Annotated in this window: 99 protein-coding genes, 1 tRNA gene, 3 rRNA genes, 1 other RNA gene and 8 pseudogenes (1 of these 112 cut by a window edge); 57 read left to right on the top strand and 55 right to left on the bottom strand. The window is 56.1% G+C overall.

The genetic code is table 11. The features are described from left to right. Positions 1–28: 28 nt before the first annotated feature. The 5 genes from ACKFRX_RS04410 to ACKFRX_RS04390 form a co-directional block, all read right to left on the bottom strand. Positions 29–1672, bottom strand: coding sequence for a cation acetate symporter (locus tag ACKFRX_RS04410; protein ID WP_408928173.1), 1644 nt, complete (start codon positions 1670–1672; stop codon positions 29–31). Continuing rightward, complete coding sequence (locus tag ACKFRX_RS04405; protein WP_023022008.1) at positions 1672–2019, bottom strand: DUF485 domain-containing protein; 348 nt, start codon at positions 2017–2019, stop codon at positions 1672–1674. The genes ACKFRX_RS04410 and ACKFRX_RS04405 overlap by 1 nt, the downstream gene beginning before the upstream one ends. A 291-nt stretch (positions 2020–2310) precedes the next feature. Further along, complete coding sequence (locus ACKFRX_RS04400) at positions 2311–3174, bottom strand: aldo/keto reductase (RefSeq protein WP_200287976.1); 864 nt, start codon at positions 3172–3174, stop codon at positions 2311–2313. Between the two features lie 68 nt (positions 3175–3242). Then, positions 3243–3602 carry an FKBP-type peptidyl-prolyl cis-trans isomerase gene (locus tag ACKFRX_RS04395; RefSeq protein WP_005323855.1) on the bottom strand — a complete coding sequence of 120 codons (360 nt, stop codon included), beginning with the start codon at positions 3600–3602 and terminating at the stop codon, positions 3243–3245. Between the two features lie 123 nt (positions 3603–3725). Then, positions 3726–5018 carry a citrate synthase gene (locus ACKFRX_RS04390; protein WP_408928172.1) on the bottom strand — a complete coding sequence of 431 codons (1293 nt, stop codon included), beginning with the start codon at positions 5016–5018 and terminating at the stop codon, positions 3726–3728. A 159-nt stretch (positions 5019–5177) separates the two neighbouring features. Here ACKFRX_RS04390 and serC point away from each other — a divergent pair, with 159 nt between their 5' ends. The 3 genes from serC to ACKFRX_RS04375 all read left to right on the top strand — a co-directional run bounded on the left by serC (position 5178) and on the right by ACKFRX_RS04375 (position 8119). Continuing rightward, on the top strand, positions 5178–6296 hold the full coding sequence (gene serC / locus ACKFRX_RS04385; protein ID WP_408928171.1) for a phosphoserine transaminase: 1119 nt from the start codon (positions 5178–5180) through the stop codon (positions 6294–6296). Positions 6297–6410: 114 nt separating this feature from the next. After that, entirely contained in the window at positions 6411–7286 is an 876-nt protein-coding gene (sepH, locus tag ACKFRX_RS04380; RefSeq protein ID WP_408928170.1) for a septation protein SepH, read from the top strand. A 2-nt stretch (positions 7287–7288) separates the two neighbouring features. Next, a complete protein-coding gene (locus tag ACKFRX_RS04375; RefSeq protein WP_408928169.1) occupies positions 7289–8119 on the top strand; it encodes a DUF6928 family protein in 831 nt (276 codons plus the stop codon). Here ACKFRX_RS04375 and ACKFRX_RS04370 read toward each other — a convergent pair. From ACKFRX_RS04370 to ACKFRX_RS04360, 3 genes are read right to left on the bottom strand one after another with little or no spacing between them, the layout of a single operon-like run. Next, positions 8080–8886 (bottom strand): TrmH family RNA methyltransferase, encoded by an 807-nt coding sequence (locus ACKFRX_RS04370; RefSeq protein ID WP_408928168.1) that lies wholly within the window; start codon positions 8884–8886, stop codon positions 8080–8082. The two genes, ACKFRX_RS04375 and ACKFRX_RS04370, sit on opposite strands and share 40 nt — an antisense overlap. Positions 8887–8895: 9 nt before the next feature. After that, positions 8896–10299: an NCS2 family permease gene (locus ACKFRX_RS04365; RefSeq protein ID WP_408928167.1), complete on the bottom strand. Its 1404-nt coding sequence runs from the start codon at positions 10297–10299 to the stop codon at positions 8896–8898. A 49-nt stretch (positions 10300–10348) separates the two neighbouring features. Continuing rightward, positions 10349–11017, bottom strand: coding sequence for a DUF3027 domain-containing protein (locus tag ACKFRX_RS04360; RefSeq protein ID WP_408928166.1), 669 nt, complete (start codon positions 11015–11017; stop codon positions 10349–10351). A 38-nt stretch (positions 11018–11055) separates the two neighbouring features. Between ACKFRX_RS04360 and ACKFRX_RS04355 the strand changes: the two genes are divergently transcribed. Both ACKFRX_RS04355 and ACKFRX_RS04350 read left to right on the top strand, forming a co-directional pair. Then, positions 11056–11820: a glutaminyl-peptide cyclotransferase gene (locus ACKFRX_RS04355; protein ID WP_408928165.1), complete on the top strand. Its 765-nt coding sequence runs from the start codon at positions 11056–11058 to the stop codon at positions 11818–11820. A 6-nt stretch (positions 11821–11826) separates the two neighbouring features. After that, positions 11827–12405, top strand: coding sequence for a DUF2771 domain-containing protein (locus tag ACKFRX_RS04350; RefSeq protein ID WP_086588970.1), 579 nt, complete (start codon positions 11827–11829; stop codon positions 12403–12405). On the opposite strand, the gene ACKFRX_RS04345 is transcribed toward ACKFRX_RS04350, so the two are convergent. Further along, on the bottom strand, positions 12402–12782 hold the full coding sequence (locus ACKFRX_RS04345; RefSeq protein WP_408928164.1) for a cold-shock protein: 381 nt from the start codon (positions 12780–12782) through the stop codon (positions 12402–12404). The two genes, ACKFRX_RS04350 and ACKFRX_RS04345, sit on opposite strands and share 4 nt — an antisense overlap. A 320-nt stretch (positions 12783–13102) precedes the next feature. On the opposite strand from ACKFRX_RS04345, the gene ACKFRX_RS04340 reads away from it, so the two are divergent. After that, the gene (locus tag ACKFRX_RS04340; RefSeq protein ID WP_049360602.1) at positions 13103–13732 is read left to right on the top strand and encodes a resuscitation-promoting factor Rpf1 domain-containing protein; all 630 of its coding nucleotides are present in this window, start codon (positions 13103–13105) and stop codon (positions 13730–13732) included. Between the two features lie 99 nt (positions 13733–13831). Here the strand turns inward: ACKFRX_RS04340 and ACKFRX_RS04335 are convergent, their stop codons facing one another. Beyond that, positions 13832–14017 (bottom strand): hypothetical protein, encoded by a 186-nt coding sequence (locus tag ACKFRX_RS04335; protein ID WP_023022020.1) that lies wholly within the window; start codon positions 14015–14017, stop codon positions 13832–13834. A 66-nt stretch (positions 14018–14083) separates the two neighbouring features. Between ACKFRX_RS04335 and ACKFRX_RS04330 the strand changes: the two genes are divergently transcribed. The 3 genes and pseudogenes from ACKFRX_RS04330 (at position 14084) to ACKFRX_RS04320 (ending at position 18340) form a co-directional block, all read left to right on the top strand. After that, positions 14084–16099 (top strand): helicase-associated domain-containing protein, encoded by a 2016-nt coding sequence (locus tag ACKFRX_RS04330; RefSeq protein WP_408928163.1) that lies wholly within the window; start codon positions 14084–14086, stop codon positions 16097–16099. Then, the gene (locus ACKFRX_RS04325; protein WP_408928162.1) at positions 16096–17721 is read left to right on the top strand and encodes a DNA repair helicase XPB; all 1626 of its coding nucleotides are present in this window, start codon (positions 16096–16098) and stop codon (positions 17719–17721) included. The genes ACKFRX_RS04330 and ACKFRX_RS04325 overlap by 4 nt, the downstream gene beginning before the upstream one ends. Next, positions 17718–18340, top strand: a pseudogene (locus ACKFRX_RS04320) (DUF3239 domain-containing protein). Before ACKFRX_RS04325 ends, ACKFRX_RS04320 begins: the two are co-directional and overlap by 4 nt. Here the strand turns inward: ACKFRX_RS04320 and ACKFRX_RS04315 are convergent. Then, a complete protein-coding gene (locus ACKFRX_RS04315; protein WP_408919088.1) occupies positions 18337–19008 on the bottom strand; it encodes a DUF6880 family protein in 672 nt (223 codons plus the stop codon). The pseudogene ACKFRX_RS04320 and the gene ACKFRX_RS04315 sit on opposite strands and share 4 nt — an antisense overlap. A 264-nt stretch (positions 19009–19272) precedes the next feature. Here ACKFRX_RS04315 and ACKFRX_RS04310 point away from each other — a divergent pair. Continuing rightward, positions 19273–20498 (top strand): annotated as a pseudogene (locus ACKFRX_RS04310) (IS3 family transposase). A 515-nt stretch (positions 20499–21013) separates the two neighbouring features. Here the strand turns inward: ACKFRX_RS04310 and ACKFRX_RS04305 are convergent. Further along, positions 21014–21547, bottom strand: coding sequence for a hypothetical protein (locus ACKFRX_RS04305; RefSeq protein ID WP_150851487.1), 534 nt, complete (start codon positions 21545–21547; stop codon positions 21014–21016). Positions 21548–21969: 422 nt separating this feature from the next. On the opposite strand from ACKFRX_RS04305, the gene ACKFRX_RS04300 reads away from it, so the two are divergent. The 5 genes and pseudogenes from ACKFRX_RS04300 to ACKFRX_RS04280 all read left to right on the top strand — a co-directional run bounded on the left by ACKFRX_RS04300 (position 21970) and on the right by ACKFRX_RS04280 (position 25755). Further along, a complete protein-coding gene (locus tag ACKFRX_RS04300; protein ID WP_150851486.1) occupies positions 21970–22560 on the top strand; it encodes a ParA family protein in 591 nt (196 codons plus the stop codon). Further along, entirely contained in the window at positions 22557–22823 is a 267-nt protein-coding gene (locus ACKFRX_RS04295) for a hypothetical protein (protein WP_150851485.1), read from the top strand. The genes ACKFRX_RS04300 and ACKFRX_RS04295 overlap by 4 nt, the downstream gene beginning before the upstream one ends. A gap of 525 nt (positions 22824–23348) precedes the next feature. Beyond that, positions 23349–23660, top strand: a pseudogene (locus ACKFRX_RS04290) (replication initiation protein); the annotation flags it as partial. 93 nt (positions 23661–23753) lie between these two features. Beyond that, a protein-coding gene (locus ACKFRX_RS04285) for an IS3 family transposase (RefSeq protein WP_100619247.1) occupies positions 23754–24979 on the top strand; the annotation gives its coding sequence in 2 pieces (ribosomal slippage) (positions 23754–24033 and positions 24033–24979; 1227 coding nt in all). Between the two features lie 263 nt (positions 24980–25242). After that, positions 25243–25755, top strand: a complete 513-nt coding sequence (locus ACKFRX_RS04280) for a hypothetical protein (RefSeq protein ID WP_147761269.1) — start codon at positions 25243–25245, stop codon at positions 25753–25755. An 803-nt stretch (positions 25756–26558) separates the two neighbouring features. On the opposite strand, the pseudogene ACKFRX_RS04275 reads toward ACKFRX_RS04280, so the two are convergent. Beyond that, positions 26559–27640: pseudogene (locus tag ACKFRX_RS04275) on the bottom strand (IS3 family transposase); the annotation flags it as partial. A 72-nt stretch (positions 27641–27712) separates the two neighbouring features. Between ACKFRX_RS04275 and ACKFRX_RS04270 the strand changes: the two are divergent. Then, positions 27713–28959, top strand: a protein-coding gene (locus ACKFRX_RS04270) for an IS3 family transposase (RefSeq protein WP_200436337.1) whose coding sequence is annotated in 2 segments (ribosomal slippage) — positions 27713–28037 and positions 28037–28959 — 1248 coding nt in all. Because the reading frame shifts where the segments join, the coding sequence is not laid out codon by codon here. Here the strand turns inward: ACKFRX_RS04270 and ACKFRX_RS04265 are convergent. Next, on the bottom strand, positions 28960–29754 hold the full coding sequence (locus tag ACKFRX_RS04265; protein ID WP_023025228.1) for a helix-turn-helix transcriptional regulator: 795 nt from the start codon (positions 29752–29754) through the stop codon (positions 28960–28962). A 178-nt stretch (positions 29755–29932) separates the two neighbouring features. On the opposite strand from ACKFRX_RS04265, the gene ACKFRX_RS04260 reads away from it, so the two are divergent. Together ACKFRX_RS04260 and ACKFRX_RS04255 are read left to right on the top strand one after the other, a co-directional pair. Continuing rightward, on the top strand, positions 29933–31297 hold the full coding sequence (locus tag ACKFRX_RS04260; RefSeq protein ID WP_200436336.1) for an MFS transporter: 1365 nt from the start codon (positions 29933–29935) through the stop codon (positions 31295–31297). A 1369-nt stretch (positions 31298–32666) separates the two neighbouring features. After that, positions 32667–32918 (top strand): Clp protease N-terminal domain-containing protein, encoded by a 252-nt coding sequence (locus tag ACKFRX_RS04255; RefSeq protein ID WP_080970062.1) that lies wholly within the window; start codon positions 32667–32669, stop codon positions 32916–32918. Positions 32919–33016: 98 nt separating this feature from the next. On the opposite strand, the gene ACKFRX_RS04250 is transcribed toward ACKFRX_RS04255, so the two are convergent. Next, positions 33017–33280: a type II toxin-antitoxin system RelE/ParE family toxin gene (locus ACKFRX_RS04250; protein WP_150851199.1), complete on the bottom strand. Its 264-nt coding sequence runs from the start codon at positions 33278–33280 to the stop codon at positions 33017–33019. Then, entirely contained in the window at positions 33264–33500 is a 237-nt protein-coding gene (locus ACKFRX_RS04245; protein ID WP_150851200.1) for a ribbon-helix-helix protein, CopG family, read from the bottom strand. Before ACKFRX_RS04245 ends, ACKFRX_RS04250 begins: the two co-directional genes overlap by 17 nt. Before the next feature lie 460 nt (positions 33501–33960). Between ACKFRX_RS04245 and ACKFRX_RS04240 the strand changes: the two genes are divergently transcribed. Further along, positions 33961–34572 carry a hypothetical protein gene (locus tag ACKFRX_RS04240; protein ID WP_150851201.1) on the top strand — a complete coding sequence of 204 codons (612 nt, stop codon included), beginning with the start codon at positions 33961–33963 and terminating at the stop codon, positions 34570–34572. Between the two features lie 734 nt (positions 34573–35306). Here the strand turns inward: ACKFRX_RS04240 and ACKFRX_RS04235 are convergent. Both ACKFRX_RS04235 and ACKFRX_RS04230 read right to left on the bottom strand, forming a co-directional pair. Beyond that, positions 35307–36581 carry an IS30 family transposase gene (locus ACKFRX_RS04235; protein WP_408927582.1) on the bottom strand — a complete coding sequence of 425 codons (1275 nt, stop codon included), beginning with the start codon at positions 36579–36581 and terminating at the stop codon, positions 35307–35309. Between the two features lie 1005 nt (positions 36582–37586). After that, positions 37587–38821 (bottom strand): IS3 family transposase gene (locus tag ACKFRX_RS04230; protein WP_179387020.1). Its coding sequence is split into 2 segments (ribosomal slippage): positions 37587–38533 and positions 38533–38821, totalling 1236 coding nucleotides; the frame shifts between segments, so codons are not numbered across the junction. A gap of 1328 nt (positions 38822–40149) precedes the next feature. On the opposite strand from ACKFRX_RS04230, the gene ACKFRX_RS04225 reads away from it, so the two are divergent. After that, complete coding sequence (locus ACKFRX_RS04225) at positions 40150–40722, top strand: hypothetical protein (protein ID WP_150851540.1); 573 nt, start codon at positions 40150–40152, stop codon at positions 40720–40722. Positions 40723–41241: 519 nt separating this feature from the next. Here ACKFRX_RS04225 and ACKFRX_RS04220 read toward each other — a convergent pair. Next, positions 41242–41835, bottom strand: a complete 594-nt coding sequence (locus ACKFRX_RS04220; RefSeq protein WP_200436346.1) for a recombinase family protein — start codon at positions 41833–41835, stop codon at positions 41242–41244. After that, positions 41835–42026, bottom strand: coding sequence for a hypothetical protein (locus tag ACKFRX_RS04215; RefSeq protein WP_408928161.1), 192 nt, complete (start codon positions 42024–42026; stop codon positions 41835–41837). Before ACKFRX_RS04215 ends, ACKFRX_RS04220 begins: the two co-directional genes overlap by 1 nt. Positions 42027–42184: 158 nt before the next feature. Here ACKFRX_RS04215 and istA point away from each other — a divergent pair, with 158 nt between their 5' ends. The 5 genes from istA to ACKFRX_RS04190 all read left to right on the top strand — a co-directional run bounded on the left by istA (position 42185) and on the right by ACKFRX_RS04190 (position 47809). Next, positions 42185–43792, top strand: a complete 1608-nt coding sequence (gene istA, locus ACKFRX_RS04210; RefSeq protein ID WP_150851611.1) for an IS21 family transposase — start codon at positions 42185–42187, stop codon at positions 43790–43792. A 17-nt stretch (positions 43793–43809) separates the two neighbouring features. Next, positions 43810–44568 carry an ATP-binding protein gene (locus ACKFRX_RS04205; protein WP_150851610.1) on the top strand — a complete coding sequence of 253 codons (759 nt, stop codon included), beginning with the start codon at positions 43810–43812 and terminating at the stop codon, positions 44566–44568. Positions 44569–45008: 440 nt separating this feature from the next. Then, a complete protein-coding gene (locus tag ACKFRX_RS04200; protein ID WP_408919090.1) occupies positions 45009–46508 on the top strand; it encodes an MFS transporter in 1500 nt (499 codons plus the stop codon). A gap of 17 nt (positions 46509–46525) precedes the next feature. Then, positions 46526–47098 carry a TetR/AcrR family transcriptional regulator gene (locus tag ACKFRX_RS04195; protein ID WP_150850720.1) on the top strand — a complete coding sequence of 191 codons (573 nt, stop codon included), beginning with the start codon at positions 46526–46528 and terminating at the stop codon, positions 47096–47098. A gap of 456 nt (positions 47099–47554) precedes the next feature. Further along, positions 47555–47809 (top strand): hypothetical protein, encoded by a 255-nt coding sequence (locus tag ACKFRX_RS04190; protein ID WP_234288146.1) that lies wholly within the window; start codon positions 47555–47557, stop codon positions 47807–47809. A gap of 367 nt (positions 47810–48176) precedes the next feature. Here ACKFRX_RS04190 and ACKFRX_RS04185 read toward each other — a convergent pair whose 3' ends face one another. Beyond that, the gene (locus tag ACKFRX_RS04185) at positions 48177–48842 is read right to left on the bottom strand and encodes a hypothetical protein (RefSeq protein ID WP_150850718.1); all 666 of its coding nucleotides are present in this window, start codon (positions 48840–48842) and stop codon (positions 48177–48179) included. A gap of 45 nt (positions 48843–48887) precedes the next feature. After that, entirely contained in the window at positions 48888–50792 is a 1905-nt protein-coding gene (locus tag ACKFRX_RS04180; protein ID WP_408919091.1) for an LGFP repeat-containing protein, read from the bottom strand. Between the two features lie 118 nt (positions 50793–50910). Here ACKFRX_RS04180 and ACKFRX_RS04175 point away from each other — a divergent pair, with 118 nt between their 5' ends. The 3 genes from ACKFRX_RS04175 (at position 50911) to ACKFRX_RS04165 (ending at position 53675) form a co-directional block, all read left to right on the top strand. Next, entirely contained in the window at positions 50911–51816 is a 906-nt protein-coding gene (locus ACKFRX_RS04175; protein ID WP_150850716.1) for a trypsin-like serine protease, read from the top strand. A gap of 478 nt (positions 51817–52294) precedes the next feature. Beyond that, positions 52295–52924 (top strand): DJ-1/PfpI family protein, encoded by a 630-nt coding sequence (locus ACKFRX_RS04170; RefSeq protein WP_408919092.1) that lies wholly within the window; start codon positions 52295–52297, stop codon positions 52922–52924. Between the two features lie 205 nt (positions 52925–53129). Next, positions 53130–53675 (top strand): hypothetical protein, encoded by a 546-nt coding sequence (locus ACKFRX_RS04165; protein WP_150850714.1) that lies wholly within the window; start codon positions 53130–53132, stop codon positions 53673–53675. 60 nt (positions 53676–53735) lie between these two features. Here ACKFRX_RS04165 and ACKFRX_RS04160 read toward each other — a convergent pair whose 3' ends face one another. Then, complete coding sequence (locus ACKFRX_RS04160; protein ID WP_408919093.1) at positions 53736–54191, bottom strand: nucleotidyl transferase AbiEii/AbiGii toxin family protein; 456 nt, start codon at positions 54189–54191, stop codon at positions 53736–53738. An 80-nt stretch (positions 54192–54271) separates the two neighbouring features. Here ACKFRX_RS04160 and ACKFRX_RS04155 point away from each other — a divergent pair. Continuing rightward, a protein-coding gene (locus ACKFRX_RS04155; RefSeq protein WP_156794336.1) for an IS3 family transposase occupies positions 54272–55464 on the top strand; the annotation gives its coding sequence in 2 pieces (ribosomal slippage) (positions 54272–54554 and positions 54554–55464; 1194 coding nt in all). Here ACKFRX_RS04155 and ACKFRX_RS04150 read toward each other — a convergent pair. Further along, the gene (locus tag ACKFRX_RS04150) at positions 55465–55950 is read right to left on the bottom strand and encodes a nucleotidyl transferase AbiEii/AbiGii toxin family protein (protein WP_408919094.1); all 486 of its coding nucleotides are present in this window, start codon (positions 55948–55950) and stop codon (positions 55465–55467) included. It lies immediately after the preceding gene. A gap of 20 nt (positions 55951–55970) precedes the next feature. Beyond that, on the bottom strand, positions 55971–56957 hold the full coding sequence (locus ACKFRX_RS04145; protein WP_408919095.1) for a type IV toxin-antitoxin system AbiEi family antitoxin domain-containing protein: 987 nt from the start codon (positions 56955–56957) through the stop codon (positions 55971–55973). 133 nt (positions 56958–57090) lie between these two features. Here ACKFRX_RS04145 and ACKFRX_RS04140 point away from each other — a divergent pair, with 133 nt between their 5' ends. From ACKFRX_RS04140 to ACKFRX_RS04080, 13 genes and pseudogenes are all read left to right on the top strand, one after another. Further along, on the top strand, positions 57091–58008 hold the full coding sequence (locus tag ACKFRX_RS04140; RefSeq protein WP_200436329.1) for a toll/interleukin-1 receptor domain-containing protein: 918 nt from the start codon (positions 57091–57093) through the stop codon (positions 58006–58008). Between the two features lie 87 nt (positions 58009–58095). Next, entirely contained in the window at positions 58096–58248 is a 153-nt protein-coding gene (locus tag ACKFRX_RS04135) for a hypothetical protein (protein ID WP_408919096.1), read from the top strand. Beyond that, positions 58245–58622 carry a type II toxin-antitoxin system death-on-curing family toxin gene (locus ACKFRX_RS04130; RefSeq protein WP_408919097.1) on the top strand — a complete coding sequence of 126 codons (378 nt, stop codon included), beginning with the start codon at positions 58245–58247 and terminating at the stop codon, positions 58620–58622. Before ACKFRX_RS04135 ends, ACKFRX_RS04130 begins: the two co-directional genes overlap by 4 nt. 111 nt (positions 58623–58733) lie before the next feature. Continuing rightward, entirely contained in the window at positions 58734–59912 is a 1179-nt protein-coding gene (locus ACKFRX_RS04125) for an IS256-like element ISCre1 family transposase (RefSeq protein ID WP_013887464.1), read from the top strand. A 777-nt stretch (positions 59913–60689) separates the two neighbouring features. Further along, the gene (locus tag ACKFRX_RS04120; RefSeq protein ID WP_408919098.1) at positions 60690–61700 is read left to right on the top strand and encodes an NAD(P)H-dependent flavin oxidoreductase; all 1011 of its coding nucleotides are present in this window, start codon (positions 60690–60692) and stop codon (positions 61698–61700) included. A gap of 54 nt (positions 61701–61754) precedes the next feature. Next, a complete protein-coding gene (locus tag ACKFRX_RS04115; RefSeq protein WP_408928267.1) occupies positions 61755–63593 on the top strand; it encodes an FAD/NAD(P)-binding protein in 1839 nt (612 codons plus the stop codon). Further along, a complete protein-coding gene (locus tag ACKFRX_RS04110) occupies positions 63574–63954 on the top strand; it encodes a carboxymuconolactone decarboxylase family protein (protein ID WP_200436332.1) in 381 nt (126 codons plus the stop codon). The genes ACKFRX_RS04115 and ACKFRX_RS04110 overlap by 20 nt, the downstream gene beginning before the upstream one ends. 18 nt (positions 63955–63972) lie before the next feature. Further along, positions 63973–65094: a YbfB/YjiJ family MFS transporter gene (locus ACKFRX_RS04105; protein WP_200436333.1), complete on the top strand. Its 1122-nt coding sequence runs from the start codon at positions 63973–63975 to the stop codon at positions 65092–65094. 47 nt (positions 65095–65141) lie between these two features. Then, positions 65142–65249, top strand: a pseudogene (locus ACKFRX_RS04100) (hypothetical protein); the annotation flags it as partial. Between the two features lie 45 nt (positions 65250–65294). Next, on the top strand, positions 65295–65705 hold the full coding sequence (locus ACKFRX_RS04095) for a DUF3322 domain-containing protein (protein WP_408920072.1): 411 nt from the start codon (positions 65295–65297) through the stop codon (positions 65703–65705). Between the two features lie 14 nt (positions 65706–65719). Further along, a protein-coding gene (locus ACKFRX_RS04090; protein ID WP_100619247.1) for an IS3 family transposase occupies positions 65720–66945 on the top strand; the annotation gives its coding sequence in 2 pieces (ribosomal slippage) (positions 65720–65999 and positions 65999–66945; 1227 coding nt in all). Positions 66946–67007: 62 nt separating this feature from the next. After that, positions 67008–68200, top strand: a protein-coding gene (locus ACKFRX_RS04085) for an IS3 family transposase (RefSeq protein ID WP_156794336.1) whose coding sequence is annotated in 2 segments (ribosomal slippage) — positions 67008–67290 and positions 67290–68200 — 1194 coding nt in all. Because the reading frame shifts where the segments join, the coding sequence is not laid out codon by codon here. Positions 68201–68262: 62 nt separating this feature from the next. Continuing rightward, entirely contained in the window at positions 68263–68493 is a 231-nt protein-coding gene (locus ACKFRX_RS04080) for a hypothetical protein (RefSeq protein WP_408919101.1), read from the top strand. Positions 68494–68496: 3 nt separating this feature from the next. On the opposite strand, the gene ACKFRX_RS04075 is transcribed toward ACKFRX_RS04080, so the two are convergent. The 3 genes from ACKFRX_RS04075 to ACKFRX_RS04065 all read right to left on the bottom strand — a co-directional run bounded on the left by ACKFRX_RS04075 (position 68497) and on the right by ACKFRX_RS04065 (position 71125). Then, a protein-coding gene (locus ACKFRX_RS04075) for an IS3 family transposase (RefSeq protein ID WP_408920301.1) occupies positions 68497–69713 on the bottom strand; the annotation gives its coding sequence in 2 pieces (ribosomal slippage) (positions 68497–69452 and positions 69452–69713; 1218 coding nt in all). 41 nt (positions 69714–69754) lie between these two features. After that, positions 69755–70411 carry a hypothetical protein gene (locus tag ACKFRX_RS04070; protein WP_234447506.1) on the bottom strand — a complete coding sequence of 219 codons (657 nt, stop codon included), beginning with the start codon at positions 70409–70411 and terminating at the stop codon, positions 69755–69757. Positions 70412–70594: 183 nt separating this feature from the next. Further along, the gene (locus ACKFRX_RS04065; RefSeq protein ID WP_408919103.1) at positions 70595–71125 is read right to left on the bottom strand and encodes a hypothetical protein; all 531 of its coding nucleotides are present in this window, start codon (positions 71123–71125) and stop codon (positions 70595–70597) included. Between the two features lie 170 nt (positions 71126–71295). Here ACKFRX_RS04065 and ACKFRX_RS04060 point away from each other — a divergent pair, with 170 nt between their 5' ends. After that, a complete protein-coding gene (locus ACKFRX_RS04060; RefSeq protein WP_049377104.1) occupies positions 71296–72540 on the top strand; it encodes an IS256 family transposase in 1245 nt (414 codons plus the stop codon). Between the two features lie 31 nt (positions 72541–72571). Here the strand turns inward: ACKFRX_RS04060 and ACKFRX_RS04055 are convergent, their stop codons facing one another. From ACKFRX_RS04055 to ftsE, 10 genes are all read right to left on the bottom strand, one after another. Continuing rightward, the gene (locus ACKFRX_RS04055) at positions 72572–73204 is read right to left on the bottom strand and encodes a hypothetical protein (RefSeq protein ID WP_408928160.1); all 633 of its coding nucleotides are present in this window, start codon (positions 73202–73204) and stop codon (positions 72572–72574) included. After that, positions 73204–73344, bottom strand: a complete 141-nt coding sequence (locus ACKFRX_RS04050) for a hypothetical protein (protein WP_408928159.1) — start codon at positions 73342–73344, stop codon at positions 73204–73206. Before ACKFRX_RS04050 ends, ACKFRX_RS04055 begins: the two co-directional genes overlap by 1 nt. 181 nt (positions 73345–73525) lie before the next feature. After that, a 5S ribosomal RNA gene (rrf, locus tag ACKFRX_RS04045) occupies positions 73526–73643 on the bottom strand. A gap of 138 nt (positions 73644–73781) precedes the next feature. Then, a 23S ribosomal RNA gene (locus tag ACKFRX_RS04040) occupies positions 73782–76847 on the bottom strand. A 459-nt stretch (positions 76848–77306) separates the two neighbouring features. Then, positions 77307–78824 (bottom strand): 16S ribosomal RNA (locus tag ACKFRX_RS04035). The 16S, 23S and 5S rRNA genes sit together here, the layout of an rRNA operon. A 755-nt stretch (positions 78825–79579) precedes the next feature. Further along, positions 79580–79960, bottom strand: a transfer-messenger RNA (tmRNA) gene (ssrA, locus tag ACKFRX_RS04030). Between the two features lie 62 nt (positions 79961–80022). Next, positions 80023–80379, bottom strand: a complete 357-nt coding sequence (locus ACKFRX_RS04025) for a DUF488 domain-containing protein (RefSeq protein WP_150851431.1) — start codon at positions 80377–80379, stop codon at positions 80023–80025. Further along, the gene (gene smpB / locus ACKFRX_RS04020) at positions 80372–80875 is read right to left on the bottom strand and encodes an SsrA-binding protein SmpB (RefSeq protein WP_005322310.1); all 504 of its coding nucleotides are present in this window, start codon (positions 80873–80875) and stop codon (positions 80372–80374) included. The genes ACKFRX_RS04025 and smpB overlap by 8 nt, the downstream gene beginning before the upstream one ends. A gap of 44 nt (positions 80876–80919) precedes the next feature. Next, a complete protein-coding gene (ftsX, locus tag ACKFRX_RS04015) occupies positions 80920–81822 on the bottom strand; it encodes a permease-like cell division protein FtsX (protein WP_150851430.1) in 903 nt (300 codons plus the stop codon). Next, positions 81819–82508 carry a cell division ATP-binding protein FtsE gene (gene ftsE, locus ACKFRX_RS04010; RefSeq protein ID WP_150851432.1) on the bottom strand — a complete coding sequence of 230 codons (690 nt, stop codon included), beginning with the start codon at positions 82506–82508 and terminating at the stop codon, positions 81819–81821. Before ftsE ends, ftsX begins: the two co-directional genes overlap by 4 nt. 108 nt (positions 82509–82616) lie before the next feature. On the opposite strand from ftsE, the gene ACKFRX_RS04005 reads away from it, so the two are divergent. Beyond that, positions 82617–84236 carry an AbgT family transporter gene (locus ACKFRX_RS04005; protein WP_408928158.1) on the top strand — a complete coding sequence of 540 codons (1620 nt, stop codon included), beginning with the start codon at positions 82617–82619 and terminating at the stop codon, positions 84234–84236. An 83-nt stretch (positions 84237–84319) separates the two neighbouring features. Here the strand turns inward: ACKFRX_RS04005 and prfB are convergent, their stop codons facing one another. Continuing rightward, positions 84320–85423, bottom strand: a complete 1104-nt coding sequence (prfB, locus tag ACKFRX_RS04000) for a peptide chain release factor 2 (protein ID WP_408928157.1) — start codon at positions 85421–85423, stop codon at positions 84320–84322. Positions 85424–85483: 60 nt separating this feature from the next. On the opposite strand from prfB, the gene ACKFRX_RS03995 reads away from it, so the two are divergent. Together ACKFRX_RS03995 and hisN are read left to right on the top strand one after the other, a co-directional pair. Then, positions 85484–86320, top strand: a complete 837-nt coding sequence (locus ACKFRX_RS03995) for an inositol monophosphatase family protein (protein WP_049378796.1) — start codon at positions 85484–85486, stop codon at positions 86318–86320. Further along, on the top strand, positions 86313–87095 hold the full coding sequence (gene hisN / locus ACKFRX_RS03990; RefSeq protein WP_198492690.1) for a histidinol-phosphatase: 783 nt from the start codon (positions 86313–86315) through the stop codon (positions 87093–87095). Before ACKFRX_RS03995 ends, hisN begins: the two co-directional genes overlap by 8 nt. On the opposite strand, the gene ACKFRX_RS03985 is transcribed toward hisN, so the two are convergent. The 4 genes and pseudogenes from ACKFRX_RS03985 to ACKFRX_RS03970 all read right to left on the bottom strand — a co-directional run bounded on the left by ACKFRX_RS03985 (position 87092) and on the right by ACKFRX_RS03970 (position 90864). Continuing rightward, positions 87092–87352, bottom strand: a complete 261-nt coding sequence (locus ACKFRX_RS03985) for a MarR family transcriptional regulator (protein WP_284811858.1) — start codon at positions 87350–87352, stop codon at positions 87092–87094. The genes hisN and ACKFRX_RS03985 overlap by 4 nt on opposite strands. Beyond that, the gene (feoB, locus tag ACKFRX_RS03980; protein ID WP_408928156.1) at positions 87349–89271 is read right to left on the bottom strand and encodes a ferrous iron transport protein B; all 1923 of its coding nucleotides are present in this window, start codon (positions 89269–89271) and stop codon (positions 87349–87351) included. The genes ACKFRX_RS03985 and feoB overlap by 4 nt, the downstream gene beginning before the upstream one ends. Then, positions 89271–89516 (bottom strand): FeoA domain-containing protein, encoded by a 246-nt coding sequence (locus tag ACKFRX_RS03975; RefSeq protein ID WP_408928155.1) that lies wholly within the window; start codon positions 89514–89516, stop codon positions 89271–89273. Before ACKFRX_RS03975 ends, feoB begins: the two co-directional genes overlap by 1 nt. A 260-nt stretch (positions 89517–89776) precedes the next feature. Further along, a pseudogene (locus ACKFRX_RS03970) lies at positions 89777–90864 on the bottom strand (S1 family peptidase). 149 nt (positions 90865–91013) lie between these two features. Between ACKFRX_RS03970 and ACKFRX_RS03965 the strand changes: the two are divergent. Beyond that, the gene (locus ACKFRX_RS03965) at positions 91014–91457 is read left to right on the top strand and encodes a DUF1990 family protein (protein WP_239273496.1); all 444 of its coding nucleotides are present in this window, start codon (positions 91014–91016) and stop codon (positions 91455–91457) included. A gap of 67 nt (positions 91458–91524) precedes the next feature. On the opposite strand, the gene ACKFRX_RS03960 is transcribed toward ACKFRX_RS03965, so the two are convergent. Genes ACKFRX_RS03960 through ACKFRX_RS03940 form a run of 5 tightly spaced genes read right to left on the bottom strand, consistent with a single transcriptional unit; the run spans position 91525 to position 95876 of the window. After that, positions 91525–92232: a kinesin gene (locus tag ACKFRX_RS03960; protein WP_239273495.1), complete on the bottom strand. Its 708-nt coding sequence runs from the start codon at positions 92230–92232 to the stop codon at positions 91525–91527. A gap of 24 nt (positions 92233–92256) precedes the next feature. Continuing rightward, positions 92257–93069, bottom strand: coding sequence for an ABC transporter ATP-binding protein (locus tag ACKFRX_RS03955; RefSeq protein WP_049378789.1), 813 nt, complete (start codon positions 93067–93069; stop codon positions 92257–92259). 2 nt (positions 93070–93071) lie between these two features. Beyond that, the gene (locus ACKFRX_RS03950) at positions 93072–94055 is read right to left on the bottom strand and encodes a FecCD family ABC transporter permease (protein ID WP_408928154.1); all 984 of its coding nucleotides are present in this window, start codon (positions 94053–94055) and stop codon (positions 93072–93074) included. Continuing rightward, a complete protein-coding gene (locus tag ACKFRX_RS03945) occupies positions 94045–94977 on the bottom strand; it encodes a FecCD family ABC transporter permease (RefSeq protein ID WP_408928266.1) in 933 nt (310 codons plus the stop codon). Before ACKFRX_RS03945 ends, ACKFRX_RS03950 begins: the two co-directional genes overlap by 11 nt. Positions 94978–95006: 29 nt before the next feature. Next, complete coding sequence (locus ACKFRX_RS03940) at positions 95007–95876, bottom strand: ABC transporter substrate-binding protein (protein WP_225745791.1); 870 nt, start codon at positions 95874–95876, stop codon at positions 95007–95009. Between the two features lie 433 nt (positions 95877–96309). Here ACKFRX_RS03940 and ACKFRX_RS03935 point away from each other — a divergent pair, with 433 nt between their 5' ends. Both ACKFRX_RS03935 and ACKFRX_RS03930 read left to right on the top strand, forming a co-directional pair. After that, entirely contained in the window at positions 96310–96438 is a 129-nt protein-coding gene (locus ACKFRX_RS03935; RefSeq protein ID WP_255632095.1) for a hypothetical protein, read from the top strand. Between the two features lie 297 nt (positions 96439–96735). Further along, positions 96736–97996, top strand: a pseudogene (locus ACKFRX_RS03930) (IS3 family transposase). Between the two features lie 2 nt (positions 97997–97998). On the opposite strand, the gene ACKFRX_RS03925 reads toward ACKFRX_RS03930, so the two are convergent. From ACKFRX_RS03925 to ACKFRX_RS03915, 3 genes are all read right to left on the bottom strand, one after another. Beyond that, entirely contained in the window at positions 97999–98571 is a 573-nt protein-coding gene (locus tag ACKFRX_RS03925; protein WP_408928153.1) for a kinesin, read from the bottom strand. A 410-nt stretch (positions 98572–98981) separates the two neighbouring features. Continuing rightward, the gene (locus ACKFRX_RS03920; protein ID WP_284788894.1) at positions 98982–100781 is read right to left on the bottom strand and encodes a siderophore-interacting protein; all 1800 of its coding nucleotides are present in this window, start codon (positions 100779–100781) and stop codon (positions 98982–98984) included. Between the two features lie 404 nt (positions 100782–101185). Then, entirely contained in the window at positions 101186–102043 is an 858-nt protein-coding gene (locus ACKFRX_RS03915; protein ID WP_239663622.1) for an ABC transporter substrate-binding protein, read from the bottom strand. Between the two features lie 576 nt (positions 102044–102619). Here ACKFRX_RS03915 and ACKFRX_RS03910 point away from each other — a divergent pair. Next, a pseudogene (locus ACKFRX_RS03910) lies at positions 102620–103880 on the top strand (IS3 family transposase). A 72-nt stretch (positions 103881–103952) separates the two neighbouring features. Here ACKFRX_RS03910 and ACKFRX_RS03905 read toward each other — a convergent pair. Beyond that, complete coding sequence (locus tag ACKFRX_RS03905) at positions 103953–104969, bottom strand: iron-siderophore ABC transporter substrate-binding protein (protein WP_408928152.1); 1017 nt, start codon at positions 104967–104969, stop codon at positions 103953–103955. Between the two features lie 400 nt (positions 104970–105369). Between ACKFRX_RS03905 and ACKFRX_RS03900 the strand changes: the two genes are divergently transcribed. Genes ACKFRX_RS03900 through ACKFRX_RS03885 form a run of 4 tightly spaced genes read left to right on the top strand, consistent with a single transcriptional unit; the run spans position 105370 to position 108570 of the window. Continuing rightward, positions 105370–105606: a hypothetical protein gene (locus tag ACKFRX_RS03900; RefSeq protein ID WP_141745903.1), complete on the top strand. Its 237-nt coding sequence runs from the start codon at positions 105370–105372 to the stop codon at positions 105604–105606. Continuing rightward, positions 105603–106628: an iron ABC transporter permease gene (locus tag ACKFRX_RS03895; RefSeq protein ID WP_049156169.1), complete on the top strand. Its 1026-nt coding sequence runs from the start codon at positions 105603–105605 to the stop codon at positions 106626–106628. Before ACKFRX_RS03900 ends, ACKFRX_RS03895 begins: the two co-directional genes overlap by 4 nt. After that, positions 106628–107743: an iron chelate uptake ABC transporter family permease subunit gene (locus ACKFRX_RS03890; protein ID WP_049156167.1), complete on the top strand. Its 1116-nt coding sequence runs from the start codon at positions 106628–106630 to the stop codon at positions 107741–107743. Before ACKFRX_RS03895 ends, ACKFRX_RS03890 begins: the two co-directional genes overlap by 1 nt. Next, the gene (locus ACKFRX_RS03885) at positions 107740–108570 is read left to right on the top strand and encodes an ABC transporter ATP-binding protein (RefSeq protein ID WP_225745795.1); all 831 of its coding nucleotides are present in this window, start codon (positions 107740–107742) and stop codon (positions 108568–108570) included. The genes ACKFRX_RS03890 and ACKFRX_RS03885 overlap by 4 nt, the downstream gene beginning before the upstream one ends. Before the next feature lie 82 nt (positions 108571–108652). Here ACKFRX_RS03885 and ACKFRX_RS03880 read toward each other — a convergent pair. Together ACKFRX_RS03880 and ACKFRX_RS03875 are read right to left on the bottom strand one after the other, a co-directional pair. Beyond that, a tRNA-Met gene (locus ACKFRX_RS03880) sits at positions 108653–108729 on the bottom strand. Between the two features lie 151 nt (positions 108730–108880). After that, positions 108881–111838 carry a UPF0182 family protein gene (locus ACKFRX_RS03875; RefSeq protein WP_408928265.1) on the bottom strand — a complete coding sequence of 986 codons (2958 nt, stop codon included), beginning with the start codon at positions 111836–111838 and terminating at the stop codon, positions 108881–108883. Positions 111839–111961: 123 nt separating this feature from the next. On the opposite strand from ACKFRX_RS03875, the gene ACKFRX_RS03870 reads away from it, so the two are divergent. Both ACKFRX_RS03870 and ACKFRX_RS03865 read left to right on the top strand, forming a co-directional pair. Next, positions 111962–112498 carry a PPA1309 family protein gene (locus ACKFRX_RS03870; RefSeq protein ID WP_284792097.1) on the top strand — a complete coding sequence of 179 codons (537 nt, stop codon included), beginning with the start codon at positions 111962–111964 and terminating at the stop codon, positions 112496–112498. 46 nt (positions 112499–112544) lie between these two features. Further along, positions 112545–113213, top strand: a complete 669-nt coding sequence (locus ACKFRX_RS03865) for a beta-N-acetylglucosaminidase (RefSeq protein ID WP_408928151.1) — start codon at positions 112545–112547, stop codon at positions 113211–113213. A gap of 5 nt (positions 113214–113218) precedes the next feature. Here ACKFRX_RS03865 and ACKFRX_RS03860 read toward each other — a convergent pair whose 3' ends face one another. Next, entirely contained in the window at positions 113219–114283 is a 1065-nt protein-coding gene (locus ACKFRX_RS03860; protein WP_408919117.1) for a PDZ domain-containing protein, read from the bottom strand. Positions 114284–114376: 93 nt separating this feature from the next. Here ACKFRX_RS03860 and ACKFRX_RS03855 point away from each other — a divergent pair, with 93 nt between their 5' ends. Then, on the top strand, positions 114377–115343 hold the 5' portion of the coding sequence (locus ACKFRX_RS03855) for a zinc-dependent metalloprotease (protein WP_408928150.1). 455 nt of this gene lie beyond the right edge of the window; the window shows 967 of its 1422 coding nt (coding positions 1–967); it begins with the start codon at positions 114377–114379; its stop codon lies off the right edge, out of view.

Genomic DNA, 115343 nt, shown 5'->3' with positions numbered 1-115343 from the left:
TTACCGGTTGAGTGCACTATCTAGGCAATTAATGCTGGACGGGTGCCTCCACCCCTACACCGGTAAGCGAGCGGACTTCCATTTCTGCAGAAAGCTCCTCCAAGTCGTCTGGCTTGGTCATGATGGAGACCAACCAGCCGACAAAGAAGGACAGCGGAATGGATACCAAGCCCGGCGAGGAAAGCGGGAAGATAGCCCAGTCCGCACCGGGGAACATGGCGGTCTCAGAACCGGAAACTGCTGGGGAGAAGAAGATGAGCACCAAGCAGGACACCACGCCGGTGTACATGGAGGCCACTGCACCTGCGGTATTGAAGCGACGCCAGTACAGGGAGTACAGGATCGTCGGCAGGTTGGCAGAAGCCGCAACCGCGAAGGCCAAGGAGACCAGGAAGGCCACGTTCTGGGTCATGGCCAGAATGCCCAGGATGATGGAGACGATGCCAAGGACCACCACGGTGGCCTGGGAAACTCGAACCTGCTCGGCCTCGGTGGACTTACCGTTGCGGATAACCGCATGGTAGATATCGTGCGCGATAGACGCAGAGGCGGTAATGGCCAGGCCAGCGACCACGGCAAGCACGGTGGCGAAGGCCACTGCGGAAATAACCGCCATGAAGATAGAGCCGCCAATCTCCAGCGCAAGCAGTGGTGCCGCGGCATTAGCCCCGCCCGGCGCGGCGAGGATGCGATCCGGACCAACCAGGGCGGCGGCGCCGTACCCCAGGACCAGGGTCATGAGGTAGAAGGCACCGATGATGACGATCGCCCAGGTAACAGAACGGCGGGCTTCGGTAGCAGTAGGCACGGTGTAGAAGCGCATAAGCACGTGCGGCAGGCCACCCACGCCGAGCACCAGGGAAATGCCCAAGGAGATAAAGTCCAGCTTGGTGGCGGTGGTGGCGCCGTACTTCAGGCCCGGAGCCATGATGTCCTTGGCCTCGTAGCCCTTCTCCTTAATCTGCTCGGAGGCGGCGTGCATATCAATGGCGTTGTTAAACAGCGTGCTAAATCCGCCGCGCAGGGCGATGAAGACCAAGAAGCACATGATGACCACGCCAGCTACCAGCAGCACGGCCTTAATCATCTGCACGTAGGTGGTGCCCTTCATGCCGCCGACCAGGACATAGACAATCATGAGCACACCAACGACGCCCACGACGACCGCCTGCCACTTAAAATCGTGGATATCCAGCAGCACGGCCACTAGAGAACCAGCGCCTGCCATCTGTGCGATGAGGTAGAAGAGCGTGACAAAGAGGGTGGCGATGGATGCCGCTACGCGCACGGGCTTCTGCTTCAAACGGAAAGACAAGACATCCGCCATGGTGAAGCGGCCAACGTTACGCATGGGCTCGGCAACGAGCATGAGTGCTACCAGCCAGGCAACAAAGAAGCCGACTGAGTACAAAAAGCCGTCGTAGCCATTGAGCGCCACAGCGCCAACGATGCCCAGGAACGATGCAGCGGAGAGGTAGTCACCAGAGATGGCTAGGCCGTTTTGTCGGCCGGAGAAGGTGCCGCCGCCGGTATAAAAGTCCGAGGCTTTCTTCGTGGTCTTTCCGGCGCGCAGCACCACCGCCATGGTGATGAAAAGGAAGATGCCGAAAATGGAGATATTCAAGATGGGATTGCCAGCGGAAGATTCGGCGGCGAGGGTGGTGGTAATCATTACATGCCCTCCAGCTCTTCACGGATGGCGGCCGACTTAGGCTCGATATTCTTATTGGCATACTTCACGTAGATCCACGTGATAATGAAGGTGGTGAGGAACTGGGCTAGGCCGAAAACCAGTCCGATATTCCAGCCGCCACCAAGCTCGATTGCCATAAAGCCAGGGGCAAACACGGCAGCTAGAACGTAGACCACGTACCACACAAAGAAGGCCACGGTCATGGGAAAAGTAAAACTCCGGTAGGTACGGCGCAGCTCGCCGAATTCGGCGGAGTCGCGCATCGCGATGAACTCGCTACCGGTGGGTTCGCGGCGCGAGACAGGAGTTGCAGCTACGTCACTCATAGAGCTTCGTCTCCTTGGGTGAGAGGAACTTAGGTCACACGAGATAATGTGTTATTAATCACTATCCATGTTTCCATGTAAGTTACCGAACATTTTCTGCAAGGTTGTGAACTCTGCCAAGAAAACACCTCACCTCTCCACCCTTTCAAGCTGATAGGTTCCGCCGAGCTGGATCAACGTCTTTAGCCAACTACCCCCATCGGTGGAAACAACCCCCCTTTTGCGAAGATTGTTAACAGCCGCTTGACAAAAGAAAAGCCCCCGGTGAGGGGGCTTAAACTGCGGGTGAGACTATTCCTCGTCGCCAGGGAACTCGCGCGGGTCATTAAACATGCGACCAAAGCCCTCCTGGCCTTCCAGGGCATCGATGGCGGATACTTCCTCCGCCGTAAGCTCCAACTCGGTGGAAGCGAGGTTTTCCTTTAGCCGCTCGGTGCGCGCGGACTTCGGGATCACGGACATCCCCTTAGACATGAGATAAGCCAGCACAACCTGTCCCTCGGTGGCCTCATGGTCAGCGGCAGCTTGCTCAATCACTGGGTTATTGAGCACTACCCCGCGTGCCAACGGGGCCCATGCCTCGGTGACGATGTCATTATCGTGATGGAAAGCGCGCAAACCGGACTGCGTAAAGCCCGGGTGAATCTCCACCTGGTTAAGCACCGGAGAAATACCGGTGGTGGAAATCAAGTCCTTGAGCACGTCCTCGTAGAAGTTGGCCACGCCGATGGACGCAATCTGACCCATACCCTGCAGGCGGGCGATAGCCTCAAAGGTCTCGTTGTATAGGCCACCCTGCGGCCACGGCCAGTGGATGAGATACAGGTCAAGATAGTCCAGCTGCAGATCCTTCAGCGACTGCTGGAATGCCTCTTCTACCTTGTGCGCACCGTGGTGGGAATGCCAGACCTTGGAAGTAACAAAGAGCTCATCACGGGTGACATCGCCGGCATCCATTGCCTGCTTGAGGGCGGTGCCTACCGCCTCTTCATTCTTGTACAGCGTAGCGGTATCGAAGTGGCGGTAGCCCAAATCGATGGCCTCACGGATAACGCGGATGCATTCCTCGTCATAGAGCTTGTACGTACCTAGGCCCAGCTGGGGCATTTCGCGGTCATCATTAAAAGTTACGGTTGGCACAGTCATGCCCTCCATTGTGCCGCAGTTTTTAAAGCCGCGCCGAAAACGACGAAACCCCAGGGCGAACCTGGGGTTGAGCGCTTTTAGTCGGCGCGGATGAGGTCAATGATGAAGACCAAGGTGCGGCCGGATAGCGGGTGCGCACCGCCGGCAGGACCATAGGCCTTTTCCGGCGGAATGATGAGCTTGCGACGGCCGCCCACCTTCATTCCCGGAATGCCCTCCTGCCAGCCGGCAATGAGACCGGTCAGTGGGAACTCGATGGACTGGCCACGGTCCCACGAGGAATCGAATTCTTGGTTGGTCTCGTATTCAGCGCCGACGTAGTGGACCTCCACTACGGCACCAGGCTGTGCCTCAGCACCGTCGCCGACGACGATGTCTTCTACGACAAGGTCCGTCGGCGCTGGGCCAGACTGGGCTTCAATAACAGGCTTATCCATGGGGATTATTCTCCTTGGGAAATCTAGTTTGTTCGTGCGGTCGCATTAAAAACCGAACCGAGCTGCACCTATTATAGGTGCTACCACCCGATTCGGCTTAATTCGGCGAACCCGCGGGGCGCTTTAGCGCTCGTTACGTGGGGTAACCTTACGCAGGGACTCGCCGGTGTAGATCTGGCGCGGACGGTTGATCTTGGTGTTGATCTCCAGCTGCTCGCGGTACTGAGCAATCCAGCCCGGCAGGCGGCCGATAGCAAAGAGGACGGTGAAGAAGTCCGTCGGGAAGCCCATGGCGCGGTAGATCAGGCCGGTGTAGAAGTCCACGTTCGGGTAGAGCTTGCGGGAGACAAAGTAGTCATCGTTCAGCGCAATCTCTTCCAGCTTCATGGCCAGATCCAGCATCGGGTCGCCACCCAAGTGATCGATGATCTCGTGTGCGGTCTCCTTGACGATGGCAGCGCGTGGGTCGTAGTTCTTGTACACGCGGTGGCCGAAGCCCATGAGGCGAACGCCCTTTTCCTTATTCTTCACGCGGTTCATGAAGTCGGTAGCGTCACCATCGTGGTTGTTCTGGATATCTTCCAACATCTCCAGAACGGCTTGGTTTGCACCACCGTGCAGTGGGCCGGACAGAGCGTTAATGCCGCCAGCAATAGAGACGAACATGTTCGCCTGCGCGGAACCAATCATGCGCACGGTGGAAGTAGAGCAGTTCTGCTCGTGGTCAGCGTGCAGAATGAGCAGCTTATCCAGGGCCTTAGCTACGACCGGGTCAACCTCGTATTCCTCGGTTGGGTAGCCAAACATCATGCGCAAGAAGTTCTCGCGGGCGTTCAGGCTATTATCCGGGTACATATAAGGCTTACCCTGGGAAGCTCGGTAGGCATAGGCGGCCAGCATTGGCACCTTAGCCAGCAGGCGAACGGTTGCCTTATCCAGCTGCTCTGGGTCCAGCGGGTTGAGCTGGTCCTGGTAGTAAGCGGAGAGAATGTTAAGGGAGGAAGCTAGCACCGCCATCGGGTGTGCGTTGCGCGGGAAGATGTTGAACGCGGCCTTGAAATCCTCATCCAGCAGGGTGTGGTGGCGAATTTCCTTATTAAAGTGGCTGAGCTCTTCCTCGTTGGGCAGGTGACCCTTGATCAGGAGGTAAGAAACTTCGTTGAAGGAAGCATTTTCTGCAAGGTCTGCAATGTCGTAGCCACGGTGGCGCAGGATGCCCTCTTCACCATTAATGAAGGTGATCTTGGACTCGGTGGAACCGGTGGAGGTGTAACCAGGGTCGAAGGTAACAAGTCCGGTTTCATTACGGAGCTTGGAGATGTCAAAGCCGGAGTCACCCTCGGTGGACTGCTTGATGTCCATATCGTACTCGCCGCCTGGGTACTGGAGCACTACTTTGTTGTCTTCAGAAGCCACGGAAGTTCCTTTCTCTTTGTGAGAGTCATTATTAGGCACTAACTTAAAGAAGCTAGTTGGATAGCTCTTCACAGTTTAGCAAACTTTGTGACGCCGCCTACAAGTTTCGGTCGACTAAAATAACTGCCGTTCGACCGGAACTGTCCTACACTGACACTCATGAGCACTCCAGAACTTACGCTGCCCGCCCATCTCCTGCCTGCCGACGGCCGCTTTGGCTGCGGCCCCTCCAAGGTTCGCCCCGACCAGCTTGCGGCCATAGACCCCGAGGTTATGGGCACCTCCCACCGCAAGCCTGCGGTCAAAAACCTCGTGGGTTCGGTACGGGAAGGATTAAGCGCTCTCTTCTCGTTGCCAGAAGGCTACGAAATTGTCCTCTCTGTGGGCGGCGCCACCGCCTTCTGGGATGCAGCCACTTTCGGGCTCATTGAACGCCACTCCGCGCACCTTACCTTTGGCGAGTTTTCCACTAAGTTTGCAAAGTCTGCCGCGGGTGCCCCTTGGCTTGATGCCCCGTCCATCGTGGAGGCTCCCGCGGGCACCGCACCCGATCCACGCGAACTCTCTCCGGAGGCCGACGTCGTAGCTTGGGCGCATAATGAAACCTCCACCGGTGCGATGGCAGAGGTCACCCGCCCACACCCGCGCAACGACCAACAATTAGTGGTTGTAGACGCCACCTCTGGTGCAGGCGGCCTGCCCGTAAATATCGCCGACACGGACGTCTACTACTTCTCGCCGCAGAAATGCTTTGCCTCTGACGGCGGCCTGTGGCTAGCCGCCATGTCCCCCGCCGCCCTAGAGCGGATTGAAAGGATCAACGCCTCTGAGCGCTATATCCCTAACTTCCTCAACCTTCAAACAGCAGTGGATAACTCGCGCAAGAACCAGACTTATAACACCCCGGCGATTGCCACCCTGCTCATGCTGGATAACCAAATCCAGTGGATGAATGAGAACGGAGGCTTGGACGGCATGGTAAAGCGCACCACGGAGTCCTCCACCACCCTGTATCGCTGGGCCGAATCCCGCCCAGAGGCCACTCCATTCGTCACAAATCCTGCCTCCCGTTCGCTCGTGGTGGGCACTATCGACTTTGCAGACTCCGTCGATGCCGCAGCGCTCGCCGCCACCCTGCGCGCCAACGGCATCGTGGACCTGGAACCGTACCGCAAGCTGGGCCGCAACCAACTGCGCATCGGCATGTTCCCGGCCATTGATCCGGAGGATATCGCTAAGCTCACCCAGTGCATTGACTACGTCTTGGATGCAAAGTAACGCATCACTCTCTCAACATGCCCCGCCGCCTCGCAGGCCGTGGGGCTTTTTCACGTTATAGTTGAATGCATCACAGAATTGTCCGCCGTCGATAGGCAAAAGGAGCGCCCTATTATGCGCGAGCTGTTCCCAGTTGACAGCGAATCGACTGAAACCTCTTTGGTGCTGCGCACCGAAGACGGCGAAGAGTTTTTCCTCTCCATCACCGATGAACTGCGCGAGGTCCTGCAGGGTGAGCAGCAGGAAACCCCAGAAGAAGAGCCGGCGGCTCCCGCCATCAGCCTTGCCAAGCCCGCCAAACCGGAGCCGGTTGAAGAGGCAAAGATTCGCCCGGCGGAGATCCAAAACCGCATCCGCGCCGGTGCTTCCGCAGCGGAACTGGCAGAAGAAATGGGCGTGCCCGAGTCCCGCATCGAGCCCTTCGCCTACCCGGTCATGCTGGAGCGCAACCGCATCGCGGAGATTGCCAAGCAGGCTCATCCGGTACGTGAAGATGGCCCAGCCAAGCTCACCCTGTGGGAGGTTCTTGCCACCGCCTTTGCCGCCCGCGGACACTCACTGTCCGAGTCCACCTGGGACGCCTACCGCCACCAGGGCGAGGCCTGGATCGTGCGCGTGACGTGGAAGGCCGGACTGTCCGAGAACGAGGCCGAGTGGTACTTCAAGCAGTCCATGTCCTCGCCCGCCACGGTGGAGGCCCGCAACTCGGTGGCCGCAGACCTAACGGACCCGGACTTCGTACAGCCGGTGCGCTCGCTGACCTCGTTGGGCAGTGGCCGCTACGACGAAGCTATCGACGGCGATCAGCCCAGCAACGTCACTGACCTCACTGCGCCAACCACCCTGCCGGAAGAGCCAGAGGAAGAGGAGTTCCTGCAGAACCCCTCCCCGGAAGAAAAGCCCGCCAAGCGCCGCCGCAAGGCCGTCACTCCGCATTGGGAGGACGTACTACTCGGCGTTCGCTCCAATACCAAGCGCCCTAGGGACTAATCGTGGACATCTCTCACGCAGTACTCACTCTCTGGTACATCTCTAAGCCCAACGCAGAAGAGGTGCTAAAGACCGAACCCAAGGCGGATCGCGGCTTTGGGCGAAAATTCCTCGCCCAATTAGACCCGACCTTCCCGGTCACCCCGATTGGGCAATTCCCGCTTAACCGCTCCGCGCAGACGGATCCCCATGAGTACTACATCGGCGGCTACCCCGGCATCACCGTGGTACAGACGGTGTGCGAAGGTGACTCCGTCCTCCTCTCTCAGCTGCCGGAAACCCTACTCAATGCGGTCCCCGCCCAGCGCGTCATTGCGCTGGCGAGTAATGAAAAGGAAGGCTATGCCGGCTTCGCCCTGTGGGAGGGCGGCCAGCTCAAGCGCTGCCTGTGCGCTACGCGCGAGCACCTTTATGAAGACACCGGCCTGCCAGAGCCTTTCGAGGCGTCCTACTGGGCAGGAGAAAAGTATGAACCGATCGGTGGCATTTCCCTGCCCTTCGAGCCGCAGGGCATCATGGAGGCGGCCCAGGAGTACTGGCTCGGCATCGAGGTAGGACACGATGGCCCGGATCTGGACGTCGTGGGCTACGCGGTTGACGGCCGCCCAGAGCCAAAGATCGACCCGCCGAAGCCGAAGCGGACCGTGGGTGAACTAGCCGCGCAATCGGCCAATAAGCTGGGTCTGAACGATTATGACGATTACGAGGACCACAGCGCCGAGCCGGAATCCACTGGCGAGGAGATCATCTCCACTGCGAAGCATCTGGGCTCCCTCATCGGCAATTGGGGCGCTCAGACGTTTAGGTCGCTCAAGGAGCGCTGGCGTTCATAAAAGGAAATGGCGGCGGCCGTTGCCACATTGAGGGAATCCGTACCAGGGGCCATCGGTATGCGTGCGCGCACATCGGTGGCCTTCATTGCGTGTTCGGTAAGTCCGGGGCCTTCCGCACCGACCAACATGGCCACCTTATCCAGGCCGTGCATGGCCTCGGCCAAATGCACCGCGTGGGGGTTGGGGGTTAAGGAAATGAGGGTGAAGGAGGCGTCGGCAAGCGCCTGCAAGGAACGCTGCCACGTGGTGAACCCGCCTTCCAAATGGGCAAAGGGCAAGCGCAGCACGTGCCCCATGGATACGCGCACCGAGCGTCGATAGAGCGGATCTGCGGCCCCTGAGCCGAGCAGCACCGCGTCCACCCCCATGCCGGCGGCGTGGCGGAAGATTGCGCCAATATTCTCGTGATCGCCCACGCCCTCCAGCACTGCGATGGTTTTCGCGGTCTTCAAAATCTCTCCCAGATCCGGCTCTGGGGCGCGGTCCGCGGCGGCGACAAGCCCGCGGTGCATATCAAAGCCCGCTACCTCTGCGAGGGTCTCGCGGGAGACCTCGTAGATGGGGCACTCAGGCTCGCCATACTCGGAAACGTATGCTTCCAGCTTCTTAGGAAAGCCCACCAAGCAACGCATGGAGAACCGGGATTCGGCCAGCCGGGAGACCACCAGCGGGCCCTCTGCAATGACGAGACCCTCGCCGGATTTATCGGATTTGTTGAGGTTCCGAATATCGTCCAGGCGAGGGTCCGCAGGGTCAGTAATCAGCATGCCTTTAGGCTAGCCGATGGCATTGGATATCGGATCCATGCCAAAGAAAATCACGAAGAGGCCGGCCAAGAGCCACATGATCCAGTGCACTTCCTTGGCCTTACCGGCAAAGGTGGACATGAGCGCGAAGGAGATAAAGCCTACGCCAATACCGTTGGCAATGGAATAGGTAAAGGGCATGGTCACAATGGTCAGGAAGGCCGGAATGGCGATTTCCATCTTGGTCCAGCGAATCTCGGTCAACTGCGCGGCCATCATCACGCCGACGATGACCAGCACTGGGGAGGCGGCCTCGATGGGCACGATTTCATAAAGCGGGGTCAAAAACATCGCGGCGAGGAACAGAACACCGGTCATGAGGTTGGCCAGGCCGGTGCGGGCACCATCGGCAATGCCGGCGGAGGAATCCGCGAAGACGGTATTGGAAGAAGCAGAGCCTAAGCCACCGGCCACTGCGCCAAAGCCCTCTACGACGAGGGCCTTTTTCATATCGGGGAGGTTGCCGTCGGCGTCGACAAGCTTGCCTTGCTTGCCTAGGCCGGTCATGGTGCCCATCGCATCAAAGAAGTTGGTAAGCAGCAGGGTAAAAATGAGCAAGACGGTGGAAACCACGCCGATCTTGGTAAAGGCGCCTACCAGGTTCACATCGCCCACAATGGATAGGTCCGGAATCCCACCGAGCGCTTCTGGTTTGACGGGCGCGGCCATGCCCCAGTCCTCGGAGCCGGTAAATGCCTGCACGATAAAAGCGATGATGGTGGTGAGCACGATGGCGATAAAAAGCCCGCCCGGCACGTTCCGGATGACCATGAAGGAACAGATAATAAGGCCGATGACAAAGACCAGCGCCGGCCAAGTGGAAATCGATCCATTAATGCCCAAGCCCACCGGCACGGTGGTATGCGCAGCGTCCGGCACGCGGGTAACAAAACCACCGTCCACAAGGCCAATCATGGCGATGAACATGCCGATGCCTACGCCCATCGCCGCCTTCATGGACTGCGGGATGGCGTCGAAGACGGCGGTGCGGAAACCGGAAATGGCCAGCAGAACGATGATGATGCCCTCGATAACCACCAGGCCCATCGATTCCTGCCAGGTCAGCCCGCTGGTGGCGACCATGCTCACGCCCACGAAGGTATTCATGCCCAGGCCGGCGGCCATGGCGAAGGGGTATTTGGCAATCGCGCCGAAGAGGATAGACATTACGCCCGCGACCAGCGCGGTGGCGGCAGCAACCTGCGGCACGCCCAGCGCGTAGCCGCCTGCATCCTCGGTGGTGCCGAGGATAAGCGGGTTCAAGAGAATGATATAGGCCATGGCGAAGAACGAGACCGTTCCCGCGCGTAGCTCGGTTCCAATGGAGGAACCACGTTCAGAGATATGGAAGTAGCGATCGAGAGTGGCTTTCAACGCCTGCGCCTTTCACGTACAGCGAGTCTTACGCCATAAGTGTGCTGCCTTAATCCTCGAAATCAAAATCCTGGAAGATGGGTTTTTCATCATCGAAGGCAACTTCGGGGTTCTTTTCTTCCCGCACCCGTGTCTGCGAATGCGCGCCACAACCATAACGCGAGTGCACTACCCGTCCGTCCGCAGAATACTCATTGGCGCAGACGCCGTAGTTTTCCATCAGCTCTACATAAAACGCGCAGGTGCGGCATTGCAGGCGCGCCTTGGCCGCCATATCCGTATTCGGGCCACGCTCGGTGCGCCAGCGCTTCTTGGCGTCGTCCAAGCCGGACTTGGAAAGTATGTCGCCGTCCAGGCGGGAATCATCTACGGCCGGTGGCATCAAATCACCCGGCCCAAGGTCGCCCGGCCGCACGCGATCCTCATAGGGCACCCATTCCGGCGGCTGCAGAGCCTCCCCGCCCGGCACCAGCGCCACTTCATTGACGGTAACGTAGCGCGATCCCTCCGCACATGCGAGCACCGCCTGCCATTCCCAGCCGGGGTAGCCAGGCATCTCTGCTTCAAATCGGTGGGTAGCAACGTTTCGGCCCATCCCAGCGACGCCGATATGCTTGCCGACGCCCCCTTCCCCCACCTCATCCAGCGCCTCGCGCGCAATGCGCACGGCGCGGGAATCGATCAACGGATTTGCTTTTCGCTTACTCACGCCCCTCATTATTCATTATGGGACGCACCCGGTGGTACATATGGTGCATGTCGTTTCTTTCCCGCGCCGCCTGCATTCTCCTGCCCTGCACCCTCGTTGCTTGTTCCTCTACCCCTGCAGAACCCGAAGTTGAGCACCTCTCCGTCGAGGTCTTAGGCACCGCTTCCCTGCCGGCCAATTCCTTTACTCAAGGCCTCGAAACCGATCCGGACGGCAATCTGCTCCTTGGCACCGGCCAATGGGGCGAATCCCGCCTGGAACGCTTCTCCCCCGAAACCGGCGAAACCTTAGCCGAAACGCACCTGGATAACCGCTACTTTGGCGAGGGCATCACCCAGTCCGGAGATTCCATCTGGCAGCTAACCTGGAAGTCCGGTCAGGCCCTGAAATACGACCAGGACCTGCGCCAGATCGATACCGCCTCCTACACCGGTGAAGGGTGGGGGCTGTGTAATAACGGCGAGGATCTTCTCATGTCCGATGGTTCCGCTACCCTGCGGCATATGGATCCGGAAACTTTTGCCGAGCGCTCGACCACCGACGTCAGCCTGGAAGGAAAGCCCCTCGAGGACATCAATGAGCTGGAGTGCGTGGGCGATTCCGTCTATGCCAATGTGTGGATGGATGACAATATCTACCGCATCGATCCCTCCTCCGGCCGCGTGACCGCCGTGATTTCTACCGATGCCATAGATAAATCCCGCTATACCGACCCCGATGATGTCCTCAACGGCATCGCCCACATCAAAGACGATGAGTTCTGGCTTACCGGCAAGCGGTGGAAAGAACTCTTCCACGTTCGAGTAAGGTAAAGGCCCATGGCAACCCGTAAGGAAGCAAGGAAAAAGTCGCTGCTGCAGATCTTGGCCCTCATCGTGGTCGTGGCAGTCATCGTCGCCGCCGTAGTGATCTTCCAGAACTGGTGGAACCAGCGCCCGGGCCCAGATCCACGCGAGATCAAGGTGACCGCCGCCGTGGGCGATAATTCCCTCGAGGTCAGCCCCTATATCGCGTGCGAGCCCGGCACCGATTGCCCAGAAGGCGAGGTCCCGAACCTCACCGTAGGGGAAGACGAGACCCTCAAGCTGGACATCCCCGAAGAGATTTCTGATCACGAGTGGAAGATTCTCTCCATTTACGATGACCCCGCCGCCAATGATGAAACCTCGCACGGCGCGAACGAGACTACTGAAGTATCAATCCCCGGCTCGGTAGAGCCCATCAAGGCCTCCACCGGCAAGCGCCCCCGCCTCAAGGTGGTAGAGATTTCCTCCATGATGATCGGCACCGATGACAACGGTGACGAAACCCCCTTGGCCACCGTGTGGTCGCTCACCACGATGACCGATAAAGAACGAGAAGCCTCCGCGGAAGAATCCACGAAGGCTTCTGATTAGCTATCCAAATCCTTCGCAATTGCGCGAAGGATTTCTGCTACCTGGCGGCCGGTCTTGCGCTCCGGGTAGCGGCCGGAATTGAGCACCGGCTGAATCTGTGACTCCAGCAAAGTCATCACATCAGAGACCATGCTGCCGAGTTCCTCGGGCTTGCGGGCCGGCGTGCGACGACGCGGCTTTTCCAATACCTTGACGCGCAGCGCCTGCGGACCACGGCGACCAGCCGCGAAATCGAAATCGATGCGCTGGCCTGGGAATAGCTCCTCTACGCCCTTAGGCAACACGTTGCGGCCGACATAGACGTCTTCATCGCCCGGGTTGCTGACGAAACCGAAACCTTTCTCGGCGTCATACCACTTCACTTTGCCAATAGGCATAGGTACCCACCTCTTCTCTAGGGGAAAATCCTTATCTTAGCCGCCTGGTCAAAACAACAGAAGTTACGCACGCTAACGCGACACACCCCCGCTATGTGTCACAGATCACATCTGCCACTTACCTGCACAAATGCCTTCGCACGCGCCACATTCGCCCCATTCCTTTCCCATTTAGTGCCCATAACGTGACACTTTCGTTATAAACCGCTACGCTGTCCCCCAGACATTTAAGAGCCGTTAAGAAAGTTGCCCTCGCCCGCCCTTTCTTTTTGGTACATATTCTTTGCACTTAATGCGGGCACACAGAGAGGACTAACTACATGGGACGCCACTCCGCTAAGAACCGCATGGCCGCTAAGTTCACCGCCGGCACCGTCGCCTTCGGCGCCGCTGCTGCCATCATGGCACCAACCGCATCTGCTGCCCCGGATTCCGACTGGGACCGCCTGGCACAGTGCGAGGCCGGCGGCAACTGGCACATCAACACCGGCAACGGCTTCTACGGCGGACTGCAGTTCAACCCGCAGACCTGGCAGGCTAATGGCGGCGGCGAGTTCGCAGCTACCGCTGACCAGGCTTCCCGCGAGCAGCAGATCGTTGTTGCTGAGCGCGTGCTTGCTTCCCAGGGCTGGGGCGCATGGCCGGCTTGCTCCGCTTCCCTAGGCCTGAACTCCGCTCCTACCCAGCGCACCGCTCCGTCCGCTGCACCTAAGGCTCCGGCCCAGGCACCGGCTCCGGTTAAGCAGGCTGCTGCCCAGAAGTCCGACGAACTGGCCGTTGATGCCCTGTACAACACCATCAAGAACGCCGCTAACTCCTACGGCCTGGCTCTGCCTCCGCAGTTCACCGAGCTGTACAAGGCTAACCGCCACGACTTCAACAACTTCTACTCTGCCAACCGCAACGTCATCGACCCGATTGCGCAGATGATTGAGAACATCACCCGCTAAGACACAGCGACGAAAGGCCCCTTGCATGCGCAAGGGGCCTTTTCTGCGTGAGGGAACGCTAGATACAAATCTTCCCCCGCACCGAGGCGGGGGAATGCTTTAGCGGTTGATGCGAGTATAAGGGTGAACGTAGTTCAGCTTCTCTGCCGGCATCGGCAAAATCAGATCATCGCCGTAGGGGCTGGATGCACCAGCAAAAGGCGCAGAGATTTCCGTGATTGCGTGCTCGCGATTTTCGTTCTTCGGCCAAGCCGGGGAAACGTGACCCTTCTTCTCATTCGACATAGTCCCCATTATTTCAAACCTTGCGCAAAAACGTAACTCAATCGATAGCTAAACTGGGAAGTCATCATGACTCAGTCTTCCCATCTTCCGCATTTCCGCACGTGGCTTGCCTCCCTTGAGGAAGAAGAGCTGGCAACAGTCCTCCGCAACCGACCGGATGTGCTCAATCCACTACCCCCAAGTATCGCCGCTCTTGCCACTCGGCTACTTTTGCGCACCTCTATCGCGCGAGCCCTCATGGACTGTTCTGCGGAGCTGCTCGCGGAAATCGAGGACATCGCGCGCCGTGGTGGAGAGCTCGAGGAGGTAGAAAACCTGCATCCAGAGATCACCCGCCAGCTCAAGGAGCGCGGACTAGCATACGGCAACGTCCTTATTCCGCCTGAGGTCATGCCTGCCCTACCTACGGACTGGTCCCTCCTCGAACAAATCCGAGTAAGCCCGGAAGACATCGCCGAGCTGCCAGCTGAAGAGCGCAAGGTCCTCGAGACCCTGTCCCGGTCCAATGGCCTCGGCACCACGCGGGACGCAGCCGTTGATGCGGATCCGACCCGGCCGATCCCGCGGCTCATCGCCAAGCAGCTGCTCCACCGCGTTGACTCAACCACCGTCCGCCTGCCGCGCGCCGTCCACCTTGCGCTGAACGGCAAAGCCACCGCGCCTATCCCTGTGGAGGGAATCACCGAATCCCCCGCTCCTGATTCCAAGGCCGATGATGCTGGCACCGCAGCAGGCCTATCCACGGTGCGCGGCATGCAGCGTGTCATTGACTCGCTGGGGGCACGTCCAATAGAACTCCTCAAGGACAAGACCGTGGGCGTTCGCCAGCTCACCAACCTGAGCAAAACTCTCCACCTCGATGAGCAGGAGCTGCGCCGCCTCATCGGCCTGGGCATGAGCGCTCGCCTGCTAAGCCGCGGCGAGCCGAAAAACATGGAGGGCAATTTCCTCGCCCCGACAGAACTCGCCCAAACCTGGCTCGATGCGAACCTCGCCGAAAAATGGCAGCTCCTGCTCGAGTCATGGACAACCTCCACATGGACCAACGAAGGCCGCACGCTGGCGCACACCAATGACCGCCTGCCGAGCTTTAGGGAAAAGGTCCTGCAGGTCTATCTGCGCGGAGCGAAACCCACCTTCGAAGAATCCCTCCGCTTCCACTTCCCGCTCTTTGCCACGCATACCGCGGACAAGACTATCGCCGATCTCCGCGCGGAAGCCGAGTGGATCGGCGCAATCGCCCTCGATCGCCCCACCAGCGTGCTTATCGAGGGCCCCGAGGCCGCCGCCCGCCTGACCCCAGATGCGGTTGACTATTTCTTAATCCAGGCAGATATGACCGTATTGGTTCCTGGCCCGCTCGATCCAGAGACCCACCAACGACTCGAATCCGTCGCGGACCTTGAATCCCCCGGCTTGGCCAGTGTCTACCGCATCTCGGACGCTTCCCTGCGCCGCGGCCTTGATCGCGGAATGACTGGGGAGGAAATCCACGCCTTCTTCGCGGCCCATGGAGAGGTGCCGCAGACGCTGGAGTTCCATATTGGGGACGTCGCCAAGCGCCATGGCACCCTGCGCTCCGGCCCTGCACTGTCCTACCTGCGCAGCGAGGACCCAGCCCTCCTGCAGATTGCGCTCAAGGCCGCGCCTTTGCGACTGCTCGCGCCCACCGTCGCGGTGTCCCAATTGCCGGTACACGACCTGCTGGAGCGGCTGCGCGATCACGGTCTTTCTCCCGCGGCCGAGGACCACAACGGCGCGAGCCTCACGGTTGCGCCGGAACCAGCCGCCCTGCCGACCCCCACCGCGCGTCGAGCTACCGCTTCCCCGGACATTGCGAAGGCCATGCGCAACCTGCGCGATGACTCCGCGCCTGCCACTCCCAGCCTCGATATAGTCCACGCCGCCGCACGCACTGCCCGGCCGATCACTATTGGCTATGCGGATAAGAACGGCAACGAAAAGCACCGCACCGTTACCCCGCTGACGGTCGCGGGTGGGCAAATCGACGCCCGCGCGGCCGATGGCTCCACTATCCGATTTCCCTTGCACCGGATCACCTCCGTTACGCTGGAGCCATGAATGGACCATTAATTGTGCAGTCGGATAAGACCGTCCTGCTCGAGGTGGATCACGCCCAGGCCGCCGAGGCCCGCGCCGCGCTCGCTCCCTTTGCGGAGTTGGAGCGCGCCCCCGAGCACGTGCACACCTACCGCATCACGCCGCTCGCGCTGTGGAATGCCCGCGCGGCCGGACACGACGCCGAGCAGGTCGTCGACGTCCTCGAAAACTACTCGCGCTTTCCGGTCCCCCAAGCCCTGCTTATCGACGTCGCCGAAACCATGTCCCGCTACGGCCGCGTCCGCCTCCAGGCCCACCCAGCCCACGGCCTCATTCTCGAGTCCGAAGAGCCACCTATCCTGGAAGAACTCTCCCGCGGCGCAACCGGAAAGCTCCTTGGCTCTCGCATCGACGAGCATTCCATCGCCGTCCCGCCCTCCGAGCGCGGCCGACTCAAGCAAGCCCTCCTCAAGGCAGGCTGGCCGGCAGAGGATCTCGCCGGCTACGTCGATGGCGAGTCCCACCCTATCGCCCTCAATCATGATGGATGGCAACTGCGCGATTATCAGCAGTACGCCACCGAGGCCTTTTGGTCCGGCGGCTCTGGCGTCGTGGTGCTGCCGTGCGGTGCTGGCAAAACCATCGTCGGTGCGGCAGCCATGGCCAAGGCGGAATCCACCACGCTCATCTTGGTCACTAATACCGTCGCCGGCCGCCAATGGCGCGACGAGCTCCTGCGCCGCACCACGCTGACGGAAAATGAAATCGGCGAATACTCCGGCGAGAAGAAGGAAATCAAGCCCATCACCATTGCCACCTACCAGGTGGTCACGCGTAAAACCAAAGGCGAATACCGCGCCCTCGAGCTCTTCGATTCCCGTGATTGGGGTCTCATCATCTACGACGAGGTCCACCTCCTGCCCGCGCCGGTGTTCCGTATGACTTCGGATCTTCAGTCGCGGCGTCGGCTAGGGCTCACCGCCACCCTCGTGCGCGAGGACGGCCGCGAGGGTGATGTCTTTTCCCTCATCGGGCCCAAGCGCTATGATGCCCCGTGGAAAGAGCTCGAGATGGCCGGCTATATCGCCACCGCCGAGTGCATCGAAGTCCGCGTAGACATGGACGACGAGGAGCGCATGCTCTATGCCACCGCCCAACCTCGCGACCGCTACCGTATCGCTGCCCAGGCTGCCGCCAAGCTGCGAGCGGTGGACAAGATTCTCGACCGCCACCCACAGCAGGCGCTTATCATCGGCGGCTACGTCGACCAGCTCAAAGAACTCGGCGCGCATCTTGACGCCCCCGTAATCGATGGCTCCACCTCCACTGCTAAGCGCGAACGCCTCTTCCAGCAATTCCGGGATGGCAGCCTTCCCGTTCTGGTGGTGTCCAAGGTCGCCAATTTCTCCATCGATCTCCCCGAAGCCGCCCTAGCCATCCAGGTCTCCGGCACCTTCGGCTCCCGCCAAGAAGAGGCCCAACGCCTCGGCCGGCTGCTTCGCCCCAAGGAAGAGGAAGCCCTCTTCTATTCGCTGGTCACCCGCGATAGCCTCGACGCGGACTACGCCGTGCACCGCCAGCGCTTCCTCGCCGAGCAGGGATATGCCTACCGGCTTATCGACGCACTAGACTTGGAACAATGAAAATCTTCAAGTTCGACGTAGACGAGTCCTTTGCCAAGGCCAATAACGAGCTCTTGCGCGATTCCAACCGCCTTCGCATCTCCGGCCTCGTGCTGGGCATCCTGCTCATCATCGGCGGCGCGGCCATCTGGTGGGGATTTTCCTGGGCATTACCATCGGCCTCGGCATGATCCTTTTCGGAATCATGGTGGCTATCGTCGGCTTCGCCGCCGCACGTAAAGTTGGCACCGCCCAACAGCTCTATGACTCCTATCCCCTTGCTCCGGCTGTCATCGCTGAGGTCAACGAACGCGACATGGTCCTGCTCGCCCTAGTCAATACCAATGTGGATCCTTCCCTGCCTCCCCGCTGGGCCGCTTGCCTGCGCACCGTGACCGCTATTCCCGGCACTCAGCGCACCGTAGGCACCAAGGTTCCCGTCGCCGCTGTGTCCGGCCGCGCGGACAACAACCACTGGCAGCAAATCACCCCTATGCCCATCGCATGGGGCACCCCTGACGCCGAAACCGTCACCATTGCCCGAAAGTCCATCCCCCAGGAGGAATGGCAGCGCCTCGAGCGCGCCCGCAAGCGCCTGTCCGACGTGAAGGCCACGAAGTTCGACCTTCTAGTTCTCTAGGGCTCCACAAACCTTTCTGGATACAGCATTACTTCTAGGAGCGGGTCCGGCCACTTGTTGAGAACTATCTGGGCGACCTCTTCCTCCCTTTCGGGGAAATGATCCCTCGCTAGTTCCACCCAGAATTGCCCGCAGGACCGCGCCTGCCAATCTGGTTCAGATTCGGTACCACGCTTCGCGTACTCCCACGCAGCGTCATACTCACCGATTTCTTCTAAGGCTTTAGCTGCCTCTTCGAAATAAACCGCGTAGCTACCCTCAGCCAAGTGTGTACGAATAATTGCTTCGACGTCTTGATCTAAAACCGCAAAGCGCTTCTCCATATACTTACGGCGGATAACATCTGCGTTTTCCGCCCAAGCGCGCACCCGAGCCAGGCCGTCTTCTCCGAGGACCGTTGAATATGCAACAGGGTCAAGATCGAAGTAATCAACCTCGTTGCTCTCATGGAAATCAATGAACCACTCGGCCAGCTCCCTTGGCGCAGGCTTGGCGCGCTGTGCGCTCTTAGCGTGGAGCTCGATAAGCTCTTCAACAACCTCACTTAACATACCAAGTGAGTCATCCGCATTGGCTATCACATCTACGGCAATCTCCAGCGCTTCTTGCACAACCGAGAATACTTGGGCTGGATCCTCCGAAGGGTCCTCCACGGCAAAATCGAGCACGCCAATTCCATCTTGCATTTTCAGTGCACGTCTAGCTGCCCGATCCTCATCAAGAAAGGATCGGGTCCTACTCTGAAAAAATGGCAAGGCGATGGCAGCCAGTGAGCTCATCAGTTCGGCCTCCTCGGTAGGCTGTCAGCCCATTTTAACGGCGTCCCCTACCCTTTGGAGGTCTTCCTTTCTGTTCGTTGTTGTTGGTGTGTGAGGTATTGGGCTGAAGCGTCCTGGGTTTAGTTCCTACCTCAGCTAAGGAAGGATTGAACTATGCCTAGAAAGTATTCCGTCGAGTTCAAGGAGAAGGCGGTCCATCAGATCATCGAAATGGTCCGCCTGGAGTCTTGCTCACTGCAACGCGCCTACACAGAGGTCGGTGAGCTGCTTGGAGTATCTCACCACACGTTGCGGGCCTAGTACCGTGACAGCGCCTCAGTACGCGATAATTCTGACGCTTCAGGCGGCGAAACAATGGAAGAAGAACTCAGGCGTCTGCGCCGCGAAAACCGCGAACTGAAACGAGCAAACGGGATTCTTAAAACTGCTTCGGCTTTTTTCGCAGCGGAACTCGACCGACCCACGACCAAATGATCTCCTACATCGACGCGTACAAAGATCAATTTGGGGTCGAGGCCATCTGCCGAGTCCTTAAACAAGCAGATCGTGGATTCATTACTTCACGCGGCTACCGCAAAGCCACCACACGTGTTCCCAGCGCAAGAGCCTTAAGCGATAGCCTGCTCATCCCAGAGATACAGCGTGTGCATGCGGAGAATTTCTCGGTCTACGGCATCCGCAAAATGTGGCACGCGATGAACCGCGAAGGCTTTCATATTGGTCGCGACAAGACCGCACGTCTGATGAAACTTGCAGGTGTTTCTGGCCGCAGACGTGGGCGAACCCCAATAACAACGGTAAGCCCGAAGACACCGGATCATCGCCCGGACCTAGTGCGCCGAAACTTCCGTGCGCAGGCACCAGGCAGGCTTTGGGTTGCCGACATTACCTACGTTCGCACCCTGTCAGGATTCGCCTACACCGCGTTTGTCGTGGATGTCTTCAGCCGAAAAATTGTTGGTGTTGCTACACGCTCGACAATGCGCACCGATGCGCTGCCCATGGAGGCATTGGAACATGCGTTAACGACTGCAGGACGAATCCATGGAAACCAACTAATTCACCACAGCGATCGGGGCAGCCAGTACGTGTCACTGAAGTATTCCACCGCGCTAGCTGAGTCAGGAATCCGCCCGAGTGTGGGAACAATCGGCGATTCTTACGACAATGCACTAGCCGAAACAGTCAACGGTCTCTACAAGGCGGAACTGATTCATGCCCAGGGCCCGTGGACGTCGGTCGGAGAAGTCGAACTGGCCACCTTGCGGTGGGTGCATTGGTGGAACACTAAGCGACTTCACGAAGCATTGGACTACGCCACCCCACAGGAAGTAGAAACCGAGTACTATCTCACCCAGCCCATCAACACAGGGCCGTAAAAGAAGCGGAACTAAACCCAGGACGCTTCAAAGCGACTAAACATATCGCAGCCAACGCTTGCCCGATGGATTAGGCAAGCGGAAGATGAGATAGAATACAAAGAACGAGGGTAATCCATTCTCCAAAATAGTGAAATCCTGTTCAAGGCATACTTTTACGCGATTGAACTAGATCCAATGTTCTATTAGAACTTGGCTATTCTTTCAGTGTGCAACCACAGGTTATTCTATTTAAAGGGTTACTCAGGAAATGAAAAATAGCTCCTCAAGGGGAGTCGAGGAGCTATTTGTTGTTCATATGTTTACCTTTGGAAACTACTACCTAGTAAGAAGTAGATTCCCTTACTTCAGCGCTTGCTCTTGTTCGGAATATCTCCAATAACACTAGTAAGAAATGCTAGAGCTAGTACAACAAGGGAAAGTGTAGGGAAGCCAACGTGGGCTATCGCCAACACGATGCATATTATGCAAAGCGCAATACTTATATATGTTGAAGCTTTCTTCATGGAGTACTTTTAGCACTTCTCTTGCGCAGTGCCGATTCCCGTTAGCTCTGCGGCTAGGGAGAGTAAGCCATTTTTCATAGACTCAGCCTTAATGGAGGCCCCCTTAGTGGCCACGATCTTCCTGATGCCACCAGCCTCTGATATTGCTTTGCCGACTTTGCTTGCGCCGCCCAATCCGCGTACAAGCTTAGCGATCTTAACCGCTTTCGATATTGGAACTATTGTGCCGGCAATGATTAGGGTGATGGCTCCTGCACATTCCCAGGCATTATAGGTGGTGACGGGAGGGAAGTACTCTTTCGGGGCATGGCTAGCGATATAGGAGGCAAGATCCCTGTCGTTCTTTTCCCTAACCACGTCTTCAGGAAGTGAATCAACGTAGCTAATTAGCTCCTGCATCGATTCCTCAGTTACTGATTCGGAAGCAGAATCAGCGGCGGCACGAACGGTTGGTTCGGTAGACGCAACTGCATTAGGAACTGCGGAAAAGGCGGTGAGGACAACCAGAGATGCTCCCCAGAGGGGCTTTTTAAATTTCATCATCTTCTCTTTCGGGGGCTGGAGTGGTGAAGCAAGCGTTTAGTACCTGCAAGCATAAATATTACATAGAGATTTACTATTTTTCTATCTGAAATATCGTGTAAAACTCAGGGATTGAGTAGGTTTACCTAGGAAAGGGTCTCCTTTAGCTGTTGGCTTGCTTGGCGCTTGTGGGCTATTGACAGATCCTTTACTGAGGATATGTTCTCTGAACTCCTTTGGCATGACCTGTTCGATCCTGACCATTTTTCGACGAGTGTCAGATCCCTGTTTATTTGGACGGGCCAGACTATGGAAATTTAGCCTTCAGGATGCTCTTTTGTACCCTGCTTCTAATCTGTAGATTAACCTGTATAAATGTAGAAGTGTATAGCTGTAAATATGTAAAGTGACAGATGTAAGGATTTGTTTATCTAGGAGAAGCCATGATCATTACTGCCATTAACGTCAAGGGTGGCGTTGGCAAGACCACTACAACGATGTTTCTCGCTACGGTTTTCGCCCACCGAGGAAAGACCGTGACAGTCACAGACTTAGACCGACAGGGCTCAGCTCTGGAATGGTCGGAACGCGCGGAAGACGGAGGCGACCCTTTACCGTTTGAGGTCGAGCTGTCCATTCCCAAGCGCGTTGATAGGCAAGCAGCACTCGTCGGAGACGATGAGTTCATGTTCATCGATGTACCGCCAGGAGACGAGAACGCTATCGAAGCAGCAATCGCTGTCAGTGACCTCATCATTCTTCCGACCCGTTCTGCTGCCGCTGACCTTTCCCGCGTGTGGGAACTGCGCGACGCAGTTAGCGGAACACCACATGCAGTCCTGCTGACGTTTGCCAGGAAAGGCACCAGTGCCCTTGATGCTGCACGAGAAGCGCTTGATGCAGAACAAATGCCCCACTTTAAAACCGAAATACCGCTACGCGAGGACATGCACCTAGCCTTCGGTTACTGCCCAGGCCCAGACATGCACGGCTATGAACAGGTCGCAGACGAACTCATGGAGATGATGAAATGAGCACCAGCAAAGAACGCGCCAGAGCACAGCAAGGCCCGCGAACCTCGACAAAGAAAACCGCAAAGCCGACCCCGGCAGTGGAGAAGAAAACAGTACGAGGTGCATTCCACCAACCCACCGGCCGCGACTACGTCAAGAAGATGACCGTCGAAATTGACCGAGAACTTCACTCAGAACTCAAAGTCATCGCCGCGCAAAAAGGAGTGACCATACGCGAGATTGTCAGCAACTACCTCGAAGAATACGTGCGCAACAATAAATAAGGGTTTACAGGAATACAGGTTATGTAAAGATGTATTCCTGTAAACCCAGCAGTTCCATATGCGTCATCCCCACCGCAGTGACGGTAAATATGCGCACGAGAAAATGGGGAAGTAGATCTGCAGACGAAAACAGTTACACATGGAAAGCCATGCGTAACTGCAGGTAAAAGGCACATTTTTCGCGTGTCATGACTACTAAATGACACTGGTGTCATTTAGAGTCGGTGGGAGACAGTGAAAACGAAGAAAGCCACCGGGCGGCAACCCAGTGACTTTCGCTTATCACCCAGCTCATCTCTGGGAGAAAGCATGGCCATGAGTCTACAGGCTTACGCGCAAAACGCGCACATTAAAACACCTACCCGTGTCGAACCAGATCGTGGCGGGCTGGATAACACCCCAGCATCCGCCAGTGACCGCGACTTGCTCCGCGCGCATTTAGGCCGCGAGGTGCTCCACGGGTCTGTTGGACGGGATTTTTCCAAGTCTTATATGCGTAATGCTGACGGTACGAACTCGCCGCGCATGTATCGCTTCGACACTGAGGCTTTAGGACGGTGCGAGTACGTCATGCTTACCAGTAAGCAGTATGCCGCCGTCCTGGTTGTTGACGTTGACCAGATAGGAACAGCCGGTGGTGACCCCGCAGACTTAAACCCTTATGTACGTAGTGTGGTGCGCTCACTTATTTCGCACACCATCGGGCCGGCTTGGGTGGGAATCAACCCGACTAACGGGAAAGCTCAGTTCATTTGGCTTATTGATCCCGTCTACGCTGACCGGGGTGGTAAATCAGCGCAGATGAAGTTGCTGGCAGCAACCACACGCGTACTAGGTGGGACCTGGCCCCCGTTAGGTAGACACCTGATATCCAGCCCGGTTGAAGCGTCCTGGGTTTAGTTCCTACCTCAGCTAAGGAAGGATTGAACTATGCCTAGAAAGTATTCCGTCGAGTTCAAGGAGAAGGCGGTCCATCAGATCATCGAAATGGTCCGCCTGGAGTCTTGCTCACTGCAACGCGCCTACACAGAGGTCGGTGAGCTGCTTGGAGTATCTCACCACACGTTGCGGGCCTGGTACCGTGACAGCGCCTCAGTACGCGATAATTCTGACGCTTCAGGCGGCGAAACAATGGAAGAAGAACTCAGGCGTCTGCGCCGCGAAAACCGCGAACTGAAACGAGCAAACGGGATTCTTAAAACTGCTTCGGCTTTTTTCGCAGCGGAACTCGACCGACCCACGACCAAATGATCTCCTACATCGACGCGTACAAAGATCAATTTGGGGTCGAGGCCATCTGCCGAGTCCTTAAACAAGCAGATCGTGGATTCATTACTTCACGCGGCTACCGCAAAGCCACCACACGTGTTCCCAGCGCAAGAGCCTTAAGCGATAGCCTGCTCATCCCAGAGATACAGCGTGTGCATGCGGAGAATTTCTCGGTCTACGGCATCCGCAAAATGTGGCACGCGATGAACCGCGAAGGCTTTCATATTGGTCGCGACAAGACCGCACGTCTGATGAAACTTGCAGGTGTTTCTGGCCGCAGACGTGGGCGAACCCCAATAACAACGGTAAGCCCGAAGACACCGGATCATCGCCCGGACCTAGTGCGCCGAAACTTCCGTGCGCAGGCACCAGGCAGGCTTTGGGTTGCCGACATTACCTACGTTCGCACCCTGTCAGGATTCGCCTACACCGCGTTTGTCGTGGATGTCTTCAGCCGAAAAATTGTTGGTGTTGCTACACGCTCGACAATGCGCACCGATGCGCTGCCCATGGAGGCATTGGAACATGCGTTAACGACTGCAGGACGAATCCATGGAAACCAACTAATTCACCACAGCGATCGGGGCAGCCAGTACGTGTCACTGAAGTATTCCACCGCGCTAGCTGAGTCAGGAATCCGCCCGAGTGTGGGAACAATCGGCGATTCTTACGACAATGCACTAGCCGAAACAGTCAACGGTCTCTACAAGGCGGAACTGATTCATGCCCAGGGCCCGTGGACGTCGGTCGGAGAAGTCGAACTGGCCACCTTGCGGTGGGTGCATTGGTGGAACACTAAGCGACTTCACGAAGCATTGGACTACGCCACCCCACAGGAAGTAGAAACCGAGTACTATCTCACCCAGCCCATCAACACAGGGCCGTAAAAGAAGCGGAACTAAACCCAGGACGCTTCACAAATCAATAGATTTGGTTGCCACCAAAACGCCCCACCCGTGATATGAGACTTCCCTACTTAGAACCTAAAAGTACTCACCCAAATAAACAGCTCTCAGTAACTGGCAACTCAACAGTGTAAAAACTCTGAATTTAGTTCATTATCACATTGTAAGTTTGCTCTCTTCTTATCTTTCCTAACTAGATCTAAAATCAAAAATGTTTGTGGACATCACCTTTAGAAAGGAAAACAATGAGAAAAACCGTGGCGTTTTTGGTTGCCGCACTCCTTAGTTTTACCGGCGTAGAGGCTCACGCGACACCGGCTCCTATGACAGCTCAGTCAAAGCATCAATCTGTGCCCAAGAATTCTGAAGATACTTTATTTTCCGAAGGCTCTAAGATTCAAAGGCTTTCAGGAAGTCAATTCCAAGTATCGACCCCAGATCATCAATATCAAGTCACGGTTGATAAAGCTGCAGGCACAGCGACCGTAATCGATGAAAACAACAATGAACAAACATTTAAGATTCCAAATACGCGAGGAAATTCGGAACAGGGAAAACCTGTTGTTACTCCATATTTTAATTGGTCCTCGGTGCCTTGTGCGATGCTACTTTGGGCAGTAGGAATAATTCATCATGTCGGTTGGACAGCAGCAGCGGGAATAATCGCAGCCGAGGGACCTGCAGGGGCAGCACTAGCCGCCGCTATTTGGGCTTATGGAGTCGATGCTTTCTTCGCTCTTGTGGGCAGCCAGTGCTAAAAGCAAGTGCTTAATTTTGGAAAAGAGATCATGCACGTCACTCGAATAGAACTCGGCATAATAGTGTCAGCACTAACATGTGTTTTCGCGTTTTTTCGCCAACTTCCTTTGAGTATTGGAATCGCAGTCATTGGTGCCTTGCTGCTTGTTCTCCTTCCAGAGAGACAAAGATTAGATCGAAAAGCTCAGCAACGGGGAATACGCCGGTTTGGTTTATTCACAATGTGGATTGGACTCTGCTTTAGCATCGCAATCTTTGTACATGATTTTTTACTCACACAGGATGTGTATTTTCCCGCGCTAGTAGCTACGCTAGCTGTTGCAGCGGCAGGAGGCTCTCTGGTACGCACGAAGAAACTTCTGTAATGAAATAAAGAAATCCATTCTTGAGCTCACTACCGCATGGCCCAACGCCGGCATTACAGCAGACACGAACGGTGTGACAGTCACTAAAACCGCCCCATCAGTTCAACAGAAACCACCACGCCCCGAACTCGACTAAACCGAACACGAAAGACTAGCGCCCTCCGGGGCGCTTTCTTTTTACCCCAAAAGCAAGCTGCGCATATTTACCGTTAAAGGGCTAGTTACCCACAGGGGTTTACCTGCGGGTTTCTCTATTTTCCCAGGTGGCTTATAACTATATCCCTGTAGATCTATATCCCCAGCCGATCAACCAACAAAACCGTTCACTACGGGTTACGGTTTATGCTCCCGCCTCGCCTGACGGCTCGTTGGGCTGCCGCCCAAATCAATAGATTTGGTGGGCCTGGCCCCCGGAAAGTAGACACGTCGGGGGTTAGCTATGCTGCTTGGGTCAGTGTAGCTGAATTAAGCGCCTCGAAGTCATCGGGGGCTAGAAGGTTGCACCAGGAGTGCCGTCTGCGCGTGTTGTAGCGCATGCACCATCGGAAGACTTCCTGGCGGCAGCTGATTGGACTTTCAAAGAGTTTCCTATCACGCAGTACTTCACGCTTTAAGGTGGCGTTAAAGGATTCTGCTAGGGCATTATCGGCACTCGTTCCCACTGCTCCCATGGATTGACGCACACCAAGCTGAGCGCAGTGGTCCCTAAATGCCTGTGAGGTGTACACACTGCCGTGATCGGAATGGAAAATTGCCCCTTTAAGGCTTCCGCGGACCTTTCTGGCATGAGACAAAGCTTCGATAACCAGCGATACCCGCATGTGATCGGCGAGTGCATGACCGACAAGTTTGCGAGAGTAGACGTCGATGACCGTGGCAAGGTACATGTTTTTGCCACCCTTACACGGCAGGTACGTAATGTCGCCAACATAGACGTGGTTTGGCCTGTCAGCGGTGAATTTGCGGCCCACTAAATCTGGCATGACGCGGTGACCAGGCTTACGCCTGGTAGTGACACATCGGCGGCGCTTGGTAAAGCCTTTAAGCCCCATGGATTTCATGATGCGTGCGACCTTCTTGTGATTGATCGGGCCGAAATCCGTATCACTGTTGAGGCTCGCAGCGATGCGTTTAGCACCATAAAGCCCGTGCTCATCATCAAAAGTGGTCTTGATTTTTGCACCAATAAGGGCATCGGAACACATCTTTAACCTGCGCTTTTCGCGGGTTTGCACCCACTTATAAAACGAGGAACGATTGAGCTTTAACACGTGGCACATCCGCTTAACCGAGTACTCGGTTCGGTGGTCATAGACAAACTGGAAGCGGATCACCAGCGTGTCTCTTCGGCAAAATATTTCGCGGCCTTGCGCAGGATGTCGCGTTCTTCACGCAGCTTTGCGTTTTCGTTTTCTAGCTGGCGGATCCGCTCAGAATCAGTCGTCGCCTGAGCTTTATCACGCATGTTTTTCGAGTGGGCACGTTTGCCGGTGCCGTACTGCTTAAGCCAGGAATAAAGTGGGACCTGACCCCCTGGTGGTGGACACGCTGAAACCAGCATGTCGCTGGGGAAGTGAGGTACCTTTCCACCATGCCACGCAAGACCTACACCGAGCGGTTCAAGCGTGACGCAGTCTCGTTGTACGAGTCGACTCCCGGAGCAACGATCAACGCGATCGCCTCCGATCTCGGGGTCAACCGCAACTCGCTGCGCAGCTGGCTCGATGCCTTCGGCACACGCACCAAAACCAATGCCAACGGTGAGAAAGTCGCCAGCCTCATCGCCGCGTCGGACTCCGCCACCGCTGCCTCAGGACTGTCGGACGCCGAGCGCATCCGCGTACTGGAACGCGAAAACGCCAAACTCCGCGAGGAACGAGAAATCCTTCGTAAGGCGGCCAAGTATTTCGCGGAAGAGACGAACTGGTGAACCGCTTCCGGTTCGTTGACGACCATCGAGACCTCTACGAGGTCAAGCGGTTATGCCAGGTCCTGAAAATCAATCGGTCCTCTTACTACGCCTGGAAATCAGCTGCCCCTGCTCGCCGGCAACGCCTCGTCGATGACGCGGTGCTGGGAGCGCAGATCAAGACCACCTTCAACGCCGAGAACGGCTGCTACGGCGCGAAACGAGTGACTGCGGCGATCAACTCCGATCCCGTCAACGACCGGGGCAAGGGCGGCCGTCTCAATCACAAGCGCACCGCCCGGCTGATGCGGCAGATGGGCCTTTTTGGTTTCACCAGGAAACGCCGGGTGAAAACGACGACGTCGAGTAAACGGGCCCCGAGGTTTCCGGATCTGCTGCAACGCCGGTTCACTGCGGACAGGCCGAACGCGGTCTACGTCGGCGACATCACGTACCTGCCGATCGCGGACGGGTCGAATATGTACCTGGCCACGGTTATCGACTGCTATTCGCGGCAGTTGACGGGGTTTGCGATCGCTGATCACATGCGCACCGAGTTGGTTGAAGAAGCCCTGACGATGGCCCGGAAGGTTCGCGGGAGCCTAGACGGGGCGATCTTCCACTCGGATCACGGCAGTGTTTATACCTCTGATCAGTACCGGAGACTATGCGTGCGCTTCGGTGTCACCCAGTCGATGGGCGCGATCGGGACGAGTGCGGACAACTCGTTGGCGGAGTCGTTCAACGCCTCGTTGAAGCGGGAAGTCCTGCAGGATGAGTCTGTTTTCACTAGTCAGTTGGCCTGCCGCCAGGATGTGTTTCGGTGGTGCACGCGGTACAACACCAAACGATTGTATTCATGGTGCGGTTACCGCTCACCGAACGCCTTCGAAGACGCCGGGTTAGCTACACTTACTATCGCATCGTGATTAAATCCCCGTGTCCACTTTCCGGGGTTCGGGCCCATTGAGGGAGATCCCCGCGTCGTTGAGCGCTGCCCGCCCGGCGGGAGTGAGACGCACGGCCCGGGTACGACCCCTGCGGGAAAGCCATTCCTTATCCAGCAGAGTCTTGCAGATTCCCGTGCCGAGAGGGCCGGCGAGGTGGAAGCGGCGTTCGGTGGAGTCCATGCACGACCTGCCCGTGTCGAGCATCTTCGGGGGCACACCCCACTGTATGAACAAGCGATGACCTTGATTAGTGACCTGACAGTGCGAGTCGATGAACTCGTGCTCTTCCAGTTGTTCAGCCAGGCGCACCCCGAGCTTACCGGCGAGGTGCTGATAACAGGTGCGGCCTTCACGTAGGTTCGCATTCGCCCGTGACGCGCTGAGGCTGTGAGGAGTGGGCAGGGGCGAGCGGGCGACCACGCCAAGGCTCTCGACCACTCGTGCGATGTCTTCCCCGGCCAGGCGAATGTAGCGGTGCCGGCCCTGCCGAATGTCGTGGACGAGACCGTGGGTGACGAGCACGTCAACATGCTCGCTCGCCGTCGACCGGGCCAGGCCCGCGTACCTGCCCAGTTCACCAACCGTCCAGGCCCGCCCGTCCATGAGCGCAGCACACATGGCCGCCCGCGACGAGTCAGCCAGAGCCGACGCGACTGTCGAGATATCCGGGACCGCTTCAGGAAACACGCGCGCAACCATGCCTCCAGTGTGCACCCGGAACTGTTCGGTGACGACCGAACAATCGCAGGCGTAGTCTGAACTCACCAGATTCATTGCATCAGGAGGCGAAGGGAGCGATCGCGATGAACGGGGACCGCCAACGGCTACGCGGGCACTTCGATCTGGTGCTGCCGACACTGCTGGACCGGTCCTACCGGACCTGGGATCAAGACCTGAGCAAGCGCACCTACTTCGGCCACCCGCCCGCCGAGGCTTCGCTGGAGTCTCGCGTATGACCGCGCATCGGCTCACGGCGCTGGTCGCGACCCTCCTCGGTTTCTTCATCGTCATGCTCGATACGACCATCGTCAATGTCGCCCTCGCCGAGATCGGCACTGACCTCGACACGACGGTGGGCTCACTGCAGTGGGTCGTCGACGCTTACACCCTCGTGTTCGCCGCGTTCCTTCTCACAGCTGGGGCCGCATGCGACCGTCTCGGGGCCCGCAGGGTCTACCTCGCTGGCCTGGTGGTCTTTGCTGTGCTCTCGGCCGTGTGCGCCCTCGCTCCCACAGGCGGGTTCCTCGTCGCTGGTCGCGCCGTCCAGGGCGTGGGCGCGGCAGCGATCGTGCCGGGCTCTCTGGCATTGCTGTCGGCTGTGTACGACGATCCGAAGGAACGAGCACGCGCCATCGGGCTGTGGGGCGGCGCAGGAGGTGTTGCCGCCGCGATCGGACCGGTCCTGGGCGGAGCGCTGGTGTCGACGATCGGGTGGCGGGCGGTGTTCTGGGTCAACCTCCCCATCGTCGCTATCGGCTGTCTGCTCACCTTGTGGGCAATTCCCGCGCTCACGGGCAGTCGCGCGAGACGGGTGGACCTACCCGGACAGGTGCTCTCCATGCTCACGCTGGTGGCAGTAACCTATGCAGTCATCACCGCAGGCGAACACGGATGGTCACCCTGGCAGGTAGCCGCGCTGATCGCCGGGGGCGTCTTCCTCGCCCTGTTCATCATCGCAGAGCGACGACACCCGGACCCGATGCTGCCGATGGCCTTGTTCACTCGTGCCCGGTTCTCCGTGGCCGCAATGGTAGGGCTCGCGCTCAACATCAGCTTCTTCGGACAACTCTTCGTGCTCTCCCTCTTCTTCCAGCAGTACCTGGGATACGAGCCGTGGCTGGCAGGCCTCGCGCTGGCACCACAGGCGTGCAGCGCCGTGATCGCGTCACCGCTGGGCGGCCGTGCCGTCGCCCGGTGGGGCGCGTTCCCCACCATGCTCACCGGCCTGGTAGTCGGCACGATCGGCTTCAGCAGCCTCGTGCTGCTCACCGCAGAAACCCCTTACGTGGTGGTCGCGGTGTTGACCTTCACGGCTGGATTCGGGATGGCCTTCGCGATGCCGGCCGCGACCTCGGCCGCAGTGGCCTCGGCCCCGCCGGAACATGTCGGCATTGCAGGAGGAGTCATCAATGCCGCCCGCCAGACCGGCAGCGTCGTCGGCGTCGCAGTCCTCGGCGTAATGGTCGCCAGTGGAGCGTTCCTCACAGGCTTCCACACAGCCGTCGCGGTCGCCGGTGGAGTCTTCGGTGCCGCAGCGCTCGTAGTTGCTGCCACCATCATCAGTCACCTACAGGAGCCAGTTACACCTGAAGTTTAGAATCATTGTGTGATGAAGCACCATCGGAGGAGGTCGAAGAAGCCGCCAGTCGAACGCGTACTGTGCTCCGAAACTGGTAAACGCGAACACGAGCACTATGATGACGCCGTGCATGTAGCACTGAAACGGTCGCGACGGGCAGGGCCGCTGCGGATCTACGAATGCCCTCGTGCGGGTCGTGGCACCTAACCAAGCGCCCTGACTGGGGCAAACCACCGGCGAACTAATGACACTGTACGGGTCTGTCTCGGCGAGGAACGCTCCGGAGCGCGTCTTTCCTGGACGCTCCAGGAGTTTCGTTCTCATGCATAGGCAGCCGAGGCGCGCTGCAAGGCTTGTAGCCCTGAGGCCAGTCGCCTAGGGCTTTGTACCATGAAACTAGGCGCGCCAGCGACCATAGGCCATGGTCAGAGAGTATGAACACCGGTGACCAGATAGCAGGTCGCTTGTGTCAGGCAATGCGCCGGCGCATTGCCTGACCAGTATGAGCAACAGAGCGCGCTCAAAACGTTAGGGCGCGCACGCGCAAAAGAGAGCAGTCCCTTTTCGTAGTCACCTATGCTCCTCAGCCCACCGGGGTATGCACACAGCGCTCATACACTAAAAGAGTCACACCGAGAGAAAGGACCACTGTGACGACAGCAGTTATTTTCAACCCCACCACCAATGAGGAGTACTTCACCACTCCATGCTTCAGGACTCGCGCCGAAGCCTGGGCATGCGCAACCGGGTTCATCTTGGCACGCTATAGCGGGGAGTAGGACGCCGCAGTAAGAGGCAACCTCGCAGACGCCACGCTGAACAAGGAATACGAGTTTTACTCCACGATCGACCTACGTCAAGCATCGCTCTACGGCCCTCCAGTCTCGATCGTTCTCAACGACTAACCCCAGCAAGACAAACAAAGGCGGCACCCTTCGAAGCGAGTTCCTTTTACCTAAAGCACCTGCGCAAACTTACTACTTATTGCTTAATTGATGAATCTCAGTTCCTTTGCCATTAGCATTGAAGGCGAGCAACTTAACTACGATGCCTAGTCGAGGTGGCCAGTGTGAAAGTCCGCAATTTAATCACCGCTTCAATGGCAGCTTTCCTTCTCTTGTCTCCGAATTCAGCTGTTGCTGCAGAACCTGCCCTATCTTCTGCTCAACCAGTAGCTGCAATCCCTTATGGGTGGACAAAGGTCGATGGACATCCAGACGGCACGCCCAAAAAAGAGTGTGGTCCATCCAACGATGGGGAAATGGTTGAAACCGAAGACGCCGAGGGAGGACGACGATTCTGGTCGTGCAGGCACATAAACCCCATTTTCAAGGATCCGTACTGGGAGTGGAGCGAAACTGTATTACAGTAGAAAATTAACTTAACCATGGAACTAACACCTAGGGCACAAGAATGCTTCGCGGTTGCCGCTTCAATCGCAGAACAAGCTGGTGTAGACAAAATAGGCGCCGAGCATCTGCAACTAGCTCTCCTACAAGATGAGGACTCAATTCCTTATCAAGTTCTTGACGCTGAATATGATGCTGACATGTTCCGGAGAAATCTATCCTCCTACTTAGAAAAGGAAGGATATAAACAACCGACTAATCGCGCTTCTTTTCTTCCACGTAAAAACTAATTTGATCATTGATCAAAACATGATCGCCACTAACTTCGCCACCAAAGCATTAGACTCCACCCAAGGAATGGCAGGAGTGGCGGCTGTAGGCGGTGTGTCTATAGGTAAATATTGCGCCGGTGGCCGACATCGATGATGTTAATGATTACGGTGTCTTCGTGGATAGAGGAAATTACTCGGTAGTCTCCTACTCTCCACCGCCACAAGCCGGACTTGTCTCCAACAAGTCCCTTACCGCGTACATGTGGATCGTCTAGCTCTGCTACCTCGCGGAGAAACTTACTGATGTGTTTTTGTACAGGCTTATCAAGCTTCCGGAAAGATTTCGCAGCACGCGGAGTAAACCTAATCGACCAAGCCACACTCGTCCTCTAGTTCCTGGAGCGAAATTGTCTCTAGCTCGCCGCGTCGAGCTGCCTCAGCTTCTGCTTCAAGAATGTATACGTACTCAAGTTGATCTAAATAGGAATCAAGAGCCTTGCGAAGATAAAACGCCCCAGATCGCCCTGTTCGAGAAGCAAGCGCATCAAGGCGCTCCTTTTGCTTGGAATCAACGCGCAAGCTAATTACCGATCCACTCATGTAAACATGTTTACACCAGGTGAAACGATTTGTACACCTGTAGCGCTATTTTTCAAAGTAAAGTCCACCACGCTAGGAATGTCCCCTTTTCCAAGAAACCCCCTTCGGCCCCCCAAAGCGCCTTCGCAGAACTGTACTCCCCCTTTCACACGCATGGTGGAGAACGCGCATATCACGCTTGCAGGGCGTCTCTCATTCCTTGATTAATCTAGAACCCGCAGGTAGAACTACACGAAGGTCTCAGTGCGGCTGTCCGTGATTGTTTAATGGGGTATGCGTTTTATACATCTCGTCTAAATGTAAAAATGCGCCAAAATATCTGAAATCTATAGATGCAGGTGAAGGACTTTGATAGTCTGTGGCTGACTAAGGGAAAATCCCTATCATTTGCATAGCAATTTCGCGGCGGATAACCCTTACCCTTCTTGCAACCGCTCTCCTACTTGAAAGGTCTATCTCTATGAAACTTACCTCCACAGCTCGTTCAGTTTTAACCGCAGCAGTCGTCTTGGCGTTGCCATTTGGAATGGCTCCAGTTGCTCAGTCACAAACTCCAAGAGTGGAAGGAACAAACACTGCAACGACGGAATCCCCGCTTAGTGACGCAAAGCAGGAAGCAATTTCCCAAGAGATTTCCCAAGGATTCGAAACCCTTTTCACAGAGGTTGTTTATGAGAATGCTCCGGGTTCTTGGTCCGTCGACCATGCCGCAGCTGAACGGGAAGGGGTTTCTCTAGAGGAAGCGGAAGCCCTAGCAAAAATCATGGAAGCTCCGGTGCCAAGCGAAGACGAACCATCTGTTTCGACTCGCAGCCTGAAAACATATGCGGAATGTGTGGTGTGGAATTTTGCTCCGGTTCCTATGTCCCCGCAAGATGCATCGGCCATTGGAGCTTTGTTGAAAAATAAACAGTGGAAAGCTGCTGCGGACAAGATCGTCCAAGTAGCCTCTGTTAATGGTGCAACGGCCGCCCTTGACTACGGAATTAGTGCAATTGGTGGGCCCGTAGCGTGGGTTGGAAAGATTGCACTTTATGCGGGGTCTTGTGCTGTCAGCGAAAAGTTGGGCTAGAAGGAGGTTATAATGGGCTTCGGAGGGGCTTTACGTAAAACCCAGAAAAATGGAAAACCGTGGATACCTCCGTGGTGGTTTTCCTTTATTGTACTACCGCTAATGGTTATCGCTGGCTTCTACGTAAGCCAAGTGACCGGTTGGCGTGGAGTGTCCTCATCAAGCGTAGAGGGGGTTTCATGGAGCGAAGTAAGTTCTGACGGTATATTTCTTCATGTAGTGGGGTATATGACTTTTTACTTCGTTTTAGTGTTGCCTATCTTCTTGATTCGTAGATATTTATGGGAGAAACAGCGAAGGCAGGGGAGCATACAAGACGAGAATAGGGGAAATGGGCAACTCTAGCTAGAGGTGGATAGGTATAAACCTATTCCTATTGATGAGTCTCTCTAGCTAAATAAGCCAAAGAAACTTATTTCCTTGCAGCGAAAGGACATAGTCCCCAGTGCGGGAGTATTGCGAAACCTCCGCGCGCGCATTAGCCTAAAACACGACAGCACAGTTCACCTTTGAATTGCCGCTGCACAATAAAAAGGGCCCCCAACGAGTGCCAGCTCGTTGAGACCCTCGGGTCTAAAGACCCACGTGAAGCATCACCGCGATGAGCCTCACGGTAGCGGTCACAACGTTGAGGACTCCGCTCACCAAGTTAAGGATTGCAGCTCCTTTGGTGGCGGGGTCTTTTCTCTTGTGACCGGGTGGGCGGATTCTAGGGGTCGTTGCAACGATGATGGTTAGTTTGGTTTGATGCTACCGGTTTGTGTGAGGGCGTTGGTCATGACTTCGGCTGGGGTGCGCCAGTTGAGTGCTTTGCGTGGTTTGTGGTTGTGAATGTTGGCGATCATTTCTAGGTCCTCGGCGCTGTAGATGGACAGGTCGCTGTTTTTGGGAAGGTTTCTTCTGAGCCTGCCGTTGGTGTTTTCGTTGCTGCCGCGTTCCCATGGTGATCCTGGATGGCAGAAGTAGATGGGAATGTCAGTGGCCATGGTAAAGGCTTTATGGCCAGCCATTTCGCTTCCTTGGTCCCAGGTAATTGATGACCAGATAGCTTTATCGATTCCTGTAACTGCCTTGTGCAGGGCTGTGAATACTTCTTTGCTGGTATGCCTTCCCGGTAGGTGGCCAAGGACAACAAATCGGCTGACGCGTTCTACTAGCGTGATTACCGCTGATTGGTTGTTTTTACCGAGGATGAGGTCGCCTTCCCAGTGGCCTGGCAAAATACGTTCACTTACCTCATCTGGCCGGTCGTCTATGAGGATCATGTCGTCGACGAAGCGTTGCTGGGCAGGTGTGCTGGAGCGGGTTTGGCGTTTCTTGCGTTTCTTTCTACCTGTCGGCAAGTCCAGGCCAAGGTCTTTGAGTCTTCCTTTGGCCTGCAGGTAAAAGGCGTCATAAATCGTTTCGTGACTAATGCGCATGTCCTTATCAGTGGGGTAGTCGATGGGCAGGCGATTAGAAATCTCCTCAGGTGACCATTGTGCCCGCAATTGTGCGCATACATAGTCCCATAGTCTTTTGTTGGCTAGTAGTTTCGGTATTTTCGGCCGCAACCTCCGCGCACAGGCCTTTAACTGGGCTGTTTCTGCACGATACGGGCCTTGAGCACTGTGGTTTCTGCGTACTTCACGCTGAATTGACGATGCACTTCGCCCTAAACGGCGCCCAATCTCACGCAGTGGCACATCTTCGCGGAGAAGATCGGCGATGATGACGCGTTCTTCGAAGCAAATGTAGCGATTGCTGATGCGTTTATACGGATCTACCCCGCTAGGTAAGGCGGGAGGGGCAAGCCTTCCGGATTCGATGACATCATGGCGTTGGCGCAGCGCTTTCATAAGTCTGTTATACGTGCTGGCGTCTTCGCCGACGGGTATGAACTCTTCTCGTCGACCCTGGGATTTGGTGAGTCCTTTTTCGAAATCTAAACGCAGTCGACGATCAATTCCTACTGCCGCGCCAGCATCACCACCAGGCAGGCTCGCCAGCCGAAGGCGCAGATATTCCACTCTTAACTGCGTCTGGCGGACTTTCCGAGCATACTGACTCAACCGGATATGGCACCCAGCTTCCGTAGCTACGGCATAAGCCGCAGAAAGATGCATCCCACATCTTTTAGCAGCTTGGCGTACCGACAGTCCGCTTCGGACTAGCTCTACAAGCTGGACAGCCTGGCTACCGCGGCGATCAACTCGTTTGGCTTTAAACACGACTGGCAATCCAAAGGCATGACAAAAATTCAAAGCATGCCCGTAATGACAACCAAGCTCACCAGCCGCCGAACGGACACTACGCCCACTGCCAACCAAGGCAACTAAGCCACGACGATCCGATTCAGACAACGAATGAAACGGGCCAACAACCCCAGACACAACAACACCCTCCTAAGGGAAAGTGTTGCAACGACCCTCTGAACTCAAGGTGTATCCAATGAGTGTTTACCCATTGTCTACCTCCCTTTACGTCGTAGGGTTGTCCGCTCGCCTGAAAAAAGGGCGCGCGGGACAGCCCACGTCACGCGCGGGCCTTACCGCGCACCGACGAGGAAGCCACGCACACACCCCACCACAGGTGGCGGGGCGTGATTGTGAACCAGAAATAACGTTAGCAGCCGCACCTGAGGGGGGCTCAGTAGCGTAATTCCGCCCTCCCTTGTAAAAGTCGCTCATGAGGGGGAAACACACAACGAGATACACGTATCCGTATGCTGTTTCATCAATCTTGCTGCACAGAAATATGAACGCAGAGCAACTTTGCCCAGTTCATACTGTGTCCACTCCTGCGTTCACCACTATGTCTGCGTATTGCTTAGAACAAAGGAAAGTTGAACGGTGACGGCTGATAAAGCGAGAATGCTAAACCATTTGTGGCAGGAAGAATACTGGTCTCTTACCAAGACGCCTCAGAAAGCGGAAGCTTAGTCCCTTGTCAAAGTAGTGAATGATGTCTATGACTATGTCCAACATCAAGGTACTTGAGAATAGTCAAGTGTTGAAGTGTCCCGGGTTTTGTTCCTAGGCATTTGCCTTGATTTCCATTATTTCTTGGGCCGGGTTGGTTTCCCAAAACTCTGACTCAACCTCAGCTGGCGTGCGATAGCCGAGACTTTGGTGAAGCCGTACCTCGTTCCACCAATTAACCCATTCAAACGTCGCGATCTCCACGTCAACTACGCTGTCCCACGACCGCCGATGAATCAGCTCATTTTTGTAGGAACCGTTGACGTTTTCGGCCAAAGCATTGTCATAGGAATCTCCTACTGTCCCGGTAGAGGCAGCAATTCCATACTCAGCCAGCCGTTCGTTGTAGACAATGCTGACGTACTGTGAGCCATGATCTGAATGATGAATCAGCCCCGTTGTTTCCTTCGCGCTGACAATCGCCTGATTAAGCGCCTGCAGCGGCAGCGCCTCGGTACGCATTGAATCAGATAGTGCCCACCCGACGATCCTTCGGGAGAACACGTCGGTAACAAAAGCGGTGTACACGAATCCTTTTCTAGTGCGCACATAAGTAATATCGGCCACCCACAATCGGGCCGGTGCCGGGGCGTTGAACTTGCGATTAACTAAATCAGGACGCAGATCTGGTCCCTTCGGCTTGCGGGTAGTAATAGGAGACTTACCTTTACCTTTGCCTCTGACTCCAGCAAGACGCATCAGGCGTGCGGTCTGCTCACGGCCAATGTCGATTCCTTCACGGCGCAGAGTATGCCACATCTTACGGATGCCGTAGACGCTAAAATTTTCTTCATGGACCTCGGCGATGTGCGCGACTAGAGCAGCGTCACGAAGACTGCGGGCACTCATACCACGGGCTTTTGATTGGCGGTATCCACGGGACGTGATGAAACCGCCAACACGGTGGGTGTTTAACGTCTCGCAAATGAACTCGATGGAGAAACGATCCCGATACTCATCGATGAACCGGATCATTTCCGACGTTTTGGGTCGAGTTCCGACGCGAAAAAAGCCGAGGCAGCCTTCAGTAGCTCATTGGTGTCGCGTAGCTCTTGATTTTCACGGCGTAGCCTCGCGTTTTCCGCGGCCAAGTCTTCAGGCACAGGTTCTGGGATGCTTCCCGCACGACGGGCCTGCTGGGTCCACTGACGAGCCGTGTGCCATGAAACCCCCAACTTTGGAGCTACTGCCTTGCACGCGGCTTGCATCGACATATTTTCCGCCAAGATACGGTCCTCTACAAGACGGACCACACGGTCCTTTGCATCCTGGTCAAATTTTCTTGGCATATTCCAGATTTTCCCATCTACTCAGACGGAACAAAACCTGGGACACTTCAGGTTTAGTGGATACGAACTTTATTGGCTCGACTACGGGAACTATCGTAGACGACGGTAAAACTTACACTGCGACTGTTAACACTAAACCGTTTAGAGAAGCATGCAAGGTTTAATAGGTAGAACTTCAGATAACAGCAACCAGGCTAGAATCTTTGTGCTCTTTGCGCGTACGGAAGCTACGTATGACGAGGAATTCGTCGGAATAGCTTTAACTAGGGAGCAGGAGCGTGCCATGGGCGAGCATGTTGATTCTTCAGATATAACCTGTTGGACTGAAGAAGTTCCCCTTCAAGGCTGGAGAGGGAAACTAAACAAGGGTCATTTCCCGAGACTTGTTTATCTCGTTTTTAGGGAAGGGTATGCGCAACATTCCTCCGTGCGCCACCAGGAAATAAGCCCAGATATACTAGCTGCGTTTACCACGCGTGAAGCAGCTCAAGCTGATGTCGTTTCTCGGCAGAAAAAGGAGCCTACATTCCTGCCGAGTGAGTTTCATATATGGGAAGTCGAATTCGGGTGCTTGACCGAAAACTTCCGTGGCCAAGGTCCAGAGATCCCCATGTACTGAGCAGTCCGTCTCAGCGGCTTTAGACTCTGTTGCAGGACGGTTTTCCGCCTTCCACTGCTCAACGTGGGAAATCCACCGGAGTTTGAATTCGGTGAGGTTGTGGCGAATGGTAGCGCGGTCAAAAACAGTCGTAGGGGCCATAACCACTAAGCATATAAGCCTACGAGCTGCCTGCCCGGGCAAGCAGGCACTGTAGACCACTTTCCCGCCCGAGAGGCTGCATGCCATCTACCGCCTATGGCCCCTGATTCCTGGGAATTGCAGCTCAAAGACCGTGCACACCCTCCCGATAGGATAAGCATCAACCCCAAAAAGGGAGAAGAGGAATGTACACGACCCTCGCCCTCGCCGCACTCGCAGTAGTTTTAGTCCTAATCATCCAGGCCATCCGCCGCGAACAGCCACAAGACCGTATGTATTACGCCGCGCTTGGAGGCAGCATAAGTGCAGCAATAATCCTTGTCCCCTCTTTCCTTTTGCCCACGCTGGACTCTCGTAGGAACTGGTGGTACCGCTCATTTCCTTTGGTCTATTAATCCTGTGGACTAGCATTTTGGGGTCCGGTTCAATGCAGGAACCAGCAGGTAAAACTGCATACAGTCGGACATATGGAAGGGCTGACGACTGCGTATAAGTTTACTGCCTTGACGACAGCAAATTTCAGCTTTACTTTAGTATAAGTAAGGTGTTTCTTATGGTTAGGAAAACTGTGAATAAGACTAAGATGTTGAAAACTGCCGCTTCCCTTCTATCTGCCTTGGCTATCCTTCCTGTCTTGTCTGGAACCGCTCAAGCAGAAACGACACAAGGAAAGCAGGAAGAGTCCCAAACGATTATGGGCGGAAACTACCAAAGTACTGATCCAACGGCCTACAATTACCTTCCTGAAGGAAGTGATCCAGTTCCGAACACTGCGGATAGATCAGCATTCGGATCGGCCCAAATCAGCGGCTTTGGATTTACGTTTCAAGGGCATGACTTCAAAGTTCCCGTAGTGAATCTTGAGCATGCAATTAAGGGTAAAGGCGGTCACATAGACTCCGAAAGTGCATCCGTGACGTTCACTAACGGAACGCTGTGTAACTGGAGAGTGGACTACCAAAATAGAGACGAGAATGGGATTCATGCAACTCGTAAGGGGGCAACCCACAATGATTGCTCTCTTGGGCATGCACATGATGCCGGATTCAAAAACTTCGATGTTAAAAGCAATGCTGAGTGTGCACGTCTATTTGTAATGGGAGAATTTAAGGGAGAGCAGTGTCACGCAATTCATCCCTAGTAGCTCTGATGAAGATTGCGATTTTTATATCGTTATCGCTTTGTCTCGGGTATCTTATTGGCGGTTTAAATGCGATACACGTTGCTAAGGCTTTGGCTGAGGGGAATTCAACCTCATTAGCCGATATTTCTCGTAGATTAGAAAATGGTTTTTTCTACTTTAGAATCGCTGGAGTCTTTGCCGTCATTTTTCTCGTCGGAACTTATACGGTTTGGCGCAGGACCAAAGTCTCCCCTTAAATGAGATCTATACGGGCATCAGTTATTTATCCTATTTGGGTATGTGTGACACATTCGTGGGCCTTATCTTAGGCCTCAAATTCCCCTTCTGAATCGAGCAAACGAGGGCATTCCCGCTGGTGGGAGTGCCCTTTCCTATTTATTACTGCTGTCGTTTAGACGTAGACAGTGCGGGTAGTGGCGCATTCTCGGAAACATATATTTTCTATGTGCTTAGCCATATGTCCTGCCATACGGCAGGCACCGTGGGTGCGCAGATTTACCCTCACGCCGCCGACGCTTAGACGTTCTTCAACGCCCGATACACCGTAGGACGAGTGACCCCGAATTCCCGCGCCAAGGCTGCTTTCGACTCCCCCGCCAGCACGCGCCGCTCAATCTCCGCCACCTGTTGTGGGCTAAGGGCGGGTTTGCGGCCTTTGTACTTGCCAGCTTTTTTCGCCAACGCAATCCCCTCCGCCTGGCGCTCGCGGATAATGGCCCGCTCAAACTCCGCGAAGCTACCGAGAATGCCGAGCATTAAATCCGCGCGCGGATCTGTGGTGTCTTTCGCAAACGCGAGATTCTCATGCAGGAAAGTAACAGTCACACCTTTGCCGGTGAGTTCATCAACAATCCCGCGCAGATCTGTCAGCGAACGGGCGAGGCGATCAATCGACGACACGACGAGTTCATCACCGTCGCGCACATAGGCCATACACTCGCCAAGCCCAGGGCGCGCGGTCTTGGTGCGTCCGGAAATCTTATCCTCAAAGAACCGGTCAATCTTGCCAGAAGCATTGAGTAGTTCTTTCTGGCGCTGATTGTTCTGCTCCACCGTGGAAACTCGGATATAGCCCACCCGCTGACCATGCGAACCAGAGTCATTGCCCATTAGTCTTCGCCCCGCGAAGGTTTAAAGGCAGCATTCTCTTGTTCTATGACCGCATCACGATACGACTCAACCACCCGCGCCAAGTCAGACAACTGCGCCCCGTCGAGACCATCAGCGTCAGCAAGCAAGGATTGCACAATCCTGCCCAACGCCTGCTGCCCCGACGACAACCCACCATGCAGATCTTTCACCCGTGTCGATTTGGGGTAGTTGGTACCGCGAGTCTGCGTAGTTGGTACCGGTGTTCCGCGTACCCGGTACTGCAAGGGGTTTTCTTTCATAGTTGATGTTGGCGACACCACAATCCGCTGGTGTTGCGTCAACTTCTACTTGGAAGGAGCCGGTCCTTGTGGCTAACTTCAAACAGATCATCGCGATGTGCCTTGATGGTGCTAGCTACGCGCAGATCACACATGCATTGGGATGTTCACGACGAGAAGTATCCCGAGCAAAGAAAGTCATCAACGATGAGGCACTAACTCCAGAGCGTTTCCGTCAGCTCCCACCGGGATGGTTCGATGATCGATTCAGTGATGGCCGGAGTAAGCGGTCGTTGCCCTACGACCAGCCTGATTTTCATGCTCTTGCACGCAAGCTGAAAGGTACGAAGCATGTGACCAGGCATAAGCTGTGGATGGACTACGTGTCGAAGCCTTGTCCGACGGATAAGACAAAGTACCAGTACTCCCAGTTCTGCAGTGGGCTCAATGAGTTTCTGCGTGCCAACGATCTCGTCGAAGTTATCACCCATGAGCCAGGGCAAGAGCTTTATGTCGACTGGGCCGGTGACAAAGTGCCTGTAGTAGATCAGGCCAGTGGTGATACCGTGTTCAAGGCGTCATTGTTTGTCTCGGTCAGCCCGTACTCAGGGCTGATGTACGTTACTGCTGCTGCGAATGAGAAGATGTCGGCGTGGATTGAGTGCCATGTTAAGGCGTTGAATTATCTTGGCAAAGTACCAGCAATCATCGTGCCAGATAATGCTTCTACGGCGACTTATCGGCCGAAGAAGACCTCTACATACCGGATGGTCACTGACCGCTACGCAGCGTTTGCTGACTATTACGGGGTCACGATTGTGCCGACTAGGCCCGGCAGGCCTCGTGACAAGGCAGCGGTAGAGCGTGCCGTGAAAATCGCCTACACCAAAATCCTGGGTTACTTTAGCAACGAGGTCTTCTATAACCTTGATGAGCTTAATGAGGCGATCGCTTGCCGTCTTGCTGTTATCAACGGCGCAATGACGCGGCCTGATGGCTCAACACGGCAGATGCGCTTTGATAAAGAAGAGGCACCAATGATGCGGGATCTTCCGCCGACGCCGTTTACGGAAGTGTCTTATAAGCGGCTTAAAGTCGATCGCAACTGGCACATCACCTGTGACTACCAGTACTACTCAGTGCCATTTCAGCTGGTAGGAGAGTCGGTAACAGTCAGGCTCACCCCGCAACTGGTGAGCGTCTTCAACGGGGAGCAGCTTGTTGCTGAACACACGCGCCTTCACGGATTCAAATACCGGTATTCCACCAACCCTCAGCATGGGCCGCGTGGCGATGATGAAGGCCACAAGGCGCTTACCCGTGATGAGCTTTTGGCCTGGGCCTCGTCGTTTGGGGCAGCAACGCACGCAGTCATAGCGATGATCCTCGACCGCAATAGTGCCGCCGTACCCCGCGGACTCATCCAGGCACGCAACGTGTTGGCCAACCTGGGCAAAAAGCACAACAAAGCCACCCTGGAACCTGCCTGCCAGCAGGTCGTGGACAAGAAGCTGGCCCCAACGATGGCAGTGATCAAACGCCTCCAGACTGACATTGCCCACGCCCAACAACATCCCGGGGAACCAGGGCCAAAAACACAGCCTGTGGCCAAGCGCCAACCACGCCCAAGTACCCCGCTTACCGGCGACGTGGCCGATGCCGTCTTTATCCGGCCTGCTGACCACTACGAAAACTAGAAGGAGTGTGAAAAATCATGAGCAGCATCGACGACGAGATTGTGCGGGCAAAAATGCGCAAGCTTCGCGTATCAACCTTCGCTGACATCTTCTACGAGGTTGTCAACGACGAGGCCTATGCGGATGCGCTACCAGAAGACATCTTCCTCGCCGCAGTCGAAGAAGCCTACACACAACGCCAACAGCGCAATATCGCCAAGGCCATCACCCAGGCACAATTCCGATACCCGGATGCAAGCCTGGCTGAAATCACCCGGGCAGAACAACGTGGTATCAACATGCGCCAGCTGAAACGAATCGCAGCAACCAACTGGCGGGAAAACCCGACCAACATACACATCCTCGCACCGACCGGAACAGGCAAGACATACATTGCCTGCGCCATCGGCATCGCCGCATGCAAAGCCGGATATTCCGTGGCGTACTACCGGCTGGATCAACTTGTAGACATGCTGGCGGTCTTCTCACCGACTGACCAAAACTACCTCGATAAGATGCGGAAACTGATCAACGTCGATGTCCTTATCATCGACGACTTTATGACCATCAGCATCAACCAGCGCGGGCAAGAAGACCTAGCCAAGATCATATTCGACCGCGACGGAAGGCTCCCAACACTGATCTCTTCCCAATCAGCTGCCGCCTACTGGGTTGAAACACTGCCAGACAGAGTCGGAGCCGATTCACTCGTAAGCCGCCTCAACAACGGCCACCGAATCCATATCGGAGACTTCGACATGCGTAAAGCCACCGCCCCGACCACCCCAGACGACTAAGACTAACGGCCCGGGCCGACGTACCCCTCGGCCCGGTACCAACTACCCGGAACACGACAGTACCGAGTCCCCAGAACACCGGTACCAAAAACTCGCATCTGACAACCCGCGCCAACGCGGGCACAGAGTCAATATGACTTTCAATATGGAAACCATCAGACGATAACACCACACTCACCACTTTCTGTAAACATAAGGCCTAGACCCCGCTAGACACGTGTAAAACAATGCTAGGAACGGCCCTATTTTACAGGAAACATTCTTCCTGAGACTGGCGTAACAATAGGGTGTACCCAAATGAGCGCCACGCTCGTAGTCACTGGCCTTAGGCGCCGTGAACAGGGAGTGACGCGGATCTCTTTCGCAGTAGACATAACTACACCATCCATCCGGTACACTTACGTTGTTCACGATTGTTGTTCACGATTAAGGAGACGCGCATGTCCACGATGACGAAACGGCGACGCTGGTCGCTGCTGGTGACTGTCGGAGCGGGGCTCCTACTGATCACCCTCGACAACTCGATCCTGTACACGGCATTGCCGACACTGACCGAGGACCTTGAGGCATCAAGCACCCAGAGCCTGTGGATCATCAACGCCTATCCCCTGGTGATGGCGGGCCTGCTGCTCGGTAGCGGGACCCTCGGTGATCGCATCGGCCACACGCGGATGTTCGTCGTCGGCCTGGTGATCTTCGGGTTGGCGTCCCTGCTCGCAGCGTTGGCGCCGTCGCCCGAGGTGCTGATCGGTGCACGCGCTGTGCTCGCTGTCGGTGCGGCAGCGATGATGCCGGCAACCCTGGCACTGATCCGCACGTACTTCACGGTCGAGCGCGAGCGGAATTTTGCGATCGCGATCTGGGGCAGCCTGTCGGTCGTCGGGTCCGCTCTCGGTCCGATTCTCGGCGGCACGCTGCTCGAGTCCTTCTGGTGGGGCTCGGTGTTCCTGGTGAACGTGCCCGTAGTGGCGCTAGCGCTGGTTGCTACCTGGTTGATCCGCCCGGCCAATGACCCGGATCCTTCGAAGCGCTGGGATGCCGTGTCTTCGATACTGGTGATGATCGGGCTCGTCGGAACGGTGGTGGCCATCAAGGAGATCGGCCACGCGCCCCCGTCTGTCGCGACCATTGTTGTTGCGCTGCTCGTTGCTGCCATCGGGTTCTGGCTCTTCGTGCGCCGTCAGCGGCGCCTGGAGAATCCGCTGCTGGAGTTCTCCATCTTCCTCAACCCGGCGTTCAGTGCTGGCGTGCTCGCCGCGGCGTTTGCGATGTTCGCCATCGGTGGCATCCAGCTTGTCACCACGCAACGGTTCCAGCTGGTCGTCGGCTTCAGTCCGCTGGAGGCTGGGCTTTTGGTTGCCGTGATTGCCGTGGCCTCGTTGCCTACAGCGCTCCTGGGTGGTGCCTTCTTGCACCGTGTCGGGCTGCTCGCGCTGATCGCCGGTGGTCTCGCCGTCGCCGCCGGCGGCGTCGTGGTGACGGTAGTCGGGTTCCAATCATCCTTCGGCGTGCTGGTTCTCGGCCTTCTGGTGACGAGTGCCGGTCTTGGAGCTGCCATGTCGGTCGCCTCCACCGCCATCATCGGGAACGTGCCGGTGCGCCGTGCAGGCATGGCCGCTTCCCTCGAAGAGGTCTCCTACGAGTTCGGCAGCCTCATCGCCGTGTCCGTGCTCGGAAGCCTGCTCACGGCCATCTATACCGCCAGTGTTGTCCTCCCCAACGGCGCACCGGCGGCGGCTGGTGACGGTATCGCTGAGGCACTGGAGGCGGCGCAGGGAGACGCCGCCATCATTCAGGCGGCCTCCACGGCCTTCGACTCCGCGTACCTCGTCGTGATGCTAGTCGTTGCCGGCGTCCTGGCAGCGGCCGCTGTCATCACGGGAGTGCTGCTGCGTCGGTACCTGCCTGGCACGCAGTCGCAGCTGCACTCCGAGCACTGACCACGAAAGGACCGCTCATGCGGACCAGCAAACGAGACTCCATCCTCCAAGCCGCCCTCCACGTTGTCGAAACCGACGGCGTCACGGCCGTCACGTACGAATCGGTGGCCGCCGCCTCCGGACTCACCAAAGGTGGGCTGCTCTACCACTTCCCCTCGAAGGACGCCCTGGTGCTCGCGCTGCACGAGCATCTTGCCGAGCGCTGGGACCACGAGATGATCAACGTCCTGGGCAAGGACCCAGACGAGGCAACGCAGGACGAGCGCGTCGCCGCCTACGCCCGCGTGAGCGCTCGCAGCGCCACTGGCCCCGAGCTGCTGCTCTTGCTCGAGGCGAGCACCGACAGCGAGCTCAACAAGCCGTGGAGAAGGGTCATCTCCCGATGGATACCCGACCCTGCCGAGATTGACCCGACTGACCCTCGGGCGCTGCAGAAGATGGTCGCGTACCTTGCCGCCGACGGACTCTGGCTTAGCGAATCCGTCGGAGCCGCCCCCCTTCCGCCTGAACTGCGCGCCGCGCTGGCAGAGCACCTCGCCCACTCCGTTGCGGACGCAGCCGGAACCTCGAGCAACGCGGCGAACCGATGAGCGCATCCATCTCGCAGATCTGAACCGATCCAGGTTCGCTGCCGCTGCCTTTCGCCTTCTCAAGAGGCTGCTCGTTCGCGGCCTCGTCGAGTCAGTGCCATACAGGGGCACCCCAGCGGGACAGTTACGGCGCAGTAGTTTGCTGTTGTCAATAGGCTCGGTCTCGCCATTTTTGCGACACATCTGTCGCACTGGGTGTACCTTTTAGCCATAGTGGAGACTCATGCAATTTAACTAAAGTTATGCAGCCTAGTGAAATACGGAGTGTGAATTATGGCGGAGGCGTGGAGTTCAGAAATTTTTTACCAGGAGATACGCCACTTGCTAAAGAGGTATTTTCCCTCGGAAAATTGTGTGTCTCCCGATGATGTCGAAGTACGAGCTACCTGGAAAACGTCCAAGTACGCATATTGCGTATTTTCAGTTAAATCCGCGCAAGGACTTGCGTATGCTGGTATGGAATTTGCACTGATTCCAAGACATACTCTTGAATCGGGTGAAAGCTACTCATCAGAGGGGAGAACCGCTGTTACGGGGTGGGGAGATCAGTTGGCAGGAAATGCTGTTGCCCCGTATTTAGATTACGGTTCCGACGATAAGATTGAATGGATTGGTGGCGAGAGAGACTACGATCCGAAGCATTTTGCGGAACTAGAAAAAATGAAAAGCGAAGGGGCAGATATTTATCTACCCCTAGCCACTCACGACTAGTCAGGCAGACTAGCCTCTTCGTCTTTTAGTCGATATTGTGTTCCAAGTTAAACCATTGAGGAACTACGTCGCTGTCATCGATTGGACGAAATGAACCAAACGATGACAGCAACAACGTTCCTCAGCATTTTATGGAATTGAGAAGGATGAAAGCAGACAGAAGAGTAGGCGCAGAGCTTTACATTCCGCTAACGGGGCACGGCTAACCTTTTTCTTATGTCTTATCGGATTTATTTTTTAGTCTAGACCTTTTTCCATGTTAAACCATTGACTGAACACGGTAAGTAAATCGGCCCTAGGCCATCACTTTTGCTTTTAGTCTGTACAGCCTTGTAGAGCTAGGAATAAGAAAGTTCCGATCCCAGCATTAAAAATCCCAGCAATAGTCAATTGTTTTGCTCTCGGGTGCGCGCCAGTCACTACGCTCTTCAACGTGAAGCGAGATCCACACATCATCAATGTTTGATCCCCAATGACGGGCTAAAAGAACTGCCATGGAAAATTCTGTATCGATGACCGCCTCCTTCCACATTTGATGCTCACTCATTTCTGTATCGGAATAGCTTACGACTCGAATATAATGTTCAAAGTCAAAAGGCTTTCTCGCTAACGTGATGGACCGAGGGTAATGAAGTCGCGGTGGCTTTTTGAGTGTATCTCCCCAGAATTCGGGATACCCTTTGTAGTCCAGAAGAATGCGGGGCCATCCGGTGCTCGACGGTGGTGCTGCCCGGTGAATAATCTGATTGTTGCGCACCTCTGGGCCAAGATAATTAATTTTCTCCCCGTTACAAAAGGTGATCATCTCAGATTGAGCAGGAAAAGCATCCACATGGTAGGTCGTATAGTCGGTGAATGCCCCATGTTTATCTGTGGTTCCTCCGGGATAATGGATGCAGTCGAAAGATACTTCTCTAGCGGAATTGTGCTTTATGAGACTTGCTAGAACACCGGAAGAAGACAGATCGGATACTTCCTCAAACTCAGTTAAGTTTTGGTTCTTGCAAAAGTTATCCCAGAGAATACTATGCACGGCTATCCCTCTCTTGACAGTGAGTACGTATCTTTACCGACTGCATTAGTCAAATGTGTGATCGTCAACAGGGTTAGTGAAAACACACAAATTAGAATTAGGTGAGTATTGAGGGCATTCAAAGCGACCTATGGCGAACTGATAGCCGTCATAGCTTTGCTCGTATCCCCAGCTAGGAATATTAAGATAAATGCCGTCTACTTCGGTGAAAAAAGTGCCTGATTTTTTGGGAATTTCGTATTCAGCTCTACTTGCATTTTTTAGACCCGGTTTAGTGACTATAGAAGTCAATTCAGCTGCGGTTTTGTCAGAAGACCATTTAACGTCTTCCCTAAGTCGAGTGTTTACTCGGAACTTAAAGCTAGGTAAATCCAAATTATCGACGTTAGTAGTGACTTCAGCATACTGTCGTTGCTTTAAAGAGTCAGAGATTGTCCATTCAAATTCTCGCGACCACTTAGGTTCCAGAGGCTCGAAAGGTGAGACCCGCTTTGTCTCCCCGATGCAGAACTTAACAGTTTTACTAACTTTGTGATCGGAATATCTGCGCGGTCCTTTAATCAATCCAGAATCATAAACATCGCACTCAATTCCAGTAGGTGCGCTTACCTCTCCTGCAGCTTGCAGGTTAGCAATTGGTAATTTTTTTGACACGTCTTCTACTGTGGGCATTCCGAAGTAATTAATACCATTAGCGTTAAGAGAGACTCCACGGTTTGAGCACATAAACTGTGCCCCATCTGGGACCCCCAGTTCTTCCGCGATTCGAGTAGCTGCACTGAAGCAGGAAAAAGGTTGCCAAAAAACGCTAGGGTCTGCATAGAGGACTCCACCTTGGAAGTGCTGCTCTTGGACCTCTTGGTCATTAATGGACATATCCCCAATGGGGTACCCATAAGCACTCTTTTCGTATCCTTGCGCCGCCCATGATGCGAGAATCCCGCCACTGATTGAGTGGGCGCCTGTAGTTGGTGTCCAGTAGATCATTCCGCCTTCGAAGACGTTGTAGCGTCCGACACCGTCCGGGGTGGTTAGCTCATCGCTGATGGGGTAGCCGAGTTCACTGTTTTGGGCGCCCATGGATTGCCATTTGTCATAAATCCGGCCTTGGATGCTGGCCTGAGTTGCCGGCAATGCATTGTGGGTGTAAACATGTCCACCTTGGAAGTCTTGCTTGTACCAGGCATTCCCCTGGGGAATATCGCTGGTAGTGGGATAGCCGAGGAATCCTTTTTCCCAGCCATGGCGCGCCCAAACAACCGACACTGGAAGACTAACCGTATGCGCACCAGTCTTGGGATGCCAATAGATAAACCCATTGGCAAATTCAGAACGCTTGCCGACTCCGTCTGGATTGGTGAGTTCATTAGATTTTGGCAGAAGAAGAAAACTCTTAGGACCGCCGATACTGTCGTACTTTTCTTTAATTAGTCCGCACACTTCGAATCTGGTTGGCCAATACACACCGCAACCTGGGCGTGCATTCAACGTTGGTGTATCTGGATCCGCAAGTTGCGCTTCCCGAACCTCTGCCTTATCAGCTTCTACCTTGTCCACACCAGCGGGGATCTCTTCCCGGTCAGAGCGCATCTGGCCAGGAACAATTTCCTTATTCGGGTTCGCGGTTGGATGCCACTCGTCCAATCCTTGTGGATTGAGATCTTCCTCAGCGACCTGATTAACCTCATAGCCTTCAGCACCCGGAGGAGTTGGAATACCCCATTCAGCGAATGGGCCATCTACTGCTTGTGAGGGAGCTGCTTCACTTGCGATCGAGTTATCGAGGCTCGCGGCAGAATTAGGAGTTTCAGATGGTTCAATTACCGACTGAAAATCATCAGAAGTGGATGAGCCAGAAAAGGATGATTGGGCTACTGCAATACCTGGTGTGGCACTAAACAGGAGACTTGTTGAGATAACCGCAAGTAGTTTGCGTGAGAGAGCTTTCATTGGCGGTCCTTAGATGAGAGTGAAACAAGGAGTTGTTCTACTAGGTCAGCTTATAGCTTGGTGGCAGGCTACGCTGGTTAAGTAAAAAAGTTCTCCTTTCTAATCTCGTGGGGTAACCATGAAAATAGTTAAACTCGGTCTTTCTTCTCTAGCCTGCGCATTTACTGCGTTAGGAGCTTGCTCTTCGGTGGCCGTCGCTGCAGATAATGACTTCGCTTCATTGCAGGCAAGCAGTACTGTCCCGGTGAATGATAATCGTATTGCGGCTTTGTGGTCAGTAACTCCAAGTTTGGATGACTCACAGCAACAACGTGTTCGGCGTGATTGCACAGCAAGCTATGTAGGGGACAACTTCTGGTTGACCGCACATCACTGTGTCTCTAATTCACCTTTTATGGATGGTTTTCTCCGCCAATCAGATGGTGAAGTAGCAGGTATCGCTGCTATTTATACCAAGTCTTCTACTGAAGATGTTGCGCTTATTAAAGTCGGTGACGGAATCAATGCCGATTCATTTACCGTGGCCACAGAGCCGTTGAAGATCGGGGATCAAGCCGTACTTACTGGTTATGGTCAACCTCATGATTATGCTTCTTCGGCGGAAACAGTCATTTCCGAAAAAGTAGACTCCCTGAACTTCGGAAACGTTACGTATACCGATCTGCTCAAAGGAAAATCGTCAACGGACTCACGATCCTGCGGCGGAGATTCAGGAGCACCTGTCTACAAAAACAACACTCTCTACGCAGTACACACTGCCGGCGGATTTAACCCAGAATGCACCGATGGAAAAGATAGGCCCATGTGGCATACAAACCTCCCCCCGAGAGCTGACTGGGTACATGAAACCGTCCACTCTAACGTGGGACTTTCCCCTCAAGAAAAAGTTAAAGCAGAAAACGGCCTTAAGTATGCTCCCCCTGTAACTCATCCAACCGTTGAGCCCCATGTCCCAGATACTCATAAAGAAACACGAAAAAGCTCTTCTGCAATGTCCTCGCTATCAAGCTCAAGCCATTTTTAAAAACATCAATGCCCTGAGTAAGACAAGCATTCTTCAGAGGCTAATAACGTAGATAAGTCCAGAAAAATAGTATCTTTCTGCTGAACTTGAGCTAGTCAATACTGGCAGGCTTTGGAACTGTACACAGTCCCAAGTCCTTCTCCTGACTTCTGGGACAGAAGTAAAACGCCGCTTCATAACTGTTAAAGAGATCGGCGACCTCTAGCTTTTCTCAAAAAGCTGGAGGAGTTTTATATCCAACCACGAGAGCTTGCCTCTATGTCAGGTCATGACAAAGCCCCTAGGTGCTCACCACGACGCCTAGGGGCTTCTACCGCACCGGAAAGCGGTGTCCATTTCTTGCGCAACCCACCAAAGCCAAGGGACGCCATGGCAGGCAGAATTAAACATAGCAGCAGTAACCAACTCTGCAACTGGAAAAATAGATACAGGGGACGATGGGCTGTACTACGCTGACACACCCTCTACCACGTAATCTATGACTATGGGAAAGCTGGTTGAGGAGCGACATGTTTCCGTCATCCTTTTTGAAGGATTCGAGGTGTTAGACGTCTTTGGGCCGGTGGAGCTTTTGAGTCAGGTTCCGGACATACGTATAAGTTTTTTAGGAAAGGAAAAAGAGCCCGTCCAGAGCGCCCAGGGTGTACGTGTCTTGACAGATCTGCCTTACACAAACCTCGAGAATCCGGATATTCTCCTGATCCCCGGGGGTGCGGGGACGCGAACCCTAGTTCAAGACACCACCTTCTTGTCCTGGTTAAAGGAAACGGGACAGCGCGCCGAGATAGTGGCATCGGTTTGTACTGGTTCAGCCCTACTGGCAGCCGCGGGTCTCCTTAAAAGGCGCCGAGCAACGAGCAACAAGAGGGCATTCGGTTGGGTTTCTTCCTTGGATGATGATGTTGAATGGCAATCTCAAGCCCGCTGGGTGGAGGATGGAAAAATATGGACATCCTCGGGCGTTGCGGCGGGTTTGGACATGGCTGCCTCGCTGATCCAGCACCTCTTCGGTGCAGAAGCTTTTGAAGAAGCGACCACGCTAGCGGAATATCAGCCACAAACAGACAGCACTGTCGACCCCTTCGCCCATATTCATGGCCTTATCTAGTTCACCTTATAAAAAGCCCCAGCTGGCCTACCCGACCCCCGCAGACGCACCTCATCCCAAGCCAGACAGTCGACGACGCCCATGATAGACCACGGCCGACGGGCAGGTGCACGAAAAACGCCCGGGCAGTGGTGTTGTTCTGCATCGTGGGAGTCATCGGTGCCGCCATCGACTTCGGCACCATGCACTTCCTCAGGGCTACACCATGGATAGCATCAACCAGATGATCCAGGATCAGGAAGCCGAAAGTCCCGGCATCAACCAGGACATGGTCTCCATGGCCCAGGAAGTCACCGCCGACCCGGCCGAATGCGCTGCCTTAATCCCCACCGGCGTGACCTACATCTCCAAAATCGTTCAGAACCCCGACGCCATCGCGGCCCGCGACTTCACCAACGAGTCCACTGACGCGACACTCAGCGTCGTCGTCTCATCCGACCCGCAGCTGTTGAACCACCCCCGTGACGTGTCGGTATGCGAGTCGATCACCAGGACCCACGCCGGCGGATCCACGTCCTATACTGCGGCACCCATGGAGCTGCGCGTCGACGGCGCCGACTCCGTCACCGCCGCCGAGGTGACCCTGACGCAGTCCTCCTCTCCCCTTTCCGGTGACAACGGCTCCGTCAGCCGCATCGCCTACGTCAAGATCGATGGGGCCACCTACACCGTCTCCGGCTCCCCCGAAGTTGCACCCGAAGATTTCACCCGCATGGTACAGGCGCAGGCCGAGAAAATCCGCCAGCGATAATATACCGCGGGTCATGCCCGCCCCGCTCCCCGGGTACCGGTGGCGGGCAGGAGACGTCGCCTACCGCCAGGCAAGGCTGACAGGGTCCCACACCCCAGCCGCGGTGGCAGGAGCCCCGCCCAGGATGGGGTCCAAAAGGAGACCGGCGATACGCAACGCCTCACCGACATCCCTCAGGTTGTCGCGCACCCCGGTAAATGCCCGCGCCTTCAACGGGTACTCGCTTTCCCACTTCTTATCGGGCACGGTGATGCGCTGCGGCAGGGTCATCGACCGCACCCTGCACTGGGTGTTCAGGGCGGAGCTCAGCTCCGCCGCCGAAACGGGCAACTCAGAGGCAATCAGGGCGATGTCGTAGAGATCGTGGTAGCGCGTCGACGCCCGCCCCGGAGGGGTCGCGCCGTGGCGTTCGTACATCGCGCACACCTTGTCGGCGAGCTGACTGGCTACAGGATAGGAATGGACGGGAAAACTCGGCGGGAGAAACTCCGTGGCCACCTGATAGCTCGCCGGCACCGTCAGTGGGACCTGGCCCCCGTTAGGTAGACACCTGATATCCAGCCCGGTTGGGTTGGGAAGAAAGGTAATCTACCACCATGCCTAGGTACTCCGAACAGTTCAAACGTGATGCTGTAGCCCTCTACGAAAACAATGAGGACCTCTCGCTTCACACGGCTTCAGCAGAGCTAGGAATCAATCGTTCTTCACTTTATTCCTGGCTTAAGCAGTACGGCACCGGCAAACGTGCCCACTCGAAAAACATGCGTGATAAAGCTCAGGCGACGACTGATTCTGAGCGGATCCGCCAGCTAGAAAACGAAAACGCAAAGCTGCGTGAAGAACGCGACATCCTGCGCAAGGCCGCGAAATATTTTGCCGAAGAGACACGCTGGTAATCCGCTTCCAGTTTGTCTATGACCACCGAACCGAGTACTCGGTTAAGCGGATGTGCCACGTGTTAAAGCTCAATCGCTCCTCGTTTTATAAGTGGGTGCAAACCCGCGAAAAACGCAGGTTAAAGATGTGTTCCGATGCCCTTATTGGTGCAAAAATCAAGACCACTTTTGATGATGAGCACGGGCTTTATGGTGCTAAACGCATCGCTGCGAGCCTCAACAGTGATACGGATTTCGGCCCGATCAATCACAAGAAGGTCGCACGCATCATGAAATCCATGGGGCTTAAAGGCTTTACCAAGCGCCGCCGATGTGTCACTACCAGGCGTAAGCCTGGTCACCGCGTCATGCCAGATTTAGTGGGCCGCAAATTCACCGCTGACAGGCCAAACCACGTCTATGTTGGCGACATTACGTACCTGCCGTGTAAGGGTGGCAAAAACATGTACCTTGCCACGGTCATCGACGTCTACTCTCGCAAACTTGTCGGTCATGCACTCGCCGATCACATGCGGGTATCGCTGGTTATCGAAGCTTTGTCTCATGCCAGAAAGGTCCGCGGAAGCCTTAAAGGGGCAATTTTCCATTCCGATCACGGCAGTGTGTACACCTCACAGGCATTTAGGGACCACTGCGCTCAGCTTGGTGTGCGTCAATCCATGGGAGCAGTGGGAACGAGTGCCGATAATGCCCTAGCAGAATCCTTTAACGCCACCTTAAAGCGTGAAGTACTGCGTGATAGGAAACTCTTTGAAAGTCCAATCAGCTGCCGCCAGGAAGTCTTCCGATGGTGCATGCGCTACAACACGCGCAGACGGCACTCCTGGTGCAACCTTCTAGCCCCCGATGACTTCGAGGCGCTTAATTCAGCTACACTGACCCAAGCAGCATAGCTAACCCCCGACGTGTCTACTTTCCGGGGGCCAGGCCCGTGTCTCCGTCGCACCCGTCACCTCCAGGTCCCCGCTGACATCGATGCCGAAATTAATCAGCCGGTTGTTGACCCCGTGGGTGACGGTGACATCCACGCGCTCACTGTCGATCACACCTGCCCTGCCCCGTCTATCGGGGCGGCGGACGTGGAACGTGTAGGGACCCGCCGTGTGGGTGTCCATGTCGCGTACCAGTGCGTCGGCCGCATCGGCAGAAGAGGTGGGGTCAACCTGCCGGTAGAGGTCCAGATCCCGGGTATGGCGTGCCCCGGGTATGCGGCAGTATATGTTCGAACCCCCTTTGAGCACCCACCCGCTGTCCTGGCGCATCAACTCGTGGAGAAAAACCTCCCGAAAGAACTGGTTGTAGACGTCATTGGGCTTGGCACCCCGGGCTTTCGCCTCCGCCTTGAGAGCCGCGGTGATCTGGGTGTGCGTCTTTTTCATCCGCGGGGGATTCATCGCCATCACTTCCGGTGTTGTCGTCGTCGCGCCGCCTCACCGGCGGGGATTTGTGGGCGGGGTTTCCCGGTGGTGTCCGTTGAAGTTACCCTACCAGGGGGCACCGTAGTGTCGGCAACGGGTAGGACGGGAACGTTTCCCCACATCCCGGCTGCGATCTTTTCCTGGAGCGCCGCTGTAAACCCGGGTGGCAGAGCTGTCCCGGCCACCATCTTCGCCACGTCCTCGCCCACGGTGACCCGTGGCGCCAGGGACCGCATGAGGGTGTCGATCTGCTCCCGGAGGGGTCGCACCGCCTCATCGATCGCCGCGCGCATCCGCCCGTCCAACTCGGGGGCCGGGAAATGCTCCCCCAGCACATCCTCCAACCCCGCCGCGTCCCCCGCGGGCAGGTCGAAGGCCTCCTCTTTTCCTGTCAGAGCCTCCAGAAGCTCCCGCTTTTCCGCCAGGGAGGTGCCGGCGGCGTCCGCCACCAGGTCGAGTAGATACCCGGGTTCGTGGCCGGCGTCGGCGAGATCGGCGATGGTGCGGGCCGCCGTCGTTACCGGCAGGCCCGAAACCGGGTGAAGCACCCAGTCATCGTCCCCTAGATCTGCGCGATGGAACCGGACGTCCGACTGCCGGCTGCGGCGTCGCGACCGCACCGTGAAATGTGCCCCGTCCGGCCACAAATCACCGATCCCCCACATCTCCGCGGCGGTCGTGTGCGAAACCACCGCCTCTGCGGCGAGGTACGGATCACCGGTGCGCTCGGCGGCCATGAGCTCCGGGCGAAGCGCCAGCCAATGCGCCTTGACCTCGAGGACCGCAGAGGGAGAAGTCCCGGTGGTGGCATAGACCCCGTGCCTGACGCGGGTGAGAACCCCGCGCGTGACCAAACGCCGCAGAGACTGCAGATCAACCCCGCAGGCTGTGGCCTGGGCGGTGGTGACCAGGCCCCACTGCTGGGAAGCCAGCTCCCCCACCACCTCCGTCGCTTCCGCATTCTTCATGCCACAAAAACTACACTATATGTTCTTTTTGGGCCATTCACGAAGATTCTGAAGCCTCAACAATGGGATTCATGTCTTACAGGGTGTACCCATATAGACACCTTTTCGCTACGACGCCACGTAAGATATTTAAATGCAGAATTCATCTATCTCTACTACTGAACCATCGAACCCACCTATCGTCTTTATTTCTTACTCACACGTCACCGAACAACACATCACATGGGTTACTGATCTATCTCGACGTCTACGGTCGAACGGCGTTGATGTTCGACTTGATAGGTGGGATGTTTGCGCCGGCCAGAACCTGAATTTGTTCATGGAGCAATACCGCAATCTTTCGGGGCGGATCTTGGTCGTACTTTCAGACGATTACGGACCAAAGGCTGACAACCGAGGCGGACATTTCTCTGGTGTCGGCGCCGAAACGACTATCGTTTCTCCAACCATTTACCGCCATTTAGAAGCAAATCGGGTCATTCCAATTGTTCCAAACTCCGGCACAGTGGCAGCGAATCCAATTATTCCCACATACCTCGACGGTCGTACGTGGATTGATTTTCGAGACGACCATGAAGCTGCATATGAGCAATTACTGCGACAGCTACACAACGCCCCCTTTGAACCTGCTCCACCTCTGGGAACAAACCCTTTTGTAGGAAAGACCTCAGAACAAGCTCGAGTGTCCATTCGCAATGATCCTGCTCACTGGAAACACCGTCAATCCAGTGGACACGTTAGCGTAAATCTGCACGAAAACTCAGGGAGGTTTACGCTCGGAAGTGGTGAAGCCAGCTTCGAGTTGATCCTCGAGTACCCCTTCATGATTGGAGACCAACCAGGATCAGAGAAGACAGTCCGTCACTATAATGACGGCATCGGGAGGATTGGCCTAGTACGTTCAGCTGCCAAACACCCCGATCGCCTCGACGACCTCACTTTCCAATCTAGCTCTAACGGGTATGAACCAGTCACCCTCATGCACTTTACAATCGCTACAGACAGAACTTCAGAACTCACTCTGGGGAACCTGCCACCTTTAGTGAAGTAGGCAAGAAGCACTCAAAAATCTTGTCCACAAGTGATAGAGTTGGAAATCCATCAGATTCCAACTCTTACGGAAGGAGAGCGGTTGAAAATGCTAAAGCCAACTCCCCCAGAGCTTATTCGCCCCAACGCTTCCCCGTTACGAGTTCAAGACATGGATAAAGAAGAGCGTCGACGCCACGTGGAAGAATTAGGGCGGGAGATTGCACATTGGTCGGCAGATCTCAACCGTCGTCTCGCTTGACTACTTACCTTGACGAGGAGGAGATTCTTCTCGTCAGTGAAATTGCTTGCGGTTTCCCTCCGCGTATCCGCGAGCACAATCAGTTCAAGGCAAATGTAAGTAGGCCGTCGACCACCATTTTTGGCGATGATGCCTACCCAACCGCTTGGGATAAGGCCGCAGCATTACTGCATTCCTTCTGTACTACCCAAAGTCTCCTTGACGGCAATAAGCGGACCGGCTGGGCTGCTTGCTGGTTATTCCTCAGACTGAACTTGGCAGTAGGCCCCTTGCTTGGAGAAGTCGATGCAGATGCCGCTGAACGCCTCGTTTTAAAGATAGCCAGGGTTAAGCGACAAAATGTGTGTCCGGAATCGTTGATTTTCATGCTCTGAACTCCGCGTTTGCGGAAAATATATGCTCCAAAAGCATATATTGGCCCTCTCTTGCGAAAATCCCCGGTGTGGCTGCCATGGTGTGCTACGGAGCGGTGGTTCGGTTGCCCAATGCCAAAGAACCGACCACGCTGCCATTGTGGCGGCGATATGAAACGAAACGGCACCACCAGCAACGGGACGACCCGGTGGCGGTGCAAAATCTGCGGTGCTTCACTGACCAAGCAGCGCAGCGATATCACCAACGCAGCCCTATTTCGTGCGTTCATCCAGCACCTGACCGCCGGGACCAGTCTTGCGGCGATCGCCGGCAACATGAGCTGCTCGACACGTACGCTGCAGCGCAAATTCGATGCCTTTTGGCTGGTTGACGTGCCTGACCCGACCATCGGCCATACAGGCAGGGTCTACGACCAGATCTTCATCGACGGCACCTACACCGCAGGTGGCTGTCTGATCGTGGCGGCAACGCTCGACCACGTCATCGCCTGGCACTGGTGCAAACAAGAAACCACACACGACTACAAGCGCCTGCTCGAGCGCATCGAAGCACCGTTGATCGCTGTGATCGACGGTGGCCGAGGAGCCACAAGCGCAATTAAAACGTGCTGGCCAAACACCAAAATCCAACGCTGCCTCGTGCACGCCCAACGCAGAGTACGCCGCTACACCACCTCACGACCACGCACTGATGCTGGCCGCACCATCTACCGACTCGCGCTGAAACTCACCCGCATCACCACCCTGGACGAGGCTGCACAATGGGGTGCACAACTGCAAGAGTTTCACACGCTCTACAAGGATTGGCTCAACGAAAAGACACAGGTCAAAGACCCGAAAACAGCAAAAGACACACTCGTGTGGACCCATGTCAACGTGCGCAAGGCCTACAACAGTCTCAACCACCTGTGGCGCAATGACCTGCTGTTTGTCTACCTCAAGCCCCCGAAAGGTGTGCTCGAGCCGCACCGGATCAAATCCACCACCAACAGTCTTGAAGGCGGCATCAACGCCCAGCTGAAGCTCCTTGCAAGAACTCATCGCGGCAGACGCGGTGAGCACCAACGCAAAATGCTGGATTGGTGGCTGTATCTGAAAACGGAACTGCCTGGCGATCCAATAGAAATCGCCAGACAGTCCAACTGGGGCCAGAACCAACTCGCCAAAGTTACAACCCTGACCCGAAACGAGAACCAAGCCGACTATGAAACAGGACAACCAGCCCTCTACGACAACGGTATCGATACCGAGTACACACACTCAATCGGCATCCAAAAAGGCCACATCTAACCCCGCGACACGCCGATAGCAGACACACATTTTGTCGCTTAACCCGATAGCCAACGAAAAGATAGAGATATCAGAAATCGCGGACACTCTGCGCTCCCTAGTTACTCCCCTCCTCGGTAACGTAGGCCATTTACCCCCAGGCTTTGAAGTAACAAATGTCCTAGAAGACTTAGAAGGTGTACTCACGGGAATTGGGGAGCTTCCCGACGGAACACGTCTTGTTTACATGTATTTCACCTCGGATGAAGGCACCCCTGTTGAAACGGTACTTACCCCCAGTCAAGCACGCGAATTCGCTGAAGAACTACTCCGTTTAGCTGATAATCCTCTCGAACAAAGGAAGCAACTCAGATTTCAAGTACAAGCAATTCAAGCCCACTTAGACCTACATAACCGACCCGGTGAGCTATAGCCAGCTTAAAACCAATAGCAGTACATGAAGGTCGATGAGACAATATACGCTGCCTAAAGCATCTGCCACCTAAGCGTGCACTAGGCCCAAACGAGATACAGTAGAGAGCCCATTTTTCTCACTCTCTGCTAAGAACATGAATCTATGGTAGAGATAGCAACAGCGCCTTGATTACAGTGGATGTCGAAAACCCCTTACAGGGAACTAACACCATTCCGCCGTGAGGCCAACGTGAAAACTTTACATCCAAAAGCCAATCCCCCTATCCAGGCAAGATAGCAAACCGCTAGAAGCGCTCAAAGCACCACCACTGCTCGCTTTTATCCCATGCACATCACACCACATTCACTTGGAAAGGATCTCCAGTGGCTCTGTTCGAAAAACCTATCGTTCTTGCACCTATGGCAGGAGGGCCGTCAACTCCTGAGCTATGCGCAGCAGTAACCAATGCGGGTGGGTTAGGCTTTCTCGCCGGTGGCTACCTCACTCCAGAAAAGCTTGAAGAACAAGTAAGCACTGTTGAGTCTTTAACCACTCAGGCGTTCGGGATTAACCTATTTTACCCTTCCCATCCCAATTCTGACCAGTACGCCGAATACTCTAAATATCATCAGGCACTGACTAAAAAGTGCGTAAGCTACTCCGATTTCCCTTCACACCCTAAATGGTCAGATGATCATTACGATCGAAAACTCGATATTGCGTTGAAGTCCAACGCTAAGTTCATTTCCTTAACTTTCGGATACCCTGACACAAATACGCTAGAAACGATTCGTCGAGCAGGCAAGAAAGTCGTTCTCAATGCCACAACTCCACGAGAAATCGATCACATCATCCAGCTCGACTGCGATATTCTGTCTCTTCAAGGAAAGGCTGCTGGCGGTCACCGGGCAACAGTCCTAGACAATAACGTAGAGGGATCTTCCTACGATGCAAAAACTCTCCTGCACCATGCAATAGCGAAGACAGAAAAACCTATATTTGCCGGCGGGGGCGTAGGTACAGCAGAAGATACACTAGACCTACTCAGAGCCGGCGCAACCGCAGTAATCGTAGGAACTCGTTTCCTCACGGCACAGGAAGCAGGCACAAAAGACACACACCGGCATGCACTTCTGGAACTAACTAACCGAAACACTGTTATTACCCATGCCTTCTCCGGGAAACCGGCTCGGGCAATTTCCAATACATTCACCAATACATTCACACCACAGGCGCCCTACATCTACCCCGAAATCCACTACTTAACTGCGGGAATGAGAGCTGAGGCCAATAACGCAAAGGATCCCGAATATCTTAACCTTTGGGCAGGCGAAGGATTCGCTAATTGCCGAGAAGCAACTGCCAAACAAATCATTGACGAACTCTTACCATAATCACAAGCGCAAGAATCGTCCAAAGTAAGTTTTTCGCACACAGACGTAGCTGTAATCGGTGGTGGACCACGAGGAATGGCCGTCATTGAAAGACTCATCTCACGCATCAAGGACGAAAACTTAAACAAGTCAATCCATATTGTCTGGTATGACGATAGCGGCTTTGGATCGGGTAGAGTTTGGAGCCCCTACCAGTGTCAATTGCTGCTCATGAATACTGTTACAGCACAATTGTCAGCTTTTCCCGACGAATCTGCGGGACTTTCCGGCCAACATGCCACTGGACCCACATTTTATGACTGGCTTAAATCAAACGATGCTCGAGAATTCTTATCTTCCGACCCTGTACTGCTAGCAGAAGCAAGCTCCGCCACCGAGGATACTTATAGTTCTCGCGCTCTCTATGGAGCCTATCTTCAATGGTCAGTGAATCAACTACTTAAGGACTCAAGGGAATATTCCCCAATCGAATTGGTCGCTAGGCGAGCAGTATCCTTTGAAAAGAAAAAGGATTCACTTCTCATACACGACAGTCTCGGAGGGTGTGTAGAAGCTAAATCTGTAGTGCTGTCTCTAGGCCACACTTCGCAGAATCTCTCCGGAAAGGAAGAGAGTCTTTCTAAAAAAGCTAAGGAATCGACAGTAACTTATCTTCCCAGTGGGGACGCATCTATCCAAAAAGCTGCAAAGCTCCCCGCAAGAGAATCAATCATTCTCCGAGGCATGGGCCTCACCTTCTTTGACTATATGATCCTCCTAACGGAAGGAAGAGGTGGGCAATTTAGAGAAAATGCACACGGAAAGCACTACATACCTTCCGGGAAAGAACCGCATATCATCGCATGTTCTCGAAAGGGAGCGCCCCACCATGCCCGTGGAAAAAATCAAAAACGTCCTGACGAACGATGGGTTCCACGAATCCTAACCGAAGAGTACGCTGCTACTCTTTCGAACGCTACATTCTCTATAGACGTCTGGCCCCAAATCGCTCAGGAAGTTGAACTAGCTTTCACAATTTCACTCCTTGAAGCAAACAACGCCGATTACGATGAAGAATCTCTTGTTAGCCTTGCAAAGCAGGGGGGCCACAGTTTAGTTGAATGGCGACACAGCCAAGGATATACAGAGACCTTGGATTGGGGTGAGCTTTTTCAGGCAAAGTGGACCAACTCCCCTGGAGAGAAGCTCCGCGACTACCAAGACACAGTCGCTTCGAAGATTGAAAATGACATCGCCGAGGCAGAAAAAGGAAATAAATCCGGGCCACTCAAAGCTGCACTAGACGTATTTAGAGACATTAGAAACGAGGTTCGCGAATGTGTTCAATACGGGCGTATAACGGGAGAGTCCTTCAAGGAAGAACTCTTAGCTAGGTATAGCCCTACTAACGCTTTCCTTTCTATTGGCCCCCCGATCCAAAGACTGGAGCAAATGCAAGCTCTAATCAAAGCGGGTATCTTAACTGTGCTCCCTGCTGATCCAATCATCTCCATAGATGAGTCAAGCGGAAAAGTTGACTATTTCAATCCATCGATGCCGCAAGAGAAAGGAGAAGCAACGGCTCTAGTGGAAGCAAGATTACCAACATCATCTATTCAAAATACAGCAGATCCGCTCATCGTTTCAGCTACATCACTTGGCCTTATCAGGCCACACTATTTTAAAAATACCCCCTGTGTATCCGGGGCAATTGATGTGGATCCACACAGTTTCAGGGTGCAGTCTGAGAACGAACAAAGCGTTTCTCTCTATGCATACGGGATTCCCCTCGAGGGCCTACAGTGGGGAACCGCTGCCACTATACGCCCGTTTGTAAACTCTGTGATTATTCACGATGCAGACGCAATCGCTTCAAGCATTCAGGAGGACCTTCATGAGCAAAAGAAACAATAACGCCGATCAAATCCGTCGACAGGTTCTAGGCGACAACTACGTCAACAATACGCTCAACGGTTGGGAACCCGCACGACCTGTTCTGGAACTTTTGGAAAATACTCCCTGGGGTTTTCTTTGGCCGCGCGAACAATTGTCTTTGCAATCTCGCAGTCTAATCACAGTAGCTATTCTTGCAGCCCTTGACCGGCATAAAGAGCTAGAAACGCATATTCGCGGAGCTAGAAGAAATGGGTGTAGCTTCGAAGAGATTATCGAAGCAATCCTTCATTCTGGTGTTTATTCAGGAATGCCTACAGCAGTGGAGGGAGCTAAAATTGCCCAACGCATCGCTACGGAAGAGCAACAAGTAACTTCATAAGTAACCGGATTCAGATAGATGAGAGCAACGTCTTCAAGCATTCAAGGCACACTTGGACTTGCAGTGGCAATGGGGATCGGCAGGTTCTTCTATACGCCACTACTTCCCCTCATGATGGCAGCTTTAAACTGGTCAAGTTCCATCTCGTCCTGGATTGCAGTATCAAATTATCTCGGCTACCTGCTCGGATCTTTGACCCTTTCTAAAAACTGGCTACCTAAAACGAGAACTCTTTATCGCAGTTCGCTATTATTTTCAACTCTGCTGCTTGCTGCAATGGCGTTGACAGATAATCCAGGAATACATATTTTGCTTAGGTTCTTGGCCGGCGTAGCGTCTGCATTCATTTTTGTATGCATCACCCAGTTTGTTACCCAGAATGTGCAGTCCCCCTCTCTAGTTGGCTTTGTTTATGGTGGTGTTGGTTTAGGCATTACCGTTTCTGGACTAACGGTATGGTCACTAGGTCAGACCTTGGCATGGACACACTTGTGGGGTAGCGCCACCCTAATCAGTGCGTTATTTAGCATCATCGCCTGGACTTGGCCCATTGGCTCTGAAGAGAAGACTAAGGATCGCAAGGTACTGGCCAATTCTACGGAACGATCCGCTCCAGAACTTCATCAAGCTTTTCGATTACTGGATGCGGGATACTTTTTTCAAGGTTTTGGATACATTATTATTGGCACATATCTCGTTGTGCTGGCCGGCCCTGTTTTCGGCCCATCAGCAGCTGCTATCACATGGGCCGTAGCTGGCGTCGCAGCGATCCCCTCTCCCTATTTCTGGTCAGCGCTTGCAGAGCGTTTTGGCCGACGTCGTGCATTACTTTGTTGCTATACATTCCAAGTAGCTGGAGCAATTGCCGCCACTTTTGGCAATTCGACTGTTTTACTGATGGTTGCTGCCGTTCTTTTTGGTGCTACTTTCATGGGAATTACGATGCTTACTATTTCAACGGGCGTCACTTATGGAATAAACGGTGGAGCTGCACGTTTAACGACTTGGTATAGCCTAGGACAAGTCGTCGGCCCTGCGGCCATTGGAGTGCTGTTGTCAAACTCAATCCGCACATCATTTATCATTGCAACCATTGCTATCATCATCGGTATGGTGACAATTAAGGCCTCAAGATTATAATTCATATTCAGCCTCTCGGGCGCAGCATCGATTGACCCCTTCACCCGCCCGCGGCCGCTGCTACCGCCTACGATATCAGCGCAACGAAGGACTTCATCCGTGCTTGGCAACGCTGGCAACACCAGGCAGAGGCTACCTACACCTCCCGCAATTGATCGAGCGCGGGCCTCGGCAAGAACAATGTTCTCACCCGTGTAACGATCAACGGTGCCGGAACGCATCACCGCTGCTGCAGGACTCGCTACCGCAAACACCGGACCTACTTCCAGTGGAGGGACTTAAGCACCTATGACCTGCGCCGCCTCGCGCCGTGTTTAACTTGGTTGCATGCCAACCCTGACTCCAGAAAATGGGAACGGGGCGCTCCAGTAGAAGGTGTAGACGGCAAGTGGATCGGTACCCACCGCCGCTTACCCCTCACTATCAGCAAGGAGCTTAAACGCAACCGAGATGAATTTGGGGTGTATCTTCCCACGCATGCGCACCGTAAATCGGTGTTGCGTAGGTTTAGACCGAAAAGGCGCAAGATTGATGCCAATCCACGTTTGCGCACGGTGGTGTGGGCGATGGTCAAAGTGAAGCGTCCTGGGTTTAGTTCCTACCTCAGCTAAGGAAGGATTGAACTATGCCTAGAAAGTATTCCGTCGAGTTCAAGGAGAAGGCGGTCCATCAGATCATCGAAATGGTCCGCCTGGAGTCTTGCTCACTGCAACGCGCCTACACAGAGGTCGGTGAGCTGCTTGGAGTATCTCACCACACGTTGCGGGCCTGGTACCGTGACAGCGCCTCAGTACGCGATAATTCTGACGCTTCAGGCGGCGAAACAATGGAAGAAGAACTCAGGCGTCTGCGCCGCGAAAACCGCGAACTGAAACGAGCAAACGGGATTCTTAAAACTGCTTCGGCTTTTTTCGCAGCGGAACTCGACCGACCCACGACCAAATGATCTCCTACATCGACGCGTACAAAGATCAATTTGGGGTCGAGGCCATCTGCCGAGTCCTTAAACAAGCAGATCGTGGATTCATTACTTCACGCGGCTACCGCAAAGCCACCACACGTGTTCCCAGCGCAAGAGCCTTAAGCGATAGCCTGCTCATCCCAGAGATACAGCGTGTGCATGCGGAGAATTTCTCGGTCTACGGCATCCGCAAAATGTGGCACGCGATGAACCGCGAAGGCTTTCATATTGGTCGCGACAAGACCGCACGTCTGATGAAACTTGCAGGTGTTTCTGGCCGCAGACGTGGGCGAACCCCAATAACAACGGTAAGCCCGAAGACACCGGATCATCGCCCGGACCTAGTGCGCCGAAACTTCCGTGCGCAGGCACCAGGCAGGCTTTGGGTTGCCGACATTACCTACGTTCGCACCCTGTCAGGATTCGCCTACACCGCGTTTGTCGTGGATGTCTTCAGCCGAAAAATTGTTGGTGTTGCTACACGCTCGACAATGCGCACCGATGCGCTGCCCATGGAGGCATTGGAACATGCGTTAACGACTGCAGGACGAATCCATGGAAACCAACTAATTCACCACAGCGATCGGGGCAGCCAGTACGTGTCACTGAAGTATTCCACCGCGCTAGCTGAGTCAGGAATCCGCCCGAGTGTGGGAACAATCGGCGATTCTTACGACAATGCACTAGCCGAAACAGTCAACGGTCTCTACAAGGCGGAACTGATTCATGCCCAGGGCCCGTGGACGTCGGTCGGAGAAGTCGAACTGGCCACCTTGCGGTGGGTGCATTGGTGGAACACTAAGCGACTTCACGAAGCATTGGACTACGCCACCCCACAGGAAGTAGAAACCGAGTACTATCTCACCCAGCCCATCAACACAGGGCCGTAAAAGAAGCGGAACTAAACCCAGGACGCTTCAGGTTGGGTTGGGAAGAAAGGTAATCTACCACCATGCCTAGGTACTCCGAACAGTTCAAACGTGATGCTGTAGCCCTCTACGAAAACAATGAGGACCTCTCGCTTCACACGGCTTCAGCAGAGCTAGGAATCAATCGTTCTTCACTTTATTCCTGGCTTAAGCAGTACGGCACCGGCAAACGTGCCCACTCGAAAAACATGCGTGATAAAGCTCAGGCGACGACTGATTCTGAGCGGATCCGCCAGCTAGAAAACGAAAACGCAAAGCTGCGTGAAGAACGCGACATCCTGCGCAAGGCCGCGAAATATTTTGCCGAAGAGACACGCTGGTAATCCGCTTCCAGTTTGTCTATGACCACCGAACCGAGTACTCGGTTAAGCGGATGTGCCACGTGTTAAAGCTCAATCGCTCCTCGTTTTATAAGTGGGTGCAAACCCGCGAAAAACGCAGGTTAAAGATGTGTTCCGATGCCCTTATTGGTGCAAAAATCAAGACCACTTTTGATGATGAGCACGGGCTTTATGGTGCTAAACGCATCGCTGCGAGCCTCAACAGTGATACGGATTTCGGCCCGATCAATCACAAGAAGGTCGCACGCATCATGAAATCCATGGGGCTTAAAGGCTTTACCAAGCGCCGCCGATGTGTCACTACCAGGCGTAAGCCTGGTCACCGCGTCATGCCAGATTTAGTGGGCCGCAAATTCACCGCTGACAGGCCAAACCACGTCTATGTTGGCGACATTACGTACCTGCCGTGTAAGGGTGGCAAAAACATGTACCTTGCCACGGTCATCGACGTCTACTCTCGCAAACTTGTCGGTCATGCACTCGCCGATCACATGCGGGTATCGCTGGTTATCGAAGCTTTGTCTCATGCCAGAAAGGTCCGCGGAAGCCTTAAAGGGGCAATTTTCCATTCCGATCACGGCAGTGTGTACACCTCACAGGCATTTAGGGACCACTGCGCTCAGCTTGGTGTGCGTCAATCCATGGGAGCAGTGGGAACGAGTGCCGATAATGCCCTAGCAGAATCCTTTAACGCCACCTTAAAGCGTGAAGTACTGCGTGATAGGAAACTCTTTGAAAGTCCAATCAGCTGCCGCCAGGAAGTCTTCCGATGGTGCATGCGCTACAACACGCGCAGACGGCACTCCTGGTGCAACCTTCTAGCCCCCGATGACTTCGAGGCGCTTAATTCAGCTACACTGACCCAAGCAGCATAGCTAACCCCCGACGTGTCTACTTTCCGGGGGCCAGGCCCGATGAAGGTGTTGTCTGTGGGGGCATGGTTGAGGTTTATCCATCCGGCACCGGGGTGAAAGACCAGGTTGGTATCGGGGTTGGTGGTAAACGTGTTGATGGCAACACTGGTGTGGGTGTCTTCGAGTATGAGGTCGATGAGTGCTTGTGCTGCGGTGGTGGTGGTCTGGTTGGTGTAGGCGTCGATGTGGCGGGCGATGATGGTGGCGGTGGTGGGGTTGCCCGCAAATCGTGGACACGTAGTGGGGCTACCTAGTGTTTAGGCAGCTATTTCTTTTCTACTGGTGGTTAGACCAATGTGGTTTTCGAAGTCGACGGGACTGACCATTCCTAGTGCAGAGTGCCGGCGCCGACGGTTGTAAACGACTTCCATCCAGTAGGCAACGGCCTTGCGCGCGGCATCACGGGTTGGCCAACGCTTACGGTCGTAGAACTCGGTTTTAAGCGTCGACCAGAACGACTCAGCCATCGCGTTATCAAAGCACACACCAGTACGCCCCACAGACTGAGCAATGCCCAGGTTATGGCAGACTTCCCAGAGCTTCTCGCTGGTAAATTGCGTTCCGCGGTCAGCGTGGAACACCAGCCCATCAGGAACGTCACCGCGCAGTGTATATGCCATCCGCAGGGCCCGTTCGACCAGGCATGTATCTTGAACGCTATCCATCGCCCAGCCCAGCACCCTGCGGGAATGGCCGTCGCGGACCGCACACAAGTACAACCATCCCTCGCTGGTGCGTAGGTAGGTAATATCCGACATCCACACTCGGTTGAGCTCACCAGTATCAAACACGCGCTTGACCAGGTCAGGAAGACTCGACTGACGCTTAGCTTGAATCGTTGTCACCGGGACAAAGGCACGCGGTGAAATCCCTTCAATTCCCATCAGGCGCATCCGCTTAGCCACAGTCTTGCGATTCAGGGTGATCCGGTAACGCTCGGTAAGTTCTGCGGTGATCCGGGGAGCACCATAAACCTCATCGGAGTCTTTCCAGATCTGATGAATCTTGCGGTCAACGTCATCGTAAAATGTTGCACGATTATCTTTTCCGGATAGTCGTTTCTGCTGCGTATCAGCCCATTTGTAGTATCCAGACCGAGACACTTTTAATAGCCGTGCCATGCGTTTGATGCTGTAGTTTGCCTTCTCCTGCTGCATCAATTCGAACTTTTCTGCTCGCGTTGCTTCGCGGCGAAGAAGGCTGTCGCTTTTGACAAAAACTCATTATCCATCTTGGCTTCCGCCAACTCACGGCGCAGACGAGCATTCTCAGCACGAAGATCCGCCTCACTCATCCCATCCGAGGCCCCTCGGCGTTCACGCTCGAGTTTGACCCACCGGCCTAAAAGCCCGGCGGAGACGCCAATCTCCTTAGCCACATGAGCGATCGGGCGCTCTGACTCGATTACCAAGTTCGCGGCTTCACGCCGGTACTCCGGCGTGTACTTCTTGCGCTGTTGACTCACAATGAACATCCTCTCCTACGGACACAAGATCCGTACAAATAGGGTGTCCACTAAACGAGGGTAACCTCAGTGGCGCTATCGCAGGTTAGCGTTAGTGTGGTGGTGTTATCGGGGTTGTAGTTGATGCGCAGTCGTGGTTCGGGTTGTTGTTCTTTGTCTTCGGGGCGCAGGTGGGTGTCGATGAAGGTGCGGATGAAGCGGCGAAGGTCGGCGTCGGTGGGGACGGTTTGGTTGGGTGTGGTGGGGGTGAGGAAGTCTGCGAGTGCGGCGTCGATGGCTTCGAGGTGATCTGGATTGTTGTCTAGGCGGGTGAGTTCGCGGTCGATGATGCGCAGTTTGGTCAGGTCGAGTATCCAGTGCTGGCCTTGGACTTGCGTAACGAGGGGTAGTTGGCGCATGCGGAAGTGAGCGCGCAGGAAGCCTAGGAGCTTGTGGTAGGAGATGCCGAGGTCTTTGGCGAGGCTGGTGAGGCTCAGGTCGACGTCGTCGTCTAGTTGGGGGAGGATGGCGCGGTAGAGGAACCAGGAGGTTTTGCGTGTGTAGGTGCCGGCTTTGCCGATGTGGTTGCCGGGTGCGTTGGTGGTGTAGAACGCTTCCGGCACATCACCATCGTCTAGGGCCTCGGTGTCGGGGTGGTCACCTATGAGGAGGGTGTCTGGGTAGTCGAGGGTGGTATCTGGTTCGGGCGGGGCAAGTGTGGCAGTCATAAGCAGGACACTCCAGAAGAGAAGAACAGAGTTCGTATATGTTTTCTAACGAGTGCCTTCATAGTATCCCGACTGGTGGACATGTGACCCCTGTGGGGGTGTTTGTGTTCGAAAAGGGTGCCCTAAATCTGCAGGGATCCCCAGAGTCACACCACAACCGGCAGCGGGGGTAAAAGCAAAGGTTTAGGGTTGGGCGGCGTCGGCAAGCTGGTTGCGAATTTCAGGGCAGTCAGCAAACTTCCGCTGTAGGCGATCTAAAAAGTCCTCAAATAAAGCCGGCTCAGCTGCTTTCTGAACTTTCCCGAGCAACTCATACGCTTGGTCGCGACCATAGACATCTTGTGTTTCCAGCTTGTCCTCAATGAGTTGCATGAGAACGGGAACGGTCTGGTCCGGCAGGTGCGGAAGAAGTCGTTCTGCCACATTGCGTTGGAGCCCGGCGTCCGAGGCTGTCGCCCATGCTCGTTGCGGATCGCGTAGGCACTGATACTGAAACATTGCAAGATCCCAGGGCTTATCGCGCAGCCGAGCCTCGATGTGCTCCACTGCGCTATCCCCCACCGCCGCAAAAAGACCTTTCGCTCTCGAAAGCGTTGGAAACGCGTCGAATACTCGCTCATTGACGTAAGGGCTGCGGTGAGGAAAGTGGACGTCGGTAATCGCGGCCCAACCACCAGCAATGTTGAACGTTTCCTCAGCGGGGAGGATTCGCATCGCTTCTTCCGAGTACGTGTAAGCAAGGTCGAACCGGCCGATCTGGTTGCGTCCCCTAACGTGGTGTATCTGTAGCCCGCGGTAAGTCTTGTGCCGGTGTGCATGAAGGCGACCATCGCGGGTACCTTTCGAATCAACTCTTACCTATCCTCGAAAGGAAGTACCCTGCGATGGCCGCTGACCCTCATCATATCGATCCGACCGCGTATCTCGAAGAGCTACTGACTCAAGCGTCCCCAGATTTGATGCGCCAAATGCTCACTGACTTCATCAACCAGATTCTTTCCGCCCAAGCAGACACCGTCTGCGGGGCTGATTACGCCACCGTGTCAGCCGAGCGCACCAACACACGTAATGGCTACCGTCATCGCCAACTTGATACCCGAGTCGGCAGCATTGATGTGGCAATCCCGAAGCTACGCACCGGCGCATTTTTCCCTGACTGGCTGCTAGAGCGCCGCAGCCGCACCGAACGTGCCCTGACCACAGTCATCGCCACCTGCTACCTGAAAGGAGTCTCCACTCGCAGGATGAACGACCTGGTGGCCACCCTTGGGATCAACAACTTGTCGAAGTCTCAGGTCAGCCAGATGGCCAAAGAACTCGATGACATGGTCGATGACTTCCGCACCCGCCGGCTTGACCAAGGCCCCTACCACTTTGTCTCCTGCGACGCGCTGACAATGAAGGTGCGGGAAGGCGGACGTGTCGTAAAGACCAGCGTGTTGCTGGCCACAGGTGTCAACGCTGACGGCTACCGAGAGCTTTTGGGCATGCAGGTTGCCACCGCGGAATCTACCGCGTCGTGGACCGGGTTCTTTCGGGACCTCATCGCCCGTGGCCTGACCGGGGTATTCCTCGTTACTAGTGATGCCCATCTTGGTATTCAAGCAGCCGTGGGTGACTGCCTGCCGCAGGCTAGTTGGCAGCGGTGTCGAACACACTTCGCGAAGAACCTCTCGGCCCAGGTTCCCAAAACCCAATGGCCGACTCTGTCAGCGATGTTTCACACAATCTTTCAGCAACCCGATGCCGCTAGTGTGTGGGCCCAAGCTCGTGAGGTTATTGAATTCTGCCAGCAGAAATTCCCTCACGTTGCCACCTACCTCGAGGAGTGTCTCGACGAGCTGTTGGCGTTTACCGCTGCGCCGAGAGCGGTGTGGACCAAAATCTGGTCGAATAACCCCACTGAACGGCTCAATAGGGAGATCCGCCGGCGTACCGATGTCGTAGGAATCTTCCCAAACCGAGACGCTGTTGTGCGCCTTGTTGGGGCGGTTTTGGCCGAACAGCACGATGACTGGATCCAACAGAAGCGTTATATGTCACTGACCAGCCTGGCACAGACCAAAGAGATCATCGCCGCTGGGGTCATCGACGAGGACCGCGACAACAACCAGGAGATCGCCGCGTGAATACCCTCACCCCTTATCCCCGAGATGGCCCCTAAACCACCGCCATGAAACTAACCCCAGATTCGAAAACAGATACACCACTACCCAGGACTTGACCGCCGATCTCCGAAAGCCCGCTAATGAGCTGCTCGTATCCGTCCGTGTGGGTACGAAATACCTCCTCGACAGAACCGGAAAGCACCGCTAACCGACGACCGACATACTCACCCTGCGCACGCTCGCGCAGCTCTTTGAGGCCTTCAGGTCCTAAAGCCTCCGCGTACTGTACGGGGTCGATATCAACCTGCTCCGCATACGGCGACTCGAGAACGCCCAACAGCCACTCGGCTAAGCGCAGCCCGTCAACCTGGGCCAATTGGGCGGCCTGAGGTAGTTCCTGAGCCAAGCGCCCCGCGCACCAGATCACGGCCCTAACTGGATCATTAACCAGCGGCAACTGTAGCAGAACCTCTTCTAGCGCCCGTTGCGCGACCGGAAAGATATCGCAAGGCTCTATTGACTTGACGCCTTCGCTGGTCAGGTGTTGAGGCTCATCAATTGCCACATTCAAAAGCACACCCGCCTGCCACACCTGGTCGGCGTACGCCCGTGAATCGTCGGGGTCAGTCAGATTCAAACCTGAGGGGTTTACAAGGGTGTTGGTTGCTTCGACAAGCGTCTGCACTACTTCAGGCTTTCCTTCAAATCCGCGTGAAAATCCATCAGCGTTTCCGTGAGCTCCCATATCTGGTTACGCTCCTCCTCAAACATGCGGTCAACGAGGAAATCCACGCCGACCAAATCATCCGGAGGCAAGCTATCCAATTAAGCCAGGAGCTTATCGACGCCTTCGAGTCCAAGAATTCCTTGCTCAACCTGGTCCGCCACATAAGAAATTTGCTTTTGGTCCATGGTGAGGAGAATAGCAAAACATAAAAAGAAGGAGACGGTGGTTTACCGTTTCCTTCCCTGTTGTTTCATTATGGAGTTTTGTTTTGTTGTTTGGTGTCGGCGGTGACTTACTCTCCCACAACCTCCCGGTTGCAGTACCATCAGCGTGTGCAGGCTTAGCTTCCGGGTTCGGAATGGGACCGGGCGTTTCCCTGCAGCTATTGACCACCGACAAACATACGAAGCACATACCCTTACTTTTTGGGTGCCCACCTGGGGTGGGTGTTGTGTCAGATACTGCATAGTGGACGCGGTCACGACAGTGACTGTTTCTTCTTCTTTTATTCTTTTTGCCAGTACACGTAGTGTGTTGGTGTTTGTTGTGGTCAATTAGTACCAGTAGCCTTCACACCTTACAGTGCTTCCAGGTCTGGCCTATCTACCCTATCGTCTTTAGGGGACCTTAACGAAACCTCATCTTAAAACAGGCTTCCCGCTTAGATGCTTTCAGCGGTTATCCCTTCCGTACGTAGCCAACCAGCGATACCCCTGGCGGGATAACTGGCACACTAGAGGTACGTCCGTCCCGGTCCTCTCGTACTAGGGACAGCTTTCTTCAAGTTTCAACGCGCGCGGCGGATAGAGACCGAACTGTCTCACGACGTTCTGAACCCAGCTCGCGTGCCGCTTTAATGGGCGAACAGCCCAACCCTTGGGACCTACTCCAGCCCCAGGATGCGACGAGCCGACATCGAGGTGCCAAACCATCCCGTCGATATGGACTCTTGGGGAAGATCAGCCTGTTATCCCCGGGGTACCTTTTATCCGTTGAGCGACACCACATCCACAAGTAGGTGCCGGATCACTAGTCCCGACTTTCGTCCCTGCTCGACATGTCTGTCTCACAGTCAAGCTCCCTTGTGCACTTACACTCACCACCTGATTGCCAACCAGGCTGAGGGAACCTTTGGGCGCCTCCGTTACATTTTGGGAGGCAACCGCCCCAGTTAAACTACCCACCAGGCACTGTCCCCAACCCAGATCATGGGCCAAGGTTAGATGCTCAATCCGATCAGAGTGGTATTTCAACAACGACTCCACCACCACTAGCGTGACGGCTTCATAGTCTCCCACCTATCCTACACAAACCGAACCAAACACCAATACCAAGCTATAGTGAAGGTCCCGGGGTCTTTTCGTCCTGCCGCGCGTAACGAGCATCTTTACTCGTAGTGCAATTTCACCGGGCCTGTGGTTGAGACAGCAGAGAAGTCGTTACGCCATTCGTGCAGGTCGGAACTTACCCGACAAGGAATTTCGCTACCTTAGGATGGTTATAGTTACCACCGCCGTTTACTGGGGCTTAAATTCTCAGCTTCGCAGTCAAAGACTACTAACCGGTCCTCTTAACCTTCCAGCACCGGGCAGGCGTCAGTCCATATACATCAACTTAACGTCTTCGCATGGACCTGTGTTTTTGATAAACAGTCGCTTCCCTCTATTCTCTGCGACCCCACAACGCTTAACACCGCAAGGATGCTCACGTCGTGGGGCCCCCCTTCTCCCGAAGTTACGGGGGCATTTTGCCGAATTCCTTAACCACAGTTCACCCGAACGCCTTAGTATTTTCAACCTGACTACCTGTGTCGGTTTAGGGTACGGGCCATACACACACATCGCTAGAGGCTTTTCTCGACAGTACAGGATCACCACCATCAACCCTAAAGGGTCTACGCATCACGTCTCAACCACATGTGTGGCGGATTTGCCTACCACACGATCTACACGCTTACACCACCAATCCAATAAGTGGCGTGGCTACCTCACTGCGTCACCCCATCACTTGAACCACACATCAGGCCCCACGACATCAACACCACCAGACTTCAAAGAAGACCAGTAGTGCATCCGCGGTGGTTAGTATCAGTGCTTCATCATGGGCGCGCATGTACGGGTACCAGAATATCAACTGGTTATCCATCGACTACGCCTGTCGGCCTCGCCTTAGGTCCCGACTCACCCTGGGAAGACGAACTTGACCCAGGAACCCTTAGTCATCCGGCGGATAGGATTCTCACCTATCAATTCGTTACTCATGCCTGCATTCTCACTCGCACACAGTCCACGCCTCCTTACGGTAACGCTTCAACCCATGCACGACGCTCCCCTACCCAAACAAAATGTTTGCCGCGGCTTCGGCGGTGTACTTGAGCCCCACTACATTGTCGGCGCAGAACCACTCGACCAGTGAGCTATTACGCACTCTTTCAAGGATGGCTGCTTCTAAGCCAACCTCCTGGCTGTCTTCGCGATCCCACATCCTTTTCCACTTAGTACACCCTTAGGGGCCTTAACCGGCGATCTGGGCTGTTTCCCTCTCGACTATGAAGCTTATCCCCCACAGTCTCACTGCCGTACAACACAATTAGTGGCATTCGGAGTTTGGCTGACATTGCTAAGATTGTAGTCCCGCTCAACCAACCAGTCGCTCTACCTCCACCAAGCTATAATACGACGCTGCACCTAAATGCATTTCGGGGAGAACCAGCTATCACGGAGTTTGATTGGCCTTTCACCCCTACCCACAGCTCATCCCCGCAGTTTTCAACCTACGTGGGTTCGCGCCTCCACAACCTCTTACAGCTGCTTCACACTGGCCATGGGTAGATCACCCCGCTTCGGGTCCAGGACATGCCACTATACACCCCATTAGGATTCGGTTTCCCTACGGCTACCCCACACGGGTTAACCTCGCGACATGCCGCTGACTCGCAGGCTCATTCTTCAAAAGGCACGCCATCACACACAAACGGTGCTCTGACGGATTGTAAGCACATGGTTTCAGGAACTATTTCACTCCCCTCCCGGGGTACTTTTCACCATTCCCTCACGGTACTCATACACTATCGGTCACACTGAGTATTTAGGCTTACCGGGTGGTCCCGGCAGATTCACAGCAGATTCCACGAGCCCGCTGCTACTCGGGCAACCCAACAACCCACATGCCATTGTCTTCAACTACAGGACTCTCACCTTCTCCGGCAGGCCATTCCAAACCACTTCACCTAACAACAACACACGAGCACGATGATGGTAGTCACCGTAAATTGGGGCCCACAACACCGCACACACAACCCCTACCAGGTATCACATGCACACGGTTTAGCCTCATCCACGTTCGTTCGCCACTACTAGCAGAATCATTATTATTTTCTCCTCCTACGGGTACTGAGATGTTTCACTTCCCCGCGTAAACCCCCACAACAGCTATGAATTCACTGAAGGGTAACCCCACATAACCAGGGCCAGGTTTCCCCATTCGGACATCCTCGGATCAACGCTCAATTGACAACTCCCCGAGGCTTAACGCAGCCTTTCACGTCCTTCATCGGCTCAGCATGCCAAGGCATCCACCATGCGCCCTTAATAACGAACACACAAACCACCACACACACAAACATGCGGGTGGCCACACAAGTGAACTTGACAAAAAATTGATTAAAGAAAAAAGAAATCACACAAACACACACAAACAAACCACAAAAAAGCAATCCATCTGGTGTGTTTAATGCTCGCGTCCACTATACAGTTCTCACACAACACCCCAACCACACCCCACCAACACATTAAGTGTCAACAAGAATAATGGTCAGGCACACAAAAAGGGGGATAATGCCCCAGACACCCAACAATGCACCAACATACAAACAACTTACTTTTTTAAACTGTGCACGGCTTATGTATCACAAAGCGCCATTCAAACACTTGGCCTTGTCTTATCAGGTGTGTGTTCCACCCGGACAATTTTTACTAAACAAAAGGGTTGGCAGCATGACACTCGCATACTCAACCAACCAAGGGTGCAACTGCACCCAATCAAAATAAAAGCTCCTTAGAAAGGAGGTGATCCACCCGCACCTTCCGGTACGGGTACCTTGTTACGACTTCGTCCCAATCGCCGATCCCACCTTCGACGGCTCCCTAACAAGTTTGGGCCACCGGCTTCGGGTGTTACCAACTTTCATGACGTGACGGGCGGTGTGTACAAGGCCCGGGAACGTATTCACCGCAGCATTGCTGATCTGCGATTACTAGCGACTCCGACTTCATGGGGTCGAGTTGCAGACCCCAATCCGAACTAAGGCCGGCTTTCAGCGATTCGCTCCACCTCACAGTGTCGCTGCGCGTTGTACCGACCATTGTAGCATGTGTGAAGCCCTGGACATAAGGGGCATGATGATTTGACGTCATCCCCACCTTCCTCCGAGTTGACCCCGGCAGTCTCTCATGAGTCCCCAACCAAATGCTGGCAACATAAGACAAGGGTTGCGCTCGTTGCGGGACTTAACCCAACATCTCACGACACGAGCTGACGACAACCATGCACCACCTGTACACCAGCCACAAAGGGAAAGACTATCTCTAGCCCGATCCGGTGTATGTCAAGCCCAGGTAAGGTTCTTCGCGTTGCATCGAATTAATCCACATGCTCCGCCGCTTGTGCGGGCCCCCGTCAATTCCTTTGAGTTTTAGCCTTGCGGCCGTACTCCCCAGGCGGGGCGCTTAATGCGTTAGCTACGGCACGAAAGTCGTGAAAAGACCCTCACACCTAGCGCCCACCGTTTACGGCATGGACTACCAGGGTATCTAATCCTGTTCGCTACCCATGCTTTCGCTCCTCAGCGTCAGTAACTGCCCAGTAACCTGCCTTCGCCATCGGTGTTCCTCCTGATATCTGCGCATTTCACCGCTACACCAGGAATTCCAGTTACCCCTACAGTACTCAAGTTATGCCCGTATCGCCTGCACGCCCGGAGTTAAGCCCCGGAATTTCACAGACGACGCGACAAACCACCTACGAGCCCTTTACGCCCAGTAATTCCGGACAACGCTCGCACCCTACGTATTACCGCGGCTGCTGGCACGTAGTTAGCCGGTGCTTCTTATCTAGGTACCGTCACAAAAAGCTTCGTCCCTAGCGAAAGGAGTTTACAACCCGAAGGCCGTCATCCCCCACGCGGCGTCGCTGCATCAGGCTTGCGCCCATTGTGCAATATTCCCCACTGCTGCCTCCCGTAGGAGTCTGGGCCGTATCTCAGTCCCAATGTGGCCGTCCACCCTCTCAGGCCGGCTACCCGTCGCCGCCTTGGTAGGCCATTACCCCACCAACAAGCTGATAGGCCGCGAGCTCATCCTACACCGAAAAAACTTTCCAACCATCACACTAAAAATGGCTCCTATCCGGTATTAGACCCAGTTTCCCAGGCTTATCCCGAAGTGCAGGGCAGATCACCCACGTGTTACTCACCCGTTCGCCACTCGAGTACCCTGCAAGCAGGGCCTTTCCGTTCGACTTGCATGTGTTAAGCACGCCGCCAGCGTTCGTCCTGAGCCAGGATCAAACTCTCCACAAAAAATTTCAGAACAAATCCGAAACAGGCCGTGAAAAGCCCGAAACCCAACAAAAGAACAAACCACCACAAACCACAAAAGCCTGTGCTGGCGTCCAAAAAATTACTACAAAGAAAAAATACAGTTCCCTCAACCCGACGGGGTCAAAAATAAGGAAACCAAAAAAGTTGAACACAATCACATGCCAACCAATCCATCTCAATGCAGCCGAAACACCAAACAGCATTCAAAAAGGTACGCGTTTCACATACCCAACCGGCACACACCAACCAACAAACCACCTAGGTCTATTGGCAGACAAACCAATCAACACACAACCATGCACACAAAAAATAAAAAGTACATTGGCACACTATTGAGTTCTCAAACATCATCACCACACAACAAGAAAATTAACTTTCCGTTAACCTCTCGTTGGCGGCTCGTACAAACTTACTCAACTCAATGAACCCTGTCAAATCCTTGAACAAAGTCCGTACGAAATTCGCTCAAAAGTAACCAACCGGCTACCTCGCGGCGACTTGGATTAATGTAGTCCAACCCCACCAACAATGACAAATCCCCAGCACAGTCCGGATTTCCCGCACCACATGCCAGAGCAACTCCGCGCCCGAAGGCAGGATTCGGTGGGCAACTTAAGCTATATAGAAAGCCCCCAACTCCACTGCGAGACTGCCTCCTCTCAGTGCCGCAGGAGAGGGTTCGCAGATCTAAAAGCCATTGCATGGAAAAGGCCCCCGATTTCTCGGGGGCCTACCGGTGGAGCTGCCGGGAATTGAACCCGGGTCCTTCGTCACCTTGCCAGGGCTTCTCCGTGCGCAGTCCGCACAGAATCTCTGCTCGGCCCTCCGGATCGGGCGAACACGTCCGGATGATGGGCCCAGTCACCAGTAAGAGTCCCGACTGGTCCTGATGACCCGGCCAGCCGGCTAGTTCCTTAGTCGATGCCAGGTTCTAGGTCAGGAACGAAACCTAGGCTGACAGACACGCGTCGCTGTAATTAGGCAGCGAGGGCGTAGTCACGCTGAGAGTTCTTCTCTGCGTTTATTGGTTGCTACGACGCTTATACGGTGGTCGTTAGCCTGCACCGGCACGCTTCCCCTGGCGCAGTGCACGAAGTCGAAACCAAATCAACCCCATGCTGTAGGGACGGGATAGTGCATCTTCCCTACGGTTCGTTCAACACTACCCCACCCGCTTTTATTTCCTCAAGTGCTCCTCTAACCACTCCTTGAGGACCACCGCATGGTTGACCGTGCGGTTGGCGGCGGCGAAGAGGAGGGTGGCGTCGGCAAGCGCACGCAGCTGGGCGAGCTCGTCGGAGTCATTGTTATCGAGCTCGGCCTTGTAGCGGCGGGCAAACTCGTCGAAGCGATCCTCGTCGTGGTTCCACCACTTGCGCAGCTCGGGGCTCGGCGCGACGTCCTTGAACCACTCGTCGTAGGCTAGGTCGCTCTTGGCGACGCCCCGGGGCCACATCCGATCCACCAGCACCCCAGTGCCTTCGATAGTGTCCTCGCCCTTGACTACGTCGTGAACCTTCGCCGTCTTAAACATTGATCCCCTTTACGCGGCGGCCGAGCTCGCGGGAGATTTCACGGTCTTGGTCGCGGCGCTTAATATCCTCTCGCTTGTCGTAGTCCTGCTTACCTTGGGCCAGCGCGAGCGAAAGCTTCGCGTAGCCATTCTTGAGGTAGACCTTGAGCGGGACCAAGGTCTTATTGCCGTTGCGCACCTGCCCGTAAAGCTTGTCGATCTCGCGGCGGTGCAGCAAAAGCTTGCGGGTGCGCCGCGGGCTGTGGTTCGTCCACGAGCCCATGGAATACTCCGGAATATGCAGGTTACGCAGGTACACCTCGCCATCATCGATGGTGGCGAAGGCATCATTGAGCGAGATTTTTCCCTCCCGCAGGGATTTGATCTCGGTGCCGAGCAGGACGATGCCGCACTCGTATTCCTCGAGGATCTTGTAGTCATGCCGGGCCCGGCGGTTGGTAGCGAGCGTTGCTTCGCCGGACGCCGCCTTCTTATTCTTCTTGCCCTTCTTAGCCATAATTATGGCAGTGTAGTGCCCTTTTAGCCGGCCCGGCAAACGGGCTATTTGCGCACATAGGACCGCAGGGCGATATGTGCTGTGACGGCGGTGACCACCAGCGCCAGCAAGCCCACGAGAGGCAGGGCAATCCAGAGGTCGCCAGACTTCATGGGGGCGAGCAGCTGGGATTCATACAGCCCTTGCAGGGATGGGTCCACCACTTGGGATTTGCCCAGGAAAATCCCGGCGCCACCCAAGACCACGCCGATGAACGAGGCCAGCACTGCTTCCACCACGAACGGCGCCTGCGTCATCCACCGGCTCGCGCCCACCATGCGCATGATTTCCGTTTCGCGGGTGCGGTGGAACGCGGCGATCTGCACCATGTTGGCGACCAAGAAGATGGCTGCCACGGACATCACGATGGCCAGCACAAAGGTGGCATTGCGGATAGCATCCAGGTTGCTTGCGGCATCGCGCACTTCTTGCTGCTGGTCGACGACGTCCTCTACCGCCGGGTTATCCCTAATCGCATCGATCGCAGAAGCGTCTTCTGGATCCTTCAAGCGCACGTGGAACGCTGCCGGCAGTGCGTCGGGCGAGGTTTGTTCCACCATGACGGGGTCGGTGTCTTGGAAAAGCTCCTTGAACCGCTCATAGGATTCCGCACGGTTGCGGTATTCCACGGACTCCACGGAATCATCCGCGTCGAGCTGGCCCTGGAGATCCGCGCAGGCCGGGGTTAAGCAGTCCGGGTCGCCGGCGGAGATGTCCTCATTGAGCTGGACCATGACCTCGACGCGGTCGAGGTAGATCTCCTTGGTGTCCTTGGTCAGGTTGGTCACCATGATGCCGGCAACAACGAGGCCTACCGCAATAGCGGTGGTGATGATCATGGCGATGGTCATGGTCAGGTTGCGGCCAAGGCCCTTGGTGGCCTCGCGGAAAATAAATCCTAGCTTCATGCTTCCCCCTCGTACATCGCCTCGTGCTCGTCGCGCACGAGGACTCCATTGCGCAGCTCCAGTACGCGTTTGCGTGCCCTATTGACGGCGCGGGCATTGTGGGTGGACATCACCACGGTGGTGCCACGGCGGTTGATGCCCAGCAGCAAGTCCATGATCTCGTCGGCGGTGGAGGGATCGAGGTTGCCCGTGGGTTCGTCGGCAAGCAGCAGCTTCGGCCGATTGACCACGGCGCGCGCAATGGCCACGCGCTGCTGCTCGCCGCCGGAAAGCTCGTGCGGATACGCATCGCGGCGATCCTCTAGGCCCACCAGATCCAAAACCTGCGGGACCGAGGTGGAGATGCGGTACTTGCTCTTGCCAATAACCTCCAGTGCAAAGGCCACGTTTTGATACACCGTCAGCTTGGGAAGCAGGCGAAAGTCCTGGAATACATAACCAATGGACTGGCGCAGCGCGTTGATCTGCTTGCCCGAAAGCTCGTTGACGTGGAAATCATCGAAATAAATATCGCCCTTGGTCACGTTGCTATAGCGCACCATGAGCTCCAGGAAGGTGGACTTACCGGAGCCGGACGGGCCGATGAGGAAGGCGAACTCGCCATCCGCAATCTCGAAGGACACCCCGTCGAGCGCTGGGCGAGACTCGGCGGAGTAGGCCTTAGTCACGTTGTCGAATCTAATCACGCGAATCACTGTAGCAACTAAAGTTGACACCACGCTGTGAACTGTATTTAAGTAATGTGGTCTAAGACACTAATTTGTTCCGACCGATCGACAGAAAGTGCCGATACAATGGCCGAAACCGAAACTAAAGAAAAACCACGTTCTGCAAGCGGCTTCCTGGGCGCTGTGGAAAAGATTGGCAATAAGCTGCCGGATCCATTCTGGCTCTTCGTCATCCTCGCAGCCATCGTCGCTGTGACCTCGTGGCTGGGGCACCTCATTGGCATGACCGCCGAAGACCCCAAGACCGGCGAAACCATCGAAGTAGAATCCCTGCTGACCACCGAGAAAATCTCGCGCATGGTCACCGACGCCGTGGAGAACTTCACCAGCTTCCCGCCGCTCGGCGTCATCCTTGCCGTGATGCTCGGCGTGGCCGTGGCGGAGCAGTCTGGCCTGCTTTCCGCTTTGGTGCGCGCGATGGTCACCAAGGTCAGCGCCAAAATGCTGACCTTCGTTGTCGCCTTGGCCGGCGTGACCGGCTCCGTGGCCTCTGACGCCATCTACGTCATCCTGATCCCGCTGGGCGCAATGGCCTTCCACGCCGTGGGCCGCTCCCCCATCGTGGGCGCGATGGTGGCCTTTGCGGCATCGTCAGCCGGCTTTAATGCCTCGCTGATTCTCAATATCACCGACCTCCTGCTGGCGGGTATTTCTACCCCGGCTGCACAGTTTGTGGACCCCGAATATGAGGTCAGCCCGCTGGCCAATATCTTCTTTGTCATCCCATCCGCCATCGTGCTCTCGCTCATCATTACCGCGGTCACGGAATTCCTCATGGTCAAAAAGGCTCGCGAGCTGGTGGACCACGATCACATCAACTATGAAGAGGTGTCTTTTTCCAAGGCCGCCGGTGGGGCCGGCGCGAATGCAGAGGAGGATGAAGAGTACGACTTCACCGACGATGAAGAAGCGATGCGCATCAAGCCCAACGAGCAGCGCGGTTTGATTGCTTCCGGCATCGCACTCTTGCTCTTCCTTGCCGCCTTCTTTGCACTCCTATTTATCCCTGGCTCCCCGCTGGCAAGCCAAGGGGATAGCTTCATGGAGTCGCCGCTCATTAGCGCCATCGCGGTGCCGATTGCCCTGGCTTTCTTGGTGTGCGGCATCGTCTACGGCTTGGCGGCAGGCACCGTGAAGTCTTTTGCTGATGTACCGGAGTTTATGGCCAAGGGCATCGAGACCCTTGTCCCCATGCTGGTCCTCTTCTTCGCGGTGGCACAGTTCCTCGCCTGGTTCGAATGGTCCAACCTCGGCGTATGGACCGCCATCAAGGGTTCCGAACTGCTCCAACACTGGTCCTTGCCACCGCTAGTCATGTTTGCGGCACTGGTGGCCATGGTCGCACTGCTTAACCTCTTCATCACCTCCGGTTCCGCCCAGTGGGCGCTGATGGCCCCGGTCATCGTACCGATGATGATGTATGTGGGCGTCTCCCCCGAAGTCTCCCAGATGCTCTTCCGTATTGGTGACTCCCCAACCAATATCATCACCCCAATGTCGCCCTACTTCGCGCTGGCGTTGACCTTCTTGCAGCGCTACTACAAGCACGCGGGTGTGGGTACCTTGATGTCGCTCGCCCTGCCTTACTCTCTGTGCATGATCGTGGGTTGGTTCGTCTTCTTTGTCATTTGGTATCTCATCGGCATCCCGCTGGGACCGGGCGCACCGATGGACTACGTGGGTTAGGTCCATAGAGATCAGGCCGAACTGAGGATTTTCTCCCCTCAGTTCGGCCTTTTTGCGTTCAATTCAGCCCGATCAGTATGGACCTAAGCTTGGTCTTCTTGTTGCTGCATGCGCCAACGGATACCGGATTCCAGGAAGCCATCGATATCGCCATCGAGCACCTTGGAGGGATCGCCCACCTCAAAATTGGTGCGCAGGTCTTTGACCATCTGATACGGGTGCAGCACGTAGGAGCGCATCTGATTGCCCCAGGAGGCATTGCCACCGGCGCCCAACGCATCGAGCTCAGCTTGTTCCTCCTGGCGCTTGCGCTCCAGCAGCTTCGCCTGCAGCACGCGCATGGCCGAGGCCTTATTTTGAATCTGCGACTTTTCGTTCTGGCAGGTCACCACAATGCCGGTGGGAATGTGGGTCAGGCGCACCGCAGAGTCGGTGGTATTGACGGATTGCCCGCCCGGACCAGAAGACCGATAGACATCGACGCGCACATCATTATCCGGGATATCGATGTGGTCGGTCTGCTCCACCACCGGCAGGACTTCCACCTCGGCGAAGGAGGTCTGGCGCCGCCCCTGGTTATCAAAGGGCGAGATGCGCACTAGGCGGTGCGCACCCTGCTCCACGGAGAGCTGGCCGTACATGTATTCACCGTGGACCACAAAGGTCGCAGACTTGATGCCTGCTTCTTCCGCATAGGAGATGTCATAGACATCCACCTTATGACCGTGCTTTTCCGCCCACCGCGTGTACATGCGCATGAGCATCTCGGCCCAGTCGGCCGCGTCCACACCGCCCGCGCCAGAGCGGATATTGATAACCGCCTCGCGCGGATCATACTCACCAGAAAGCATGGTGGTGACCTCCAGCGATTCGATAGCAGATTCCAGGGAATCGAGCTCATCATCCGCCAGGGAGGTATCCCCCTCTTCTTCCGCGAGTTCGTACATCACGGGCATATCCTCCAGGCGCCCGCGCAGCGATCCCAGCTTGCGGACCTTAGCCTGCGCTGCGGAAAGCTCGGAGGTGACCTGTTGCGCGTGGGCGGGGTCGTCCCACAAGGACGGGTCGCCGGCCTGGGCCTCTAATTCCCGAATGCGGGCAGCCAAAGCCTCCGGGTCCATGACCTTCTCGATGGTGGTCAGGGTGGTTTCCAATTGCTTGAGCCGTGCTGTTACTTCGGGACGCATAGGCCCCAATCCTACCCACCCGGCCGGCATAATTAGCCATCGGCCGCGTTTAGGGTGACAATGGTGGGCATGGATCAAAAGCCGAGCTTGCAGGAGATGATCGATGCGGTCATCAAGACCTTCATTGTCGCGCACGCGGATGACGGGGATGCGCACCTAGCGCAGGCCCTTGTCTATAACGCCGGCCGCCTGGCCTGGCGCTTGCGTGAAATGGGCGTCGACGTAGAGCACAAGACTTCTATCTCGGACGTTGTTACGGATGCGGACAGGGCGGCCGAGCGCTTCGTCGCGGGCGTGCTCGAAGCCGTGCGCCCGGAAGACGGCATCCTCGGCGAAGAGGGTGCGGCCCGCGAGTCCCAGTCCGGGCGCACCTGGGTCATCGACCCAGTTGATGGCACCTACAATTTCTCCTCCGGTTCCGATTATTGGTGCTCTGCCTTGGCGCTTACCGACGCCACGGGGATCACCCTCGGCGCCGTCCACCGCCCCGCCATGGGGTACACCTGGTTCGGCGGACGGGACTACCCCACTTCCCTCGACGGCAAGGAAGTAGCTCGCCTGCAGGAGAAGCCGGCCGAGCAGATTTCACTATCCACGTACCTGCACCCAACCTCGCTGGCGGATGAGGATATCCGCGGGGCATGGCAGCGCGTGGCGGAAAACTTTGCTACAGTCCGTATGCTCGGTGCCGGTTCTGTTGACCTGTCCTCCGTGGCCGATGGCACATGGGGCGCATGGATGCAGCATTCGGTGGCGGATTGGGATTGGTTCCCCGGCAAAGCCCTCGTGGAGGCAGCCGGTGGTGCTGCCCGCAAGGTAGAAGCCGGCGGCGTCGAATGGTGCCTCGCTGGCAATAAACAGGTAGTGGATCAGATGGAGGATTGGCTCCGTGGGTAAGTTCAAAGAAGACTTGGGCCTCGCACTCGAGCTGGCGGGCCATGCCGATGTAGTGACCATGCATCGTTTCGAGGCCTCGGACCTTTCCGTCAAGGAAAAGCCAGATATGTCCCCCGTATCGGATGCGGACCTCACCTGTGAGAAGCAAATCCGCGAATCCCTCAAGCGCTCCCGCCCGCGCGATGAAGTGCTGGGTGAAGAATACGGCGGCGAGGCCTGCTATAAGGGCCGCCAGTGGGTCATCGATCCCATCGACGGCACCAAGAACTTCGTGCGTGGCGTCCCCGTATGGGCCACGCTCATCTCCCTTTTGGAAGATGGCGAACCAGTAGTCTCGGTAGTTTCCGCACCCGCCCTGCGCCGCCGTTGGTACGCCGCCAAGGGCGCTGGTGCCTTCCGCGTTTTCGGCGGCGAGCCGAAGCGCCTGGGCGTATCCCACGTGGAAAAGCTCGCCGATTCTTCGCTGGCCATGAGCTCGCTAACCGGATGGGCCGAGCGCGGCCTGCGCGATCAGTTCCTCGCACTCACGGATAAGACCTGGCGCCTGCGCGGCTATGGTGATTTCTGGTCCTACTGCCTCGTGGCCGAAGGCGCGGTAGACATCGCCGCCGAACCCGAGGTGTCCTTGTGGGACCTCGCCGCGCCCTCCCTCATCGTGACCGAGGCCGGCGGCACTTTCACGGATCTGGACGGAAACCCCGGCCCGCACGGTGGATCCGGCGTCGCCTCCAACGGCCTGCTCCACAAGCACGCCCTAGCCGCGCTGCAAGGCTAGGAATTTCTCCGCAGCTGGAGCAGAACTGGGCCGCGGCGCTCGGAAACCGCACCCGAGCAACCACCCGCCTGCGCGCAACTGCCGCAGCCGCCCGTGGGGCACGAGGTGAGCGATTCGCGCACCAGCTCCGCACTGCGCTCGAGATGGGCGAGGATCACTTCGATGGTCCCCTGCCCCAGCCCGGTAGCTTTCGCGATCTCGGCGGGGTTGGATTTTCCCTGTTTAATGGCCTCCTTAACCTTCTCCGTGGGGCTCATAGGAAGACCTTGAGGACCTGGAATACTCCCACCGCGAGGATCCAGGCGGTGGCGAGCTGAAGGGCGAAACCGATAAGCGTCCATTTCCAGCCTATTTCCCGCCGCTGCGCGGCTACCGTGGCCACGCACGGGGTATAGGCCAAGAGGAAGACCATATACGCCCATACCGCCGCGAGCCCATGCCCGCCAGAGGCTGCATCAAAATCAGCGCGGATATGGCTCGCTAGTGGGGATTCTGCTTGCTCTTCTGGGGCATCATCAGTGACGTCTTCTACCGCATAGGTTTGCGCCCAGGTAGAAATGAGAGTCTCCTTGGCCACGAATCCGGTGACCAACGGGCCTGTCAGTGACCAAGAATCAAAGCCAGCCGGGGCAAAGACCGGGGACATCACCTTTGAGACCGCACCATAGGCGGAATCCTCCGGCGGTACCGCACCCTCGTTGAAAGAGTGCCCACCGGTAACCGGAATGGACATGAGCAACCAGATGACCACCACGGTGGCTACGATGATGCCGCCGGCGGTATGCAAGAAGCCTTTCAGACGCACCCACATCACCGACAGAGTGAGGCCAAAGGTGGGCAGCTGATAGGCCGGAAGATCGATAACTAGGGCTTCGGCCGGCATGGCGCGCCACACCGTGCGGCGCAAGGCGAGGCCTACCAACACCACCAGCGCGATAGACAGCACGTACATGGCGAATACCGCGGAACCAGCATGAGCGGGGAAAAACACCTGCGCCAGCATCATGAACACGATGAGCCGGGCCGAACAGGAAGTGAAAGGAATAAGGAGGCAGGTGAGGATGCGATGGCGGACGTCGCCAAGCACGCGTGTCGCCGAAATCGCCGGAACATTGCAGCCATAGCCCACCACGATGGGGATAAAGGCCTTGCCTGGTAGGCCAATGGCGCGCATAACTCGGTCAGTGACCACGGCCGCGCGCGCCATATAACCGGAATCCTCCAGCACGGCTAGACACAGGAACATCAGGGCCAGCAGCGGGGCAAAGGTCAGCACCATGCCCACACCCCCAATAAGGCCATCTACCAGCAATCCCGAGACCAACCAGTGGTCTGGGAGGAGGCTGCGCACGGCATCAGAGACGGGACCGGTGATCAGTGCCTCCAGGCCGTCCTGCAGCGGTCCCGCAACCGTAGTGGTAATGAAGAAGACAGCCCACATCACCGCCAGAAATAGAATCGGGCCGAGCACGGGGTGCAGCACCACGCGGTCCACGCGCTGGCTAAGCGGTTCGCCGACGTCCGTCCTGGAAACGGCAACCTTTTCCGCGGCGTCCAGATCCGCAAAGCGTTGATCCAATTCTGCGTTGGGCCGGATAGTCTGTGGCTCCGTCTGCATTGCTTTTGCAACGGCACCCTCCAGCGCATCTAGTTTTTCTCGGCGGCGACCATTGACGCTGACCACCGGCATGCCCACGGCGCGCGATAGCGCGGAGGTATCGATGCTTATGCCCTGCTGCTTGGCGACGTCCTCCTTGGTCACCCCAATCACTACCCGATACGGGTACTCCGCGATCTGGAAGGCAAGGTTCAGCCCGCGCGCCGGCGCAGTAGCATCCACCAACACCACAACCACATCGGGGCGCTCACACGGTGGGCACTCAACGAGCATATCGCGGGTGAATTCCTCGTCCGGGCTCATTGGATCCAAGGAATAAGCACCGGGCAGATCGATGATGTCGAACGCCTCTGGCTGCGCGCTCCACAAACCACGACTGACTTCTACGGAGGTACCCGGCCAGTTGCCGGTCTGGACCTTCGCTCCGGTCAACGCGTTGAACAAGGTAGATTTGCCGGAATTTGGAGCCCCGACCAAGGCGAGGACAGGCGTTCCCTCCGCGGCGATACGCATGGAGGAGGTGGAGTGGCAGCTTGGCGCTGCGGTCTTGCGCGCCATTATGCTGCCACCGGGATAACTTCCAGCTGGCCAAGCGTAGCCGCATCCACCGCGTACCGGGCGGTACCCACGGTGACCAGGCGTGCCCCGCCGGCCACCTTGCGTCCGATCTGCACGCGCACTCCTGGCCGGAATCCCAGTTCACGCATACGCAGCGCCAACGCCGGCTGCTCGTCGATGGCGTGCTGCAAGCAGCACTCAGGAAGTTCCACCAAAGCGTCCACCGGTGCCTGATCGGCGCGCATACACTCGGATTTTTCACACCCCGGTTTGCGCCGGGTGCGGGACAATAAGGACAGCTGCAACATCGCGCGGTTACCTCGGTTCTCTCTGACCGGACCATGCCGGTGATATTAGCCACACCTAAGTAGCTACTGGATAAGGCTATCCTTAGTCCGCCTAAGCTTTTCACACAAGGGCCGATTGACTGTGATTATCGGCACTAGTCATAAGCGAAAACGCCCGCTCCCTGCAGCAGCGGGAGCGGGCAAAGGGTTAGGCGCGGCTAGTCTTGTGGCAGAGTAAAACCAGCGCCTACACCGCCGCGGCGGTTCATATCCGCCAAGACCGCATCCATATTGGTGGCAGCAGTCGGGTTATGCACCGGCCCCTGCAACGGGGTACGGCACGGGAAATTGACCGGCAGGAATCCACCGGAAATGGAGCCAATGAGTCGGCCATTGACGAGCAATGGCGCACCAGAATCACCCATCATGGCGCAGACTTGATTTACCTGAATCTTCTTTGCCTGCTGATAGGTAATGCCACAGGTCTTGCCGGTGGCAACGCCCTGCTTGCAGGCCTGCTGCCCTGGCTTGACGCCACCGCCCAACTGATTCACGGTCACGCCATTATAGGAACGGGACACCTTTGCCTTGGAACCAAACTCAATAACGGCATAGTCCAAGTCCTCATTCTTGGACACCACGGTGCCCGTCGGGCCGATCTGCTCCGAATCGGCAGAAGTAACTGGGTCACCTACATTGCCGCAGTGTCCGGCGGTCAGACCCACCTTGCGACCGGCATTATCGTTGCCTGCCACGGTCAGAGTGCACATCGTCTTGTCATTGACGTAGAGCGGGGTGCCTGGACCATAGAGGGACTCACCCTGATTCATGGCTGCAACAGACTCTTCTGGAATGCGTGGGGCATCAAACATGGAACCTGGCACGCGGTGCAGCACGTAATCAGCCTGCGGCTTTCCCGCGGCTACCTTGGAAAAACCATCATTTTTCCACTTGTAGTTCGGATTGGTGCCCTTCGGTTTAAACTCCGGCTGGGTGGCCTGCTCCGCTAGGCCGATGGGATTCGGGTTGGTCATCGGCTCCGCGTACTGCGCCTGCTGGGCCGTGTGCTGCACGGCTTGCTGCGCGTTGCGCACAGAGGAATCTACGGCGTCGGTGACGTTCTTATCCACCTGCGGGGTTTGGATGCCTACCCCAGCCAGGCCATCTCGGACCTGGTCAATAATCCCTGCGGAATCGAAATCCGGCTGGGGCAATTCCTGGGCGCCTGCGGCCGGGGATCCCAGGAAAACGCACCAGCGAAAGCCGAGCCCACCAGGACTTTCTTAAGGTGCGGAATGCGAAGCATCAAGGTACCTACTTTCAGTTGTCAACATCGTGCAAGCTCGATACTGGCACGAAAAAATTGTGGAAGCAGCAAACTCCTGTGACTGTGTCCAAGCCGTTATATTTCTGCCAGAATTCGGGGGTGGTCACCCCTCCCCTATCATCGGGCGCATGGTCACACCGCTGTCTTATTCCGATACTTCTGGCTTTCCGCAGCTGCACATGTCACGAGTCATCGACGCTGATTTTGATACCGCCGCATACCGGCTTTTCCGCTGGTCAATACAACGCAGCGGCCTTTTCCGCGTGCGCCCCACCCATGAGGTGGTGGAGCTCGGCGCGGAGGTCACCATGGGCCTTGGCCCATGGGATTTTCGCTGCCGCGTGGTCGATGTATTCCACGCGGACGGCCGCTGCGGGTTCACCTACGGCACCCTTCCCGGACACCTCGAGCGCGGCGAGGAGACCTTCGCTCTGGAGCGCCTGCGCGATGGCCGCACACTGCTGCTTATCGACGCCGCCTCAAAGCCCTTCCTCCCCTTCCTGCGCCCCGTCGTGGACGTGCCGCGGCGCCTCCTGATTAGCCGGCTCTACCTCCACGCTTTGGACGATTAGCCGGATTGCGCATACGACAAAAGCCGCGTCCCCAACCCCTGGGAAAGCGGCTTAGTATCAACGCTGGTTAGTTCTTGCGCTTGTCCTCGATGGACTCGCGTGCATCGCGCACAGCGCCCTTGACGCGGTCAAAGAAGCCACCCTTCTTCGTGGACTCCTCTTGGTACTCGTGTGCCTTGTCTTCCACGAAGCCCTTAGCGCGCTGGAACGCATCGCCGACGGCGCTACCAGCCTCGGATGCCTTGTCCTTTAGCTGATCCAGGCGCTCAGAGGACTGCTGACCGTTGACGTTGTCCTGGTTCGGCGCAGTAGCAACACGCTCTTCGTTTGCTTCGCCTACGATGTGCTGGCTGGGCGCGTAATCCGAGTTATCCTCGTCCAGCTTCTCCTGCAGATCTGGCTGCTGCGGGGCGGAACCAATGTGCTCTTCCTTCGCCTCACCTACGATGTGCTGGCTCGGCGCGTAGTCAGCGTTGTTCTCATCCAGCTTCTCCTGCAGGTCCGGCTGCTCGGCAGCTTTAGCCACATGTTCTTCCTCCGCTCCAGCGACAACGTGGTTCTGCGGTTCATACTTGCTTGCGGTGGACTCATCTCCGTCCGCAGACGGCTTTCCGACCGGCTTGGACAGGCCGGCTGCACCTGCGGCACCAGCTGCAGCTGCAGCGGACTGCGAGGACTTGTCAGATTTAGCTGCCGAAGACGCGGTGTCTTTAGATGCTAGGTACTTGTATTCGTTGCGGTCCAAGTCGACCTCGTGGCCTAGTTCGTTTGCCATTGCTACGTACTCCTTTAAATAGATTTATCTTCTTCCTTCTAGGGTTCCAGAAAATTCAGGAGCGTGCACGGAAATGGGTATGGGAAAGCGTCGACCGGTGGAGGGATCAGTCATCTCTAAACACTCAACATGGAAGGTTTCGCGTACGAGTTCAGCAGTCATCACCTCCTCGGTGGCCCCTTCGGCCACAATGCGTCCCTCACGCATGGCTACGATTCTATCGGCGTAACGCGCGGCATGGACCATATCGTGGACCACCATGACCACTGTGACCCCGGTGCCATTGAGATCTCGAATCAGATCCAAAATGGACAATTGGTGCGCGGGATCGAGGTAAGTAGTCGGCTCGTCAAGCAAGGTAATTGGCGTTTCTTGGGCCAAAGTCATAGCGAGGAAGACGCGCTGGCGCTGACCACCGGAAAGATCTGCCGCGGGGGCGTCGAGAAGCTCGCTCACCCCAGCACGCGAGGCAGCACGCTCAACCGCTGCATGATCTCCGGCCCGCATCGTCGCTAGCGCCCCTGTATAGGGATATCGGCCATAACCGATGACGTCACGCACTAATACCCCTTCCGGAGCCACGGGATGTTGTGGCAGAAAAGAAACTTCACGGGCAAAGGCACGCGAGGAATACTTGCTGATATTTTGGTCCGCGAGGTGCACCGCGCCTGCGCTGGGCGTAAGTTGGCGGCCCAATGTCTTGAGAAGCGTCGATTTGCCACAGCCATTCGGCCCGATCAGAGCGGTTACTTGACCTCTGGATAAATGAAGATTTACGTCCTTGACCACATCGGGTCCACCGTAGCCCACGGTTAATCCGCTGCACGTCAGTGTCATGTCTAGCCTCCGTTTCGCACTCGGGTCAGTCGAGTCAATAGGAAAATGAAATACGGTGCACCGATCAGCGCGATGAGCGCGCCAACGGGGATTTCCGTGGGGGCGAAGGCCCAGCGACCGAGCGTATCGCATGCGGTCACAAGGACCGCGCCGCCTAGGGCCGCCACGGGTATTTGCCGGCGCAGGTTCGCGCCAACAACCAAGCGAGCAGCATGGGGGACGATGAGTCCGGCGAAGCCCAAGACCCCGGCCGCGGCGACTCCCGCGGCACCGAGGAGGACGGCTAGGGCTACTGCTATTAGGCGCCACATCTTGGTGCTCACGCCGATGCCGGCCATGGTCGAATCATCCAGCACGAGCATATCCAGGTGTCTTGCCACCACCATTGCGACGGTTAGGGCGAGAAGGATAAAGGGGGCGACAATGGTGGCATCGCCAAGCGAGCGGGCGTAAAGCGAACCTTTCAGCCATGTCATGGCCGCTCCTGCCTCTGGGGCGGCCCGCACTAGGAGCAATTCGGTGATGGCGCCCAGCCCAAAAGATACCGCCACCCCGGTAAGGGGCAGGCGCACCGGATCGCTTGCCCCGCGCCCGGCGAGGAGAAGAACCAGCCCAGTTCCAGCCAACGCTCCAATAAAGGCTATGAAAGTCAGCAGGTGGGCCGGCAGGGCGCCTGATCCCATGAGTACCGCAACGGCCGCGAGTCCGCCGCCGGAGGTAATACCCACCGTATCTGGTGCGGCCAAAGGATTGCGTAGCGCGGACTGCAATAGACAGCCAGAAACGGCCATGGCAATACCGGCGCAGATTCCCACCAAGATCCGCGGCGCGCGGTACTTCCAGATGAGCGGCTCTCCGGTAACGAAGGCGGTGATCACCTCGCCCGGCGGTTTCATCACCGCACCGACGCCCATGCCGATGATTGCGCTCAACGCCAACGCCAGGATGAGACCTACTAGCACCCCAACAAATCTCTTATGCCGCATGCTTCCTCCTCCCCAGCGCATGGACGGACCACAACACTAATGGCATGCCAGCCAAAGAAGTCACGATGCCCACTGGGGTCTCGGCCGGTGCCCAGATTCCCTGGCCAACCGAATCGGCCACCAAAAGCACCGCTGCTCCAACAATTCCAGCCACGCACAGCCCCATGCGGTGGTGCGGGCCGCACACCCGCCACGCTACGGCCGCGGCCATCAACCCCAAGAAGCCAATCGGCCCAGTTGCAGCTACGGCCGGAGCAATAAGCACTACCGCCGCCACAATGGCTGCCAACCGAATGCGCTCCGGCTTCGCGCCGACAGCACCAGCCACGGCATCGCCTGCTACGAGCAAGTCCAGCGTTTTTGCACCGACTAAGGTCAAGGGAACCACGACCAGCACGGCAATCAGCGCCGGCATGATACCGCTTAGGCGCACACCGGCAAGCCGACCAGAAAGCCATGACATCACCGTAGCCAGTTGAGCTTCATCTACTACCAAGAAAATGGAGGTCAATGCGCTACACAGCGCGGAAACAGCAACGCCAACGAGTACCATGCGCTGGATCGCACCGCTCTTACCGACGCCCACCGTCACCCCCACAGCAATCCCCGCACCCAACAGCGCACCGGGCAACTGGTCAACACTCGAGGTTTCGCTTCCTATAAACATTGCTGTTGCGACTGCGCCGAGTGCCGCACCGGAGTTCACACCAGTGATGGACGGATCGGCTAGCGGATTCGCAGTTGCCGTCCGCAGCAATAACCCGCCTACCCCTAATGCGATACCGACGACCGTGGTGGCAAGGAGACGGTCAAAGGCCACGCTATGCAGCTCTTCTTCCAGCCACGGGGTATCAGCTGGCACCTGAACATGGCGAAGCCGCCACCACCACACGAAGGCGACGGCAGCGGTTGCAAGGACCAGGCAGGCGCTGGTTTTAGTTCGAGGTGCCACTACTCTTCAGCGGCGATGATGTCATCGAGCATATGCTCGGCGGAAAGCGGCCCGCGGGCGCGCGACCAGATATCTTGGTCCACCTCTACGATGTCGCCGCTACCCTTGGCATAGGGCGTCTTTTTAAACGCATCGACGTCCTTGTACATAAAGACTAGGTCAGCCTTCATACCAGGGAGCTTATCGCCGGTCAGTTCCGCTACATCAGTCTTGGATTCGATGGATGACTTCTCACCTTCGAAAGCATAATTATAGCCCACCTCACTCAGTAGCGACTGGGGGAAGGAAGGGTTGACCCAGGTATAGAGCATCTCACTGGACCACCCAGCCACGACCGCACGACTCCCCGGCTTTACCGTGTCCTTGGTCTGAGCAATCTTGTCCTCGATGCGCTGACGGACATCTTTAGCCTTTTCCTCTTTGCCGAGTTTGGCCGCGATCTCATCCATCGAGTCCAGCACGTCCGAGTAAGTTTCATCTGGGTAGGATTCCGTCTGCGCAATCTCTTCCAGCTGCGGCATGATATCAGCTTGACGGGTAGGGCTAGCCAAAATCAGATCTGGTTCCAAAGACTGGATAACCTCCAAGTTCGGCTGCTTGGCTTGGCCCACGGAGGTCGCCTGACCTAACTGGCCCTTCAAAGTAGTCGGTGCCTCCGACTTACCGATTTCCACGATTCCCACTGGGTCCACATCGAGGGCCTTGAGAATTTCCTCGTAGCGCCAATCAAGCGCCACAACTCGCTCGATCTTCTTTTCTCCGTTTCCTTCAGAAGAAGAATCAGAAGAACACGCAACAAGGCCTGCCCCTACAGCTAAGGCGGATACGAACGCAAGAACTACACGCACTTTCGTGAAATATTTTAGCATAGCTTTACCTTAGATTAATAAGGGTTTGCTGTCTAGGATTGATTACTTGTCTCGCCAATACCGACGATATAGCCACGTTATGAGCGCCATAAGACACCGAAGTGACAGTGGCGTGGTGCACGTACGCATCCCCTTGTTTCTTCAACCCCTCGGCGCCGGAAAAGTTCATCGTTTGATGGAGGCACGCGAAAAGCATTCATATATGCATTGCTACCACTGTCATCGGACGTCACTACCTAGACCAAAACCAGCACTACTCAGCAGGGACATAAATCCCTACAACGCTCTGATCTACCGCAGCTTCCAATTCCTGACGGCTAATCACGTATTTGCGGCCCAATTTTCCCCTCCAATGTAGAACTCGTCACCCTTGATAGCATTCAGATCCGCCACAACAGGAAGGGTTTCAGGAACCCCAATCGGGCCGATACGATTGCGCGATGGGCGGACGCTGCTGCTTATCGATGCCGCCTCCGAGCCCTTCCTGCCCTTCTTGCGCCCGCTTGTCGATATCCCCCGTCGCCTGCTCATCCGCCGGTTCTACCTGCACGCGCTGGACTAGCACGACAGCACAAAGGCCGCTGCCTCTCCCCCTACGGGAAAAGCAGCGGCCTACGCGTAGTTAACTACTTGCGCTTCTCATCGAGATTATCGCGAGCCTCGCGCACAACGTCTTTCACGCGGTCAAAGAAACCGCCCTTCTTACCAGATTCTGAACTGCTCCCCATTAGTTGGACTGAGAAATCAGTTGCCAACAACTAGTGGGGAGCATTTTCTTTGAGAGCACGTAGTTCGCTGAGTGAAGTTCAGCGTGAGCAGTTAGTGGAGCTTTTCGAGCAGGGAATGGGTTGCCGAGCCGCTGCTCGTGTTGTCGGTGTCTCGAGAGACGCAACGCGTAGACTTTATCGCCGTTTCCAACTGCGTGGCAGACTATGTCTCGTGGAGAAACCAAACAAGCAGCACTACTCCTTCGAGGCGAAGAAGGAAGTTGTAGAACGTCATCTTGCGGGTGAGTCGATGATGGATCTTGCCCGAGAGTTCAATCTTTCATCCGACCACCTCGTCAAGGACTGGGTGGCTAAGTGGCGCAGAGGCGGCGACGAGGCTCTGCGCCCGAAGCCGAAGGGCAGGCCCAAAGGATCGGCTGCGCCGAAACGCCTCACGGAAGAGGAAAAGCTTCGCCGCCAGGTTGAGCGGCTGGAAGCGGAAAACGCCTACTTAAAAAAATTGCGAGACTTGAGGAACCAGGGACACGCCTGAAAGCCCAGGCAATCGTCATCCTCAAGTCACACCACCGCTTGGACTACCTCCTGGATGCGGCCGGCATGGCACGCTCGACATTCTTCTACCACCAAAAACGACTCACCGCACCGGATAAACATGCCGAGCTCAAACAAGCGATCCGGGACAGTTTTCAGCGCAACAAACACCGCTACGGCTACCGGCGGGTACTGCTCGACCTGCGTAACCAGGGCTGGGTGGTCAACCACAAACTTGTCTACAAGCTCATGCGCGCCATGGGCTTGAAAGCCAAGATCCGCCAGCGCAGGCCCTACATCTCCTACACTGGCACAATCAGCTACATCGCTGAGAACACACTCGAGCGCAACTTCACCCCCGATAGGCTCAACACTGTCTTCGTCAGCGACGTCACCGAGTTCAAAGTCGCTGGCCGCAAGGTGTATCTCTCACCGGTGATGGACCTGTTCGACCGCTCAATCGTCGCCCACACAGTGGCCACATCGCCGTCTACGGCGTTTACCTCGGCTTCGTTGGCGCAGGCGATCAAAGCGTGTGCTCCAGAGCCGGGCTGGATGATCCACACCGATCAAGGATTCCAATACAAGCACTCATCATGGCGCACCCTGATTAGCCAGCACCAGGGAGTCCAATCGATGTCACGCAAAGGCAACTGCTACGACAACGCGGTCATGGAGAACTTCTTCGGCCACCTGAAAACCGAGATGTACCACGGAGAAGCCTTCGACACCGTCGCAGAGTTCAACCAGGCAATCGACGAGTACATCCGGTGGTACAACACCGAACGCATCCAACAACGACTCAAGGGTCTAACCCCGATGCAATATCGAAATCAGACCCTTGAAGCCCTAACCGCCTAGAATTAAACCAGTCCAACTTTCGGGGGGCAGTTCAATCCTTCCTGGTACTCCTGGGCCTTGTCTTCTACAAAGTCCTTCGCGCGGTTGATGGCTTCTTCGACGACATTGCCGGCCTCGGTGACCTTGTCCTTCAGGTCATCAAAGTCATCGCGCTCATCATCTTCCGCATTCTCTTCCGGCTGCTCCGGCGCGGTGCCGATGTGCTCTTGCTCGGCCTCGCCCACCACATGCTGTAAGGGCTCATAGTCCGCGTTATCCTCGTCCAACTGTTCTTGCAGATCGGGCTGCTCCGCCGCAGTGCCGACGTGCTCTTCCTCAGCGCCGGTAACGACGTGGTTCTTTGGCTCGTAATCGCTCTGGGTCGCGGCATCATTCTGCTCATCTGTGTTCGCCGTTACGGCGGCGTCGGCAGCAGCAGTTCCAGCAGCTGCAGCTCCTGCGGCCCCAGCTCCCGCTGCCGCAGCCTTGCCGGATTCAATCTTGTTGCCCTCGGCATCAGTGGATGCCAGGTAGGTAAACTTCTCGCGGTCCACGTCTACTTCGTGGCCAAGGGCGCGTGCAGTTTCTTTAGCCATTGCTTTGTACTCCTTAACTAGATCTATTTTCTCCTATCCTAGCGTTCCAGAAAGTTAAGGTGCGTGCACGGGGAACCGGAATTGGAAAACCGGAAGGCTCTTTTGTGATTTCGGTGTCCCTCCCTTCAGTGAGAGATACGGCTGAGCCTCGGGTTGTTCAAAACAACCGCGTTTCGCCAAAAATCGAGCCGAAAAGTGGACAAACGCGGTTGTTTTGGGCATTCCGCCGCCGCGCCAACACAACGTCGCGGTCGAAAAGGCTCTCGCCCACGGAGTCGGCTGAACAACGTTCGCTTCCTTCACCGTGTCCACCACGCTTATGGCAACCACAGCCACCCGGCTCCCGCGCGGGACCGTGGTCCGCAAATGAAAGGTTAAGCTTGGGGATTTTGGCCTACCGAGGTTCTTCTTTAGGAATTCGCTTCTGCTTCCAGGACGAAAAGGTGTTTGCCCCAGCCAACAGCCGTGGCTGAAGAAATTAAAGTGCCGCTATCAGCGGTAGCAGCGCTGACATCGTCCTGAGTCGGCACCTTGGTGCCGAACATCGAAAGCCTCACCATGTCCTCTTCATAGGAATGCTCATCGCCGCCGGTTTCCTCGAGAACCTCAGAAAGGATATAGGCCCGACGGAACGCATCCCCGTGAGTTGCCCGGCCTAATTGGGCAGCCACCTCATTGCCACCAAAGACGCTCCAGGGATCAATGAAAATTACATCAGTTGCCCACGCATAGTCCGCCTCGGTAGGGTTGAAGCCGCTTCCGTCGCCACTCGTTTCACATCGTTCACGAGAAACTCCTGCGATTTCCCCTAGTACTGCTTCCGAGGGCGCATCGGTAATAATCCGGCTCTGGGCCTGCTCACATCGCCGGAGAATTTCATCCGCATATACTGCACCTCCCTGGCCAATGATGAGAACACGAGCGGTGTCATCCAAGTGCTGCTGCAGCGCCTGTGCAGCGGATGGAGCAGTCCACCCAGCGCTCACATTCTTTTGCTCAAAGCGCTCGGCGGCGAGTTGTGGGTCACGGCTCACATATTCTGACCATGGCAAACCCCTTTCGCCTTGCGGTGCCGACTCACCGGTACGAAGGCTGTGTTCAAGGCGCATCAGCGCCATCGCCTCAAGATGCGCGGGCCCGCTTAGCCAACGCACCACATTTGAATCTGGGTCCGCCAGTTCCGTTCCCATTGCGGTCAAGGCGAGGGTGGTTTCGCTAACTTCGACAAGTTCAAGAGCCGCCAGGTAACGGATAAACCTCCGCAACGCCTCCTCGTGAAGATCTGTTGCAGCAGCGAGGGCAGGAACAGTATTGGCACCCGCATCGATCTCTTGGAATAGGCCTAAACGTACGGCAGTGCGGAGCGCAAAGGCTGAATTCAGCTCAGCCAAATCGTGGATATTGTGCAAGACACTATTGCTACTGCTCGTTGCGCTTTCTTTGCCGCCTTTCCGGCTAGTGCGCCGCCAGTATCCTGTAATCTCCTGATGCTCAGGGGCAATTCCAGAAACCTTGAACAAACGTCGCAGTGTTTTCAGCCGGGAGGCCTCCCCCGCCGCCCACACGTATGCTTCGCCATTAGGCAACTGTGAATCAGCGCTCTCTTCAAAGAGCGCACTAGCCTTTTCTACGAAGCCCTCGCCCTGGTCACGTATCGCCCAGTGGATCTGTACTGAATCCGGAATATCTAAGTCTTGAATATCAGCGCTTGTCGGAACCTCTACCACCGCAATCGCATCATGCCCAGACGGGAGCGATTCCAGGCAGCGGCCGATGGCTGGGAGCGCAGTCTCGTCTCCTGCCAACAAAAGCCAATCGGTGTGCGTGGGTAACTGTGCACACGACTTCGGGCCTGCCACAAAAATGGGGTCCCCGATGCGGACACTCTGTGACCAGTTTTCGGCCAAGCCCTCACCATGGCGCGCAAAATCAATTGCTAATCGCCCGTTTACAGCGTCAAAGTAGCGAACCGTGTATGTGCGGAATAGATTCTTAACGGCTTCTGGCCACAAAAGGTTACCATCGTTTTGGGCGATTGGGTGCGGCCGCTCTCCAGTTTCCGGATCTGGGAAGATGAGCCGAACATCGTCATCAAAACCATGGCTTAACAATGAAGGAACGGAAATACCATCGCGTTCATGCTCCTGGAGCTGTTCCCCGCTAAGCGTAATACGCCGCATGGCTGGCGATATATCTTCGATGTTTTCCACATATAATTCCCGGTAAGAAATTGGATAAATTTCCCTGCTCCGGCTGTTCCTTGGCATATTTGAGACCATTCCCCTCTCGGTCTAGATGGCTTTTAATTCACTTTGTTCGATGGCCTATTTTCTTATTAATTTTTTGCTGGTGCTTTGAACGCCTCTCCCAGCGCCAAGCATTTTCCAGCTCACCTACATACCTTTAATGCAGTCATCGTGCTGCACCGATGGACGAATATGCGGGAAGCGTGAGGCCAGGTTTTCGGTTTCGGAAGGGCAAGAACGGACGCACCACTACCTTGGATACAGTCCATTGAAGAGAACGCCTTCCGATAAATCGGAAGGCGTTGGCGACTACCTGCCGCAGTGGAGTAAGCCCCACCTAGCAGGCATCGGAGTTGTGCGGACCTTGACTACTTTCCAACTTTTTCCAGCGTCGGCATCGTCTTATCCAGCACCCAAGCTCGACTCAAGCTCGTCGGGTTGTTGAGTCCGGCAACGATGGCTGAATCACCGGCAAGAGTCGCATCGGATTTCACCTGCGGAAGATCTTTGTATCCCGGAATGTTTTCAAATTCTTCGATTGAGCCGTCGCGGTTATAAATAACCATAAAGTCAGCGGCCAGGTAGGACACGTTTTCCGGAGAAAGCGTGACGCGGCCCTTATCAACTGGAACGGATCCGTCCGTCAGCTTGTCCGGGAACTTCATGCCCAGATCGTAGATGAAGGAGGCACCTGGATCCTCGGGGTCAGCAACGGCACCAAAGGATCCCTGGGCAAATTGGGAAACAATGCCGGTCTTACCGGAGAGGTTAGGCAGTTTTTCCTTCACGTCGGAGAAACGCTTTTGATCCTCTTCAATGGCTTTCTTCGCTTCGGATTCCTTATTGAAGATCTTGCCCAATGCTTCTAGCTGAGATTCCCAGCCGATGCCCTCTCCCTTATCGGAGATTCCGCCGAGAGTCGGTGCGATTGCAGACAATTCCTTGTAATTAGCCTCAGAAATTGTCCAGTAGTCACCAACGATGAAGTCGGGTTCGATTGCCGCGATTTGTTCTTGTGGCAGAGTTTTGAAATCTGTCTGATCGATTACCTTGACGCCATCGAGCTTCTCTTCACGCCAAGGCGAATTCTTGTCTATTCTATGCTGCACAACAGCTGCTGGTTTAATTCCAAGTTCCAGCAGGTTATCAACGGCCGTCCCCACTGCAACCACATTTTGCGGATTGACCGGATACGTATCCGTACCGCGGGCGTGCTCAATGGTCACGTCCTCTGCAACTTCGGAGGTTGTTGCCGCTTCATCGGTTGAATCCTTCGACGAGCAGCCTGACAGAACCAATCCGGCACAGATAGCGGCAGCGATAAATGACCGCGCGCCCCTTTTTACTGACATCCCTTTTCCTTAAAGTCGGTTTCCTGAGGTTGCCTTTCAGCTCTTTTCATCGGATTTTCCGGTAGACCCGAAGGCAACTTTCACGTTAGGTTAGCGTTACCTAAGCCACGTTGCAACAGATTTGTTAAACTATTTTCCTATAGATATTTCCTATTTACAAGACTCCTAGTCCCACACCCGCACAAGACTCATCCCCGGCTATAAATAAGTGCGGACCTAAGAAAATGCTGCTTGACGATGCACTTCCGGGCGGCGGGTCGGCGGAACGACCGGCTCCCCACAAAGCGAAAACCGCCCCCACACATGAACTGCTCCCCATTAGTTGGACTGAGAAATCAGTTGCCAACAACTAGTGGGGAGCATTTTCTTTGAGAGCACGTAGTTCGCTGAGTGAAGTTCAGCGTGAGCAGTTAGTGGAGCTTTTCGAGCAGGGAATGGGTTGCCGAGCCGCTGCTCGTGTTGTCGGTGTCTCGAGAGACGCAACGCGTAGACTTTATCGCCGTTTCCAACTGCGTGGCAGACTATGTCTCGTGGAGAAACCAAACAAGCAGCACTACTCCTTCGAGGCGAAGAAGGAAGTTGTAGAACGTCATCTTGCGGGTGAGTCGATGATGGATCTTGCCCGAGAGTTCAATCTTTCATCCGACCACCTCGTCAAGGACTGGGTGGCTAAGTGGCGCAGAGGCGGCGACGAGGCTCTGCGCCCGAAGCCGAAGGGCAGGCCCAAAGGATCGGCTGCGCCGAAACGCCTCACGGAAGAGGAAAAGCTTCGCCGCCAGGTTGAGCGGCTGGAAGCGGAAAACGCCTACTTAAAAAAATTGCGAAACTTGAGGAACCAGGGACACGCCTGAAAGCCCAGGCAATCGTCATCCTCAAGTCACACCACCGCTTGGACTACCTCCTGGATGCGGCCGGCATGGCACGCTCGACATTCTTCTACCACCAAAAACGACTCACCGCACCGGATAAACATGCCGAGCTCAAACAAGCGATCCGGGACAGTTTTCAGCGCAACAAACACCGCTACGGCTACCGGCGGGTACTGCTCGACCTGCGTAACCAGGGCTGGGTGGTCAACCACAAACTTGTCTACAAGCTCATGCGCGCCATGGGCTTGAAAGCCAAGATCCGCCAGCGCAGGCCCTACATCTCCTACACTGGCACAATCAGCTACATCGCTGAGAACACACTCGAGCGCAACTTCACCCCCGATAGGCTCAACACTGTCTTCGTCAGCGACGTCACCGAGTTCAAAGTCGCTGGCCGCAAGGTGTATCTCTCACCGGTGATGGACCTGTTCGACCGCTCAATCGTCGCCCACACAGTGGCCACATCGCCGTCTACGGCGTTTACCTCGGCTTCGTTGGCGCAGGCGATCAAAGCGTGTGCTCCAGAGCCGGGCTGGATGATCCACACCGATCAAGGATTCCAATACAAGCACTCATCATGGCGCACCCTGATTAGCCAGCACCAGGGAGTCCAATCGATGTCACGCAAAGGCAACTGCTACGACAACGCGGTCATGGAGAACTTCTTCGGCCACCTGAAAACCGAGATGTACCACGGAGAAGCCTTCGACACCGTCGCAGAGTTCAACCAGGCAATCGACGAGTACATCCGGTGGTACAACACCGAACGCATCCAACAACGACTCAAGGGTCTAACCCCGATGCAATATCGAAATCAGACCCTTGAAGCCCTAACCGCCTAGAATTAAACCAGTCCAACTTTCGGGGGGCAGTTCACACATTCACGCGGGGGACGGTTCAGCGATTGAGTCCTTTTACTTCGTGACGTCCGCCAACGGCTGCTCGATCTTATCCAGCAGGTAGTCCAGACTCAGCACTGTTTGCCATCCAAAGGCTTTTTCTAGGTCGCCTTCCAAGTAGACACTGTGCCCATCCTTCACAGCGGGTAGCTTGCTCACGATTGGATCCTCGGTAACAGAAGCCTTGTCCTGCGTCGGAGCGTAGGACAACTGATCCCACACCAGTACGTCAGAATCAACCTGATCAGCGTTCTCCTTGGAGACCTCGCCGTAGAATTTATCCTTGGTGATTGCCGCGTAGGCGGGGTTGATCTTGAACCCCAGCTCGGTAAAGAAGCGGCTGCGCGGATCTTCTTCAGCAAAGACGGCCAGGCTGTCGGCAGAGACGGTGGCCACACCGAGTTCCTTCTCGGCCCACTCTGGGTGACGGTCCTTTAGGTCTGCAAACTTCGCTTTAACCTGCTCCACCTGATGTTTTGCCTCTTTAGGCTTGCCTACGGCTTGTCCAATCTCTTCCGTAGTCACGTCCCATGGCTGCTGCAGTTCTTTATATTCACCCTTTTGCACAACGACAGGGGCGATATCGGACAGCTTCTTGTATGTATTTTCATCAATATCCGAGTACACGGCAACGATGAGATCTGGCTTGTCCTTAGCGATAGCTTCCGCATTGACCTCTGTGTCTTTGTCGATTCGAGGAGTATCGCCCTCGATCTTGTCGTTAGACCAGTTGCCCGCAGCCTGCCCGTCTGGGGTCATGCTATCCCAATACTTCACGGAAACCGGCGTGATTCCGAGCGCCAGCAGCGCGTCCTGATCCGTATACCCTAGGGAGACCACGCGCTGCGGGACTTCCTTGATTTCGGTGGAACCATAGCGATGCTCGATGGTGGTGGGGAATGCACCTTGCTCGGCGTTGACCGCCTGGGAGTCTGCAGAGTTTTCGGATTGGTCATCAGTCGAACACGCCGTCACCGCGGTGCCCAGAGCCAACACAGTAGCAGTACCGACAAGAATTTTCTTGAATGTCATTTTTCTCCGTTATTACTGGTGACGGATCTCAGCGCAAGGCCTAGCCCGTTCACGAATGGGGAAAGGTCAGAATATTTGGTTGGTTATACCCAAATGGGGGGGGCAACCAAGTTCCCCAATCGTTGGAGACAATGACATATTCTCGCACGTTAAAAGGATAACTTAGGCTTGCCTAAATAATCAATGTTACGCTGGTCACCAAAAGATTTCCAGGCACCGCCTATGCGATGCACATGCAGCACACTCAACTTTGAGACAGGCACTACAAAAGGTGCCGCATAGAGTTTCACCTAAATAGTGGGCGCCTAGGGCCAGTTGCGATGACTTGCAGCCCTTCACTTTTACAGTCTTTTAATTAAATGAAGGCTTACCTTACATGAAAACGGTAATATGCTTGTCCATGATTGACAATCACACCCAGCAACTGCCTGAGCCACGCCTCGGGCGCAGCTCCTCTCCCCGCCCAGCGGGAGTAGCTAGGTACCTGTCTCCACCCCGCGGCTCAGGGATTCTCATCGCTACCTGTGAGCCGAAGCTCTCCAAGGCAACCCGCCGCAGCGCCGGTGCTCGCTGGGCACTATTGGCTGGGAGTGGGGGCATCGGCAAGCGGCAGCAGCGATTGGAGGCCACGCCATGAGTGTGCGCACTACCCGCCTCCTGGGCCTAGGAGCTCTGCTCTTGCTGGTCCTCGTTGGCACTATCTGCAGTTTGCTGTATGGCGCCCGCTCCATTCCTGCGGAGGACGTGTGGGCCGCGCTGCGGGAACTGCCGGCCGCACGCGGTGCCCAGGACGAAGTTTCCACCAACCAACGCGTGGTAGCTGAGCTGCGGCTGCCGCGCACCATCCTGGCCATAATCGTGGGGGCGGCACTGGGAGTCGCCGGTGCTCTAATCCAAGGCCACACCCGCAATCCCCTGGCGGATCCGGGAATCCTGGGTGTCAGTTCCGGCGCGGCGCTAAGCGTTGTAGTCAGCTTCGCGCTATTTGGCATCACCGCCCCGTGGGCCACCGCGGTGATAGCCTTCCTCGGCGCTATCGCTGCCACGGCACTGGTCTTCGGCCTCGCCTCCGCAGGCAAGGCAGCCGTCGATCCCTTGACCTTAGTGCTGGGCGGCGCCGCATTGTCGGCGGTCTTAAGCGCCATCACCAGCGCCTTCGTACTCACCAATGAGAATAACCTGGACCGGATGCGCTTTTGGACCGTCGGCTCCCTCGCCGGCCGGGATATGAACATCGCGCTAGGAATCCTGCCGTTCATAGTGGTGGGACTGATCCTGGCGTTCGCTACCGGCCCGCAGTTGAATATTTTGAACTTAGGCGACGACGTGGCCGCAGGGCTCGGCATCAATACCGCGGCCGCAAGGCTGGCCGGCATGGGCATCATCGCCTTGCTGGCTGGCGCGGCCACGGCTGCAGCGGGCCCGCTAGGCTTCATTGGCCTGGTAGTGCCCCATATCGTCCGGGCTCTTACCGGCCCAGATTATAAGTGGATTTTGCCGTACTCTGCGCTAGCCGGCGCGGCGCTGTTGCTATGTGCTGACGTAGTGGGCCGCCTCATCGCGCGCCCCGGCGAGCTCCAAGTGGGCATCGTATTGGCCTTCGTTGGCGCGCCGTTCTTCATCGCCTTGATCTACCGAAAGAAGGTGATGACGCTGTGATGCGACGAAACAAGGCTGCGCAGGCCGTACAAGATAAACAAAGCGCTTCGTGGCAGATGCCGGGCGGGGTACCATTCCGGGCTGGGCCCATCTCGTTCCTCTGGCGCCCACGGGTGGTGCTGGTATGCATCATCGCCGCGGCGCTCACCGTCTTTTTAGGCGCGCTTTCCATCGGGCTGGGTGACTACCCTATTTCCGTTCCCCGAGTACTAGAGGTGATTTTCCAAGGGCAAGGATCCCGCGTGGAAAAACTCGTGGTCTTGGAGTGGCGCATGCCCCGAGTGGCCACGGCCATCGCGGTCGGCTGCGCGCTGGGGCTTTCCGGTGCGCTCACCCAAACGGTCACCCGCAACGCGCTGGCCAGCCCCGATATCCTCGGCATCACTACGGGTGCCTCGGCCATGGCCGTAACGGTCATCGTCCTTGGCGCCGGCGGCAGTGGATTCGCCGGCTGGCTTGCCGGAATCGGAATTCCCCTAGCCGCATTGCTGGGTGCGATTCTTAGCGCCATGGTGATCTGGGCATTGGCTTGGCGACGCCAAGCTGATTCCTACCGCCTCGTGCTCGTAGGCATTATCATCACCGCGCTGCTGAGTTCCTACATCAATTTCCTCATGGTCCGCGCGGAACTGCGGGATGCAAGCCAAGCACAGTTCTGGCTCACAGGATCCCTGGCCAAGTCGGAGTGGAGCACCACCATTCCCATGGTTGTCCTTGTGCTTGTCTGCGCCCCGTTGCTGGCCTGGATCGCCTACCAAGCACTGGCCACCACTCTGGGGCCCGACCTCGCCCGAGCGCTGGGCCAGCGCGTCAACGCCGTGCAGGTGGCGATGTTGGCATTGGCCGTAGCTCTAGCTGCAGTAGCAGTTTCTGCTGCCGGCCCCATCGGTTTCATCGCCTTTGTAGCACCCCAAGTAGCACTACGGCTGTGCGGGGTACCCAGCCCACCGCTTGCGGCCTCGGCTCTTACCGGCGCAGTGCTACTGCTCGGTGCGGACATCGTGACCCAGGCTGTCCTGCCGGTGGAGCTTCCGGTGGGTATTGTCACCTCCGCACTGGGCGGCGTCTTCCTCATCTACCTACTCGTTCAACGCACTAGGAGCACAGACGCATGACCTCCCCCATCCCCCAGCCAAGCGCAGACCACCCGAATACCGCCGGTGGCGTGGATGCTTCCTCGGTCACCGTGGGCTACGGCCAGCGCACCATCATCCGGGATCTCAGCGCCACTTTCCCAGCCGGCAAAATCACCACCATCGTGGGGCCCAACGGATGCGGTAAATCAACCTTGCTGCGCGCCATGTCTGGCCTGCTCAACCTTGATACCGGAACCGTGAGCGTGGATGGCCAGAATATCTCGGACATGAAGCGCAAGGACGTCGCCCGCATACTGGGCATGCTGCCCCAATCCCCCGTGGCCCCAGAAGGGCTATTGGTCTCCGATCTGGTGGCCCGCGGGCGGCACCCACATCAGGCATGGTTCCGCCAGTGGTCCTCCACGGACGAAGACGCGGTCTTCGAGGCCCTAAAGCAAACCGGTTCTGCGGATCTTGCCAGCCGTACGTTGGATGAACTTTCCGGCGGCCAGCGCCAGCGCGTATGGATCTCTATGGTGCTGGCGCAAAACACCGACATCCTTTTCCTAGATGAGCCAACGACGTACCTTGACCTCGCGACCTCCGTGGACATCCTCGAACTAGTCGATAGCCTGCGCCAAGAGCTTGGCCGAACGGTGGTAATGGTGCTGCACGATCTGAACCTGGCGGTGCGCTACTCCGATTATCTCGTGATTATGAAGGAGGGGCAGGTCATAGCTTCCGGCGCACCCGCAGAAATCATCACCGCAGAGCTACTGCAGGACGCTTTTGATCTGCGGGCGCGGGTCATCGAGGATCCAGAGACTGGAGACCCGCTCATCGTCCCGCTCAGGAAACCGGCTTAGGCCCAAGGCCTAAGCCCACCCACTAGGGTGGCGCATAAGAAAAGACCCTGACCGGAACTTAATCTGGTCAGGGCCTGGAAGTTGGTAGCGGGGGCAGGATTCGAACCTACGACCTCTGGGTTATGAGCCCAGCGAGCTACCGAGCTGCTCCACCCCGCGTCGAGATGACTTCCATCATCTGCGCTTGAACAGTGCGTTAACACAAAGTGTATTCGCTCTGTCCTGGCGACTCATGTAACTATACATAGGGAAAGGCACCTACCCAAATCCGCTGGGCAGGTGCCTAATCCATCGCGATTATAAGCCGGAACTACTTGTCCGTCTTCTGATAAGACTCCACAGCCTTATCGAGCTCATCTAGGGCGCGTCCGTATTCCTCGAAGGAACCATCGCGTGCATCTTCAAGCCCCTTCAGGGCCTTGTTGATGTCATCGATGGCGCCCGCCTCGTCGGAAGAAGACGGAGCGGAAGCTGGAGCCGAAGGCTTATCGTCCTTGGACTCGTCCTTGTTCTTCTCATCCTTGGCGCCGTCCTTGTCCTCGGAATCGCCCTCGACTTCCTCAATGTTTTGGGCAGCCTTGGCATCGATTCCAACTTGTTCAAGGGCATCACCAATAGTCGGGGCGTAGCCTACGCGGCCCTTATAGGAGACGAGCACGCGCAACAGCTTCGGGAAGGCAGAAGCCTGGTCCTTGCGCTGCGAGTAGATCGGCTCGAGGTACAGGATTTCGCCACCGCCTACCGGCAGGGCCAGCAGGTTGCCGTTGTGCAGGTCATTGGTACCCTCCCACAGAGTGCGGTCGCGGGCGACCTGGTCGGACGACATCATCGCATCCTGTGCCTGCTTCGGGCCCTGGGTCTGTGTATTGGTGGGCAGCACGCGCACGGTGATATCGCCGTAGTTTTCCGGATCGGAGGATACAGCCATGTGCGCAGACAAGAACTCGCGGTTGAGGCCACGGTAAGACGTGGTCAGCTGGAAGGTCGGCTTGCCGGTCTTCGGATCTGCGGCCATCACGTAGTACGGCGGCTGATTGAGTTGGCGGGATTCCTCCGCGGTGGGGTCAGTCGGCACGGACCAGAAGGCATCGTTATTGAAGAAGACATTCGGGTCATCCACGTGGTAGCGGGCCAAGAGGTCACGCTGCACCTTGAACATATCCTCCGGGTAGCGGAAGTGCTCGCGCAGCTCATCGGAGATCTCCGCCTCAGGCTTAACGACGTCCGGGAAGACGCCCTGCCAGGCCTTGAGCACCGGGTCATTCTTGTCGAACTCGTAGAGGTCCACAGTGCCGTCATAAGCATCGACGGTGGCCTTGACCGAGTTGCGGATATAACCGACCTTGTCATTGACCAAGCGCTGGGTGGTGCCATCAGGGTTGAGGGTGTCCTGGGTGGCGTCGGAAAGCGAGGCACGCTGGGAGTAAGGCAAGGATTCCAGAGTGGTATAGCCATCCACAATCCACTTCAGGCGGCCATCAACCACGGCCGGGTAGGTAGCAGAATCGGTGGTCAACCACGGAGCAACCTTTTCCACGCGCTCGCGCGGATCACGGTCATACAGCAACTTCGATTCGCTGCCGACGCGATCTGAGAGCAGGAAGTTCAGCTCGCGATACTTGGCGGCGTACATGGTGCGGTCAAAAATATTGCCAATGCCAACGCCGCCCTTGCCGTCATAGGTGTAGGTGGAGCTATCGGTGTCATACTCGACCGGGTTATCGCCAGTCTTGCCGGTAATCGCATAATCCATGCCATCGGCCGCACCGGCAATGACTGGACCGTAGTAGATGCGCGGCTGGTCTACCTTAATGCCAAGGGACTTCTCTGCATCCTGAGTCTCGCCTTCGCCTTCGGCCTCGCCGGCCTGGGTCTGCAGGTCAGAAACCGTGAAGATGGGGAAGCCACCGCGGGCAGAACCTGCATCGCGGGCCACCTCATCGACCTTATTGGCCTGCGCTGCCACGAAGCCGTTGCCGTGGGTGTAGACGGTGTGGCGGTTAATCCAGTCCGACTGGTTCTCCCGCAGCTCGTTCGGATCCAGCTCGCGTGCGGCAACGACGAAGTCGCGCTTCTTGCCATCGATCTCATAGCGGTCCATCGACAGCGTCTCTGGGAAGCCGTAGAAGTTCTTCAACTGCTGCATCTGGGTAAAGGTAGGAGAAAGGATCTCCGGATCCAGCAAGCGGAGGTTATTGATGGTGGCGTTATCGGAGGCGACCTTGTCATCGGAGACTTCATCCCCGCCCCAGTTATCTTCATAGGTGACGTGGTCATCTGTTAGCCCATAGGCATAGCGGGTTGCCTCGATATTGCGGGCGATGGATTCTTCTTCCTTGGCTTGACGGTTGGGCTGTACGGAAAAGCGTTCCATCAACAGCGGCCATGCCTGGCCAATAACCAGCGAGGACAGCAGCATCAGCACCACTGCCAGGCCGGGGATGCGCAGATCCTTGATGACAACGGCCATAAACAGGGCCACGGCCACAAAGACGCCAATGATCATCAATATGATCTTCGCCGGCAAGTAGGCGTGGATATCGGTATAGGAACCACCGGTGAAGAGGTCGTGCTGGGTATTAAGCAGCTCATAGCGCTCCAACCAGTAGCCAATGACCTGGGCTACCATCCACAGGCCGGCGGTTACCGCCAGCTGCAGGCGGGCTGGGTGGGAAATGGATCCGCGCACACCGGCGGCCTTATTGCCAATCCGGATGCCGCCCAGCACGTAGTGGCCGAAAAGCGCGATGAGGAAGGCCAGAATCAACAGGATGGATAGGGTGCTCACCACCATCTTCAGAACTGGCAACGTGAAGGCATAAAAACCTAGGTCGTGGTGGAACTGGGCGTCTTGTTCGCCGAATTCCTGGCCGTTGAGGAAGAGCAACACCGTGCGCCAATTGGCCTGACCGATGAAACCGGCGATGACGCCCACGATGGCGGGGATGACCTTGAAAAAGACGCCCATGGACTTCTCAATGGACTTGCGGTATTGATACACCGGCGAGTTCAGGTCCCCAAGGTCGAGCGAATCCGGGCGCCCGCGCCAGGCAAAGTAGCCAGCGGCCCACACCACTGCGGCGGCAATAAGGCCAAAGATGATAAAGAGGACTATTCGCGCAATAATCGCGGTGGTGAAGACGTTCCGGTATTCAATCGCACCAAACCACCTCCAATCCGTGTACACGCCCACGAGCATGGGGCCGAAGAACAAAAGGACGGCAATGATGGCCGCAATGATTGTCGCGACCCGCGGGGGCCGCTTCAACGGGGCGGCTGGTGTGGATGACCCTAAGGACAACGCCAGCTCCAATCAACTAGTGCGAATTTAAAACCTGTAGACTTCTTCCAGCTTAAGGAAGCAATACACAGATAACGAATAAGGATGTTCATGAGTTCCCCCGAATTATCACAGCCAGCTTTAAACCGCGCGATGACCGAAGCCGTGGAATTCGTCCACGCGGAAGGCTGGGACGCTCGGCCCACCATCTTCGCGCTGGTTCCCACCCACTTGGTAGCCGATCAGCTTGCCGCGCTCGATGAAGAGGACGCGGCGCCGCTTACCCTCATCGTGCAAGATAATGTGCCCGAAAACATTGAGCCCGGTTCTGAACAGCTGGCCGATTATGTCTCCCGCCTGGCCTGGCCCCGGGAGGTTGCCGGCGTCATCTTGGCCCAAGAAATTAAGTTCCGCGATACCTCTAGCGAGGACCCCTCCCCTCGCCCGGCGCGCCTTTATTCCGGGGCACTGCGAGAGGAAGGCATCGAAACCACCTTGCTGCAGCTGCGCCCCACCGAGGAGGAGCTGGAAGCAGCCGGACCGTTCGCAGAAGATGACATCCAGCTACGCGGCGGCCCACAGGTAGCTCCGGGGGTCATTGCGGCTTTGCGCTATGGGCTGAACCAAGACCCGGATGCGCTAGATTAGACTGAAGTGACAATTCTCGCCTGCGACTAAGGAGCATTTTCCTACCGTGCGACGCACTACTCTCACTCGCCTGACCGCCACCCGCGCCACCGCAGCAGCGCTTCTGCTGGGTGTAGGCGTGAGCACTGCCGCTTGTTCCTCGGACGATGCCGCGCCTGCCGACGCCCCCGTGGAGACCACCACCGCCGGCACCGAGACCACCGCCGCTGCGGCGAATACCGCTGAGGAAACCAGCACCGCTTCTAGCTCCTCCACCATTGAGTCCAGCGCTGAATCGAGCGCGGCGGAAAGCTCGGAGGCGTCGGAGGGGGCGTCGGCAAGCAAGGAGCCCGGAACCGAAAAGTTGGAAAAGTCTGTGGCCAAGGCCTATGACATCTTTGCTCCGGTAGCGCCCAAGGAGCTTTTCGCCCTCTTTGACCGCTGCGATTCCACGGGCGGGGACGATTCCTATAACTGCTCTGGGCCAGAGGTAGGCCAGTTCCAGTTCTTCCGCTCGCACTCCAAGGCGAAGCAAACCACGCAGGTGCTTACCGAGCTGCGCAGCTCGCAGGTCATTGAGGATGACGGCGACCGCGTCGTAGGCTGGTCCACCTTGGGAACCACCGCGGTCATTACCGTAGTGGACAATAAAGAAGGCATGGTCATGCAACAGATGATCTCCTCCGATCAGGAAGACCCGGAAGAGAAGATCAAGGAGCTGGGCCTAGCTAAGTAGGCCGGCTACTGGCAGGTTTTAATATCCTTGCCGTCCGCGAAGTCCTTCATTGCGGACACTGCCTCATCCAAGGTGGAAACTTCCGCGATGGGCATATCGCCGTGGTCGCTCGCGGCGGCCTCGGAGCAATTATCCTTCGGCGCGAGGAAGAGCTCCGCACCCGCCTCGTGCGCCGCGGCGATTTTATGTTGGATGCCGCCAATGGGGCCTATCTCACCGTCTTCCTGAATAGTGCCCGTACCGGCCACGAACTTGCCGCCGGTGAGATCTTCCTCGTTGAGCTTATCGATAACCGCTAGGGTAAACATCATGCCGGCGGAGGGCCCACCAATATCCTGCAGGTTGTATTTGACCTTAATATCGTCTTGCGGGACCGAGAGCATGGCGATGCCCAGCATTGCCTGCCCCTTCTGCTGAGGGTTTTCCCCTAGCTCTATTTCTTCTTCTTGCTTCTTGCCGCCACGCTGGACGGTCAGCGTGGCCTTATCGCCAGGGCTTTTCTGCTTGATGACGTCTTGGACCTCGCCTGGCTCCGAGACCTCCTTGCCGTCAACTGCGGTAATGACATCGTCCTTTTTCAGCGTGCCCTGCGCCGCGCCCTCATCCAAAACTTCCGCGATGGTGATCTTCACCGGTAGGTGGAGGTAATCCATTGCGGCGACGGTCGCGGCAGACTCGGATTGGGTAAAGGCCTGCTTATTGGACTCTTCTACCTCTTTATCGCTCATGTTCTGCGGAATGACGGTATCGATGGGCACGATGGTGTCATCGGTCATCATCCAGCGGCCCAGCGCCTGCGCCAGGGTCATATTGGTGCGCACAGAGACCGTGGTCATGTTGAGGTGGCCGTCGGTGTCATAGGTTTTCGGTGCCTGAACATCAACGACCTGGGTGCCGTCGACCTCCCCCAACGTGTCCACCGTGGGACCGGGCCCCTCAGCGGCATAAGGCACGGTCAAAGACACATCGGTGCCGGGGATATGGTCAAGCGATACCAACGCACCGGTGAGGACGACGGGGATGGCACCCCAGGCGATGGTGCGGACGCGACGGCTAGCAGGAGAATTCACGGATCAATACCCTACAACCTTTGCCGTAGTGTTCGCTGTCAGCGTAGCGGGGATCATGGAAAGTAGCCGGATGGTGCCGGTAGATTAGGACGCATGAGCAACGGATTCGGTTTTTCTTTCCCCAATAACGATGACGACGATAATGACGGACGTCGTGACCAGAACCCGTTCGGCGCATTCGGCGGCGCTAATGGTGGCGGCCTCGGTGACATGCTGAACCAGTTCGGTCAGATGCTATCCGGCATGGGCTCTTCCATGAACTCGCCGGAAAACTCCGGCCCAGTCAATTACGACATGGCCAAGCGCATCGCCCTGCAGCAAATCTCGCAGTCCAAGACGGTAAGCGCGGATGACACCAAGGCCGTAGAAGAATCCGTCCGCTTGGCGGAGCTCTGGCTTGATGACGCCACCTATTTGCCCACCGCCTCCGGCACGGCCAAGGCCTGGGATTCCAAGCAGTGGTTGGAAGAGACCATGCCGGCGTGGCAGCGTATGGTCACCCCGGTGGCCGAGCACATGAATGATGCTCAGCTGGATTCCATGCCGGAACAGGCGCGCGAGATGTTGGGCCCCATGACCAAGATGATGAACCAGATGTCTGGCATGAATTTTGGCATGCAGCTCGGCCACGCCTTGGGCGATTTGGCCTCCCAGGCGCTGACCGGTTCCGATTTCGGCCTGCCCATCGCACCGGCCAATACCGTGGCACTGTTGCCACAGACCATCCAGAAGGTCGCCCGCGAGCTTAATGTTCCTGGCCAGGAGGTGCTGGTTTATATTGCCGCCCGCGAGGCTGCCCGCCAGCGACTGTTTAAGCACGTGCCCTGGCTGGTAGAGCGCATCGTCTCCTCTGTAGAGGAATATGCCATCGGCCTGGTCATTGATACTTCCCACTTGGAGGAAGTCACCCGCGAACTCAACCTCGAGTCCGGCGATCCACAGGCAATCCAGGATGCGATGAGCAAGCTGCAGGGCATGGACCTCTCCCCGCGCATCACGTCCAAGAACACTGCGGCCGCATCTCGCCTCGAAACCCTATTGGCCTTGGTAGAAGGCTGGG

Source organism: Corynebacterium tuberculostearicum, assembly GCF_046097465.1.
In the GTDB taxonomy this organism is placed as follows: domain Bacteria; phylum Actinomycetota; class Actinomycetes; order Mycobacteriales; family Mycobacteriaceae; genus Corynebacterium; species Corynebacterium tuberculostearicum_I.
The sequence above is the reverse complement of the archived record's forward strand: the minus strand, read 5'-3'. Positions and strand labels throughout refer to the sequence as shown.

Coding starts and splice junctions, on each gene's coding strand:
- ACKFRX_RS04245 (WP_150851200.1), bottom strand. CDS start 33,500: ATGAGTGGATCGGTAATTAGCTTGCGCGTTGATTCCAAGCAAAAGGAG.
- ACKFRX_RS04395 (WP_005323855.1), bottom strand. CDS start 3,602: ATGGATAAGCCTGTTATTGAAGCCCAGTCTGGCCCAGCGCCGACGGAC.
- ACKFRX_RS04325 (WP_408928162.1), top strand. CDS start 16,096: ATGAATGGACCATTAATTGTGCAGTCGGATAAGACCGTCCTGCTCGAG.
- ACKFRX_RS04240 (WP_150851201.1), top strand. CDS start 33,961: ATGAAACTTACCTCCACAGCTCGTTCAGTTTTAACCGCAGCAGTCGTC.
- ACKFRX_RS04330 (WP_408928163.1), top strand. CDS start 14,084: ATGACTCAGTCTTCCCATCTTCCGCATTTCCGCACGTGGCTTGCCTCC.
- ACKFRX_RS04370 (WP_408928168.1), bottom strand. CDS start 8,886: ATGCTGATTACTGACCCTGCGGACCCTCGCCTGGACGATATTCGGAAC.
- ACKFRX_RS03975 (WP_408928155.1), bottom strand. CDS start 89,516: ATGCGCGCCGATCAGGCACCGGTGGACGCTTTGGTGGAACTTCCTGAG.
- ACKFRX_RS03900 (WP_141745903.1), top strand. CDS start 105,370: ATGATTGACAATCACACCCAGCAACTGCCTGAGCCACGCCTCGGGCGC.
- serC (WP_408928171.1), top strand. CDS start 5,178: ATGAGCACTCCAGAACTTACGCTGCCCGCCCATCTCCTGCCTGCCGAC.
- ftsX (WP_150851430.1), bottom strand. CDS start 81,822: ATGAAGCTAGGATTTATTTTCCGCGAGGCCACCAAGGGCCTTGGCCGC.
- ACKFRX_RS04260 (WP_200436336.1), top strand. CDS start 29,933: ATGACCGCGCATCGGCTCACGGCGCTGGTCGCGACCCTCCTCGGTTTC.
- ACKFRX_RS04355 (WP_408928165.1), top strand. CDS start 11,056: ATGTCGTTTCTTTCCCGCGCCGCCTGCATTCTCCTGCCCTGCACCCTC.
- ACKFRX_RS04255 (WP_080970062.1), top strand. CDS start 32,667: ATGGAACTAACACCTAGGGCACAAGAATGCTTCGCGGTTGCCGCTTCA.
- ACKFRX_RS04145 (WP_408919095.1), bottom strand. CDS start 56,957: ATGAAGAATGCGGAAGCGACGGAGGTGGTGGGGGAGCTGGCTTCCCAG.
- ACKFRX_RS04125 (WP_013887464.1), top strand. CDS start 58,734: ATGCCAAAGAACCGACCACGCTGCCATTGTGGCGGCGATATGAAACGA.
- ACKFRX_RS04150 (WP_408919094.1), bottom strand. CDS start 55,950: ATGAAAAAGACGCACACCCAGATCACCGCGGCTCTCAAGGCGGAGGCG.
- ACKFRX_RS04345 (WP_408928164.1), bottom strand. CDS start 12,782: ATGCCTATTGGCAAAGTGAAGTGGTATGACGCCGAGAAAGGTTTCGGT.
- ACKFRX_RS04405 (WP_023022008.1), bottom strand. CDS start 2,019: ATGAGTGACGTAGCTGCAACTCCTGTCTCGCGCCGCGAACCCACCGGT.
- ACKFRX_RS04025 (WP_150851431.1), bottom strand. CDS start 80,379: ATGTTTAAGACGGCGAAGGTTCACGACGTAGTCAAGGGCGAGGACACT.
- ACKFRX_RS04080 (WP_408919101.1), top strand. CDS start 68,263: ATGGTTGAGGTTTATCCATCCGGCACCGGGGTGAAAGACCAGGTTGGT.
- ACKFRX_RS03940 (WP_225745791.1), bottom strand. CDS start 95,876: ATGCTAAAATATTTCACGAAAGTGCGTGTAGTTCTTGCGTTCGTATCC.
- feoB (WP_408928156.1), bottom strand. CDS start 89,271: ATGGCGCGCAAGACCGCAGCGCCAAGCTGCCACTCCACCTCCTCCATG.
- ACKFRX_RS04340 (WP_049360602.1), top strand. CDS start 13,103: ATGGGACGCCACTCCGCTAAGAACCGCATGGCCGCTAAGTTCACCGCC.
- ACKFRX_RS04175 (WP_150850716.1), top strand. CDS start 50,911: ATGAAAATAGTTAAACTCGGTCTTTCTTCTCTAGCCTGCGCATTTACT.
- ACKFRX_RS04105 (WP_200436333.1), top strand. CDS start 63,973: ATGAGAGCAACGTCTTCAAGCATTCAAGGCACACTTGGACTTGCAGTG.
- ACKFRX_RS03955 (WP_049378789.1), bottom strand. CDS start 93,069: ATGACACTGACGTGCAGCGGATTAACCGTGGGCTACGGTGGACCCGAT.
- ACKFRX_RS04060 (WP_049377104.1), top strand. CDS start 71,296: ATGGCCGCTGACCCTCATCATATCGATCCGACCGCGTATCTCGAAGAG.
- ACKFRX_RS03895 (WP_049156169.1), top strand. CDS start 105,603: ATGAGTGTGCGCACTACCCGCCTCCTGGGCCTAGGAGCTCTGCTCTTG.
- ACKFRX_RS04200 (WP_408919090.1), top strand. CDS start 45,009: ATGTCCACGATGACGAAACGGCGACGCTGGTCGCTGCTGGTGACTGTC.
- ACKFRX_RS04140 (WP_200436329.1), top strand. CDS start 57,091: ATGCAGAATTCATCTATCTCTACTACTGAACCATCGAACCCACCTATC.
- ACKFRX_RS03965 (WP_239273496.1), top strand. CDS start 91,014: ATGGTCACACCGCTGTCTTATTCCGATACTTCTGGCTTTCCGCAGCTG.
- ACKFRX_RS04135 (WP_408919096.1), top strand. CDS start 58,096: ATGCTAAAGCCAACTCCCCCAGAGCTTATTCGCCCCAACGCTTCCCCG.
- ACKFRX_RS03905 (WP_408928152.1), bottom strand. CDS start 104,969: ATGACATTCAAGAAAATTCTTGTCGGTACTGCTACTGTGTTGGCTCTG.
- smpB (WP_005322310.1), bottom strand. CDS start 80,875: ATGGCTAAGAAGGGCAAGAAGAATAAGAAGGCGGCGTCCGGCGAAGCA.
- ACKFRX_RS04070 (WP_234447506.1), bottom strand. CDS start 70,411: ATGACTGCCACACTTGCCCCGCCCGAACCAGATACCACCCTCGACTAC.
- ACKFRX_RS03890 (WP_049156167.1), top strand. CDS start 106,628: ATGCGACGAAACAAGGCTGCGCAGGCCGTACAAGATAAACAAAGCGCT.
- ACKFRX_RS04335 (WP_023022020.1), bottom strand. CDS start 14,017: ATGTCGAATGAGAAGAAGGGTCACGTTTCCCCGGCTTGGCCGAAGAAC.
- sepH (WP_408928170.1), top strand. CDS start 6,411: ATGCGCGAGCTGTTCCCAGTTGACAGCGAATCGACTGAAACCTCTTTG.
- ACKFRX_RS03995 (WP_049378796.1), top strand. CDS start 85,484: ATGGTGGGCATGGATCAAAAGCCGAGCTTGCAGGAGATGATCGATGCG.
- ACKFRX_RS04065 (WP_408919103.1), bottom strand. CDS start 71,125: ATGCGAATCCTCCCCGCTGAGGAAACGTTCAACATTGCTGGTGGTTGG.
- prfB (WP_408928157.1), bottom strand. CDS start 85,423: ATGCGTCCCGAAGTAACAGCACGGCTCAAGCAATTGGAAACCACCCTG.
- ACKFRX_RS03950 (WP_408928154.1), bottom strand. CDS start 94,055: ATGCGGCATAAGAGATTTGTTGGGGTGCTAGTAGGTCTCATCCTGGCG.
- ACKFRX_RS03885 (WP_225745795.1), top strand. CDS start 107,740: ATGACCTCCCCCATCCCCCAGCCAAGCGCAGACCACCCGAATACCGCC.
- ACKFRX_RS03960 (WP_239273495.1), bottom strand. CDS start 92,232: ATGGCAAACGAACTAGGCCACGAGGTCGACTTGGACCGCAACGAATAC.
- ACKFRX_RS04220 (WP_200436346.1), bottom strand. CDS start 41,835: ATGGGCAATGACTCTGGTTCGCATGGTCAGCGGGTGGGCTATATCCGA.
- ACKFRX_RS04190 (WP_234288146.1), top strand. CDS start 47,555: ATGGAATTTGCACTGATTCCAAGACATACTCTTGAATCGGGTGAAAGC.
- ACKFRX_RS03925 (WP_408928153.1), bottom strand. CDS start 98,571: ATGGCTAAAGAAACTGCACGCGCCCTTGGCCACGAAGTAGACGTGGAC.
- ACKFRX_RS04005 (WP_408928158.1), top strand. CDS start 82,617: ATGGCCGAAACCGAAACTAAAGAAAAACCACGTTCTGCAAGCGGCTTC.
- ACKFRX_RS04265 (WP_023025228.1), bottom strand. CDS start 29,754: ATGAATCTGGTGAGTTCAGACTACGCCTGCGATTGTTCGGTCGTCACC.
- ACKFRX_RS04180 (WP_408919091.1), bottom strand. CDS start 50,792: ATGAAAGCTCTCTCACGCAAACTACTTGCGGTTATCTCAACAAGTCTC.
- ACKFRX_RS04295 (WP_150851485.1), top strand. CDS start 22,557: ATGAGCACCAGCAAAGAACGCGCCAGAGCACAGCAAGGCCCGCGAACC.
- ACKFRX_RS04110 (WP_200436332.1), top strand. CDS start 63,574: ATGAGCAAAAGAAACAATAACGCCGATCAAATCCGTCGACAGGTTCTA.
- ACKFRX_RS03870 (WP_284792097.1), top strand. CDS start 111,962: ATGAGTTCCCCCGAATTATCACAGCCAGCTTTAAACCGCGCGATGACC.
- ACKFRX_RS04205 (WP_150851610.1), top strand. CDS start 43,810: ATGAGCAGCATCGACGACGAGATTGTGCGGGCAAAAATGCGCAAGCTT.
- ACKFRX_RS04300 (WP_150851486.1), top strand. CDS start 21,970: ATGATCATTACTGCCATTAACGTCAAGGGTGGCGTTGGCAAGACCACT.
- ACKFRX_RS04360 (WP_408928166.1), bottom strand. CDS start 11,017: ATGAGGGGCGTGAGTAAGCGAAAAGCAAATCCGTTGATCGATTCCCGC.
- ACKFRX_RS04170 (WP_408919092.1), top strand. CDS start 52,295: ATGACTATGGGAAAGCTGGTTGAGGAGCGACATGTTTCCGTCATCCTT.
- ACKFRX_RS03985 (WP_284811858.1), bottom strand. CDS start 87,352: ATGAGCCCCACGGAGAAGGTTAAGGAGGCCATTAAACAGGGAAAATCC.
- ACKFRX_RS04410 (WP_408928173.1), bottom strand. CDS start 1,672: ATGATTACCACCACCCTCGCCGCCGAATCTTCCGCTGGCAATCCCATC.
- ACKFRX_RS04195 (WP_150850720.1), top strand. CDS start 46,526: ATGCGGACCAGCAAACGAGACTCCATCCTCCAAGCCGCCCTCCACGTT.
- ACKFRX_RS04400 (WP_200287976.1), bottom strand. CDS start 3,174: ATGGAGGGCATGACTGTGCCAACCGTAACTTTTAATGATGACCGCGAA.
- ACKFRX_RS04305 (WP_150851487.1), bottom strand. CDS start 21,547: ATGATGAAATTTAAAAAGCCCCTCTGGGGAGCATCTCTGGTTGTCCTC.
- ACKFRX_RS04280 (WP_147761269.1), top strand. CDS start 25,243: ATGAGAAAAACCGTGGCGTTTTTGGTTGCCGCACTCCTTAGTTTTACC.
- ACKFRX_RS04165 (WP_150850714.1), top strand. CDS start 53,130: ATGGATAGCATCAACCAGATGATCCAGGATCAGGAAGCCGAAAGTCCC.
- ACKFRX_RS04350 (WP_086588970.1), top strand. CDS start 11,827: ATGGCAACCCGTAAGGAAGCAAGGAAAAAGTCGCTGCTGCAGATCTTG.